Annotated in this window: 107 protein-coding genes, 1 tRNA gene and 1 pseudogene (2 of these 109 only partly in view); 42 read left to right on the top strand and 67 right to left on the bottom strand. The window is 66.4% G+C overall.

Annotation, left to right across the window (positions count from 1 at the left end):
• Positions 1-458, top strand: partial view of an amidohydrolase family protein gene (locus tag CFB39_RS21390; RefSeq protein WP_089474352.1) — the end only. It extends 784 nt beyond the left edge of the window; only the last 458 of its 1,242 coding nucleotides appear in the window; its start codon lies beyond the left edge, outside the window; it ends in the stop codon at positions 456-458.
• A 208-nt stretch (positions 459-666) separates the two neighbouring features.
• Here CFB39_RS21390 and CFB39_RS21385 read toward each other — a convergent pair whose 3' ends face one another.
• Entirely contained in the window at positions 667-963 is a 297-nt protein-coding gene (locus tag CFB39_RS21385) for a hypothetical protein (protein ID WP_089429160.1), read from the bottom strand.
• Positions 964-1,472: 509 nt separating this feature from the next.
• On the opposite strand from CFB39_RS21385, the gene CFB39_RS39565 reads away from it, so the two are divergent.
• Complete coding sequence (locus CFB39_RS39565) at positions 1,473-2,726, top strand: hypothetical protein (RefSeq protein ID WP_144030298.1); 1,254 nt, start codon at positions 1,473-1,475, stop codon at positions 2,724-2,726.
• A gap of 512 nt (positions 2,727-3,238) precedes the next feature.
• On the opposite strand, the gene CFB39_RS39560 is transcribed toward CFB39_RS39565, so the two are convergent.
• From CFB39_RS39560 to CFB39_RS21360, 6 genes are all read right to left on the bottom strand, one after another.
• The gene (locus tag CFB39_RS39560; protein WP_144030297.1) at positions 3,239-5,110 is read right to left on the bottom strand and encodes an ATP-binding protein; all 1,872 of its coding nucleotides are present in this window, start codon (positions 5,108-5,110) and stop codon (positions 3,239-3,241) included.
• A 674-nt stretch (positions 5,111-5,784) separates the two neighbouring features.
• Positions 5,785-7,647, bottom strand: a complete 1,863-nt coding sequence (locus tag CFB39_RS21380) for a methyl-accepting chemotaxis protein (RefSeq protein ID WP_089474351.1) — start codon at positions 7,645-7,647, stop codon at positions 5,785-5,787.
• A gap of 171 nt (positions 7,648-7,818) precedes the next feature.
• The gene (locus tag CFB39_RS21375) at positions 7,819-8,490 is read right to left on the bottom strand and encodes an OmpA family protein (RefSeq protein WP_089474350.1); all 672 of its coding nucleotides are present in this window, start codon (positions 8,488-8,490) and stop codon (positions 7,819-7,821) included.
• Positions 8,491-8,558: 68 nt separating this feature from the next.
• Entirely contained in the window at positions 8,559-9,323 is a 765-nt protein-coding gene (locus CFB39_RS21370) for a flagellar motor protein (protein WP_089474349.1), read from the bottom strand.
• Between the two features lie 13 nt (positions 9,324-9,336).
• Entirely contained in the window at positions 9,337-10,578 is a 1,242-nt protein-coding gene (locus CFB39_RS21365; RefSeq protein ID WP_089474348.1) for a cyclic nucleotide-binding domain-containing protein, read from the bottom strand.
• Positions 10,579-10,815: 237 nt separating this feature from the next.
• Positions 10,816-11,481 carry a glutathione S-transferase family protein gene (locus CFB39_RS21360; protein WP_089474347.1) on the bottom strand — a complete coding sequence of 222 codons (666 nt, stop codon included), beginning with the start codon at positions 11,479-11,481 and terminating at the stop codon, positions 10,816-10,818.
• Between the two features lie 288 nt (positions 11,482-11,769).
• Between CFB39_RS21360 and CFB39_RS21355 the strand changes: the two genes are divergently transcribed.
• Positions 11,770-13,125, top strand: coding sequence for a polyhydroxyalkanoate depolymerase (locus CFB39_RS21355; RefSeq protein WP_089474346.1), 1,356 nt, complete (start codon positions 11,770-11,772; stop codon positions 13,123-13,125).
• Positions 13,126-13,231: 106 nt separating this feature from the next.
• On the opposite strand, the gene CFB39_RS21350 is transcribed toward CFB39_RS21355, so the two are convergent.
• The 12 genes from CFB39_RS21350 to kdpA form a co-directional block, all read right to left on the bottom strand.
• Positions 13,232-13,699, bottom strand: coding sequence for a DUF3761 domain-containing protein (locus CFB39_RS21350; protein WP_089474345.1), 468 nt, complete (start codon positions 13,697-13,699; stop codon positions 13,232-13,234).
• 61 nt (positions 13,700-13,760) lie between these two features.
• A complete protein-coding gene (locus tag CFB39_RS40310; RefSeq protein WP_167347852.1) occupies positions 13,761-13,898 on the bottom strand; it encodes an HHHH-motif protein in 138 nt (45 codons plus the stop codon).
• Between the two features lie 314 nt (positions 13,899-14,212).
• Positions 14,213-14,647 (bottom strand): cupin domain-containing protein, encoded by a 435-nt coding sequence (locus CFB39_RS21345; RefSeq protein ID WP_089428130.1) that lies wholly within the window; start codon positions 14,645-14,647, stop codon positions 14,213-14,215.
• A 93-nt stretch (positions 14,648-14,740) separates the two neighbouring features.
• On the bottom strand, positions 14,741-15,508 hold the full coding sequence (locus tag CFB39_RS21340) for an ABC transporter ATP-binding protein (RefSeq protein WP_041493635.1): 768 nt from the start codon (positions 15,506-15,508) through the stop codon (positions 14,741-14,743).
• Between the two features lie 33 nt (positions 15,509-15,541).
• Positions 15,542-16,255, bottom strand: a complete 714-nt coding sequence (locus CFB39_RS21335; RefSeq protein WP_089428131.1) for an ABC transporter permease — start codon at positions 16,253-16,255, stop codon at positions 15,542-15,544.
• The gene (locus CFB39_RS21330) at positions 16,252-16,941 is read right to left on the bottom strand and encodes an ABC transporter permease (protein WP_041493367.1); all 690 of its coding nucleotides are present in this window, start codon (positions 16,939-16,941) and stop codon (positions 16,252-16,254) included. The genes CFB39_RS21335 and CFB39_RS21330 overlap by 4 nt, the downstream gene beginning before the upstream one ends.
• A 174-nt stretch (positions 16,942-17,115) precedes the next feature.
• Positions 17,116-17,889 (bottom strand): ABC transporter substrate-binding protein, encoded by a 774-nt coding sequence (locus tag CFB39_RS21325; RefSeq protein ID WP_011355971.1) that lies wholly within the window; start codon positions 17,887-17,889, stop codon positions 17,116-17,118.
• A 273-nt stretch (positions 17,890-18,162) separates the two neighbouring features.
• Complete coding sequence (locus CFB39_RS21320) at positions 18,163-18,915, bottom strand: response regulator (RefSeq protein WP_089474344.1); 753 nt, start codon at positions 18,913-18,915, stop codon at positions 18,163-18,165.
• Complete coding sequence (locus CFB39_RS21315) at positions 18,912-20,618, bottom strand: DUF4118 domain-containing protein (RefSeq protein WP_089474343.1); 1,707 nt, start codon at positions 20,616-20,618, stop codon at positions 18,912-18,914. The genes CFB39_RS21320 and CFB39_RS21315 overlap by 4 nt, the downstream gene beginning before the upstream one ends.
• A gap of 80 nt (positions 20,619-20,698) precedes the next feature.
• The gene (gene kdpB, locus CFB39_RS21310; protein WP_089475623.1) at positions 20,699-22,747 is read right to left on the bottom strand and encodes a potassium-transporting ATPase subunit KdpB; all 2,049 of its coding nucleotides are present in this window, start codon (positions 22,745-22,747) and stop codon (positions 20,699-20,701) included.
• A 56-nt stretch (positions 22,748-22,803) separates the two neighbouring features.
• Complete coding sequence (gene kdpC / locus CFB39_RS21305) at positions 22,804-23,505, bottom strand: potassium-transporting ATPase subunit KdpC (RefSeq protein ID WP_179257715.1); 702 nt, start codon at positions 23,503-23,505, stop codon at positions 22,804-22,806.
• Positions 23,506-23,515: 10 nt separating this feature from the next.
• Positions 23,516-25,219 (bottom strand): potassium-transporting ATPase subunit KdpA, encoded by a 1,704-nt coding sequence (kdpA, locus tag CFB39_RS21300; protein WP_089474342.1) that lies wholly within the window; start codon positions 25,217-25,219, stop codon positions 23,516-23,518.
• On the opposite strand from kdpA, the gene CFB39_RS40305 reads away from it, so the two are divergent.
• Positions 25,218-25,388 (top strand): hypothetical protein, encoded by a 171-nt coding sequence (locus tag CFB39_RS40305; RefSeq protein ID WP_174975849.1) that lies wholly within the window; start codon positions 25,218-25,220, stop codon positions 25,386-25,388. The genes kdpA and CFB39_RS40305 overlap by 2 nt on opposite strands.
• On the opposite strand, the gene kdpF is transcribed toward CFB39_RS40305, so the two are convergent.
• Complete coding sequence (gene kdpF, locus CFB39_RS40595) at positions 25,358-25,684, bottom strand: K(+)-transporting ATPase subunit F (RefSeq protein WP_206147752.1); 327 nt, start codon at positions 25,682-25,684, stop codon at positions 25,358-25,360. The genes CFB39_RS40305 and kdpF overlap by 31 nt on opposite strands.
• Positions 25,685-25,773: 89 nt before the next feature.
• Here kdpF and CFB39_RS21290 point away from each other — a divergent pair, with 89 nt between their 5' ends.
• The 3 genes from CFB39_RS21290 (at position 25,774) to hutC (ending at position 28,280) form a co-directional block, all read left to right on the top strand.
• Positions 25,774-26,088, top strand: a complete 315-nt coding sequence (locus CFB39_RS21290) for a hypothetical protein (RefSeq protein WP_089474341.1) — start codon at positions 25,774-25,776, stop codon at positions 26,086-26,088.
• Positions 26,089-26,274: 186 nt separating this feature from the next.
• The gene (locus CFB39_RS21285; RefSeq protein ID WP_089474340.1) at positions 26,275-27,402 is read left to right on the top strand and encodes a porin; all 1,128 of its coding nucleotides are present in this window, start codon (positions 26,275-26,277) and stop codon (positions 27,400-27,402) included.
• A 182-nt stretch (positions 27,403-27,584) separates the two neighbouring features.
• Positions 27,585-28,280 (top strand): histidine utilization repressor, encoded by a 696-nt coding sequence (hutC, locus tag CFB39_RS21280; protein WP_089428141.1) that lies wholly within the window; start codon positions 27,585-27,587, stop codon positions 28,278-28,280.
• A 20-nt stretch (positions 28,281-28,300) separates the two neighbouring features.
• On the opposite strand, the gene CFB39_RS21275 is transcribed toward hutC, so the two are convergent.
• A complete protein-coding gene (locus CFB39_RS21275; protein WP_089474339.1) occupies positions 28,301-29,542 on the bottom strand; it encodes a glycosyltransferase in 1,242 nt (413 codons plus the stop codon).
• A 94-nt stretch (positions 29,543-29,636) separates the two neighbouring features.
• Between CFB39_RS21275 and CFB39_RS21270 the strand changes: the two genes are divergently transcribed.
• On the top strand, positions 29,637-30,257 hold the full coding sequence (locus CFB39_RS21270; protein WP_089474338.1) for a TetR/AcrR family transcriptional regulator: 621 nt from the start codon (positions 29,637-29,639) through the stop codon (positions 30,255-30,257).
• 120 nt (positions 30,258-30,377) lie between these two features.
• Here the strand turns inward: CFB39_RS21270 and CFB39_RS21265 are convergent, their stop codons facing one another.
• Entirely contained in the window at positions 30,378-30,980 is a 603-nt protein-coding gene (locus CFB39_RS21265; protein ID WP_089474337.1) for a TetR family transcriptional regulator, read from the bottom strand.
• Between the two features lie 388 nt (positions 30,981-31,368).
• Here CFB39_RS21265 and CFB39_RS21260 point away from each other — a divergent pair, with 388 nt between their 5' ends.
• The 3 genes from CFB39_RS21260 to CFB39_RS21250 all read left to right on the top strand — a co-directional run bounded on the left by CFB39_RS21260 (position 31,369) and on the right by CFB39_RS21250 (position 34,192).
• A complete protein-coding gene (locus tag CFB39_RS21260; RefSeq protein WP_089474336.1) occupies positions 31,369-32,031 on the top strand; it encodes a DUF3313 domain-containing protein in 663 nt (220 codons plus the stop codon).
• 38 nt (positions 32,032-32,069) lie between these two features.
• Positions 32,070-33,659 carry an intermembrane transport protein PqiB gene (locus CFB39_RS21255; RefSeq protein ID WP_256991441.1) on the top strand — a complete coding sequence of 530 codons (1,590 nt, stop codon included), beginning with the start codon at positions 32,070-32,072 and terminating at the stop codon, positions 33,657-33,659.
• Positions 33,660-33,838: 179 nt separating this feature from the next.
• A complete protein-coding gene (locus CFB39_RS21250; protein WP_089474334.1) occupies positions 33,839-34,192 on the top strand; it encodes a hypothetical protein in 354 nt (117 codons plus the stop codon).
• 37 nt (positions 34,193-34,229) lie between these two features.
• Here CFB39_RS21250 and CFB39_RS21245 read toward each other — a convergent pair whose 3' ends face one another.
• From CFB39_RS21245 to CFB39_RS40300, 5 genes are all read right to left on the bottom strand, one after another.
• Positions 34,230-35,057 carry an alpha/beta fold hydrolase gene (locus CFB39_RS21245; RefSeq protein WP_089474333.1) on the bottom strand — a complete coding sequence of 276 codons (828 nt, stop codon included), beginning with the start codon at positions 35,055-35,057 and terminating at the stop codon, positions 34,230-34,232.
• 109 nt (positions 35,058-35,166) lie between these two features.
• On the bottom strand, positions 35,167-36,084 hold the full coding sequence (locus tag CFB39_RS21240) for a LysR family transcriptional regulator (protein WP_011355987.1): 918 nt from the start codon (positions 36,082-36,084) through the stop codon (positions 35,167-35,169).
• A 250-nt stretch (positions 36,085-36,334) separates the two neighbouring features.
• On the bottom strand, positions 36,335-36,580 hold the full coding sequence (locus CFB39_RS21235) for a DUF3717 domain-containing protein (protein ID WP_043178075.1): 246 nt from the start codon (positions 36,578-36,580) through the stop codon (positions 36,335-36,337).
• Positions 36,581-36,844: 264 nt separating this feature from the next.
• On the bottom strand, positions 36,845-38,380 hold the full coding sequence (locus CFB39_RS21230; protein ID WP_089474332.1) for an amino acid permease: 1,536 nt from the start codon (positions 38,378-38,380) through the stop codon (positions 36,845-36,847).
• A gap of 410 nt (positions 38,381-38,790) precedes the next feature.
• Complete coding sequence (locus CFB39_RS40300; protein ID WP_179255076.1) at positions 38,791-39,033, bottom strand: hypothetical protein; 243 nt, start codon at positions 39,031-39,033, stop codon at positions 38,791-38,793.
• Here CFB39_RS40300 and CFB39_RS21225 point away from each other — a divergent pair.
• The 5 genes from CFB39_RS21225 (at position 38,972) to CFB39_RS21205 (ending at position 45,257) form a co-directional block, all read left to right on the top strand.
• On the top strand, positions 38,972-40,504 hold the full coding sequence (locus CFB39_RS21225; RefSeq protein ID WP_089474331.1) for a diguanylate cyclase: 1,533 nt from the start codon (positions 38,972-38,974) through the stop codon (positions 40,502-40,504). The genes CFB39_RS40300 and CFB39_RS21225 overlap by 62 nt on opposite strands.
• Positions 40,505-40,667: 163 nt before the next feature.
• Positions 40,668-41,738 (top strand): FUSC family protein, encoded by a 1,071-nt coding sequence (locus CFB39_RS21220; RefSeq protein WP_089474330.1) that lies wholly within the window; start codon positions 40,668-40,670, stop codon positions 41,736-41,738.
• Positions 41,739-42,067: 329 nt separating this feature from the next.
• Positions 42,068-43,402, top strand: a complete 1,335-nt coding sequence (gene argG, locus CFB39_RS21215; RefSeq protein WP_069250949.1) for an argininosuccinate synthase — start codon at positions 42,068-42,070, stop codon at positions 43,400-43,402.
• Positions 43,403-43,623: 221 nt separating this feature from the next.
• Complete coding sequence (locus CFB39_RS21210; protein WP_089428148.1) at positions 43,624-44,121, top strand: shikimate kinase; 498 nt, start codon at positions 43,624-43,626, stop codon at positions 44,119-44,121.
• Between the two features lie 341 nt (positions 44,122-44,462).
• Positions 44,463-45,257, top strand: coding sequence for a polysaccharide lyase family 7 protein (locus CFB39_RS21205; RefSeq protein ID WP_089474329.1), 795 nt, complete (start codon positions 44,463-44,465; stop codon positions 45,255-45,257).
• Between the two features lie 77 nt (positions 45,258-45,334).
• On the opposite strand, the gene CFB39_RS21200 is transcribed toward CFB39_RS21205, so the two are convergent.
• Both CFB39_RS21200 and CFB39_RS21195 read right to left on the bottom strand, forming a co-directional pair.
• The gene (locus tag CFB39_RS21200) at positions 45,335-46,645 is read right to left on the bottom strand and encodes an MFS transporter (RefSeq protein ID WP_089474328.1); all 1,311 of its coding nucleotides are present in this window, start codon (positions 46,643-46,645) and stop codon (positions 45,335-45,337) included.
• A 247-nt stretch (positions 46,646-46,892) separates the two neighbouring features.
• Entirely contained in the window at positions 46,893-47,975 is a 1,083-nt protein-coding gene (locus tag CFB39_RS21195; protein ID WP_089474327.1) for a tartrate dehydrogenase, read from the bottom strand.
• Between the two features lie 108 nt (positions 47,976-48,083).
• Here CFB39_RS21195 and CFB39_RS21190 point away from each other — a divergent pair, with 108 nt between their 5' ends.
• Positions 48,084-48,992, top strand: a complete 909-nt coding sequence (locus tag CFB39_RS21190; RefSeq protein ID WP_089474326.1) for a LysR substrate-binding domain-containing protein — start codon at positions 48,084-48,086, stop codon at positions 48,990-48,992.
• A gap of 267 nt (positions 48,993-49,259) precedes the next feature.
• On the opposite strand, the gene CFB39_RS21185 is transcribed toward CFB39_RS21190, so the two are convergent.
• From CFB39_RS21185 to CFB39_RS21175, 3 genes are all read right to left on the bottom strand, one after another.
• Positions 49,260-50,255, bottom strand: a complete 996-nt coding sequence (locus tag CFB39_RS21185) for a LysR family transcriptional regulator (RefSeq protein ID WP_256991440.1) — start codon at positions 50,253-50,255, stop codon at positions 49,260-49,262.
• Between the two features lie 97 nt (positions 50,256-50,352).
• Positions 50,353-50,772: an ATP--cob(I)alamin adenosyltransferase gene (locus tag CFB39_RS21180; RefSeq protein ID WP_089474325.1), complete on the bottom strand. Its 420-nt coding sequence runs from the start codon at positions 50,770-50,772 to the stop codon at positions 50,353-50,355.
• Between the two features lie 125 nt (positions 50,773-50,897).
• Positions 50,898-51,698, bottom strand: a complete 801-nt coding sequence (locus CFB39_RS21175; RefSeq protein ID WP_089474324.1) for a helix-turn-helix domain-containing protein — start codon at positions 51,696-51,698, stop codon at positions 50,898-50,900.
• 172 nt (positions 51,699-51,870) lie between these two features.
• Between CFB39_RS21175 and CFB39_RS21170 the strand changes: the two genes are divergently transcribed.
• Both CFB39_RS21170 and CFB39_RS21165 read left to right on the top strand, forming a co-directional pair.
• The gene (locus tag CFB39_RS21170; RefSeq protein ID WP_089474323.1) at positions 51,871-52,497 is read left to right on the top strand and encodes a LysE family translocator; all 627 of its coding nucleotides are present in this window, start codon (positions 51,871-51,873) and stop codon (positions 52,495-52,497) included.
• Between the two features lie 13 nt (positions 52,498-52,510).
• On the top strand, positions 52,511-53,275 hold the full coding sequence (locus tag CFB39_RS21165; protein WP_089474322.1) for a bifunctional 2-polyprenyl-6-hydroxyphenol methylase/3-demethylubiquinol 3-O-methyltransferase UbiG: 765 nt from the start codon (positions 52,511-52,513) through the stop codon (positions 53,273-53,275).
• A gap of 20 nt (positions 53,276-53,295) precedes the next feature.
• Here the strand turns inward: CFB39_RS21165 and CFB39_RS21160 are convergent, their stop codons facing one another.
• The 4 genes from CFB39_RS21160 to CFB39_RS21145 all read right to left on the bottom strand — a co-directional run bounded on the left by CFB39_RS21160 (position 53,296) and on the right by CFB39_RS21145 (position 56,556).
• Positions 53,296-53,985, bottom strand: coding sequence for a DUF2848 domain-containing protein (locus CFB39_RS21160; protein WP_089474321.1), 690 nt, complete (start codon positions 53,983-53,985; stop codon positions 53,296-53,298).
• A gap of 72 nt (positions 53,986-54,057) precedes the next feature.
• Positions 54,058-54,444 (bottom strand): cupin, encoded by a 387-nt coding sequence (locus CFB39_RS21155; RefSeq protein WP_089474320.1) that lies wholly within the window; start codon positions 54,442-54,444, stop codon positions 54,058-54,060.
• A 48-nt stretch (positions 54,445-54,492) separates the two neighbouring features.
• Complete coding sequence (locus CFB39_RS21150) at positions 54,493-55,971, bottom strand: 4-hydroxyphenylacetate 3-hydroxylase family protein (protein ID WP_089474319.1); 1,479 nt, start codon at positions 55,969-55,971, stop codon at positions 54,493-54,495.
• 36 nt (positions 55,972-56,007) lie between these two features.
• A complete protein-coding gene (locus CFB39_RS21145) occupies positions 56,008-56,556 on the bottom strand; it encodes a flavin reductase family protein (protein ID WP_089428158.1) in 549 nt (182 codons plus the stop codon).
• Between the two features lie 255 nt (positions 56,557-56,811).
• Here CFB39_RS21145 and CFB39_RS21140 point away from each other — a divergent pair, with 255 nt between their 5' ends.
• Positions 56,812-58,023: an IscS subfamily cysteine desulfurase gene (locus tag CFB39_RS21140; protein WP_089474318.1), complete on the top strand. Its 1,212-nt coding sequence runs from the start codon at positions 56,812-56,814 to the stop codon at positions 58,021-58,023.
• A gap of 46 nt (positions 58,024-58,069) precedes the next feature.
• On the opposite strand, the gene CFB39_RS21135 is transcribed toward CFB39_RS21140, so the two are convergent.
• Positions 58,070-58,612, bottom strand: a complete 543-nt coding sequence (locus CFB39_RS21135) for a MarR family winged helix-turn-helix transcriptional regulator (protein WP_089474317.1) — start codon at positions 58,610-58,612, stop codon at positions 58,070-58,072.
• A gap of 128 nt (positions 58,613-58,740) precedes the next feature.
• Here CFB39_RS21135 and CFB39_RS21130 point away from each other — a divergent pair, with 128 nt between their 5' ends.
• Positions 58,741-59,328 carry a nuclear transport factor 2 family protein gene (locus CFB39_RS21130; RefSeq protein WP_089474316.1) on the top strand — a complete coding sequence of 196 codons (588 nt, stop codon included), beginning with the start codon at positions 58,741-58,743 and terminating at the stop codon, positions 59,326-59,328.
• Positions 59,329-59,402: 74 nt separating this feature from the next.
• On the opposite strand, the gene rtcR is transcribed toward CFB39_RS21130, so the two are convergent.
• Positions 59,403-61,019 carry an RNA repair transcriptional activator RtcR gene (gene rtcR, locus CFB39_RS21125; RefSeq protein ID WP_089474315.1) on the bottom strand — a complete coding sequence of 539 codons (1,617 nt, stop codon included), beginning with the start codon at positions 61,017-61,019 and terminating at the stop codon, positions 59,403-59,405.
• A gap of 335 nt (positions 61,020-61,354) precedes the next feature.
• On the opposite strand from rtcR, the gene CFB39_RS21120 reads away from it, so the two are divergent.
• The 5 genes from CFB39_RS21120 to CFB39_RS21100 all read left to right on the top strand — a co-directional run bounded on the left by CFB39_RS21120 (position 61,355) and on the right by CFB39_RS21100 (position 66,388).
• Positions 61,355-61,425: transfer RNA gene (locus CFB39_RS21120), tRNA-Cys, on the top strand.
• Positions 61,426-61,683: 258 nt separating this feature from the next.
• On the top strand, positions 61,684-62,823 hold the full coding sequence (locus CFB39_RS21115; RefSeq protein WP_089475621.1) for a slipin family protein: 1,140 nt from the start codon (positions 61,684-61,686) through the stop codon (positions 62,821-62,823).
• Positions 62,824-62,885: 62 nt separating this feature from the next.
• The gene (locus CFB39_RS21110) at positions 62,886-64,109 is read left to right on the top strand and encodes an RtcB family protein (RefSeq protein WP_089475620.1); all 1,224 of its coding nucleotides are present in this window, start codon (positions 62,886-62,888) and stop codon (positions 64,107-64,109) included.
• 55 nt (positions 64,110-64,164) lie between these two features.
• On the top strand, positions 64,165-64,977 hold the full coding sequence (locus CFB39_RS21105) for a nucleotidyltransferase domain-containing protein (RefSeq protein WP_089474314.1): 813 nt from the start codon (positions 64,165-64,167) through the stop codon (positions 64,975-64,977).
• 259 nt (positions 64,978-65,236) lie between these two features.
• Entirely contained in the window at positions 65,237-66,388 is a 1,152-nt protein-coding gene (locus CFB39_RS21100) for a DUF1176 domain-containing protein (RefSeq protein WP_179257714.1), read from the top strand.
• Between the two features lie 9 nt (positions 66,389-66,397).
• Here the strand turns inward: CFB39_RS21100 and CFB39_RS21095 are convergent, their stop codons facing one another.
• On the bottom strand, positions 66,398-67,066 hold the full coding sequence (locus CFB39_RS21095; protein ID WP_089474312.1) for an O-methyltransferase: 669 nt from the start codon (positions 67,064-67,066) through the stop codon (positions 66,398-66,400).
• 132 nt (positions 67,067-67,198) lie between these two features.
• Here CFB39_RS21095 and CFB39_RS21090 point away from each other — a divergent pair, with 132 nt between their 5' ends.
• On the top strand, positions 67,199-68,494 hold the full coding sequence (locus CFB39_RS21090; RefSeq protein ID WP_011356015.1) for an O-acetylhomoserine aminocarboxypropyltransferase/cysteine synthase family protein: 1,296 nt from the start codon (positions 67,199-67,201) through the stop codon (positions 68,492-68,494).
• Between the two features lie 186 nt (positions 68,495-68,680).
• Positions 68,681-69,406: a ZIP family metal transporter gene (locus CFB39_RS21085; RefSeq protein ID WP_089428165.1), complete on the top strand. Its 726-nt coding sequence runs from the start codon at positions 68,681-68,683 to the stop codon at positions 69,404-69,406.
• A 21-nt stretch (positions 69,407-69,427) separates the two neighbouring features.
• Here the strand turns inward: CFB39_RS21085 and CFB39_RS21080 are convergent, their stop codons facing one another.
• Positions 69,428-69,931, bottom strand: a complete 504-nt coding sequence (locus CFB39_RS21080) for a hypothetical protein (RefSeq protein WP_089474311.1) — start codon at positions 69,929-69,931, stop codon at positions 69,428-69,430.
• A 66-nt stretch (positions 69,932-69,997) separates the two neighbouring features.
• Positions 69,998-70,273: a DUF4148 domain-containing protein gene (locus tag CFB39_RS21075; protein ID WP_089474310.1), complete on the bottom strand. Its 276-nt coding sequence runs from the start codon at positions 70,271-70,273 to the stop codon at positions 69,998-70,000.
• 316 nt (positions 70,274-70,589) lie between these two features.
• Between CFB39_RS21075 and CFB39_RS21070 the strand changes: the two genes are divergently transcribed.
• The gene (locus CFB39_RS21070) at positions 70,590-71,750 is read left to right on the top strand and encodes a porin (RefSeq protein ID WP_089474309.1); all 1,161 of its coding nucleotides are present in this window, start codon (positions 70,590-70,592) and stop codon (positions 71,748-71,750) included.
• 199 nt (positions 71,751-71,949) lie between these two features.
• Here CFB39_RS21070 and CFB39_RS21065 read toward each other — a convergent pair whose 3' ends face one another.
• A complete protein-coding gene (locus tag CFB39_RS21065; protein ID WP_179257713.1) occupies positions 71,950-72,171 on the bottom strand; it encodes a hypothetical protein in 222 nt (73 codons plus the stop codon).
• A 325-nt stretch (positions 72,172-72,496) separates the two neighbouring features.
• On the opposite strand from CFB39_RS21065, the gene CFB39_RS21060 reads away from it, so the two are divergent.
• Entirely contained in the window at positions 72,497-72,784 is a 288-nt protein-coding gene (locus CFB39_RS21060; protein WP_089474308.1) for a DUF4148 domain-containing protein, read from the top strand.
• Between the two features lie 79 nt (positions 72,785-72,863).
• Here the strand turns inward: CFB39_RS21060 and CFB39_RS21055 are convergent, their stop codons facing one another.
• From CFB39_RS21055 to CFB39_RS21005, 11 genes are all read right to left on the bottom strand, one after another.
• Positions 72,864-74,294, bottom strand: a complete 1,431-nt coding sequence (locus CFB39_RS21055) for a heavy metal sensor histidine kinase (RefSeq protein WP_089474307.1) — start codon at positions 74,292-74,294, stop codon at positions 72,864-72,866.
• On the bottom strand, positions 74,291-74,974 hold the full coding sequence (gene irlR / locus CFB39_RS21050; protein ID WP_039349341.1) for a heavy metal response regulator transcription factor IrlR: 684 nt from the start codon (positions 74,972-74,974) through the stop codon (positions 74,291-74,293). The genes CFB39_RS21055 and irlR overlap by 4 nt, the downstream gene beginning before the upstream one ends.
• A complete protein-coding gene (locus CFB39_RS21045; RefSeq protein WP_089474306.1) occupies positions 74,974-78,186 on the bottom strand; it encodes an efflux RND transporter permease subunit in 3,213 nt (1,070 codons plus the stop codon). Before CFB39_RS21045 ends, irlR begins: the two co-directional genes overlap by 1 nt.
• 125 nt (positions 78,187-78,311) lie before the next feature.
• A complete protein-coding gene (locus tag CFB39_RS21040) occupies positions 78,312-79,784 on the bottom strand; it encodes an efflux RND transporter periplasmic adaptor subunit (protein ID WP_089474305.1) in 1,473 nt (490 codons plus the stop codon).
• A 34-nt stretch (positions 79,785-79,818) separates the two neighbouring features.
• Positions 79,819-81,141, bottom strand: coding sequence for a TolC family protein (locus CFB39_RS21035; protein WP_089474304.1), 1,323 nt, complete (start codon positions 81,139-81,141; stop codon positions 79,819-79,821).
• 243 nt (positions 81,142-81,384) lie between these two features.
• Positions 81,385-82,575, bottom strand: a complete 1,191-nt coding sequence (locus tag CFB39_RS21030; protein ID WP_089474303.1) for a phosphotransferase enzyme family protein — start codon at positions 82,573-82,575, stop codon at positions 81,385-81,387.
• 41 nt (positions 82,576-82,616) lie between these two features.
• Positions 82,617-83,249 carry a nicotinamide riboside transporter PnuC gene (pnuC, locus tag CFB39_RS21025; RefSeq protein ID WP_011356028.1) on the bottom strand — a complete coding sequence of 211 codons (633 nt, stop codon included), beginning with the start codon at positions 83,247-83,249 and terminating at the stop codon, positions 82,617-82,619.
• A 59-nt stretch (positions 83,250-83,308) separates the two neighbouring features.
• On the bottom strand, positions 83,309-85,537 hold the full coding sequence (locus CFB39_RS21020) for a TonB-dependent siderophore receptor (protein ID WP_089474302.1): 2,229 nt from the start codon (positions 85,535-85,537) through the stop codon (positions 83,309-83,311).
• Between the two features lie 575 nt (positions 85,538-86,112).
• Complete coding sequence (locus tag CFB39_RS21015) at positions 86,113-86,316, bottom strand: DUF2970 domain-containing protein (RefSeq protein ID WP_043178166.1); 204 nt, start codon at positions 86,314-86,316, stop codon at positions 86,113-86,115.
• A 122-nt stretch (positions 86,317-86,438) separates the two neighbouring features.
• Positions 86,439-88,544: a pyridoxamine 5'-phosphate oxidase family protein gene (locus tag CFB39_RS21010; protein ID WP_089474301.1), complete on the bottom strand. Its 2,106-nt coding sequence runs from the start codon at positions 88,542-88,544 to the stop codon at positions 86,439-86,441.
• Positions 88,545-88,580: 36 nt separating this feature from the next.
• Positions 88,581-89,225, bottom strand: a complete 645-nt coding sequence (locus tag CFB39_RS21005) for a glutathione S-transferase family protein (protein ID WP_089474300.1) — start codon at positions 89,223-89,225, stop codon at positions 88,581-88,583.
• 126 nt (positions 89,226-89,351) lie between these two features.
• On the opposite strand from CFB39_RS21005, the gene CFB39_RS21000 reads away from it, so the two are divergent.
• The gene (locus CFB39_RS21000) at positions 89,352-90,293 is read left to right on the top strand and encodes a LysR family transcriptional regulator (RefSeq protein ID WP_089474299.1); all 942 of its coding nucleotides are present in this window, start codon (positions 89,352-89,354) and stop codon (positions 90,291-90,293) included.
• Positions 90,294-90,336: 43 nt separating this feature from the next.
• On the opposite strand, the gene CFB39_RS20995 is transcribed toward CFB39_RS21000, so the two are convergent.
• The 3 genes from CFB39_RS20995 to CFB39_RS20985 form a co-directional block, all read right to left on the bottom strand.
• On the bottom strand, positions 90,337-90,666 hold the full coding sequence (locus CFB39_RS20995; protein ID WP_089474298.1) for a type II toxin-antitoxin system RelE/ParE family toxin: 330 nt from the start codon (positions 90,664-90,666) through the stop codon (positions 90,337-90,339).
• The gene (locus tag CFB39_RS20990; protein ID WP_089474297.1) at positions 90,663-90,935 is read right to left on the bottom strand and encodes a type II toxin-antitoxin system Phd/YefM family antitoxin; all 273 of its coding nucleotides are present in this window, start codon (positions 90,933-90,935) and stop codon (positions 90,663-90,665) included. The genes CFB39_RS20995 and CFB39_RS20990 overlap by 4 nt, the downstream gene beginning before the upstream one ends.
• A gap of 91 nt (positions 90,936-91,026) precedes the next feature.
• Positions 91,027-91,677 (bottom strand): TetR/AcrR family transcriptional regulator, encoded by a 651-nt coding sequence (locus tag CFB39_RS20985; protein ID WP_256991439.1) that lies wholly within the window; start codon positions 91,675-91,677, stop codon positions 91,027-91,029.
• A gap of 103 nt (positions 91,678-91,780) precedes the next feature.
• Between CFB39_RS20985 and CFB39_RS20980 the strand changes: the two genes are divergently transcribed.
• Genes CFB39_RS20980 through CFB39_RS20970 form a run of 3 tightly spaced genes read left to right on the top strand, consistent with a single transcriptional unit; the run spans position 91,781 to position 95,245 of the window.
• Entirely contained in the window at positions 91,781-92,683 is a 903-nt protein-coding gene (locus CFB39_RS20980; RefSeq protein WP_089474295.1) for an SDR family oxidoreductase, read from the top strand.
• Positions 92,680-94,254 carry an NAD(P)/FAD-dependent oxidoreductase gene (locus CFB39_RS20975; RefSeq protein ID WP_089474294.1) on the top strand — a complete coding sequence of 525 codons (1,575 nt, stop codon included), beginning with the start codon at positions 92,680-92,682 and terminating at the stop codon, positions 94,252-94,254. Before CFB39_RS20980 ends, CFB39_RS20975 begins: the two co-directional genes overlap by 4 nt.
• Positions 94,255-94,261: 7 nt before the next feature.
• Positions 94,262-95,245: an alpha/beta fold hydrolase gene (locus tag CFB39_RS20970; RefSeq protein ID WP_089474293.1), complete on the top strand. Its 984-nt coding sequence runs from the start codon at positions 94,262-94,264 to the stop codon at positions 95,243-95,245.
• 57 nt (positions 95,246-95,302) lie between these two features.
• On the opposite strand, the gene CFB39_RS20965 is transcribed toward CFB39_RS20970, so the two are convergent.
• Entirely contained in the window at positions 95,303-95,701 is a 399-nt protein-coding gene (locus CFB39_RS20965; RefSeq protein ID WP_089474292.1) for a carboxymuconolactone decarboxylase family protein, read from the bottom strand.
• Positions 95,702-96,060: 359 nt separating this feature from the next.
• Here CFB39_RS20965 and CFB39_RS41275 point away from each other — a divergent pair, with 359 nt between their 5' ends.
• From CFB39_RS41275 to CFB39_RS20950, 3 genes are all read left to right on the top strand, one after another.
• Positions 96,061-98,370: a collagen-like triple helix repeat-containing protein gene (locus CFB39_RS41275; RefSeq protein WP_089474291.1), complete on the top strand. Its 2,310-nt coding sequence runs from the start codon at positions 96,061-96,063 to the stop codon at positions 98,368-98,370.
• Between the two features lie 120 nt (positions 98,371-98,490).
• Positions 98,491-99,774, top strand: coding sequence for an isoprenylcysteine carboxylmethyltransferase family protein (locus CFB39_RS20955; protein ID WP_089474290.1), 1,284 nt, complete (start codon positions 98,491-98,493; stop codon positions 99,772-99,774).
• Between the two features lie 488 nt (positions 99,775-100,262).
• The gene (locus CFB39_RS20950) at positions 100,263-100,844 is read left to right on the top strand and encodes a histone acetyltransferase (protein WP_089474289.1); all 582 of its coding nucleotides are present in this window, start codon (positions 100,263-100,265) and stop codon (positions 100,842-100,844) included.
• Between the two features lie 26 nt (positions 100,845-100,870).
• On the opposite strand, the gene CFB39_RS40890 is transcribed toward CFB39_RS20950, so the two are convergent.
• The 5 genes and pseudogenes from CFB39_RS40890 to CFB39_RS20930 form a co-directional block, all read right to left on the bottom strand.
• Positions 100,871-100,999 carry a hypothetical protein gene (locus CFB39_RS40890; protein WP_256991438.1) on the bottom strand — a complete coding sequence of 43 codons (129 nt, stop codon included), beginning with the start codon at positions 100,997-100,999 and terminating at the stop codon, positions 100,871-100,873.
• A gap of 11 nt (positions 101,000-101,010) precedes the next feature.
• Positions 101,011-101,202: a hypothetical protein gene (locus tag CFB39_RS20945; RefSeq protein ID WP_144030295.1), complete on the bottom strand. Its 192-nt coding sequence runs from the start codon at positions 101,200-101,202 to the stop codon at positions 101,011-101,013.
• Between the two features lie 48 nt (positions 101,203-101,250).
• Positions 101,251-101,559 carry a hypothetical protein gene (locus CFB39_RS20940; RefSeq protein ID WP_144030294.1) on the bottom strand — a complete coding sequence of 103 codons (309 nt, stop codon included), beginning with the start codon at positions 101,557-101,559 and terminating at the stop codon, positions 101,251-101,253.
• Positions 101,560-101,570: 11 nt separating this feature from the next.
• Positions 101,571-101,972 (bottom strand): hypothetical protein, encoded by a 402-nt coding sequence (locus tag CFB39_RS39545; protein WP_144030293.1) that lies wholly within the window; start codon positions 101,970-101,972, stop codon positions 101,571-101,573.
• A 55-nt stretch (positions 101,973-102,027) separates the two neighbouring features.
• Positions 102,028-102,587, bottom strand: a pseudogene (locus tag CFB39_RS20930) (transposase); the annotation flags it as partial.
• Positions 102,588-102,682: 95 nt separating this feature from the next.
• On the opposite strand from CFB39_RS20930, the gene CFB39_RS20925 reads away from it, so the two are divergent.
• The gene (locus CFB39_RS20925; RefSeq protein WP_089475619.1) at positions 102,683-103,255 is read left to right on the top strand and encodes an NADPH-dependent FMN reductase; all 573 of its coding nucleotides are present in this window, start codon (positions 102,683-102,685) and stop codon (positions 103,253-103,255) included.
• A 32-nt stretch (positions 103,256-103,287) separates the two neighbouring features.
• On the opposite strand, the gene CFB39_RS20920 is transcribed toward CFB39_RS20925, so the two are convergent.
• Genes CFB39_RS20920 through CFB39_RS20905 form a run of 4 tightly spaced genes read right to left on the bottom strand, consistent with a single transcriptional unit; the run spans position 103,288 to position 108,399 of the window.
• Entirely contained in the window at positions 103,288-103,914 is a 627-nt protein-coding gene (locus CFB39_RS20920) for a DUF2894 domain-containing protein (protein ID WP_089474285.1), read from the bottom strand.
• Positions 103,911-104,555: an OmpA family protein gene (locus CFB39_RS20915; protein ID WP_089474284.1), complete on the bottom strand. Its 645-nt coding sequence runs from the start codon at positions 104,553-104,555 to the stop codon at positions 103,911-103,913. Before CFB39_RS20915 ends, CFB39_RS20920 begins: the two co-directional genes overlap by 4 nt.
• Before the next feature lie 3 nt (positions 104,556-104,558).
• Positions 104,559-107,606 carry a DUF802 domain-containing protein gene (locus CFB39_RS20910; RefSeq protein ID WP_089474283.1) on the bottom strand — a complete coding sequence of 1,016 codons (3,048 nt, stop codon included), beginning with the start codon at positions 107,604-107,606 and terminating at the stop codon, positions 104,559-104,561.
• Positions 107,607-107,616: 10 nt separating this feature from the next.
• Positions 107,617-108,399: a DUF3348 domain-containing protein gene (locus CFB39_RS20905; protein ID WP_089474282.1), complete on the bottom strand. Its 783-nt coding sequence runs from the start codon at positions 108,397-108,399 to the stop codon at positions 107,617-107,619.
• Between the two features lie 446 nt (positions 108,400-108,845).
• Between CFB39_RS20905 and CFB39_RS20900 the strand changes: the two genes are divergently transcribed.
• Positions 108,846-110,057: a hypothetical protein gene (locus CFB39_RS20900; RefSeq protein ID WP_089474281.1), complete on the top strand. Its 1,212-nt coding sequence runs from the start codon at positions 108,846-108,848 to the stop codon at positions 110,055-110,057.
• Positions 110,058-110,160: 103 nt separating this feature from the next.
• On the opposite strand, the gene CFB39_RS20895 is transcribed toward CFB39_RS20900, so the two are convergent.
• Positions 110,161-110,799: a LysE family translocator gene (locus CFB39_RS20895; RefSeq protein WP_089457694.1), complete on the bottom strand. Its 639-nt coding sequence runs from the start codon at positions 110,797-110,799 to the stop codon at positions 110,161-110,163.
• Positions 110,800-110,950: 151 nt separating this feature from the next.
• Here CFB39_RS20895 and CFB39_RS20890 point away from each other — a divergent pair, with 151 nt between their 5' ends.
• From CFB39_RS20890 to CFB39_RS20880, 3 genes are all read left to right on the top strand, one after another.
• Complete coding sequence (locus tag CFB39_RS20890) at positions 110,951-111,415, top strand: GNAT family N-acetyltransferase (RefSeq protein ID WP_089474280.1); 465 nt, start codon at positions 110,951-110,953, stop codon at positions 111,413-111,415.
• A 49-nt stretch (positions 111,416-111,464) separates the two neighbouring features.
• Positions 111,465-112,043 (top strand): hypothetical protein, encoded by a 579-nt coding sequence (locus tag CFB39_RS20885; protein WP_089474279.1) that lies wholly within the window; start codon positions 111,465-111,467, stop codon positions 112,041-112,043.
• A 208-nt stretch (positions 112,044-112,251) separates the two neighbouring features.
• Positions 112,252-112,558: the beginning of an FAD-containing oxidoreductase gene (locus tag CFB39_RS20880; RefSeq protein ID WP_089474278.1), read on the top strand. Its footprint extends 1,073 nt past the window's final position; 307 of the gene's 1,380 nt are visible here — the first part of the coding sequence; the start codon lies at positions 112,252-112,254; the stop codon falls past the right edge of the window.

Here is a 112,558-nt window from a genome sequence, read left to right as displayed (position 1 = left end):
ATGAGCATGGCGCGTTTGTGGTGCCCACGCTTGTCACTTATGACGCGCTGGCCAAACACGGCGCGGAGTTCGGGATGCCGCCAGATTCGGTGGCAAAGGTGGCTTCCGTTCAGCAGAAAGGACGCGAATCGCTCGAAATCTATGCGAACGCCGGCGTGAAGATGGGGTTCGGGTCGGATCTGCTCGGGGAAATGCACGCATTTCAAAGCGGAGAGTTTCGGATCCGGGCGGAGGTGTTGGGGAATCTGGAAGCGCTTAGGTCAGCAACTACCGTCGCGGCGGAGATCGTCAATATGCAGGGGCAGCTTGGGGTGGTCGCCGTGGGGGCGATCGCCGACCTCGTCGTGCTGGATGGGAATCCGCTTGAGGATATCGGAGTCGTGGCCGATGAAGGCGCGCGGGTCGAGTATGTGTTGCAGCGGGGGGCGCTTGTGAAGCGGCAAGCCGGTGGGCGTTGATTTGATGATTTGACGCCATTCGGCTGTTTCGGCAGGCGCAATGTGGCCTCACGGGCCTTGCAGTCGTGACAGTTGTTGAAGGTGGCTGGAGGTGTGAGTCGCGGCGTTTGCGGCAATGGCCGGGGCGGTGTCGCCCCGGCAGTCAGTCGCATTCGGGAAACGCCTGCATTCCACTCGCTAGGGCCGCATCAAGCGGCCCTTGCAGGCGTTATAGCGTCGACGGTCCGCGGTCAAGATCGTGGTACGGCTGCTCTCGCAACGCCAACTGGCTGTAATCCGGCGTGATCGTGATCTGCCGGGTCGCGTAGTTGGCGTCCACGTATACGCGGTCGCCAGGCTTGAATCCGAAGATCTTGAAATCAATGTCGATCGCCTTCATCCACGGCAGATACGGCCAGCCTCGCTTGGGAAGGTCCGGGTAGTTGCGCAGGACCAGCTCAAACGTCTTCTGCATGTTGACGGGTTTGTTCTTTCTACGACGTGGCTTAGTATTGGCGTCAGCCATTTCCGACTCCTGTGGAGAGTTGGTGGTGGTCAGCGGGTCGTATGGGTTGCCGCCCATGCGGCCCGCGCTTTTTTGATGCCTTGGGTTTCCCCTTTTTTCTCCCCTCTTCGCTGGGTCTTGTTGGGCAAGACGGCTTACGGTCGACCATCGGGGCGGAGGGGGTTGCGGTCAAACTTCAGATGGTGAGAAGCGAGGCTTCAGGACCAGTGTAGTCGGGCTGGCATCTCAGAAATGAGGTAATTGGGGGAACTAGCCGTTTGGTAGAGGGACGAGAGGGTAACGCGAGACACTAAGCTGTACTAGTCCAAACTGACTGACACAGACCATCAGATGAGTTCTGATTTCCGGGACGCCGCTTCCACCAGCGGCTTCAACTCGGCGCCGCAACTTAGCATGAGAATCCGTGAGTTTGCAGATTGACAAACTGCTATCCTGAGCGGCACTGACTGCATCCGGCCAGCACCAGATGGCCGACCACCAAGCATTTAAATACCCAAACGAGCCATCCAATGCCCCCAAAGAGCCCATCCGAGTTGATCAGCGATTTTCTCGGCGATTTAAATAATTCACAGAATCTAAATTTACGCAAAGCTCTATCGGGAGATTACTCTGAAGTCGGCAAATTTTCTCCTATTGGCCAATATTTCATAGACGGCGATGAATTATTATTCATCACAATTTTACCAAGCGTGGCTCAACTCTTGGATGCCGGCGAATTCGGAAAGGATCTCGTTGAATTTAAAAAAAATAAAATTTCCACAGAAATTGAAAGGCATTACACCAATTTTAATAACCAAACAATTGATCAAGATAGAGAAATAGCCCTAATCGAATACAAAGAAAAGATTCTTGAAAACCTATCACTTAAAATGCTAGAGGAGGATGCGAATTCCGTATTCCACAGCGCAATTCTTCCAGAAATCAAAACCCCCTCTGAAAATCAAAGCGAAAGGAATTATTTTTACGCCCATCTCCTTGGGATTGCATACGAAAATCTTTCACAGCAATCAGACATCAATAAAAAATACAATCGAACAGAACACAAAGAAAATTTAATATATAAATATTATAAAAATATCGATATCGATATCGCAAAACATGATCAACAATTTAGAAAATATGACCTCTATTCTGTGGACGATGACTCTGAAATATTTGTGGCACTACCATCGAGAATAATCGACAAAAAGAATAACCTCCAATTCATTGTTGAAATGCAAGAAGCGCTCCTTCAAATGTTGATCGACTCCAAAGAGAGGGGCCATGTTCAGGATTTGGCATTATTGGCTAGATCTCAAAATCCCATTGAGTCAGATCAGCGCATATCCATTCTCTTGGGAACACATCAAATCCCGGCCGCCCCTAAAATTCAGGATATTTTCCAATATAATTTTCCACATGTCGTGCAGGATGTAATTGACTCTCGGTTAGTTTCAGAAGATAAGTTATTCTTGTCCGAGGTGATTTACAAATTTCACGAGATTGGCTGCGGCGATTCGGTTTGGGTTTTTTCGAATGAAAATAGCGTTGAATTTGAAGAAATTCTCGAAAACCCTGAAATTCTTGACGACTGCGTTGTCACTCAAATGATTCACTTGGAATACGTAATTGATGACGGAAGAGTAAAAATATCTCACATCGATCACGAATATTTATTCTATAGCTATGAAGAGTTTGATCGAAGACTCGAGGACTACAACCAGAGAGCCGGCGCAAAAAAAGAATTAAGACCTTCAAAGTTGATCGTTCCAAACTCCCATTAGTACTTGAAGACGGAACTTTCTCCCTCTACACTGTTTTGGATGCTTACTTTACAAGATCCTATTTCCTACAAGAATTCTTGGTGCAGGGGTGTGGGTTTAAGGATGTTGTCGAAATGGTTAGGCAAGTCAAGGAAAGTAAGCTCCCATTTTATTCTTGATTTGATCCAGGATAACTTTAAGATAACTCGGCTGCTTCAACGAGGTTTTACCGCGAAAGATATTGAAGCGACCGTAATGGAGGGCATCCGCTTCCGGTCTGGACTAATGCCGCAAACCGGTTATGAGCGTTTCGATTGAGTGCCGATTCTAAAGATCACTCGAGCTAAGGGTCTCCCGCCGACCATCACGGCCGCTCTCAGCACTGGACATTAGAATCAGCATCACCTTAACGATCACCCTCAGAAGCTAACCAGCCCAGATTTTTCGACGAACGGCACGTGTTCTGTGCCGTTGCCAATACTCAATCTAGCAAAATCACCAATTCAAGCGCGTAGCTTCCGCCGCCTCCGGATTCAGGGAGATTTGAAATCCGTGTCGAAGGTTTGGCGTATAAGCTCCTTAAGCTCAATCACTCGAACTACTGTCGGGTACTCGCCCCCTTCATCGTTTTCAATATCGTGGATTTCCCACACAAATGGAATATCCGTCTCCCTAATCTTGCCAAAACAAGTGAACGAATCCCGAACAGGATTATTCACGTCAACATTCACCTCCCATGCAACTATGTAATCAACAACAGCAAGCGCATGATTGAACGGACCGAAATTATTAAATTCGTACTTATACTCCACCGCCTGAATATTTTCAGCCTTCAATGGATTACTTGAATCAGGATCAATATAAGCCAAACTATCGATACCTTGCGTCGAGAAGGTTATAATTTGCCTCCAATATTCCCGATAATCAGAATCCACTGGAACAAAATAACCTAGCATCGCATAGAGCACCCCAACCAAATACTCCTCACCCGGGAGTGGAGACAAGAACAAATGGCGCTTCCCAGAAAGGTCCTCGATTCTAAATCGCTCTCGGCGCTTTAGATTATTTCTCGACTCATTTAAAATTTCTATTTGTTCATTCAGAAGGTTCTCAGAACTTTCCCGTCTAAGCCGAGAGACCAATTCGAAAAATATCTTATCCTTCGTCCTTTGCGCATCCAGAAATTCCTTTACTTTCTTAATAAATTCCGGATCAGACAGCGTATCGTAAGCCTTCTTGCTTAATGCATTTCTATTTGTGACTAGATCAAAGTCGCCGTCGATGATGATAGCGTAATGACTAGGACTATCCCCCTCGGAGAGAATCGAGTAATCCTCCAGCGACAACAGAAGATCCAGATATTTGCATATCTTTATCCCCTTTACCGATACAAATACCCCACGATGATCACTCAATTTAATACCGGACTTGCTCTGCCCCTTTCTTGCGAGATTTGAGTATTCCTCATGTGCTCGACGATTTCCATCGACCGAAAACACAATCGAGTATTTGTTACCACCAACCGAAAATGATTTAGCTGATCGACTAAAAAATCGACCATCTCGAAGTCTCGAAACCTGGGACGGCGTCTTAACATTAACATCCGCATCCATCGTATCAAGATAGGGATAACCAAATGGGATCGAGAAGAGCTTTTTATTGGAGAAAACACTAAAATTTGCTGCCGCTGGTTGCGCAATCTGCGCGATTTGATTAGCAGTAAAGCCTTGATCAGCAGTTATCTTCCGAATATCGCCATGGCGCGTATAGAATCTAATGTAATTATACAAGTAAGATTCCGGAGCCTTCGCATTCATGGTGAAATATTTTCCGAAGTTCTCAGTATCAAGGCCTCCAATTATTATAAGAGTTCCGGTTCCAGTTTCTGGCGACGCCGTAAATTTCTCAAGTGCTTCCAGCGCCTTAGATGTAGCCGATGATACGGTCCCTATGAAGCCCCGAATCTCCTCCGATATATCAGATGTTTTAGTTGGGTCGATATCGTAATCTACATCAAGATTGTTTCTAGGATTTTCTACAATCTTGTAATTCCATTGATTGGATTTTTTAGATATTTTAGATGCCACAAAGATTCTTGCACACGCGAAGCATAATTTCGAACCCTGACACTTGTAACCAATCGCGTCGCCCTTTTTTTTCGTGGATTTCCCAATCGAAAAAAATGCTTCCCAGGGAGTTATTCCATTTATCTTCTTGTCAGTACTAAGCCCCTCACCATCATCGAAAAATATAAATCCATTCGTATCCTGCAAGGCGGCATAGAGCAAATTCTTCGCGTTCGCATCATAAGAATTGGAGATAAGCTCCCGTATAACTTCACACGGGTCATTTCTATTTACCGACAATTCCCCGAGAACATGCTTAAACTCAATCGATGGCTTCACTTTTTATCCATTTATAGAAATGTATTTTTATCAACTGCCCACAGGACTACGCGCAATCTCTACCCACTCGAAACAAGCCGCATTGCCGCCCTCGCCTCCTATTTGAAATTTGACTGACAACACACTTTACTGCCAGCGCAACTAGCATCGCAAGGCCCACAACGCCAGATCCAAAAAAGATCTTGGCTCGGAGTCGCAGTCAAACTTGCTAGCGATTCTCACGGAGAGCGATAGCAGCGTTCCCATCATTCGACCTCGTGAACAGCCCATCCGGCCTGAGTGGCATCCCGTTATCGGGAACACTGCTCTGCATGCCCCCGTCTGCCCGGAAACCCTCTCACCGTAACCCGCCCGACGACCTTAACCAACCTTGCCTTCACCTCTGCCGTATATTTCTTATGCAGATCCGCCCGATCTTCCATCGCGGCCGGCCAACCTCCGTCGCAACCTACTCCCGATAAACCAAATAAGGAACCTGTCGGCGACTCAACAACCTGCGCTCCCACCTCGGCAATGACGGCGACAATCAATACCACCCCGGCCCCTTCAATCTGGAAATGCGTTTCATTTCTATAAACGCCACCAAATCCCGCGCCGACAAACAAAAACGGCCACCGTGACCCCACGGCAGCCGCCCCTCAGAAACGCCCCAATCCCCAACCGCAAATCGACCGTTATTCATCCACCTTAAAAGCCGACACCAGCCGGGTCAATTCCGCCGCCTGCTGCTTCAAACTCTCCGCCGCAGCCGCGCTTTCCTCGACCAAAGCCGCATTCTGCTGCGTCATCTGATCGAGCGACTGCACCGCATCCCCGATCTGATCGATCCCGGCACTCTGCTCCAGGCTAGCCTCGGCAATCTCGCTCATCATCGCGCTAACGCCTTGAACCTGGGAAACAACATCACTCATCACCTTCCCCGCCTCACTCACGAGCCGCGACCCGGCACCCACCGTCCCCGCGCTATGCTCGATCAGCGATTTGATCTCCTTCGCCGCCTGCGCACTACGCTGCGCCAGATTCCGCACCTCCGAAGCGACAACGGCAAACCCGCGCCCCTGCTCCCCCGCCCGCGCCGCCTCCACCGCGGCATTCAGCGCCAGAATATTCGTCTGAAACGAAATACTGTCGATCATCACGATGATCTCGGAAATCCGTTGCGAAGCGTCACTGATCTGCTCCATCGTCGTCACGACCTCGCCCACCACCTGCCCGCCACGCGCCGCCGTATCCGCCGCGCCGTTGATCATCTTCGCGGCCGTCGTCGCCGTCTCGGTGTTGTTGCGCACCACGGCCGTGATTTCTTCCATCGACGAAGCCGTCCGCTCCAGGTTGCTCGACTGCCCTTCGGTGCGTTCGCTCAGATCCGCATTCCCCGAAGCAATCTGCGCCGACCCAGTCGCGATAGAAGCCGAAGCCGCCCGAATCCGATGAACGAGCGTCGACAGCGACGACACGAACCGGTTGAACGCATCCGACAGTTGCCCGATCTCGTCCTCGCTCTCAACCGTCATCCGACGCGTCAAATCGCCCTGACCGCTCGCGATCTCCGACAACAGCGTCGCCGCACGACGAATCGGCGCAGCAATCGCACGCCCCACCAGCCAAATCACGAGCAACGCAACCCCAAGCCCCACCACCGCCGCGACCAGCGCTGCGCTGCGGATCGCACGCGTCACCGGCCCGAGCAGTTCGGCCTGCGGCACCTGAACGACCACATACGCATTCAGCTCCGGAATGAACGACGTCGCGATGAAGCGTGCGCCCCCTTCACCCTCATAGCTCAGATACGCATACGGCTTGCCCGCAAGCAGCGTCGACGACGCATCGCCCGGCAGGCCCGGCTCATCCTTCAGAAAATGCTTGCCGTCGATCAGCGACGTATCGCGATGCATCATGATCGCGCCGTCGGGACGCACGAGATACGCAAACCCGGTGTCACCGATCCGGTAAGCCGAGATCCCCTTCGCGAGCGCATCGACGGACAGGCTCATGCTCGCCGCGCCGATCGGCACGCCGTCGAGTTCCACGCGGCTGTTGATGAACATCATGTAGCCGCCGACGGTCACCTCGCGATCCATGTTCACGTCGTACGCCTTGCCCGACGACAGGAAGCTGGTCAGCCACTGATCTTTGTCAGTGACCTTCCGCTGCAGGCCGGCTTCGTTGTAGTAGTTGCCGCTCTTCACCGACACCCACTGCACGGACGCGGCCTTCTGCTCGTCCTTCACGTTCTTCGCGAGCTGAATCCAGTTACGCGTGCCGGCATCGGGTTCGCCATCGGCTTCCCATTGCAGCAGGAACGCATCACGCGCGAGAATGCGCGACGCGGCGATCGGGCCGGCCATCTGGCGCTGCACGTCGGCGCGGATGCCGTTCAAGGCGGTCGGCAATTCTTCGCGGACGACGCGATCGCGCACCGCGTTGCCGATCAGACGGACGCTGAGCCCGCTCGAAATCGCGACGAACACGAGCAGGCAACTCGTCATGCTGAGAATCAGCTTGTTCTGAATGGAAAGCTTGCGCCAGAAATGCATGGGGAACCCTCGATAACCGCTCGGTCTGAGCCAGATTGGGTTATCGGCATGCACGCGCAGAACCGCATCGCTGATTTCAGATAGCGATCATTCGAGATTCGTTATGTTGTTGACGGGTGGGCATATGCGGCCGCCTATATGTGCGGGAACAACGCAAATACAACGCGCCGATCAGTACGCAACGAAGATCGTGACGCGCCGGTTCCTTGCCCTTGAAGCAGCATCGTCGCCCGCAACAAGCGGCTGCGTATCGGCCCGCCCGATCGCCGCCAGCCGATGCGGCGCGACACCGCGCTCGGTCAGGTAGCGCACCACACTCCCCGCCCGCGCCGACGAAAGCTCCCAGTTCGATTCGTATTTCGCGTTCGCGATCGGCACGCTGTCGGTGTGGCCTTCGACGAGGATGTCGCCGGTTGCATGCGCGCTCAGTGCCTGCGCGATCTGATTCAGCACCGGCGACGAATCCGGCAGCAAACGCGCATCGCCGACATTGAACAAAATCTTCGCGTCGATACCGATCTCGACGCCGTGCGGCGCCTTCACCAGCGAAATGCGCCCATTCGACTTCAACGAATCAAGCAACGCGAGCCACGGCGGCGCAGGATCGGACTTGGCGGCATCGACAACCGCAGCCGCTGCACCACCCGCCTGCCGCGCCAACGTCTGATACCGCGCATCGAGCGCGTTGTATTTCGCGAGCTGCAGCACATACAGCGCGAGAAACAGCACCATCAGCGTCGTGATGAGATCCGCGTACGAAATCAGCCAGCGTCCGGACTGCGCGCCTTCTAGTTCGTCATCGTCGCGATCGGCGGCGGATGCGCCGTCAGTTCGAGCCGTCATGCTGTCGGAAATCCGGGTTCGTCATACGGTACAGGTGCAGATACACGCAGGCACAGAGCGAACGACCATCACGCCAGCGTTTCCGCCGCCCGCCCGCGCACATCGCCGGTCAACCGCGTTTCGATCGTATGCGGCGACTCCTTGCGCGAGATCGCGAGCAAGCCATCGAGATACAGCTTGCGGAACCGCATCTCGCTGTCGATCTGCGCGCGCAGCTTGCCGTACAGCGGCAGGAACACGAGATTCGCGAACGCGAGCCCATACAGCGTCGCGACGAATGCCATCGCGATGCCCGGCCCGAGCTGCGCCGGCTCCAGAATATGGCTCGTCACCTGCACGAGCCCGAGCACCGAGCCGAGAATGCCGAAGGTCGGCGCATAGCCGCCGGCCTGCTGCCACACGCGCACGGCGGCGAGTCGGCTGCGTTCATACGCATCGAGTTCGCGCTGCAACGCGTCTTCGAGCACGGCGGTCGATACACCGTTCGCCAGCAGTTCGAGCCCGCGGCGCGCGAACGGATGGATACCGCTCACGTCCATCGATTCGAACGCGAGCAGCCCGTCGAGCTTCGCGCGGTCGCCCCATTCGAGCAGGTCTGACAGGTTCTTGCGATCGACCTCGCGTGCCCGCACGAACGCGAGCCGCAATTGCTTTACCGCGTCGAAGAAACGCGCCCAGGTGTTCTGGATCATCACCGCGCCGAGCGTGCCGCCGAGTACGATCACGAGCGCCTCGAACTGGAACAGCATCGAGAAATGCCCGCCTTCCAGCGCGAAACCGAACACGATCGCCGCACCGCCCAACAGCACACCGGCCAGGGTCAACAGGTCCATGCGCGTCTCCTCGTCATGCGTCCGATGCCGACGCGACAGGCACAGTGCCCACCGCCGGCGACTTCGCCGCGCGCACGGCATCCAGCACGCGCTGCTCAATGTCCTCGATCTCGACCGGATCGAGCTTGAGCTCACGGCGCATCACCCACGACACCTCGTTGCGCCGCGCCTCGGTCATCACGGAGAACAGCTTGTCGGCCACCGCGCGATCGTCGAGATTCGCGATCAGCTTCGCGAGATCGTACGTATCGAACGCGCTGATGACGTCGAACAGCGTGCGCTGGTCGATCGACACGAGATCCTCCAGCGCACGCACCTCTCCACGTCGCGCGTTGCGTCGCGAGAAGTACGTCACGCCCTTCTGTTCGACGTAACTGAGCACCTTCGATTTGCGGAACGCGAACAACTCGTCGGCAATCTCGCCGTTCGACAGTTTGTTGAGCAGCATCGTCTTCTCGACACCGATCAGCGCTTCGAGATCGGCCAGCTCGATGAGTTCGAGTTCGCTGTTGATCGACAGGTCGAGATCGTGATCGGCCACCTGCTGCGCGCGATCGATCACGCGCGCCGCGTCGAACGTGACGACCTGGCGTGCATCCGACGACGCCGCATAGTCGACCGCCCCGCCCGCATGGTCCGCCTGCGCCGCTTCGATCGTGACGAGATTGAGCTTCTCCATGCGTCGCAGCATCGCGAGCACGTGCGGCCGCGAGTGGCCGGCAATCGCGCGGCATTTGCGGATCACGTCGGCGAGCGGCACCGAGGTTTCGGCCGCGTGGGCCTGCATCGGCCGGCGCGCCCAGGCGTCGCCGCCATCGCGCGCTTCGGCGCCCGCCATCAGCGACAGCACATGCGCATACGACAGCACGCCCGGCATGAAGTCGGCATGGGTGTAGGTGGCGAGCTGGTCGTCCTTGCGCTTCACGCGGCGGATCATCGTTCGCACGATGTGACGCAGCAGCGCCGACACACGCTCGATTTCCTCATCGAGCATGCCGGCCGGCACGACCGTGAGCTGACAGAATGAAAGTGCCTTCGCGGTATGGGCACGCGGCTCGGTCGCGAGCAGCGCCGATTCACCGAAGAACTCGCCGCGGCCGCGTGTCGCGACGACGACGCGCTTGTCGTCGCATCGCGTCGACAGTTCGACCTTGCCGTCGGTGATCAGAAAGATGACGGGCTCGCCCGCAAAACCCTCGGAGTAAATGATTTCCCCGGGCGCCGCTGTACGCGTCCACGATTGCTGACGATTCACGTCGATTCCCCTGCTGCGCTGATTTTTTCGGACTGCGCGTCGCACGTCGAAAGCATGTGATCGCGAGTCATCCCCGTGACTCGTTTACGTCAGCGTGCTCAACATCCTTTAGGGGATTCGTCCTCGTTTCGAACCGAAATCAAGGTAAAACGTTTGCGAGTCGCGCAGCCACAGCGGAAAGTTCATTTCAATGCCTGCGCGTGTAGTGCAATTGAAAGCGCGGGGCGAACCCGCGCGTCAGAACTCCATGTCGAGTTCGTCGATGTCTTCGTGCTCCGCCTTCGCCGCATCGATCCATTCCGTCACGAACGGATGCGCGAGCACCTGCATGCAGTACTCGGCGATATCGGGTTCCAGTTTCACGTCGTAGGTCAGGAAGCGCGTGACGACCGGCGCATACATCGCGTCGGCGATGCCGATCTCCGCACCGAACAGCCAGGGGCCGCCGTACGCGGCCAGGCACTCGCGCCAGATCGTCACGATCCGCTCGATGTCGTGCTGCGCGCGCGACCAGATGCGGAAGCCGGGGAAATGCGCGCGCAGGTTCATCGGCAACGCGGAGCGCAACGCGCTGAAACCGGAATGCATCTCGCCGCAGATCGACCGGCAATGCGCGCGGGCTCGCCGGTCTTCCGGCAGCAGCCGCGCCTGCGGCCGGATTTCGTTCAGGTATTCGGCGATCGCGAGCGTGTCCCACACCGTATTGCCGTCGTGGGTGAGGCACGGCACGAGAATCGACGGCGACAGCAACAGCAACTCCGCGCGCGACGCGGCGTCGATCGGCACGCTGACCGTCTCGAACACGAGGCCGCTCAGCTTCGCGAGCAGCCAGCCGCGCATCGACCACGACGAGTAATTGCGGCTGCTGATGGTCAGCGTCGTCTGTCCTCCGGTGACTTCCATGTCGCTCCCCTGTTCAAAACCGTTCGTGCCCCTGCACCGAAACAGACGCCATGTGGCGCCACCCGCACCATGCCGGTGCCGCGCATTCGCCGAACTGGCGCAGCGCAGCACGCTGTCGCGTCACGTGCCGCACGACAGGTCGGCCGGGCAACGCATCACGTGCGGCTGCCGTGTGTCACGTGCCGCCTGCGTCGCCGCGCCCCGGAACCGCGTGCAACGCGCGTGCCAGCCGCAGGCTGGCACATCGCTTGCCTCGTTCCATGCAACGCGGCACAACGAGCGACAGCCATGAATCTGCTTGCCTATCCGTTCTATCAATGGTCTGCAGAATGCACGCGCCCGGCGCGCGCATGGGCCGCCGCTACCCGCGCGACGATGTCGCTGTGGCCGCCCGCCACCGCGACGCCGACCGGCCGCATGCTCGACGCGCTGTGCGAACTGCTCGAATGCTGCGCGTTCTCGCATCGGCGTCCGCCGTTCGGCATCGCGTCGATCGTCGTCGACGGCGAAACGGTGCCGATCGTCGAGGAAGCCGCCGCGGGCACCCCGTTCGGCACGCTGCTGCATTTCCGCAAGGCGCGGCCGGTGGCGCGCCAGCCGCGCGTGCTGATCGTCGCACCGATGTCCGGGCATTTCGCGACGCTGCTGCGCGGCACGGTGCAGACGATGCTCGCCGACCACGACGTGTACATCACCGATTGGCACAACCCGCGCGACATCCCGCTGACGGCCGGACGGTTCGGCTTCGACGAATACGTCGCGCACGTGATCGACTTCATCCACCAGATCGGCCCGGATGCGCACGTGCTCGCGATCTGCCAGCCGACCGTCGCCGCGCTTGCAGCAGTTTCGTTGATGGCGGCCGGCGGCGATCCAGCGCAGCCCGCGAGCCTGACGCTGATGGCAGGCCCGATCGATTGCCGCGTGAATCCGACGAAGGTCAACGCGCTCGCGACGAGCCAGCCGATCGAATGGTTCGCGCGCAACCTGATCAGTGTCGTGCCGGCGGGCTTCGTCGGGGCGCAGCGCTGCGTGTATCCGGGCTTCGTGCAGGTGGGCGCGTTCATGTCGATGAATCCCGATCGTCATGCGGCGTCGTTCGCCGACCTGTATTACGAGCGCGCGAAAGGCGATCCGGCGAAGGCCGACACGCTGCGGCACTTCTACGACGAATACTTCGCGACCGCCGATCTCACCGCGGAGTTCTATCTGGAAACGGTCGAGAAGGTGTTCCAGCAATACGCGCTCGCGCGCGGCGAGCTGACGGTCGGCGACCGGCTCGTCGAACCGGCAGCGATTCATCGCACCGCGCTGTTGACGATCGAAGGCGAGAAGGACGACATCTGCGCGGTCGGCCAGACGGTGGCCGCGCAGGAGCTGTGCTCGGGGTTGCCGCCGTACCTGAAGACACACCATGTGCAGACGGGCGCAGGCCATTACGGCGTGTTCAACGGCAGCCGCTGGGAAACGCAGATCTATCCGATCGTGCGCGCGACGATCCACGACAACGAGCCATACGATCGCACTGCCGATGCAGACGGTCGCGCGGACGGCACGCACTACGTCACGCTGCGCGCGCTGCTCGACGCCCGCGCAACCGCGCACGATGCAGCGACCGACACGCAATCGCAGCTCGCCCACTGAAACCGGACGGCGCTGAAAATGAAACGCCCCGCCGTTGATGGCGGGGCGTGCGTTGCTGCAGTGTTCAGATGATGCGCGAGGGAGCGGCCTCGCGCGTCAGCCCGCGTTACGAACAGGCCTTGCCGTGCGATGCGTGGTAGCCCTTCGCCTTCGCGTCGGCTTCCGACATGTAGCTGCCGTGCTTCGTCTTGCCGTAGTACTTGTCGGTCGAGCAGTGGTAGACCTTCGTACTGTCATTGGCCCATACCTTGCCCGCGCCGCCGCCCGGCGCTGCCGCCGCGGTCGTCGCTGCCGCGCTCTTCGCCGGCGCGGTGCCCGATGCCGGGGCTGCGGAGGCTGCCATGGCCGGCGCTGCGGCCGGTGCGCTCGCGGCTGCCGCCGACGATGCGCCGTACCAGGTCTTCACACCCTTATGGCCGGCGCATGCGCCCTTCTTCGATGCGCCCGAGTAGAACGAGCCGTCCTTGCACAGACCGGTCGTGCCGGCCGGCGCGCTGGCCGGAACCTGCGCGAACGCACCGATCGACAACCCCATGCCGGCGACCAGCGCGGCGATCAACATCGTCTTTTTCATAGTCCTCTCCTGATTTGCCTGAATGAAGCATACGTTCCGGGTAGTCCCGGGAAAGTCGCGGTTACCGCACCCAGCGGCACACGCGATGGTGGTGATGATCGAAATGACACACACGGTGCGAATGCGCTTCGGCCAGTGCCGGAGCAAGGACGGCACATGCCACTGCGGTGGCCGTCAGGATCTTCGCGATGCGCTTCATGAAACTCTCCCGGGTAACTCAACCGGTGATCCGGCTGGTACTTCCTTAACGCCGGTCGTCGACTCGCCGTGCACCGCATCCACGCGCAATTGACGATCTTTGACATCGCGGCGCCGTCAACGCAGCGAAGCTGACGAATGTCTTTCTTTTCTTTCCGGATCTTCAGCTTCGCGACCATTCGGAATTCGAAAGAATGTGAAGCCGGGAAAGCGGTTCGCACGGAAACCTCCGTGGAACGCGCAAGAAAAAACCGCCACGAAGGCGGTTTGTCACAAACAGGCGTAAGGACGATGCACGCGAAAGCACGGCGGCAACTACGCCCCCGCCTCGCCCCACGGTGTCGGCGGCGGCACCGCGCACGGCCCTTCGACATCGATCGACTTGAAATCGGCGGGCCCGACGATCTCCAGGTACTCCATGTCCGGCGAGTAGTCGAACAGATAGTGGACGATCCCCGGCGCCTGATGCACGCAGTCGCCAGCTGCCACCAGCGTTTCCTGGTCGCCGTACATGAAGCGCGCCCAGCCCTTCAGCATGATCACGATATGGAACTCGGCCTCGTGACGGTGCCAGCCGGTGCCCGCCTCCGGTGCATGATTCGCCCTGACGAGTTGCGCGACGACCTTGCCGTTCGTCGCGGCCGCGATACCGAGATCGCGATACAGGAAGAAGTCGCGCAGGCCTTCGCCGCGATACGCGGTGTCCTGCGGCTTCACATGGGAAAAGGCGGTGGTGGTCGGTGTGCTCATCGCGGTGCTCCTTCATCGAAAGGATCCCGCGTGACAAGCATTTAGCGTTCCAGTATGCGACGTCGCGGACGATGCGCGACGCCGCCTGGCCGCTTACTTCAACCGCCCCGACAGAAACTGCCCGAGCCGTTCGCTCTTCGGATTCACGAGAATCTCCTGCGGATTCCCTTCCTCCTCGATCTTCCCCTGATGCAGGAAGATCACGTGATTCGACACGTTGCGTGCGAAACCCATCTCGTGCGTGACGACGACCATCGTGCGGCCTTCCTCGGCGAGCTTCTGCATCACCTTCAGCACTTCGCCCACCAGCTCCGGATCGAGCGCCGACGTCGGCTCGTCGAACAGCATCACTTCCGGCTCCATCGCGAGCGCGCGTGCAATCGCCACGCGCTGCTGCTGGCCGCCCGACAGGTGCGACGGATACATGCCCTCGACGCGCGGTGCGAGACCGACCTTCTCCAGGTACTTGCGCGCCCGCGCGATCGCTTCGTCCTTGCTGACGCCGAGCACGGCCATCGGCGCTTCGATGATGTTCTCGAGCACCGTCATGTGGGCCCACAGGTTGAAGTGCTGGAACACCATCGACAGCTTCGTGCGCATCCGCTGCAGCTGCTTCTGGTCGGCCACCCGCAGCGAGCCGTTGCGGTCGCGCGTGGTCTGGATCGGCTCGCTGCCGATCGTGATCTGCCCGGAGCACGGCTGCTCGAGGAAGTTGATGCAGCGCAGGAACGTGCTCTTGCCGGAGCCGCTCGAGCCGATGATGCTGATCACGTCGCCGGCCTTCGCCTTCATCGACACGCCCTTCAACACCTCGTTGTCGCCGAACTTCTTGTGCAGGTTGTCAACGGTAAGCTTGTACATGCTGGGTCCTTCGTTGCGAATCTTGCGAATGCGTTAATGGCCGCGCGGCGAGAGGTACGCGAGCCAGCGCGTCTCGAGCTTGCGGAACGCCCAGATGAGCGTGAACACGACGGCGGCGTACAGCACGGCCGCGATGCCGTAGGCCTGGAACGACATGTAGGTTGCCGAATTGACGTCGCGCGTGATCTTCAGGATGTCGGGCACGGTCGCGGTGAACGCGAGCGTCGTCGCGTGCAGCATCAGGATCACTTCGTTGCTGTAGCTCGGCAGCGAGCGGCGCAGCGCGGACGGCAGGATGATCCGCGTATAGAGCTTGAAGCGCGACATCCCGTAGGCCATGCCTGCCTCGATCTCGCCGGCCGACGTCGCCTTGATCGCGCCCGCGAAGATCTCGGTGGCATACGCGCATTCGTTCAGCACGAACGCGAGCAGCGTGCAGTTCATCGCGTTGCGGAAGAACGTGTCGAGCAGCACGTGGTTGTGCACGACCTGCAGGCTGTAGATGCCCGTGTAGCACATCAGCAGCTGCACGTAGAGCGGCGTGCCGCGGAACACGTACGTATAGAGCCACACCGGGCCGGAGATCCAGCGGTTCGACGATGCGCGCGCGATCGCGAGCGGCACGGCGAGCGCGAAGCCCAGCGCGATCGACACGACCAGCAGCCACAGCGTGATCGCGAGGCCGCTGAAGCGGTAGCCGTCGGTGTAGAGATAGCTTTGCCAGTACTGGCTGACGAGTTCGATCACAGTGCGAGCCTCCGGACGCCGACGGAATAACGCTTCTCGAGGTGATGCAGCACGACGTTGGATACCGTCGTGATCGCGAGGTAGATCGCGCCTGCAGCCAGCGTGAAGAAGAAGAAATCGAGCGTGCTCTTGCCGGCGTCCTGCGACGCCTTGACGACGTCGGCGAGGCCGATGATCGACACGAGCGCGGTGGCCTTCACGAGCACCTGCCAGTTGTTGCCGATGCCGGGCAGCGCGAAGCGCATCATCTGCGGGAACAGGATGCGGCGGAACACGCGCCAGCCGCTCATCCCGTATGCGAAGCCCGCTTCGAGCTGGCCGCGCGGCACCGCGAGGAACGCGCCGCGGAACGTCTCGGTGAAGTACGCGCCATAGATGAAGCCGAGCGTGATGACGCCGGCCACGAACGGGTCGATGTCGATCTGGTCCCAGCCGAGCATGTCGGTGACGTTGTTCAGCAGGATCTGGATCCCGTAAAACAGCAGCAGCATCAGCACGAGGTCCGGCACCGCGCGGATCAGCGTCGTGTAGAAGGTGCCGATCGACTTGAGCATGCGGTTCGTCGACAGTTTGGCGCTCGCGCCGATGAGGCCCAGCACGAGCGACGCCGCGAGCGACAGCACCGCGAGCTTCACGGTTTCCACCGTGCCGGCCCACAACAGCGGGCCAAATCCTTGGAAGATCATATGAGGGATCCAGAACGATGTGGCTGGATTGTCAATAGCCATTACCCGGGCATCAAACGATATCTACGCACTACCTGATGCAGCCTGCTCATCAAGTCGAACGCATCACGCGAAGCGGGCTGCACCCACGACAGACGCGGCACGCACCGCAACCGATGCGCGCCGCATGGAAGATCAGCCGCCGTAGACGTCGAACGCGAAGTACTTCTTCTCGAGCTTCTTGTACGTGCCGTCCTTGATGATGTCGGCGATCGCGTGGTCGATCTTCGCCTTCAGGTCGGCGTCGTCCTTGCGCAGCCCGATGCCGGCGCCATTGCCGAGCGTCTTCGGATCGTCGATGTCCTTGCCGGCGAACTCGAAGTTCGCGCCGCGCGGCGTCTTCAGGAAGCCGATGTCGGCCTGCACCGCGTCCTGCAGCGCCGCGTCGAGACGGCCCGACATCAGGTCCTGGTACACGCCGTCCTGGTTCTGGTACGGCACGACCTGCACGCCCTTCGGCGCCCAGTAGGCCTTCGCGTAGGTTTCCTGGATGGTGCCCTGTTCGACGCCGACCGACTTGCCCTTCAGCGATTCGGCCGTCGGCTGCAGGTTAGCGCCCTTCTTCGTGACGAGACGCGTCGGCGTGTTGAACAGCTTGTCGGAGAACGCGATCTGCTCGGCACGCGCCGGCGTCATCGACATCGACGACAGCACGCCATCGAACTTCTTCGCCTTCAGCGCGGGAATCATCCCGTCGAAGTCGTTCTCGATCCACACGCATTTCGCCTTCAGGCGGGCGCAGATCTCGTTGCCGAGATCGACGTCGAAGCCGACGACCTTGCCGCTTGCGTCCTTCGATTCGAACGGCGGATAGCTGGCGTCGACGCCGAACCGGATCGTCGACCAATCCTTGGCGTGGGCACCGACCGCGATGCAGGCAAGGGCAATACTGAGCGCGAGTTTCTTCATGGCGTTCCTGTCAGAGGCGAACTGGGCCGGGTTCCGTCGGGCAGCGCCGCCGTGAACCCTTCCAACCCGGAAGCCGCCCGTTCCGGCGACACCCCAAGTTGTACATACAACTTTGCCTTTTCGGAGGGTGCGCCAGCAATCCGTGTTTATCTCTAATTGTCGGACCAATAGGATCGTGGGTCGCAAATTTCCTTATATTTCAATTAATTGCGAATTACATCGAGCTAAACAACCGCTTTCTCCGCGCGCCGGCGCACGGCCGGGAGCGGGATTTCAGTTGTCTAGACCTGCCGATGCCGCACCACGCGGCCCGTCCGCCACGCCGACCGTTTCCAGACCGACCAGCCGGTAGCCGAACTGCAACTCCGTCAGCAGGTGCCGCGGGCGCGCCGGCACCGGTTCGAGCTTCTGCCGCAGGTTCGTCATGTACACGCGCACGTAATGCGCGCGGTCGGCATCATGGACGCCCCACACCTCCGCCAGCAATTGCCGCGCGGCGATCACGCCGCCCCGCGCGCGAATCAGCGCGGCGAGCAGCCGGAATTCGAGGCGCGTCAGGTGAACGGGCGCGCCGCCGCGCGCGACTTCGTGCTTGCCGAGATCGACGGTCACGTCGCCGAACCGCACGATCGACGACGATTGCCCGTCGGCCGATACGAACGCCGCGCGCCGCAACTGCGCGCGTGCCCGCGCGAGCAGTTCGGGCACGCCGAACGGCTTCGGCAGGTAATCGTCCGCGCCGGCATCGAGCGCCGCGACCTTCTCCACTTCCTGCTGCCGCGCCGAGAGCACGATCACCGGCACCGTCGACCACTCGCGCAATTCGCGGATGAAGGTCTTGCCGTCGTCGTCCGGCAGCCCGAGATCGACGATCACGAGATCGGGCTTGCTGCTCGACGCATACATCCGCGCCTCGCGGGCCGTCGACGCCTCGCAGGTGTCGAGCCCTTCCTGTTCCAGCGCCATCCGCACGAAACGGCGAATGTCCGATTCGTCCTCGACGATAAGTACGCGCGATCTGATCATGTCCGGCTCTCGTGTTCGATATCGGGCGGCGCACCCAGTGGCAGGCGAACCTCGAACCGCGCGCCGTGCGGATCGAGCGGCACCGCGCGGATCGAGCCGCCGTGCGCGTTGACGATGCTGCGGCACAGCGCGAGCCCGAGCCCCACGCCGCTGATCGACGATTCCTTGCGTTCGCGCTCGAACGGCTCGAACAGCGGCTCGGTGTTGCGCGCGGTGAAACCGGGCCCGTCGTCTTCGACGAACACGTACAGCGTTTCGCCGAACACGCGCGCCCGCACCGCCACGGCCGCGTCCGTGCCCGCGTACTTCGCCGCGTTGTCGAGCAGGTTCATCAGCACGCGCTCGATCAGCAGCGCGTCGACGTCGATCAGCGGCAGGTCGGCCGGCAAGTCCGTGCTCACGTCGCGACCGGCCAGCACGCCGGCCGAATGCGCGAGCGCGCTGCCGACGATCTCGTCGAGCATGTGCCATTCGCGATTCAGCCGCACGCCCTCGCTCTGCATGCGCGCGAGGTCGAGCAGGTTCACGACGAGCCCGTGCAGCGCCTCGGCCTGGTTGCGGATGCCGTGCGCGAGCGCGGCCGGCTGCCCGTCGGCCAGCCGCTCCGGCCGCTCCAGTGTCTCGGCGAGCCCGCGGATCGCGGTCAGCGGCGTCTTCAGGTCGTGCGACACCGCGGCGAGCAGCGCGTTGCGCAGCCGCTCGCCTTCGATGCGGACCAGCGTGTGCTGCGCGACACCGACGTAGTGCACGCGTTCGAGCGCCATCGCAATCGACGAGCACAATGCGTCGATCAGGCGGCGATCGTCGGGGTCGGTGGGCACCGGCTGCGCGTCGCCGAACAGCACGAGCACGCCGCGCACGCGCATCGGCGCCTTCAGCGGCAGGTACTGCGCGGCCGCGCGCTCGAACGGCGGCAGCCCGCCCCCCGCGCCACGCGCATTCTCGTAGACCCAGCGGGCAATCGGTGCATCGACGAACCGGGCGTGCTGCGCCGGCATCAGGTGATCATCCGCATCCGGCAGCACGAGTGCGACGCGCACGCCCAGCAGCGGCGCGATCGTGCCGGTGCAGATCGATGCGATCTGCTCGGTCTCGATCGCCGCCGACAGATCATGCGCGACCCGGGCCAGCGCCGCCGAGCGCTTCTCGTTCGCGCGCGCGGCCCGCGCCTCCGCGCGCAGGCGCGCCGCGAGCTGGCCGATCGCGAGCGCGACGGCCAGCATCAGCGCGAACGTGAACACGTACTGCGTATCGGACACCGCGAACGACAGCCTCGGCTCGACGAAGAAGAAGTCGAAGCAGCCGACGCACACGAACGCGGCCCACGCACCGGCGAGCCGGCCGAGCCGCAGCGCGATCAGCACGACGGTCATCAGGAACAGCATCACGACGTTCGACAGGTCGAACACGCGCAGCAGCGCGCTGGCCGCGAGCGTCGCCAGCGCGCACACGAGCGTGGCGAGCAGCAGCGGCACCGCGTACTGCGACATCCACACCTGCGTGCGCGGTCGCGCTTCGCGCACGGCCAGCGTCGGCTGCGTGTCGGGCCCGGCGCCCGCGATGCGGTCGGCCAGCATCGCGCATGCGCGCAGCACGCCGCGCCAGCGGTCGCGGCGCACGCCGTCTCCACCGCGGCGGGCGGCGGTGTCCCGCGGCCCCGTTGCCCGTCGATTCGCTTCGCTCACGTTCACATTCACATCCATGATCGCTTCCGGCAATTGAAACGCCGAACGGCCCCGCGCACGCCGCGAAGGCGTGAGCGGGGCCGCGACGGCGCGTTCGGTCAGATAAACGGCGTCAACAACATGTCGATCAGCTTGATGCCGATGAACGGCGCGATGATGCCGCCCACGCCATAGATCAGCAGGTTGCGCCCCAGCAACTTCTCGGCCGGCTCCGCGCGATACTTCACGCCTTTCAGCGCGAGCGGGATCAACGCAACGATGATCAGCGCATTGAAGATCACGGCCGACAGGATCGCCGACGTCGGGCTGTGCAGCCCCATCACGTTCAGCGCGCCGAGCGCCGGATACGTCGCGACGAACGCGGCCGGGATGATCGCGAAATACTTCGCGAGATCGTTGGCGACGCTGAACGTGGTCAGCGCGCCGCGCGTCATGATCATCTGCTTTCCGACCTCGACCACCTGCATCAGCTTCGTCGGGTTGCTGTCGAGGTCGACCATGTTGGCCGCCTCCTTCGCCGCCTGCGTGCCGCTGTGCATCGCGACGGCCACGTCGGCCTGCGCGAGCGCGGGCGCGTCGTTGGTGCCGTCGCCCGTCATCGCGACGAGATGGCCCTTCGCCTGGTGCTCGCGGATCAGCCGCAGCTTGTCCTCGGGCGTCGCTTCGGCGAGGTAGTCGTCGACGCCGGCTTCCGCCGCGATCGCGGCCGCGGTGAGCCGGTTGTCGCCGGTGATCATCACGGTCTTCACGCCGACCTTGCGCAGCTCGGCGAAGCGCGCGGCGATCCCGTGCTTGACGATGTCCTTCAGCTCGATCGCACCGAGCACGCGGGCACCGTCGGCCACGACGAGCGGCGTGCCGCCGCGTCGCGCGATGTCGTTGACCGCCGTCTCGACCGCTTGAGGAAACACACCGCCGAGCGCATCGACGTGCGCGCGGATCGCCGACGCCGCGCCCTTGCGGACCTGACGCTCGCCGATGTCGAGGCCGCTCATCCGCGTGCGTGCGCTGAACGGTACGGTGATGCTGCCGGCGGTCGCGGCCACGTCCAGCGAGAAGCGCTGCTTCGCGAGCGCGACGATCGAGCGCCCTTCCGGCGTTTCGTCGGCCAGCGACGACAGTTGCGCGGCCTCGGCCAGCGCACGCTCGTCCACGCCCGGCGCCGGCCGGAACTGCACGGCCTCGCGGTTGCCCAGCGTGATCGTGCCGGTCTTGTCGAGCAGCAGCACGTCGACGTCACCGGCCGCCTCGATCGCGCGGCCCGACGTTGCGAGCACGTTCGCCCGCATCATCCGGCTCATCCCCGCGATGCCGATCGCCGACAGCAGCGCGCCGATCGTCGTCGGGATCAGGCACACGAGCAACGCGATCAGCACGGTCAGGCTCACCGCCGTGCCCGACGCGTTCAGCAGCACACTGAACTGCGAGAACGGCAGCAACGTCACGCATACGAGCAGGAAGATGATCGTCAGCGCGACAAGGAGGATCGTCAGCGCGATCTCGTTCGGCGTCTTGCCGCGCTTCGCGCCTTCGACCATCGCGATCATCCGGTCGAGAAATGCCTCGCCCGGTTGCGCGGTGATCTTCACGATGATCCAGTCGGACAGCACGCGCGTGCCGCCCGTCACCGACGAAAAATCGCCGCCCGACTCGCGGATCACCGGCGCGGATTCGCCGGTGATCGCCGATTCGTCGACCGACGCGACGCCGTCGATCACTTCGCCGTCGGCCGGAATCGTGTCGCCGGCCTCGACGAGCACGATGCTGCCGGCCGCGAGCTCGTCGCTCGGCACACGATGGCTGGTGCTGCCGAATTGCTTCGGCTCGTCGAGCACCTTCGCGTACACGCGCTTGCGCGCCGCGCGCAGCGCATCGGCCTGTGCCTTGCCGCGCCCTTCGGCCAATGCCTCGGCCGCATTCGCGAACAGCACGGTGAACCACAGCCAGCACGCGACCGCGAAGATGAAGCCGGCCGGCGCGTCGCCCGTGCCGGTCAACGCCTGCAGCCACAGCACGGTCGTGACGATGCTGCCGAGATACACGACGAACATCACGGGGTTCTTCAACTGCACGCGCGGCGCGAGCTTGCGGAACGCCTCGCGCAGCACGGCCGTCCAGCGCATCGGCGGCACGCCGCCGACCGGCATCGCCGCTGGATTGATCGGGGTTTCGATATGGGACATGAGTGACTCCGTGGTTCCTTCTATTGCTTCGCGCCGGCCGCGTGGCCGAATGCGCGGTCCAGCGCGAGGTTCAGGTCGAGCACGCGCACGCGCGGTTCGCCGAGCACGCCGAGCTGGCGCGGCAACGCGATCCGGTCGACCAGCGCCGTGACCTGTGCGGCATCGACGCCGCGCGCCTGCGCGACCCGCGCCACCTGCAGCCGCGCGTTCGCGACCGAGATCTCGGGATCGAGCCCGGACGCCGACGCGGTCACCGCATCCGCCGGCACCGGCGTGCCGGCGGCGAGCGCGTTCTCCTGCCGGTAGGTGCGCACCCGCAGCGCGATATCCGCGAGCAGCTTCTTGCTGGTGGCGCCCTGGTTGCTGGCGCCGCTGCCGGCCGCGTTGTACGGCTGGTCGATCGTCTTCGACGGATCGGCCGGATCGGTGCCGACCGTCGCGCTCGGCCGCCCGTGGAAGTAGCCGGCACGCGTGAACTGCTGCCCGATCACCGCCGAGCCGACCGTCGTGCCGTGCTGTTGCACGAGACTGCCGCGCGCCTGCGACGGGAACAGCACATTCGCGACGCCGGTGGTGAGCAGCGGATACGCGATGCCCGTGACGAGCATGAACAGCACCGACGACGCGATCACGGGCCGCACGAGGCCGCGCGTCGCCGCGCCGAACGAAGAACCGCGTGCCGGCGCGGCGGCGGCCGCTGCCTGGCGATTGCCTTGCATCATGATGTTTTCCTCAGAACAGTTGGCCGCCCGACATCATCAGGTGCTCGACGATCGGGCCGAGCGCGAGCGCCGGCAGGAACGTGAGGCCACCGACGACCAGGATCACGAAGACCAGCAGGCCGGCGAACAGGCCCGTCGACGTCGATAGCGTGCCAGCGCTTTCCGGCACGCGCTTCTTCGCGGCGAGACTGCCCGCGACCGCAAGCATCGGCAGCAGCGTCAGGTAGCGGCCGATCAGCATCGCGAAGCCGATCGTCGTGTTGAAGAACGGCGTGTTCGCGTTCAGGCCCGCGAACGCGGAGCCGTTGTTGGCCGTGCCCGACGTGTATGCGTACAGCACTTCGCTGAAGCCGTGCGGGCCGAGGTTCGCGAGGCTGTCCAGCGTCGAATGCAGCACCGCCGCCACCGCGGTGAAGCCGAGGATGCTGAACGGATGCGCGAGCACCGCGAGCATCACGAGCTTCATCTCGCGCGCCTCGATCTTCTTGCCGAGGAATTCCGGCGTGCGCCCGATCATCATCCCGACCAGGAACACCGTGAGGATCGCGAACGTGAACAGGTTGATCAGCCCGACGCCGTCGCCGCCGAACACGTTGTTCAGCATCATCTGCGCGATCGGCACGAGCCCGCCGAGCGGCGTCAGCGAGTCATGCATCGCATCGACCGACCCGGTGGTCGCGGCCGTCGTGACGGTGGCGAACAGGCTCGTCTGCGCGATGCCGAAGCGCATCTCCTTGCCTTCCATGTTGCCGCCCGGCTGCGTGGCGCTCATCTGCGGGTCGACGCCGAGCCCGGTCACGAGCGGATTGCCGTACTGCTCGGCCGAATAGATCACGGCCAGGAAGCCGACGAACATCACGACGAACGCGGCGAGGATCACCCAGCCCTGGCGGCGCCGGCCGATCATCGTGCCGAGCGCATAGGTCAGCGCGGACGGAATCAGCAGCATCGACAGCATGTGCAGCGTGTTGGTGAGCGGCGTCGGGTTCTCGAACGGATGCGCGGCGTTCATGCTGAAGAAGCCGCCGCCGTTCGTGCCGATATGCTTGATCGATTCGAGGCTGGCCACGGGCCCCATCACGATCTGCTGGCGCGCGCCTTCCAGCGTGGTCGCCCACGCGTCGGACGCGAGCGTCTGCGGCATGCCCTGCCACACGTACACGAGCGCCATCACGAAGCTGAGCGGCAGCAGCACGCGATAGGTCACGCGCGTGAAATCGACCCAGTAGTTGCCGAGGTCCGCCGCACTCTTGCGGCTCAACCCGCGGATGAAGCCGCCCGCGGCCGCGACGCCGGTGGCCGCGCTGACCACCATCAGGAACGTGATGACGGCCATCTGCGAGAAGTTCGACAGGCTGCTTTCGCCCGCATACGCCTGCCAGTTCGTGTTCGTGATGAACGACGCGGCGGTGTTGAACGCAAGGTCGGGGCTTTGCGACGCGCGCTGCAGCGCGTCGAACGGCAGCGTGTCCTGGATGCGCAGCAGCAGGTAGCCGAGCAGCATCATCCCGGCATTACTGAGCAGCAGCACCATCCCGTAGCGCTGCCACGACATCGCTTCGTCGGGATTCACGCCGAGCAGCGCATAGGTCCGGCGTTCGACCCACGCGTGGCGCGGGCTCGTAAAGGCATGCGCGAGCCATTTCCCGACGACGGGCACCAGCGCCAGCATGATCGCGAGAACGATCGCGAATTGAATGAGATTGTTGAACATGTCGACGCTCGCTCAGATCCGGTCAAGGCCGGTGATGAAACCGGCCGTCAAGGCAAAGAACGCGAGCGTGAACAAGATGAAAAGCAGATCGCTCATGACATTCACCGATATTTTCGAATTCCTGTTGAATCGCGCCGATCAATACCGCTCGGGTTGGATCAACGCATGAAACAGATAGATGAAGAGCGCGAGCGACAACGCGCCGGTGATCCACAACATGGCTTTCCCCTTTTTCCTATGCGCGGCGACGCCGCGCGATCGTCGGCGCATCGGGCCTTGCCGTGTCGGCGCAAGCCCGCGTGACGCCCCCATGCTCAACTGGCGAATGGGATGCGACAGTGTAGAAATCCGCGTATCAAAGCGGTGTTCAATTTCTTTACGCGGAGTAAAAAAGCTGTAAAGACGAAAGCCGGCGGCGATGGCGTTTTTATGCGTTCTTTTCAGGGCCAATACGAGTCTATACACCGTATCTTCACCGCGATTCCTAGAATGGGCGACATGTCCAAGACGAGATCTCCGCGGTGCGGAGCACGATGCGACCCGGGGATGCCAGCATGAAACCGACCAGAACCGAAACCGCCGCCTCACGCGATCTGCCGCCTGTTCGTTCGCGGCGCCGGTGCGCTGCCGACGAGCTCGTGCTGCTGTCGATCCGCGTCGAATCGGACAACCTCGCCGTCGTGCGGCGCCTGCTGCACCAGGCGGTCGGCACCGCGCTCAACTTCTATACGGCCGCGATCGACAACCGCACCGGGCGCGCGTGCATCGAGCTCGAAGTCGCGCGGTCGCAGGCGTCACCCGCCATCCTGTCGATCCTCCGCCTGCTGCCGGCCGCCGAGTTCGGCACGATCCGCCTGCTGCTGCACTAGCCGGTCTCCATTGCGGCCGCGCGTGACACGCATCACGCGCCCGCTCCCCCTTTCATCGATTCGAACGCGCGTTGCCGATGCGAACGCGTGCGGTTCGTCTTCATCACGAGCCGCGCACGCTCGCCGCCGGCATGCGCGCCGGATCGTCGTTCCCGTCGCTACGGGCCTTTCCAGGAAGCACTCACGATGAAAAAAACAGTCGCCGGTACCCTCTCCCTCGCATTCCTCAGCGTCGCCGCGCAGGCGCAAAGCAGCGTCACGCTCTACGGGATGCTCGATGCGGGTATCGTCTATACGAACAACCAGTCGGGTAAAAGCGCGTGGCAGCAAGGCAGCGGCCTGCTGTCGAACACGGTCTTCGGCCTGAGCGGCAACGAGGATCTCGGCGGCGGCCTGCATGCGCTGTTTCGCCTCGAAAACGGCTTCAACCTGAACAACGGCACGCAGTCCTACAAGAACACGATGTTCGGCCGCCGCGCGTACGTCGGCCTGCAAAGCGACCCGTACGGCGCGCTGACGCTCGGCCGCCAGTACGATGCCGTGGTCGACTATCTCGGCCCGCTCGCGATGGCGAACAACGGCGACGGCAACAACCTCGCGTCGCATCCGTTCGACAACGACAACCTCGACGATTCGTTCTACATCGACAACGCGGTGAAATACACGAGTCCGACGCTCGCCGGCTGGCAGTTCGGCGGCCTGTACGGGTTCAGCAACGCGGCCGGCGGCTTCGCGAACAACCGCGCGTACAGCGCGGGCGTGTCGTATGCGAACGGGCCGGTCAGCCTCGGCGCCGCGTACCTGCAGCTCAACCGCGGCGGGCTGACGGCCGGCGGCGCGCTGTCGACCAACGACGGGCCGAACTTCCCGGCCGTGCGCCAGCGCGTGATGGGCGCGGGCGGCAGCTACGCGTTCGACCGGCTGACGTTCGGCGCGCTGTGGACGCATTCGATGTTCGACGAAACGGCCGCGTCGTCGCTGCCCGGCGCGCTGAACGCGCTGCGCTTCGACAACTTCGAGGTCAACGCGCGCTATGCGCTGACGCCGGCCGTTTCGTTCGCGGGCGCCTATACGTTCACCAACGGCCGCTACGACGACGCAACCGGCAGCCATCGGCCGAAATGGCACCAGGTGACGCTGATGGCCGACTACGCGCTGAGCAAGCGCACCGACGTGTACGCGGAAACCGTCTACCAGCACCAGTTCGGCGTGCCGGCGGGCGCGACGCTCGGGTTCGCGAACGTCACGGGGCTCGCGCCTTCGTCCACCAACACGCAGGTGGTCGGGACGGTCGGCATCCGGCATCGGTTCTGACCTCTCGCCAGCCGCCGAAAGCCGGCCGCTCTGTGCAATCCCGCATGGACGCGCGCCGGCCGAACAGGGATCATTCGGGGAATCCGGGCCCGCGCGCCTGCGAAACCGGTACACTCGGCGCCGGGCGCGCGCCGGATCGGCATTCGGCGGCGGGCCGCTGCCGACTCTGGAATCGTGATCCCATGACCACACCGATCTATCAGGAAATCAAGGACTTCATCCTCGCGCGCATTCATGCCGGCGAATGGGCGGAAGGCGACCAGGTGCCGTCGGAGAACGAGCTCGCGCGCGAATTCAACGTCGCGCGGATGACCGTCAACCGTGCGCTGCGCGAGCTGACCGCCGAGCAGGTGCTCACGCGCACGCGCGGCTCCGGCACGTACGTCGCGTCGCCGAAGTACGAATCGACGCTCGTCGCGATCCGCAGCATCTCGGACGAAGTCGCCGCGCGCGGCCACGGCTATCGTGCGCAGGTGCTGCAGGTGGGCGCGGCCGTCGCCGATGCGAAGCTCGCCGACGAGTTGCAGATCGACACGGGCAGCCCGATCTTCCATTCGCGCGTGCTGCACTTCGAGAACGACACGCCGGTGCAGCTCGAGGAACGCTGGGTCAATCCGGCCTGCGCGCCCGAGTACGCGTTGCAGGACTTCACGACCACGACGCCGAACCAGTACCTGACGCGCGTCGCGCCGCTGCAGCGCGTCGAGTACCGGATCGAGGCCGCGATGCCCGACGCCGAAACGCGCCGTCACCTGACGATGGACGACCGCGAGCCGTGCCTGCTGCTGCATCGGCGCACGTGGTCGCAGGGGATGGTCGCGTCGGTCGCCAATCTGTGGCACCCGGGCAGCCGTTATCGGTTCACTGGGCATTTCTGAGCTGAGGTGGATGCCCGGGCTTACCGCGCGCCCGGCGGCCCCCATCTCTCGATCGCACTGACGGCCCGTTTCAAGCCTTCCTCTTGTGCGATGCGCGCGCCGAGTTCGATCGCGCGCGCTTTCGTTTCGTCCCGTTCGGCGAATGCGATGGCCTGCGCCAGTGCGGCAGCGTCCATGCGCCGCCCCGCCACCGGCGCATCCGCGACGCCGAGTCGCTGCAGCCGGTTCGCCCAGAAGAATTGATCGCCCGCGAACGGCACGACGACCGACGGAATGCCGGCCCGCGCGGCCGAATGCGTGGTGCCCGATCCGCCGTGATGGATTGCCATCGATACCTGCGGGAACAGCCAGTCATGCGGCGTATCGCCGATCACGTGAACGTTCGTCGGCAGCATCGACGCGTCGATACCGCTCCAGCCCGGATAGAACAATGCACGGCGACCGGCGAGCGCGTGCGTCAGCGCTCCGACCATCGCGGCGCGATCGAAGCCGGCCATACTGCCAAAGCCGATGTACATGGGGCGATCGCCCGCTTCGAGAAATGCAGAGAGTTCGGACGATGGCGCCCAGGCATGCGCATCGATCCGCCACTGGCCGCATGCCTGCACATTCGACGGCCAGTCGCCCGGGCCGGACAGCAGCGCCGGCGACACGCCGTACAGCATCGGATGATCGGTCCACACACGCTTGCGCGGCGGCAACCCGCACACGCTCGCGCGTGCCGCATTCGTCGCCTTCCTGAACGCCTGCCACAGCAGCGCGTTCACGAACCGGTGGCTCGCGCGATTCAGCCAGCGCGGCACCTTCCCCGGCGGCAGGAACGGCGACGCGAATTCCGCAGTGGGCGTGATCGGGATCATGCCGGTGCCGATCGCCGGCACGCCGCGATACTCGGCGACCGACAAGCCGACGAACGATGCGAGCCCGGACACGAGGATCGCGTCGCAGCCTGCCGACGCATCCGCGATTTCGTGCATCCACGCAGCCGTGTTCGCATTGGCGATCGCCGCGAGCGCCTTCGACGTGTCATTGAAGCCGCCGCGCCCGCGCACCGCATCGGCCAATGCGCCATCCGGCGCAATCGCGCGGCGGATATCGCCGGACAACGACGCCGACGGCACGCCAAGCGCCACTGCCGACCCCAGCGTTGCCGCATCGGCCAGCAGCCGGACATCGTGGCCGGCATCGATCAGCGCACGACCGAGCGCCGCGAGCGGGCGCGTGTCGCCTTCGGTGCCGTAGGTGGCGATGACGAGCTTCATGCGTGACTCCTCGTGCGCGGCGGTAATGGGTGGATTCATAAAAATGCACGTCGTATACTAATGCAACTCGTGCACTTTCAGTCAATCCCCCGCCATGCCGACTCCGACCGACGACCCGGGCCGCCGCGCCCGCAAGCGCATCCAGATGCTCGCGCATCTCGCCGCCACCGGTGCACGCCTGTTCGACGCGCACGGCTATGAAGCGGTCACGATGGAACAGATCGCCGCGCAGGCCGATGTCGCGAAGCGCACGCTGTACAACCACTTTGCAACGAAGGAAGCCGTGCTCGCGCACTGGCTGGAGGGTGAACTCGCACGCGATCTCGCGCATCTGCAGCGCGACGTCGCGCGGCGCAAGACTTTCGCGTCACGCATCGGCTGCGTGCTCGATGCGTCGGCTGCGTGGTGCGAGCAGCATCCCGCGTATCTGCTCGCCTATTTGCGCCATCGCTTCCTGAGCATCGGAACGGTTGAAGCGGCAAGCGGTGGAGAGAATGGCAGCGATATCGCGCTCGTGTGGCAGCAACTGATCGCGGCCGGGCAGCAATCCGGCGAACTGAACGGCACGCTGCGGGCAGACCAGCTCGCGACGTGGTTCCATCACCTGTATCTCGCGGCGATGCTGCGCTGGCTGAGCCTGCCGGGGCTGTCGCTGAAACGGGAGTTCCAGGCGGTCGCGAAGCTGTTCGTCGAAGGTGCTCAAGCGAAAGGGTGAGCGGCGCCGGTAAGCGTTGACCGGTCAGGCGCTCACCGGATCACAAGCGCCCGAGCACGACCGAGAGCAGCGAGCGCCCGAAGCGGGCGACCGCCACCCCGCAGGCAACGAACGCGCGCTTCATTTCTTTCGCGACGATTTCGCGGCCGGTGCGGCAGCGTCGCCGCCCGACGGCCATTGCGTCTCGTCGAGCAACCGGTCGAACAGCCGTGCGCGCTCGTCGGCCGACAGCGGGCACAGCCCGAACATCGCCGAGAGCGCGAGCCCCCACGCCGCCTTCCAGCGCAGCAATGCAAGATCCGGATCGCCGGATTCGGCCGCGATGCGCTTCACGTTCTCTGCGTCGATATCCCGCACCTGCTGCAGCGGCGCGGGATCCTCGACCAGCGCCGCCATGATCGCGAGCGCCGCCGACGGCTGCTGGTCGATCACTTCGCGCATCGTCGCGATCTGCGCGGATAGCGTCGGCTGCCCCGCACCCGGATCGCGCGCGGCCAGATAGTCGCGCTGGAATCGTTGGTAGTAGTCCTGCTGATGTTCCATCAGCGCGTTCAGCACATCGCCTTTCGTGCGGAACTGGTGCATCAGCCCGCCCTTGCTGATGCCGCTTTCGCGTGAAATCGCGTCGAACGTGAGCTTGCCCGGGCCGTCGCGCTCGAGAATCGCGAGCGCCGCCTGGATTGCGGCAGTGCGCGTTCGCTCGGAACGCGTCGGGTTGTCCATGAACTGTCCCCGCTATGGAGTCGTACCATGCGACCGCGCCGGACCGGCGGGATCACATGAAGGAAGTGCGCGGAGTCTATCACAAACAAACCGCCTGGTCGGTTTACTTCCAGAAATGGCGGTGCTACGATCGGCTCCCGCATCGGCCCCTGCCGGATGCCGGACCGCACCGCGCGTCGCGCGGCGCGGCGCAAGCGCCACCTGCAGCCTGGCTGTCCGGCCGATCGACCCTGCCCGACGGCTTGTCGCTCCCGATATTCATGGGGTTGCTGCACCTCAAAAACAAACCGTCTGGTTGGTTTTTTTGCAAACCCGAAGCGGCAATGCCGCCCTGTTTCACCACCCTTCGCCCGGCTCCACCGGCGCGAATCCCGACCCGGAGCGTCAGATGAACCCCTTGTTCAAGTCCAGCCACCTGCTCAACGCCGCGCTCTGCGTCGTGCTCGCCGGATGCGCCGGCGTCCAGCCCGCCCGCTACAGCAGCATCGAATCGTCGCCGTACCTGCGCAGCGATCCGCAGGACAAGTCCGGGCGTGTGCCCTACCGCTACGCATTGCCGGCGGACTGGCACACGTACCGGAAGCTGATCCTCGACCCGGTGGCCATCTACCGCGGCACCGACCATCAGTTCGGCGACCTGTCCGACCAGGACAAGACGACGCTCGCCGCGTACATGGGCGACACGTTCGCGAAGAAGCTGAGCAAGCGCTTCGAGCTGACGAACACGCCGGGCCCCGGCACGCTGCGCGTGAAGCTGACGCTGACGGGCGCCGTGACGACGACCACGTTTGCCGGCGCATTCGCACACTTCGATCTCGCGGGCAACGTGTACAACGGCGTGCAGGCGATCCGCGGCCGCGAAGGCGCGTTCACGGGCTCGGTCATGTACGCGGTGGAGATCCGCGATGCCGCGACGAACCGGCTGATCAATGCGTACGTGACGAAGCAGTATCCGAATGCGATGAACATCGGCGCGAGTTTCGGTGCGCTCAGCGCGGCCAGGACGGGCATCGACAAGGGCGCCGATGCACTCGTCGCGCAATTCGACTGAAACCCGCCCGCACACGTTGGCCCGTGTGGCGCAGATGCGTGCCGGCCCGCTCGCGGGCGGCGCGCTTCTGGATCGCGCCGCTCGCAGCCGCCGCGCTCTGCATCGCATGGGGCATCACGTCGCTCGGCAACCGCGGGCCGACCATCACGATCGCCTTCGCGAGCGCCGACGGGCTGACAGCCGGCCGATCGACACTGCGGTTGCGCAACGTCGAAATCGGCCGCGTCACACGCGTTCGCGCGTTGCGCGGGCAGCCGGGCGTGACGATCGATGTGCGACTGAACGCCGACGCGCACGCACTGGCGGTGGCGGACACACGCTTCTGGATCGTGCGGCCGCGCATCGGGCCCGGTGGCCTCTCCGGCCTCGATACGGTGCTGTCCGGTACGTATATCGCGGCCGCGCTCGGCCATTCGCGCGAACCGCGCACGACGTTTGCCGGGCTCGACACGCCACCGATCACGGAAGAAGGCGGCCGCCACTACACGCTGCGCGCGGCATCGCTCGGCTCGGTCGCGATCGGCTCGCCCATCTATCACCGGCGCGCACGCGTGGGCCAGGTGACCGGCTATGCGCTCGATGCCGACGGGCACGGTATCACGATCGACGTGTTCGTCGCCGCGCCGTTCGATCGGGCTGTCGACGTCGACGCGCGCTGGTGGCAGGCCGGCGGCCTCGGCCTGCAACTCGGCGCGGGCGGCATGAAGCTCGACACGCCGTCGATCGCCGCGCTGCTCGGCGGTGCCCTTGCGTTCGCCTCGCCGCCCGGGCGCGCATCGAGCATCCCAGCACCGGACGGCGCACGCTTTCGCGTGGCCGATGATGAAATCGACGCGATGCGCACGCCGAACGCGCAGCCCGCGCCCGTCGTGATGCGTTTCGATCGTTCGCTGCGCGGCCTCGAGGTCGGCGCGCCGGTGGAGTTTCGCGGCATCGAACTCGGCAACGTGACGGCTGTCGGCACCGAATACGATGCAGCGCGCGGCGACGTCACGATGCGCGTGACGATGGCGCTCTACCCCGACCGCCTCGGGCAGCGCTACCGCGACGTGCTCGGCAACGGCGAGTCCGAAGCCGGCAAGGCACTGCTGCGCACGCTCGTCGCGCGCGGCTTGCGCGGCCAGCTGCGCGTCGGCAACCCGATCGCAAACCGCTCGTATGTCGCGCTCGACATGTTCCCGAATGCCCTGCCCGTCTCCGTCGACACGAATCACGAGCCGATCGCGTTGCCGACCGTGCCCGGCACGCTCGACGTGCTGCGCGTACGGATGACCGATATCGCCGGCACGCTTTCCCGGATGCCGCTCGATCGCATGGGTACGGATCTGAACGCAGCGCTCGCGAATACCAACGCACTGTTCGGGCAACTCGATACCGAACTCGCACCGCGTGCACGCATCGCGCTGGGCACCGCACGGCAATCCTTCACGGCCGCGCAGGCGATGCTCGCGCAACCAGGTGCGGATACATCGAACATGCGCCGCACGCTGACGCAATTCGCGCGAACATCAAGCGCGCTACGCGCGTTGGCCGACGATCTGGAGCAGCATCCGGAGTGGTTGTTGCCGCATGCATCGGGCACCACGCAACCTCCCGGCGCAGCGTATCCGGCGAATACGGCACGATAGACGCGTCGCGCGACGCCGATGCATTTTTACGACGGCCGCACGCATCGCATGCCAAATTTCCCGTGCAGCAGTATGCTGATGTCGTACGGCCGCGCGCGACGCTTCGGGTAATCCCTTCGTTTGCACGTTGTCGCGCCGCCGTCGCGACCGCAATCATGCGTTGCAAGGAGGGATTCGTGATGACAACCACGCATCAGCATTTCCACCTCGAACTACGGCACGCCACCGCGCCGACCTATTTCATCAGCTACCTGTTTCCCGCGTTGCTGTTCGTGTACGAACTGCTGCGCGTCGGCCAATGGATCCGCGATCACGGGATGCAATTCGCCGCGTTCAAGCAGATGGGTTACGAGTATTTGCTGATGCTGCTGTTCGTCGGACTGCAGATCGTCGTCGAGGCGATCTTCCTGCTCGGCGCTGCAATGCGTCGCGACAATCGCGACTTCGAGCACCGGCTGCCGAACGTGGTCCTCGGGATCGGCCTCTCGATCGCCGTGCTCGCGATCGACCTCGCGATCCAGCTCGCGTTCTGACGGCCGGCGGGCACCTGCCCGCCGGTGGCAGCAGCGCTCAGGCGAGCGCGTCGCGCAGGAACGTCGTCACGGCGGCCAGCACGTCGCTGGTTCGCTCGCGGTGCGGCATGTGCCCGCACTGGCCGAGCAACAGATACGACGACGGCCCCGCGACGCGCGCGGCGATCCGCTTCGGATGCACGTCGGACCCATATTCGTCGTCTTCGCCGTGAATCGCGAGCGTCGCGCATTGCACGTGCGGCAAGTCGTCGTCGAGATTCCAGTCGCGAAAAGCCGGCGACAGCCACGTGTCGACCCACGCGCGCAGCACCCATTCGGCCTTGTCGCCGTGATAGCGCGCGAGCCGGTCGAGCTGACCCGGTTCGTCGAACTGCTGCCCCGCGTCGCGGATGCCGGCCAGCGTGCGATCCTCGACGAACGCCTGCGCGGCGATCGTCACGAGCGCGCGGCAACGATCCGGATACGCGGCCGCACACCCGACCGCCATCCCGCCGCCGACGCTGTGCCCGAGCGCGACGAACGCGTCGACGCCCAGTTGTTCGAGCAGCGCCGCGAACGCGTGATCGGCCTCGTCGCGCACGAACGTCGTGCCGAGTGTCCCCGGATGGCGATCGGACCGACCGAAGCCGAGGCGATCGTAGGCGATCACGTCGCGCTGCGTGGCGCGCGCGAGCTGCGCGGGGAAGTCGCGCCACAGTTCGACGCAGCCCAGCGAATCGTGCAGCAGGACGATCGGCGCGGCCGGCTCAGGCGCGGCCGCCTTCGACGCCCCCGTCTGTTGCGCCAGACCACCGCGCCAGCGTTTCGCGAAGAGGCGCCCTTGCGGCGTCTCGACGGTTGTCTCCTCGATCGGGATATCGGTCATGTGTGTGTCGTCTGCATGAAAGCGGCCGCCCCTCGGCGGCCGTATCGAATCCTGCGATGTTGGCCCGCGCCCGCACGCAGCGTCAAGCAAGCCCCCACCGCCCGCGCGTTCATTCGGGCTGCGGCGGCAGATACTCCATCTGCGCCTCGTCGTACAGCCGGTAGATCAGCGCCTGCATCGCGCGAAGATCCTCCGATTCGTCGAGCATCCGCATGCTCATGATGATCGGCGACACGAGGTTCGGATCGTCGAGCGGCTTGTAGCTGATGTCGTCGCGCTTCAGCCCGTACACGCTGTGCGGCACGACCGACACGCCCTCGCCCATCGCGACGAGGCCGAGCGCGATCTGCAGTTCGCGCGTCTCGTAGATCTTGCGCGGCTGCAACGCGCGATCGTGAAACGCCGCGAGCACCTGGTCCGCGTAGCTCGGGCGCGGCGCCTTCGGAAAGATGATCAGCGTGTCGTTCACGAGGTCATGCAGCGACAGCACCGGCTTCGCGCTGTCGAGCGGATGGCCGACCGGCAGCGCGACGATCATCCGCTCCTCGCGCAGCACGACGCGCCGCACGCTCGGATCCTCGTGGCGGATGCGCCCGAACCCGACGTCGATGCGCCCTTCCTTCAGCGCCTTGATCTGGTCCATCGTCGACATCTCGTGCAGGCTCAGTTCGACCGCCGGATACTCGCTGCGAAAGCGCCGGATGATCTTCGGCAGCATCCCGTACAGCGTCGAACCGACGAAGCCGACCGACATGCTGCGCTCGATCTTGCCGACCCGCTTCGTCATCGATTCGAGTTCGGTCGTCTGCGCGAGCAGCTGCACCGCGTGGGAATAGAAGAAGCGGCCCGCATCGGTCAGCTTCAGCGGCCGCGCGTTGCGCTCGAACAGCGGCACGCCGAGCGCTTCCTCGAGCTGCTGGATCTGCCGGCTCAGCGGCGGCTGCGCGATATGCAGCCGTTCGGCCGCCCGCGTGAAATTCCGCTCTTCGGCGACCGCGACGAAGTAGCGGAGGTGTCTCAACTCCATGTTCGAATCCTCCCGGGCAGGCGACGGATGTTCATTCGGCACCGCGCACGGCGCGGGCGCCGGCCGTCCACACCGGCCCTGTCGGCCACCTGCCTCCCGATCCCGTCACGATACCTCAGCCGGCACCGCTCCCGGCGCGAACCGCATGGCGCGCGCAGCGGCGGCGAGCGCCGCGCAAAGCAAAACGGGAAGCCGCAACGCTTCCCGTTCGTTCACCGATACCGCGCCGCGGCACCGTGTGGGCCGAGCATCACACCTCGGTCGCGTAGAGCGCGTCGCGCTGCGCGTCGCTCAGCGAGTCGAGCGGCACGTCCGGCAATTGGTAGCAGATCATCGTGCCGTACAGCTCGGCGAGGCAATTGCTGCCGGCGTCGAGTGCGTAGCCGTCCTCGCCGTCCGGCGCCGGCGGGTACACTTCGCGCCACGCGTTGATCGCGGCTTCGAGTCGCACGATGGAAACGGGTCCGGCCTTCCGCTCGGCGGGTGATGCGCTCATGGATTCCTCTGGGTTGCGCGCTCCGCGGGCCGTAGCGGCCCGGATGGAACGATGAAAACGCCGGGCGTTTCGCCGGCCGCCGCGTGTCGCGCGCGCCGGATGCCGATCCGCGCGGCGCGCCTCGCGCCGGCCGGGCCGTGGCCCGGTAGGGTCGGGCAATATAACCGGCTTTGACCCCGTGCAGGCAAAAGCCGGGCAAAAAAAACGGGAAGCGCGAGGCTTCCCGTTTCGTCGTACGTCACGCGGCCACGTGCCGCGCCCGCGTCAGCCCGCGGTTTCGCGGTTCGCCACCGGCTGCCGCTGCGCGCCGCGGCTCGCGGCAATCCACGGCGCGATTTCCATGTCTTCGTAGCGCACGAAGCGGCTCTTCTTCAGGAACCGGAAGCCGAGCCACACGACCAGGAACAGCGGAATGCCGACATAGGTCGCGGCCACACCGGCCCAGTCGATCCGGTTCGCGAGGAACGCCTGATAGTCCTGGCCGAGCGCGATCACGAGGCACAGCACGAACGCGAACAGCGGGCCGAACGGGAACCACTTCGACTGGTACGGCAGCTGGTCGAGCGCGTAGCCCTGCTTCACGTAGCCCTTGCGGAACCGGTAGTGGCTGACCGCGATGCCGAGCCACGCGATGAAGCCGGTCATCCCCGACGTGTTCAGCAGCCACAGGTACACGGTCTTGTCGCCGTACAGCGACGTGAAGAAGCACAAGGCGCCAACCGCCGTCGTCGCGTACAGCGCATTGCGCGGCACGCCGCCCGCCGACAGCTTCGCGAAGATCTTCGGCGCGCGGCCTTCGGTCGCGAGGTTGTAGAGCATCCGCGTGGACGCGTACATGCCCGAGTTGCCGGCCGACAGCACGGCCGTCAGGATCACCGCGTTCATCACGCCGGCCGCGAACGCAAGGCCCGCGTGGCGGAACACGAGCGTGAACGGGCTCACGCCGATGTCGGTCACGTCCGTCTTCAGCAGGTTCGGGTCGGTATAGGGAATCAGCACGCCGATCACGAAGATCGCGAACACGTAGAACAGCAGGATCCGCCAGAACACCTGGCGCACCGCGCGCGGGATCGTCGTGCGCGGGTTTTCCGATTCGCCGGCCGCGACGCCGATCAGCTCGGTGCCCTGGAACGAGAAGCCGGCGATCATCGCGACGCCCATCAGCGCCGGCAGGCCGCCCGCGAACGGTGCGTCGCCGACCGTCAGGTTGCCCCAGCCGTTGCTCGGCGCGCCCTTCAGAATGCCGAAGATCATCAGCAGGCCGACGCCGATGAACGCGACCACGGTGACGACCTTGATCAGCGCGAACCAGTATTCGGCTTCGCCGAAGCCGCGCACGGTCAGCGCGTTGAGCAGGAACATCACGCCGAGGAACGCCGCGCTCCACCACACGCCCGGCACGTCCGGAAACCAGTAATGCATCACGAGCTGCGCGGCGACCAGCTCCACCGCGATCGTCACGGCCCAGTTGTACCAGTAGTTCCAGCCGAGCGCGAAGCCGAAGCCTTCGTCCACGTATTTCGCGCCGTAGGTCGCGAACGAGCCCGACACGGGCATGAACGCGGCCATTTCGCCGAGGCTCGTCATCAGGAAATAGACCATCAGGCCGATCGCCATGTACGCGACCATCGCGCCGCCGGGGCCGGCCTGCGAGATCGACGCGCCGGACGCGACGAACAGGCCCGTGCCGATCGAGCCGCCGATGGCGATCATCGTCAGGTGGCGCGCCTTCAGCGCGCGATGAAGCTTGGGTGGGTTCGCTGACGAACCGGATGGGTCGGATTTCGGAAGTGCGGACATAAACGAGACGAACGTTGAGCGGGCCGGCATCCGTAGCCGGCGCATGCGAAATCGGAGCGCGGTGCGCGTCCCTGCGATGCATTCGATGCGGCCCCGATACGCGTTGCGCGGTGGGCGCCTGCGGCGAAGCGCGGATTCTACCTGATTCGTCACGGGGACAGCTCAGGTGCCGCCGCCCGCCGCCGCCGTGGAGATTTCGCAGAATCAAGGGGTTGGCCGCGTCGAACCGGGCCGCCGTCGCAGGTCGGCTCAAAAACCCCGCGCGCTGGATGGTTATCCGGTGCTCCGATCCCATCGATGTTTCGCAACCGCCCCGTCGCCATCCGCCCGATACCGCACCGGCACGCATAATCGCCGGGTAATCACGGGATTATTCAGACAATACAACCGATATCGACGATTGATTCAAATCAAATCACCCGCGTGTAAAGCGGTAACGATGCGTAATCGTTGGGAATCGCCGTATCCGCATGCATGTTTTGCATGTGCACACGAATCTCCGGAATTCGCGAGATAATGCGGCCCGATTCAAAATAAACAGCGTACGGAATCGCCAACGACGCGAAAATCCGCCGCCCGCCCCCATCGAGGATGAAGTCATTCACGCTGCCCGCCGCGCTGCGCCGCCATACCGCGTCGATCGTGGCACGCATTCTGTCGCCGCGCGGCGTACTCGTGGCGGGGATCGTGCTGCTGATGTTCAGCTGGGGGCTTTCCACGTCGCTTTTAATCGAGGCGCGGCGCGATGCATACGACCATGCGGTCGAAAATGCACGCAACCTGATGCTGCTGATCGAACGCGATATCGCGCGCAATATCGAGCTCTACGATTTGTCGCTGCAGAACGTCGTCGACGGCATTACCGATCCTGAACTGGCGACGCTGCCCCCGCGCCAGCGCCACCGGCTGCTGTTCGACCGCGCGGCGACCGGCGAGTATCTCGGGTCGATCTTCGTGATGGACGCGCACGGCAATATCGTGATCGACTCGAGCGCATCGCCCGCCCGGCAAGGCAATTTCGGCGACCGCGACTATTTCGCCGTGCATCGCGACCAACTCGCCCAGGGCCTCTACATCAGCCGGCCGTATGCGTCCCGGCTGCGCGGCGGCGCCTTGACGATCGCCCTCAGCCGCCGGATCAACCGGGCCGACGGCGCGTTCGCCGGCATCGTCGTCGGCACGCTCAGCATCGACTACTTCCGCGCGCTGCTCGACGGCCTGGCGGTCGGCAAGCACGGCAGCGCGGCGATCGTCGAGGACAACGGCACGCTCGTGTCGCGCCTGCCATTCGACCCGCACGTGGTCGGCCTCGACCTGCACAGCTCGCCGCTGTTCATCGAATCGCAGCGCGCCCGCGACGGCGCGCTGACCGGGGTCGGCGCGATCGACGGCATCCGGCGCATCTATGTTTACAAGCATCTCGCCGCCCTGCCGCTGATCGTCGACGTCGCACCCGCCGAGATCGACATCTACGCGTCGTGGCACCACCGCGCGATCTGGACCGTCGTGCTGATGTGCCTGTTCACCGGGTTCATCGCGTGGGGGTCGCTGGCGCTGTCGCGCGAACTGAAGCGCCGCCAGGTCGCCGAATCGAAGCTGTACCGGCTCGCGCACACCGATGCGCTGACGGGCCTCGACAACCGCGGCACGTTCGACACGGTGCTCGCGAAGGAAGCGCAGCGTGCGTCGCGCAGCGGCCGCCCGCTGTCGGTGCTGTTCGTCGACGTCGATCACTTCAAGGCATTCAACGACTATTACGGCCATCCCGCCGGCGACGACGTGCTGCGGCGCGTCGCGCAAACCGCGTCGCGCTGCCTGCGCCGCGACAGCGATCACGTCGCGCGCTACGGCGGCGAGGAATTCGTCGTCACGCTGCCCGACACCGATGCGCCAGGCGCGTTGACCGTCGCCGAGGGCATCCGGCGCGCGATCGCGGCGCTCGACATCGAGCACGCGAAAAGCCCGTACGGGCGCGTCACGGCGAGCATCGGCGCGGCGACCGCCACCGACGGCCGCGTGAACGCCGCGACGCTGCTGCAGCGGGCCGACGAGGCGCTGTACCGCGCGAAGTCCGGCGGCCGCAACCGCGTGCTGGAGGCGCAGCCGAGCGCCGCCGGCGCATGACATCGCCGTGACGTGGCGTGAAGTCGCACGTCGGCCGGCCGGGCCGGATGACCGCACCGTGGACAGTCCTCCCGCGTTCGGTTAGCGTGACACCTGCTGCGCATGCGGCGCGGCGCCGGCCCGCGCAGGCCGCCGTGCGCGTTCCGGCCACTCCCGTTCCGCCATGACCATCCCGTTCCCCGCCCGGCTGCCGCCGTTCCTGCGCCACGCGCTCCGCCCGCTGCTCGACCCGTACCGCCGCTACCGGCACGCGAAGCTGATCCATGCGGCGCGCGTCTCGCTCGCGATTCTCGTGTCGATCGCGCTGTCCACCGGCCTGAACGTGCCGCACGGCGAGTGGTCGACGATCACCGTGCTGATCGTCGTCGGCGGGCTGCAGCACCACGGCAACATCCGCAAGAAGGCGGCCGAGCGCGCGCTCGGCACGTCGATCGGCGCGCTCGCGGGGCTCGGGCTGATCCTCCTCTACTCGTTCCTGCACGCGCCGTTCGCGATCTACCTGCTGATGGCCATTGGATGCGGTATCTGCGCGTATCACGCGATCGGCAAGGCCGGCTACATCGCGCTGTTGTCGGCGATCACGATGGTGATCGTCGCCGGGCACGGCGACAACGAGATCGTCGACGGCCTGTGGCGCGCGGTGAACGTGCTGGTCGGCATCGCGATCGCGCTGGCGTTCTCGTTCGCGCTGCCGCTCTACGCGACCTATTCGTGGCGCTACAAGCTTGCCGATGCGCTGCGCGCGTGCGCGGCCGTGCATGCGCGGCTCGCGGGCGATCGCCAGGTCAGCGACGACGCGCACCTGAAGGAAATGGCCGCGCTGAGCGCGCTGCTCGTCCAGCTGCGCTCGCTGATGCCGTCGGTGTCGAAGGAATGCGAGACGTCGATGATGCAGCTCGAGGCGATCCAGCGCAGCCTGCGCCTGTGCATCGGTTATCTGGAGATCCTGTCGAGCGCGCTGCCGGCCCGCGACGATCTGGCCGCCCGCGAATACATGCGACTCGAAATGAAGGCGGTGAACCGGCGCATCCGCGACACGCTGGTCGGCGCGAGCCGCGCGCTCAAGTTCGGCACGCCGAGCCGGCTCGCCCCGCGCCGCCGGCCGACGGACGTGCCGCACGACGCGCCGCCGCCGCAGTTGTCCGGCTACGTGTCGATCACGGTCAAGCTGGCCGCGGAAGTCGATCAGCTGCGCGAGAAGCTGCTCGACACCGCGCAGTCGTGGAACATCTGACGTCGGCGGGGATCCGGGCTTCGCGCGTCCGTCTTTCATATACCTTTCAGATCGGCGCATCGGCATCCTGACGGCGGGCCGCCCCACCCGTCAGCCGATCCGGCCCCGGAAACACGGCCCGCGCCGGGCGCGTCGATGCCTGTTTCTGCCGCGATTTCGCACCGGCGAGCGCGGTATTCTCCACCCGGCTCACCGCCCGCCAGGCCCGCCGCGACAGGCCCGACGACGGTTCCGCGCGAAAATCAGCCCTTGCCCCAACCTCCCGGACAGCCGATACTCGCATATTCCGCGAAATACGATCCCACCGGCTTCAATCCACGGTAATTCCTATGAGCACGATTCTCGAAAGCCTCCCGACCGGCCAGAAGGTCGGTATCGCCTTCTCCGGCGGCCTGGACACCAGCGCTGCATTGCACTGGATGAAACTCAAGGGCGCCGTCCCGTACGCATACACGGCGAACCTCGGCCAGCCCGACGAAGACGATTACGACGCGATCCCGAAACGCGCGATCGAATACGGCGCAGCCGGCGCCCGCCTGATCGACTGCCGCGCGCAGCTCGTCGCCGAAGGCATCGCGGCGCTGCAAAGCGGCGCGTTCCACATCACGACGGCCGGCGTCACGTACTTCAACACCACGCCGATCGGCCGCGCCGTGACGGGCACGATGCTCGTCGCCGCGATGAAGGAAGACGGCGTCAACATCTGGGGCGACGGCAGCACGTACAAGGGCAACGACATCGAGCGCTTCTACCGCTACGGCCTGCTCGTGAACCCGGATCTGAAGATCTACAAGCCGTGGCTCGACCAGACGTTCATCGACGAGCTCGGCGGCCGTGCCGAAATGTCCGAATTCATGAACCAGGCCGGTTTCGCGTACAAGATGTCGGCCGAGAAGGCCTACTCGACCGATTCGAACCTGCTCGGCGCGACGCACGAAGCGAAGGATCTCGAAAGCCTCGAAAGCGGCATCAAGATCGTGAACCCGATCATGGGCGTCGCGTTCTGGCGCGACGACGTGAAGATCGCCGCCGAAGAAGTGACGGTGCGCTTCGAAGCCGGCCAGCCGGTCGCGCTGAACGGCGTCGAGTTCACCGACCCGGTCGAGCTGCTGCTGGAAGCGAACCGCATCGGCGGCCGCCACGGCCTCGGCATGAGCGACCAGATCGAGAACCGCATCATCGAGGCGAAGAGCCGCGGCATCTACGAAGCCCCGGGCCTCGCGCTGCTGTACATCGCGTACGAGCGTCTCGTCACCGGCATCCACAACGAAGACACGATCGAGCAGTACCGCGAGAACGGCCGCCGCCTCGGCCGCCTGCTGTACCAGGGCCGCTGGTTCGACCCGCAGGCGATCATGCTGCGCGAAACCGCACAACGCTGGGTCGCGCGCGCGATCACCGGCGAAGTGAAGATCGAACTGCGCCGCGGCAACGACTACTCGATCCTGAGCACGAAGTCGCCGAACCTCACGTACCAGCCGGAACGCCTGTCGATGGAGAAGGTCGCATCGACGTTCTCGCCGCGCGACCGGATCGGCCAGCTGACGATGCGCAACCTCGACATCACCGATACGCGCGACAAGCTGCGCGTGTACTCGCAAGTCGGGCTGCTGACGCCGGGTGAAGCGTCGGCGCTGCCGCAGATCAAGGGCGACGAGAAGTAAGTCGCTTCGCTCGACGCCGTGCCGCATCGCTGGATGCGGTACGGTTGGGCAGGCTGGGGGGCGCATCCTCTTCGCGCACTCGGCCTGCCACTCCTTCCGCCTCTCCCCCGCCTGCCTGCTTTCCCCTCCGCAATCGCATCGCCCCGCGTGACGTACCAACGGCACGGCATCGCCACACCCGTCATGGCAAGCTGCGAGTGTTCCGATTTCTGCGCTGACTCATGACCGCCCTGACCGTCATCCACCTGAACGGCCCCATCAACAGCGGCAAGACGACGATCGGTCTCGCGCTCGCACGCTTGCTGCCCGACGCACGCTTCATCGACGGCGACGATCACGATGCGCCCGAAGACGCACCGTTCGACGTGCAGTGGGCGATCGCGCTCGAACGTCTCGTCACGCAGATCACGCACGCACGTGAGCGTCATCTGGTCATCGCCTATCCGATCGGCGAAACGGAATTCGAGCGGCTGCGCGCCGCCTGCGACGCGCGCGATGCGCGGCTGTTCATCGTGACGCTCGCACCGCCCGAAGCGGTCGCATCGTCGAATCGCGGCTCGCGTGCGCTGACGGACTGGGAGCGCAACCGGATCGCCGAGATGTATCGCGAAGGCTATGCGTCGCGGCCGTTCAGCCAGATGGTGCTCGATACGTCCGATGCGACGCCTGATGCTTGTGCGGCGCGTATCGCACAACAAGTCGCGGCGACTGAGCCGTAACCGGCAAACCTGACCGCGCCCTTCACGCCGGCACGCGGATACCTCGCAACAGCCGGCGAAAGGCAGCTTCTTCGGCCTAAATAGGAAAACGTTTACTCTCCCGCCGCTTCTTGCTAGCATCGTCCTCGATCGGCATGAGCACGTTCACGGAAAGCCGATTGCAATCCTTGGAAATCCCGCAATTACCGGCATCACTGTTTCAGCCTTCGAGCCTCATCTGCTTTCTGTATTTTGGAGTGAATCCTGCGGGCAACCGATCTCGTTTCGACGATCAGGCGCCAGAATAGGAAAACGTTATCCACAACGTGGCGCCCAGCCACGGACCATCAGAGAGAGACACCATGAAGAACAGGATCATCCCGTGCGTCGTCGCCGTTCTGTCCGTTGCGTGCCTGTCCGCGTGCGGCGGCGACGATCCGGCCAGTCCGGCCGCCGCCGCCCGCCAGCAGGCCACCGTGATGGCGCTCAGCCCGTCGAACCCGCCCGGCTCGAACTTCAACCTCGCGCCGTTCACGCTGCAGTTGCCGACCGGCTCGTCCGGCAAGGTCGACACCGTGAGCGGCTCGTCGCTCGCGGGCGGCTACGTGAACCCGACGTATTTCTACACGGACGGCAGCGACGGATCGATGGTGATGATGGACCCGACGCAGGGCTGGACGACGTCCGGCTCACTGCATCCGCGCACCGAATTGCGCGAGAACGCGATCTGGCCGACCTCCGGCACCAACCGGCTGAACGCGACGGTGGCCGTCACGCAGGTGCCCGGCCACACGACGATCGGCCAGATCTTCCAGGGCACCGGCCCGAGCAAGCCGCTGTGCGAGCTGCAGTTCACGTCGGGCGGCGTCGTGCAATTGCTGCTCGAAAGCACCAACCAGGGCGGCAAGTCGACGACCACGCCGATCACCACGGTCGGCGTCGGCCAGAAGTTCAGCTACGCGCTGAGCCTGAGCGGCACGACGATCACCGTCACCGCGAACGGCACGACCAAGACCTTCACGATGGATTCAAGCTTCGACGGCGAGAGCTTCTACTTCAAGGCCGGCGACTACGACCAGACGGCCGTGTCCGGCACGCCGCTGACGACGCCCGGCACCGTCGTGAAGTTCTATGCGCTGACGCTCACGCATAGCTGATCGCGCGGCACGACGCATGAAGCCGGACGAGCGCACGTCATGCGCGACCGTCCGGCGTTTCGATGCATACGTCGCGCTTACGAGTGATGCCGCACCCCCGACACGGCGGCTTGCCTCGCCCCCTTGCGGCTCAACATCAGCGTGACGACCGCCGACACCGCGAGCGTACCCGCCACCACGTAGAGCCCCGCCGCATACCCGCCCGTCACGTGCTTCAACCAGCCGATCGCGAACGGCCCGACGAACCCGCCGAGATTGCCGATCGAGTTGATCATCGCGATGCCCGCCGCCGCGCCGGCGCCGGACAGGAACGCGCTCGGCATCGCCCATAGCGGCGCCTTCGCGGCGCTGATCCCGATGTTGACGACGACCAGCGCGAGCACGGTCAGCAGCGCGGTGCTCGCCTGCCCCGCGAACACGAAGCCGATGCAGGCGAGCACGCACGGAATCACGACGTGCCACGTGCGCTCGCCGGTACGATCCGAATGCCGCGCCCACGCGATCATCGCGACGACGGCGGCGATGCTCGGAATCCCGGTGAGCAGGCCCGTCTGCAGCGCGGTGAAGCCGAACTGCTTGACCATCAGCGGCGCCCACAGGCCGAGCGTGTACAGCCCCGCCGACGTGCCGAAGTAGATCAGCGCGAGCGCCAGCACGCGTGGGTCGCGCAGCGCCTGCCACGCGCCGGCCGTATGCCCGGCATGCGTGTGGCGCGCATCGGCTTCGGCTTTCAGCTTCGCGACCAGCCAGTCGCGCTCGTCCGCGCGCAGCCACGCCGCCTTCGACGGCGCATCGGTCAGGCACCTGAGCACGACGAAGCCGAGCACGACCGCCGGCAGCGCTTCGACGATGTACAGCATCTGCCAGTCGGCGAGCCCGAACATCGGCGGCATCTGCATGATCGCGCCCGACAGCGGCGAACCGATCGCGGTCGAGATCGGCGCGGCCGCCATGAACCACGCGGCGGCCACCGCGCGCTGCTTCGCGGGAAACCACAGGCTCAGGTACAGGATGATGCCGGGGAAGAACCCGGCTTCGGCCATGCCGAGCAGGAAGCGCAGCACGTAGAAGCTCGTCGGCCCGGCCGCGAATGCGGACACGGCCGACACGATCCCCCACGTGATCATCACGCGCGCGATCCAGAGGCGCGCGCCGACGCGATGAAGAATCAGGTTGGACGGCACCTCGAACAGGAAGTAGCCGATGAAGAACAGGCCGCCGCCGAATCCGAACGCGGTCGGCGACAGGCCAATCGCCTTGTTCATCGTCATCGCGGCGAAGCCGACGTTGACGCGATCGAGAAAGCTGACGAAGTAAAGCAGCATCACGAACGGAATGATGCGCCACATCAGTTTCCGCGCGACGCGGGTTTCCAGATCCGCTTGCATGTGTCTCCTCCTTCGAGGTCGAGCCGTCGAGTCGTCGAGTCGTGCTCGGTGTTTGAATGCTCGCCTGCGCCGCGACGAAGCGCGTGTGCCGGCGCGCCCCGCTCGCGTCGGGCGCGCGAGTCTCGGGGCAGGAAAATCCGGGGACGATGAACAGGTGACGAACGGTTACTGGGTGCGCATGCGCGCCGCCAGCCGCTGGTCGCTGGCCGCTCTGTCGCGGCCCGCCTGCCCATCGCCGCGCTTGTCGTCAGGCGGCGACCGCCGCGTTCGCGACGCGCTCGCACACGGCCGCCGTCACCTGCGCGGTCGTCGCGTTGCCGCCGAGGTCGCGCGTATGCAGCGACGGGTCGGCCGTCACGGCCTCGATCGCCTGCATCACCCGCGCGGCGGCGGCCGTTTCGCCGAGGTGCTCGAGCAGCATCACGACCGACCAGAACGTGCCGACCGGATTCGCGAGCCCCTTGCCCATGATGTCGAACGCGGAGCCATGGATCGGCTCGAACATCGACGGATAGCGGCGCTCGGGATCGATGTTGCCGGTCGGCGCGATGCCGAGGCTGCCGGCGAGCGCGGCCGCGAGATCGCTGAGGATGTCCGCATGCAGGTTGGTCGCGACGATCGTGTCGAGCGACGCCGGCCGGTTGACCATGCGCGCGGTCGCCGCATCGACGAGTTCCTTGTCCCACGTCACGTCGGGGAATTCCTGCGCGATCTGCTTCGCGATCTCGTCCCACATCACCATCGCGTGGCGCTGCGCGTTGCTCTTCGTGATCACGGTCAGCAGCTTGCGCGGGCGCGACTGCGCGAGCCGGAACGCGAAGCGCATGATGCGTTCGACGCCGGCACGCGTGAGGATCGACACGTCGGTCGCGGCCTCGATCGGATGGCCCTGGTGCACGCGGCCGCCGACGCCCGCATATTCGCCTTCCGAGTTCTCGCGGACGATCACCCAGTTCAGGTCGTCGGGCCCGCAGCGCTTCAGCGGCGCGTCGATGCCGGGCAGGATGCGCGTCGGGCGCACGTTCGCGTACTGGTCGAAGCCCTGGCAGATCTTCAGGCGCAGCCCCCACAGCGTCACGTGATCGGGCACGTCGGGGTCGCCCGCCGAGCCGAACAGGATCGCGTCCTTGCCGCGCAGCGCATCGAGGCCGTCGGCCGGCATCATCGCGCCGTGCCGGCGATAGTAGTCGGCGCCCCAGTCGAAATCCTCGAACTCGAACGCAAAGCGGTCGCTGCCGCGGGCCAGCGCTTCCAGCACCTGCTTGCCGGCAGGCACCACTTCCTTGCCGATCCCGTCGCCGGGAATCGTTGCGATACGGTAGGTCTTCATGCGCACATCCTCGATTGATCGTCAGCGTGAAGGCACTTTACCTAACCAGGAGTGCGGGAACCGGTGCTAGACTCAAAGCATCTTTAACTTGAATTCACGAATCCCGACATGGCGGATACCGTTCAGCCGGCCGATCTCGGCTTCTTCTCGACGCTGGCCGCGTCGGGCAGCCTGAGCGCGGCCGCGCGCGAACTCGGGCTGACCGCGGCGGCCGTCAGCAAGCGGCTCACGCAGATGGAGCGGCGCGCGGGCGTGACGCTCGTGAACCGCACGACGCGGCGGATGATGCTGACGCCCGAAGGCGACGTGTATCTCGACTACGCGCGCCGGATCCTCGACCAGATGGACGAACTCGGCGAACTGCTCGGCAGCGCGAAGCAGCGCCCGAAGGGGCTGCTGCGCGTGAACGCGACGCTCGGCTTCGGGCGCAACCAGGTCGGCCCCGCGATCTCGCGCTTCGTCGCGCGTTATCCGGAGGTGTCGGTGCAACTGCAGTTGTCGGTCATGCCGCCGCCGCTCACCGACGACGCGTTCGACGTATGCATCCGCTTCGGCGAGCCGCCCGATACGCGGGTCGTCGCGCGACGGCTCGCGCCGAACCGCCGGCTGCTGTGCGCGGCGCCCGCGTATCTCGCGCGGCACGGCACACCGGCGACGCCGCACGACCTGACGCGCCACAACTGCATCGGCATCCGGCAGGGGGACGAAGGTTACGGAATCTGGCGCCTGACGAGCGGGCGCGGCGCGGCACGCCACACGGAGGCCGTGCGGATCAACGGCAACCTGACGACGAACGACGGCGAGATCGCCGTGAAATGGGCGCTCGACGGGCACGGGATCCTGATGCGCGCGGAATGGGATCTGCGCGATTATCTCGCCGACGGCCGCCTGGTCGTCGTGCTGCCCGACCATGAGACGCCGAGCGCCGACATCTATGCGGTGTATGCGCAGCGTCACCAGATGTCCACGCGGATCCGGGCGTTCGTCGATTTTCTGGCGGACGCGCTGGGGCGGTGATCGGGACGCACGAAACGACGTCCGTCGATTCAGCAGAGACCAACGTGCGGCTCGGTCAAAAGCGCCAATGTTTCCGCTATTTCGCCAAAAAATCGCCAGGATATCGGCACCTTCACATGAGCCGGCAGCGCCCGGCCGCCGCCGTCCGCTTCGCCACGGCAACCCGGCGGGATCATCGATCCGCTTGCGCGATCTCGTCGGTCAAGCGCACGCACGCACCCACGACGATTGCGAACCGTTGACCGCGCCTGACTCGACACTTGCTGATCAAGCTGCGGCCATCTGGGCGTCCACCTGGTCAACCCTGTCCGCGGCGCCCACCGTCGGCCGCCACACCCGTGCGGTGATCAGGCCCGCATGGCCGCTCACCGCCGCCTCGAAACGCTCGGCGATCCAGTCGACGAACGCGCGCACGCCGGGCGACACATGCGGCCGCTTCACGTAGACGGCCGACACCGCGATCGCGTCGGGCCGCCAGCGCGGCAGCACTTCCCGCAACCGCCCCGCGTCGATCAGCGGCTGCGCGGCGACGCGCGGCGGCTGGATCAGCCCGAGGCCATGCATGCCGCACGCCAGATACGCAGGCTCGTCGTCCACGCTGACGATCCCGTCCATCCGCACCTTGCGCACCGCCCCATCGACGACGAAATCGAGTTCGGCCGTGCGCTGGCCCTGAACGGACGACATGCTGACCGCGCGATGCACGGCCAGGTCTTCGAGCGTACGCGGCACGCCATGGCGATCGAGATACGCGGGGCTCGCGCAGGTCACGCGCTCGAGCGTGCCGAGCCGGCGCGCGACAAGCGACGAATCGGGCAGTTCGCCGAGCCGGACACTGCAGTCGATCGCATCGCCGACGCGATCGGCCGCGCGCCCGGATACCCCCAGCGTCAGCACCAGATCGGGATGCCGCGCATGAAACGCGCCGAGCGCCGGCAGCACGATCGCGTCCGCGACCGCCGCCGGCAGCTCGACGCGCAGCGGCCCGCTCGGACGCAGCGCGGCGCCGCGAATGCTGGCTTCGAGTTCGTCGACATCGGCCGTGATACGCACGCAGCGCCGGTAATACGCGTCGCCTTCGGGCGTCGCCCGCAGCGCGCGCGTCGTACGCACCAGCAAAGGCATGCCGAGCGCCGTTTCGAGCTCCTGCACGGTCCGCGTCGCGGTGGCGCGCGAAATGCCGAGCGCCTGCGCCGCACGCGTAAAGCTGTTCATTTCGACGATGCGCGTGAAGATGCGCATCGCGCGGATCGGATTGTCCACCGGACACCCCTGCATGTTTGCCGCATGCCGCGGCGCGCGCTTGCGCGCCGTGCATGCGTATCGAGGAACGCCGCGCCGTCGGCGCGGCAGCGTGGCCTCAGCCGTTCGCCGCTGCGGCGCCGCGCGCCGGTTCGTCGAGCAACTGCTGCGCCAGCGCGAGCGCGTCGTCGCGGGTGGCTGCCGCGTTCAGCGGATAGCCCCATACCTTCTCGAACGCACCCGAGAATGCGTTGAGCGCCACGCGCCGCGCTGCGTCGGGCTCGATCGCGATCATCGCAGGGATCCACTCACGCGACTGCGCGCGGTTGGCCTTGCTCCACTTCGCGAGCTGCTTGCGCAACTCGTGATCGTCCCCGCCGCGATCGTCGCCGGACGGCGCGTCGTCGGTCAGAAGAACGAACGGTTCGCGACGCGCCAGCAACGCGTCGAGCTCGGCGATCAGGCGGGCGGGGTCGGTGTGCGTCGAACCGGTGTAACGCAACCAGACAAACGGGAATTCAGTCGTGACGATTTGCATGTCGGCCTCCAGATGAGAACGATTCTCATTTTATGGATCGAGGCCTGCGGCGTCATTTATCGCCCCGGCCAACCGCTTGCTCAATCCGGCCAATCGCGCACACGTGGCGGCACGGCCTTCGTCGTTCAGCGTTGCCGGTCGGTCAGGAATTGCGTCGGCGACTTGCCGGTCGCCTTGCGGAACATCGTCACGAAGCTGCTCGCGCTCTCGTAGCCGAGATCGATCGCGATCTGGTGCACGCGGCGGCCCGCCGTCAGCATTCGCAGCGACAGCGCGACGTGCAGCCGCCGGCGCCAGTCGCCGACGCTCATCCCGAGCTCCTTCGCCGCGAGCCGCGTCAGGCTGCGCTCGCTGATGCCCACGCGCCGCGCGAGTTCGGCCAGCGGCGACTTGTCGGCCGGATCGTCGAGCAGATGGTCGATCAGCTTGCGCAGCCGCCGGTCGGCCGGCATCGGCAGGTACAGATCCTCGACCGGCGCCGCGACGAGTTCGTCGAGCAGCGTCGCCATCAGCCGCCCCTGCGGCCCGTCGACGTCGTACAGGTTCGGGAAGCTCGCCGCCTTCAGCAGCAGCTCGCGCAGCAGCGGCGACACCGACAGCGTGCAGCAGCGCGCAGGGAGGTCGAGCGCGGCGTCGGGTTCGACCAGCACCGCGTAGAACGTCGCGCCGGCCGAGCCGCGCGCCGAATGCGGGACATCGCCCGGAATCCACACCGTGCACTGCGGCGGCGCGCTCCACACGCCGCCGTCGATCTCGCAGTAGATCACGCCGCTCAGCGTGTAGAGCAGTTGTGCCTGCGGATGACTGTGCCGCTCGTGCAGCCATTCGGGCTCGACGACCGAGCCGCCGAACACGACGAGCGGACGCGGCACGTGGAAGACTGCGTCATCCGCTGCGGGATCGGTGGTCGGTGGAAGCTGGCTCATGAAACGGTAGATGAGGAGGGAAGCCGGACGCGCTGCCCGCGCGCCTTTTCGTGCTTATACCAGAAAGGGGTTGATCCGGCCGTGCCGGTGCCCGGGCGGCGTCTGCGGTCGCGCGCCGAAACGAATACAATGCCCCGATCCCCCGCCGCTGCGCCCACCTGCCGGAGCCGCCATGTTCGACCTGACCACGCTGACCACCTTCACGGCCGTCGTCCTGGGCCTGTTCCTGATTCCCGGCCCCGCCGTGCTGCTCGTGCTGAGCCGCACCGTGCAGGGTGGCCGCAAGACCGGCATCCTGACCGGCCTCGGCGTCGCCAGCGGCGACTTCGTGCACACGCTGTTCGCGGCCGTCGGCCTGTCGGCGCTGCTGATGACGTCGGCGCTCGCGTTCAACGTCGTGAAGGTGGTCGGCGCCGCGTACCTGATCTATCTCGGCGTGCGCGCGCTGATCGAGAAGCCGTCCGATCCGTCGCTGCCGAGCGTGTCGCCGGTCACGCCGCTCAAGGCGTACCTGCAGGCAATTCCCGCCGAAGTGCTGAATCCGAAGACCGCGCTGTTCTTCCTCGCGTTCATGCCGCAGTTCGTGCATCCGGAACGCGGCTCGACGTTCGTGCAGTTCGCGGTGCTCGGGCTGATCTTCGTCGTGCTCAGCTCGCTCTACACGACGCTGATCGCGTGCTCGATCCGCCCGCTCGGCCGCATCGTGAAGCGGCTCACGTGGCTCACGCGCTGGCAGGGGAAGATCATCGGCTCGATCTTCATCGCGCTCGGGCTGCGCGTGGCGGCGCAGCAGCGCTGACACGCGCGGCCGCATGACGTCTGCCGCCGCGCCCGCCGGCGAAGCCCTTTACACCGACCCGCGCCTCGTCGCGCTCTACGACCTGTTCAACGCGGGCGACCAGGACTTCGCGTTCTACGCGTCCGTGATCGGTGCCGCACGGCAACGCATCCTCGATCTCGGCTGCGGCACCGGCACGTTCGCGCGCCGGCTGGCGGCGGCTGGACACGACGCCGTCGCGATCGACCCCGCGCCGGCGATGATCGAATACGCCCGACGCCAGCCCGGCGCCGACACCGTGCACTGGCTCGCATGCGGGCTCGACAGCCTGCCGCCTGGCGCACCACCGTTCGATGCGGTCGTGATGACCGGGCATGCGTTCCAGTGCCTGCTGACCGACACCGAAATCGACGCGATGCTGCGCGGCGTGCGGCGCGTGCTCGCCGACGGCGGCCGCTTCCTGTTCGACACCCGCAATCCGCGCATCCAGCCGTGGCGTAAATGGACGCAGGAGCATTCGGCATGCAGCGTCGAGTCACGCGAAGCGGGCATCGTCGATCTTCATCATGCGGTGCGCTCGGTGGACGGTGCGATCGTGACGTTCGACACGCACTACCGCTTCCGTCGTGACGACACGGTGCTGACGAACACGAGCCGGCTGCGTTTCATCGCGCAACCCGATCTGCAGGCGCGCGTGATCGCAGCCGGATTCGCGTCGGCCGACTGGTACGGCGACTGGCAGCACGCGCCGTTCGACGAGGCGACCAGCGCGGAGATCATCGCGATCTGCCGCGCCTGAGTGCGTGCGCTGCTACCGCGTCAACCCGCCACGGGCAGCGTGTCCACCGCATACGCATGCCGCAGCGTGCGGCCCAGCACCGGATCTTCCAGCTCGACCTCGAACCGCTCGGCCGGCCGGATGCCGCCGATCGCCGCAAGCGTGCCGCACAGCATCGCGGTGCCGTCGACGAAGCGGCCGTCGTGGCGTGCGAACTGCGCGAGCAGGTCGTCCGGCGCGCGCATCGCGGTCACCTTGCCCTCCTGATACAGCACGCGCTCGCCGTCGATCGTCGCGTACGCGCGCAGCACGAGCTGATCCCAGTGCCCGGCCACGTCGTCGAACTTCCACAGCGTGTTCGCGCACGGCTTGCCGCACATCTGCTTCGACACGGTGATCCCGTAGGTCTCGACTTCACGATCGGTGTGGTCGGACGCGATGCCCACGAAGGTCTCGCCGCCGTCGCGCACCAGCACGAATTCCGCTTCGCCGCTGCTCTGCTCGCCCGATACCTGGATCGCGGGCGACGGATCGAGGCGATCGGCCGCGACGCGGTAGAACACGGGCGTCGTCGCCGGGCGCTTGACGCCGAGTTCCTCCAGTTCGCGGATGTGCTTCTCCATGGCGACCGTGTCGCGGCCGGTCCAGCCCGCGATCACGAGCGTGTCGATCGCGATCGCGCGCTCGGTGCGGCCGTCGCGACCGTCGATCGCGAACGTGATGGTTTTCATCGAATGCTCCTCGTGGCGGGCAGCGCACGCGCTGCGCGCTGCCGCCCGCCGTGTGTCGTGGATCGGCCGGGCTTACGCCGGGTCGTAGTAGTGGATCTCCAGCAGCACGCAGCCGCCGTCCGACTTGAACGGGCCGTGCCATGCGCCGGGCGGACGCACTGCGTACGTGTAGCCCTTGAACGGCGTACCGCCGTTGCCGTGCTCGTCGTTGCCGACGGTCAGGTCGCCCTCGACGAGAAACACCTCCTCCCAGTAGTCGTGCACGAACGGCTTCTTCGTATGCAGCCCGGCCGGCAGGCGCAACAGGCGCGTGCGGCTGCCGCGCTTGCGCTCGGTGTCGAGCGCGCCGGACAGGATCAGTTCCTGCGCGCCGGACGCCGGGTCATAGCCTTCCGGCAGGCGCCAGTCGCGTTGCATGTCCAGCGTATGGAATTCGTCGTGAAGCTTGTTGATGGCCATCTGTCTCTCCTGTGGCGATAGCGGGTGAGTCGGGCGCACGGCGACGCATCAGGCGGCGCGCGGCGTCGACAGTTCCTGGTTCAACGAATAACTGCCGAGCATCGAATCGACGAGATGCGACGCGCGCTGCCAGTCGTACGTGCGATACGCGTGCCCCTTCGTGACGAACGACGCGCCGGCATAGAACAGCTCGTACTGGTTGTGGCGCGACGCGAATTCGGAGCCGACCGCATCCCACGCGAGCTTGAAGAACTTCACGCGTTCTTCGGACGAACACACGGGCGACTTCTGTGTTTTCTCGATGATGCGGAGCAGGTCGGGATTCTCGAAGTCGCGCACGCTGGACGGCAGCATGATCATTCCGCCGCCGGCGAGCTCGCGCAGCGTGTTGAGCACCTTCGAATAGAGCTGCTGCGTGACGACCTGCGAGCCGTACAGCATGTTGCGGTCGGGCACGTAGAAACCGTTGACGACGGTGCCCTTCGCTTCCATCCCGTAGACCCACGCCTCGACCATCGACGCTTCGGCCGCGAGCTGGCCCAGCGTTTCGCGCACCTGCGGGAACGTATTCGTGCCGTTGACCTCGGAGATCTTCAACCCGAGCCCGACGAGGAAGCGCAGCTTCGTCATCAGCCGCACCTGGCATTGGTAGTTCTGGTACACGTGCGCGGGCGTCGCGTGGAACTGCTTCGCGCACATCGCGGTGTTGCCGGCGACGAAGATCCGCTCCCACGGCACCTTCACGTCGTCGAAATACAGCACCGCGTCGTTCTCGTCGAAGCGGCTCGACAGCGGGTTGTCGAACACCGACGTCGCGTTCTCCTCGTACGACTTGCGCGACAGGATCTTCATGCCCTTCGCGTTCATCGGCACCGCGAACGACAGCGCGTACATCTCGTCGCCTTCGCGCAGCGGCTGGATGCAGCTGCAGAACACCTCGTTCGCCATGATCCCGCTCGTCGCGAGCATCTTCGCGCCGCGCACCGTGATGCCTTCGGCATCCTGATCGACGATGCCGACCGCGAGGTACTTGTCCTCCTGCTCGTGTGCGGACTTCGACTGGTTCCCCTGCGGATTCACGATCACGTAGGTCAGGAACAGGTCGTTGTCGCGCGCATGGCGGTAGTAGTCGCGCAGCGCGCCCGCTCGCGCCGGATCGTATTGCTCGAACACGTCGGCGCCCATGAACATCCCGGAAAGACAGGATGCGACGTGATCCGGCGAACGCCCCATGAAGCCGTAGTGCAGCTCCGACCACGCTTCCAGCGCGGCACGGCGCTCGACGAGTTCGTCATAGGACGTCGGCAGTTGCCAGATCCGGCTGACGCGGTTGCCCGAGTCGGGCGAGACGAACGTCATCTTCTCGACGTTCTCGTCGCGCGCCTGGTAGTCGTACAGGCTCGCGTAGCTGCGGATCGAATTGCGGAATGCCGCGTGCGCGGTCACGTCGCCGACCGGCTGGCCGTTCAGGTAGACCTGCCGCCCGTCGCGCAGCGACGCGATGTGCTGAGTCCCGTTCTTGATCATGGTGTCCTCCAGGGTGGAATGAAACGTGGATTGCAGTCAGGCAGACGGCGCGTGCATGCCGTCGAGCGTGCGGTAGCGGCCGCCGAAGAAGATCAGCGGGCGCCCTTCCGAACGCGCGCAGTGCCGCGTCACGCGGCCGACGAAGATCACGTGATCGCCGCCGTCGTACTGCGCATAGGGTTCGCATTCGAATGTCGCGAGCGCGTCGGGCAGCAGCACTGCGCCATCGTCATCGGCTGCGTCCGCACGCCAGCCCCACTTGTCGCCGTTCGCCTTCGCGAAGCAGTTCGACAGGTGCTGCTGCGTCTCGTCGAGCACGTTGACCGCATAGCCTTCCGCGCCGGCCAGGTCGCCGAGGCTCAGGCTGCGACGGTCGACCGAGAACAGGATCAGCGGCGGATCCAGCGACACCGAATTGAACGACGCGACCGTGATGCCGATCGGCATCCCCTCCTTGCGCGGGGCGGTAATCACCGCGACGCCCGTCGCGAACATCGACAGTGCCGTGCGAAAGCGCCGCTGCTCGTCGGCGCCCGCGCCGGTTCCGGCATGGTTCTCGCTCATCTCGTCCTCCTTGGGTTGCATCGCCGGATTCCGCAGTGGAATCCGGCCCAACAAAGCACCGTTATTTAGCTTTGTTATTTAGCTTTTATTAAATGTAAACACAAAGGCGGGTTCAAGTTGTCGTAAACCCTGAATTTGAAAGCTTTGTTTGAAAGACAACCCTACTGGCGGGATGGATGTTGCGCGACGTCCGGGAATGTCCACGTACACTGCGGCTACCCTGTTCCCCGGTGCTTTCGGGCACCGCGGGAGACACCGTCTTCCGGAGCCGCATCGATGCAATCCCGTCCGATCTACATGGACTACAGCGCGACGACGCCCGTCGATCCGCGCGTGGTCGACAAAATGGTGCCGTTCCTGCACGAGCAGTTCGGCAACCCGGCGTCACGCAGCCACGGCTACGGCTGGGCGGCCGAGCAGGCCGTCGAGGAAGCGCGCGCGCACGTCGCCGCATTGCTCGGCGCCGACCCGCGCGAAATCGTGTGGACGTCCGGCGCGACCGAGGGCAACAACCTCGCGATCAAGGGTGCCGCGCACTTCTACCAGGGCAAGGGCAAGCACCTCGTCACGGTGAAGACCGAGCACAAGGCCGTACTCGATACGTGTCGCGAACTCGAACGCCAGGGCTTCGACGTCACGTATCTCGACGTGCGGGAAGACGGCCTGCTCGATCTCGATACCGTGCAGCAAGCGCTGCGCGCCGACACGATCCTGGTGTCGGTGATGCTCGCGAACAATGAAACGGGCGTGATCCAGCCGGTGGCCGAGATCGGTGCGCTGTGCCGCGCACGCGGCATCGTGTTCCATTGCGACGCGGTGCAGGCGGCCGGCAAGATTCCGGTCGACGTGAATGCATTGAACGTCGACCTGCTGACGGTGACCGCACACAAGGTCTACGGCCCGAAGGGAATCGGCGCGCTGTACGTGCGCCGCAAGCCACGCGTGCGGATCGAAGCGCAGATGCATGGCGGCGGCCATGAGCGCGGGATGCGTTCGGGCACGCTGCCGACGCACCAGATCGTCGGGATGGGCGAGGCGTTCCGGCTCGCGAAGGAAGAGATGGCGGAAGAAAGCCGCCGTGTCGGCGCCTTGCGCGACCGGTTGCTGGCCGGCCTGTCGACACTCGACGAGGTTTACGTGAACGGCGATCTCACCCGCCGGATTCCGCACAATCTGAACGTCAGCTTCAATTTCGTCGAAGGCGAGTCGCTGATCATGGGAATCAAGGGCGTCGCGGTGTCGTCAGGCTCCGCGTGCACGTCGGCATCGCTGGAGCCGTCGTACGTGCTGCGCGCGCTGGGCCGCAGCGACGAGCTCGCGCACAGCTCGATCCGCTTCACGCTCGGCCGCTTCACGACCGAAGCCGAAGTCGACAGCGTGATCGCGCAGGTGCGCGACACGGTCGGCAAGCTGCGTGAGCTGAGCCCGCTGTGGGACATGCATCTCGAAGGGGTCGACCTGAATACGATCGAGTGGGCCGCGCACTGAGCACGGCCGATGCGTCAGGCCGGCCGACGAGCGCGGCCGGTACGCGTCAGCCTTTTTCCAGGCGCGCGATCAGGTGGGCGAGATCGAGCGTCGCGCGGTCGCCATTGGTGACGAGGCGGTCGATCACCGAGCAGAGCGCCTTGAATTCGGTCTTCGTCACGCCCTCGAACAGCACGTTGTTGATGCGCTGCTGCGTATCGGCGAACGCCTTCAGCAGCTTCGAGCCGGCCGGCGTGACCGTGAGCCGCATCTTGCGCTTGTCGTCGGGGTCCGAGCGTTTGTCGATCAGGCCGAGCTTCTTCAGCTTGCCGGTCTCGATCGTGACGAATGCGCCGCTCAGGTGCAGGTGATCGGCGAGGCGATTGACGGTCACGACATCGTCGTGCGACAGATGCGAAACCGAGACGAGCAGCGAATACTGGATGCCGGTGAGGCCGATCAGCGAGCCGAAGCCGTCGCGCACCGACAGCAGGCGGGCCGCGAACGGCAGCAGCCCGTTGATCAGGTGACGAAATTCCGTGTCCGTGCCGTCGATCAGGCAGGCCGGGTTGGTAATGGTCAGAACGGACTCCTCTTGCTGCTTGGCCATGACTTCGACGCTCCGTACGGTCATGCGAATTTAGCTTTGAAACGAAATTATACGGCAAAGGCACATCCGCCCCTGGCCAGGCCCGGCCGGCGCATGTGTCCCGATTTCCCGATACAGGAGGCACGTCCATGCCCTTTCCGCTTCATCCCGCAACGGTTCGCGCGCTGCTCGAGTGCTATCTGCGCGCGAAAGACCTGAACCGGCCCGCGCTGATCGCCGACTGCTTCGCGGCCGATGCCGAACTGAGCTTTTCGCTCGCGAACGACGATATCGATTTTCCGCCGCGCGTGACGGGCGCGGCTGCGATTGCGCGCACGCTGGTCGAGGAATTCGGCGAGCGGTTCGAACGCTGCCGGACCTATTACGTTTGCACGGCACCCGAAGTCGACTCAGCGGGTGCCAGCGGGATGTCGTGGCTCGTCGTGATGCGGCAGAAAGACAATGGCGCGTTGCGGATCGGGCATGGCACGTACCGCTGGCAGTTCGCGGGCAACGGCGAAAGCGAAGACGCCGCGCGGATTGCCGCGCTGCATATTCATATCGCACGAATGGATACGATCGACGATCCGCAGTCGGTGAAACTCGATGCACTGCACGCGGCGTTCGGCTATCCGTGGCTACCGGCGCACGCATTCGCGCGCGGGCTCGCGGATGTGGCGGCTGCGCAGCCGGAGTGGGCATTCCTGGCGCCGTTTCACGAGGCAGCGGCGGCGTAACCCTTCCCGCTCAATGGCCGCGTGCCGCGTGCCGCGCGCTCCAGCTGCACGCGGCGCTCGCGCCACCGTAAGCGTCACGCTCCGTCGAGCGCCTGCCGCACCCCGTCCCAATCCAGCCCGAATCGCGCCAGATACTTGCGCAGCCGGTCCGCATCGTTCGGCTGCTTCTTGCTCTGCCGCGACACCGCGAACAGCGTGCGTCCCGCCTCCGACAAGCTTGCCGACATGCGGCACACGTCCAGCACGCGTTCGAGCTGCGCACGGTCGAACAGGTCGAGTTCTTCCGCACGCGCACCGAACACCGCATCGACACATGCATCGGGCGCACCCGCACCGCCCGGCGACGACCACGTGCGCGTCAGCCGTTCGACTTCCTGCTCGGCGAGCGCTTCGGTAATCCGCCCCGCATCGGCCAGCGTCGCCATCCGCGTGACCGATGCGGACAGCTCGCGGAAGTTGCCGGCCCACGCCGCGCGTGGCGACGCGGCGAACGCGAGATAGCGCCGCTTCGCCTCGACGTTGAACCGCACCTGCTCGCCCTGCTCGCGGCCGAAACGGTCGAGTTCGAATTCGAGGTTCGGCTCGATGTCCTCGCGCCGCTCGGCCAGCCCCGGCAGTTCGTACGTCCACAGGTTGATCCGCGCGTAGAGATCCTCGCGGAACGTGCCGGCCGCCACCATCTGCCGCAGGTCGCGGTGCGTGCCCGCGATCAGCTCGAAATCGCTGGTCGCCTCGACGTCCGCGCCGACCGGCAGGAAACGCTTCTCCTCGATCGCCTTCAGCAGCATCGCCTGTTCGTCGAGCCCGAGTTCGCCGATCTCGTCGAGAAACAGCAGCCCGCCGTCCGCCGCGCGCAGCAGCCCGGCCCGCGCCGACTGCGCGCCCGTGAACGCGCCCTTCACGTGACCGAACAGCGTCGACATGGCCGCGTCGCCGCGCAGCGTCGCGCAGTTGATCTCGATGAACGGCCCCGCGAGCCGATGGCGGCCGCGCTTCAGCTCGTACACGCGCTTCGCGAGAAACGACTTGCCGGCACCCGTCGGCCCGACCAGCAGCATCGGTGCGCGCGAACGCACGGCCACGCGCTCCAGTTGCTCGATCAGCGCGTTGAAGCGCGCGTTGCGCGTCGCGATGCCGGCCTTCAGGAACGACACCGTTTCGTCGCGTTCGCGCGTGAAACGCTGCGCGATGCGGTTGTAGCGCGACAGGTCGAGATCGATCACCGACATCGTGCCGGGCCCGCTCGGCCCTTCGTCGGTCTTCTGCGGCGGCGCCGTCTGCGCGAGACGCGCAGGCAGGTAGCGCGCCTCCGCCAGCAGGAACCAGCAGATCTGCGCGACGTGCGTGCCCGTCGTGATGTGGATCAGGTAGTCCTCGCGGTCGAGATCGAACGGGTAGGCGCGCGCGAAATCGTGCAGCGTGGCGTAGACCTCCTCGAAATCCCACGGATCGCGAATCTCCATCGGGATCAGCCGCACGTCGGTGTGCGGCGACACACGCTCGAGATCCTGCTTCACGCGGTTCGCGAGCCGCGCGTAGTTTGGCGAGTGCAACAGTTCGAGCCGGTCGATCGGCGTGTCGCGCTGCTCGCACAGCGAAATCGTCGGCCGCCAGTTGCGCCATCGGCGCTGCGAGCCGCCGCCCTGGTCGAGCACGGTACCGAGAAAACCGATCGCAACAGTCTTTCGCATGTTTATCTCATGGGATAAGAAGCGATCCTATTGTATCGACATTTCCGGATCGAGCCACCATCGGATATTCAAGCCCCATCTGCCGCTTAAAATAATTTCCCCTTTTACTTCAATGATTTGAGATTTTTTTCGAGGATCGAAACACCCGCTGGCACGCTCCTCGCTAAATAGAAAGCGCCGGATGTCCCGCTGGCCCACGAGTCAGGGTTCACAAAGCCCTGCTGGTGCGCCGCCGCCGAACCTGGTTCGTCGCGGCAGCGCATGTCGCCATGGGCAGACGAAGGCAAACGGGCGCGCAAGGCGCTTCGCCCGGGTTCGAGTCCCGGGGCGCCCTCCGTTCGGAAGCTCATAGGTAGAGCAGCCGGCGCAAGCCGGTGTGTAGCGGGTTCGAATCCCGCTCGAACACTGTCCGCAAGGACAGTCTCTTGATAGAAGCAGTACCCGCCGGTGCGGGCCGCAAGGCCCGCCGCGCGTCGGACCGGTTGCGGTTCCGCGCGATCGGCCGGACGGCCGCACGGCCCGCGCGAACGCGCACGACGACGCAATGCAGGATGCGTCGCCGTGCACGTCGACGCCGGGCCAGCGCGCCGCCCGCCCGGTTGCGTCGCCCCGCGATCCGCACGATGCGTGTCACCCGGCGGTCAATGAAGAAAAGGACAAGAATATGTGGATGCGACATGTCGTGAAAAAGAACGAACGCGCGCTGCTGATGAATGAGGGCGATTTCGTGAAGGTGCTGGAACCGGGCGTGTTCAAGGCCTTCGATCCGTTCAAGCGCCTGTCGGTGCAGACCGCGCGTCTCGACGCGCCGCTCGCCGACGCGGCACTGGCCGATTACCTGCGTCACGACGCGCCGGACGTGCTCGCGCAGCACTTCGTCGCGATGGATCTCGCCGATGATGAAGCGGGCCTGCGCTACGAAGACGACGTGCTCGTCGAGATCCTGGCGCCGGGCACGCGCCGGCTGTACTGGCGCGGCCTGACCGCGCACCGTCTCGAACGCGTCGATCTCGCGCAGGACAGCCTGCTGCCGGCCGCGCTCGTGAAGCGCATCGCGCAACCGGCGCTGCGTGCACGCGGTGTGGCGGGCCTGACGGGCGTGCTGCTGGCGCAGGTGCCGGCGTACCACGTCGGCGTGCTGAAGATCGACGGCAAGATCGAGCGGTTGCTGGACGCGGGCGTAGCGGCGTTCTGGCGCTTCAACCGCGACGTCGCGGTCGAGCTCGTCGACCTGCGTTTGCAGGCGATCGAAGTCGGCGGACAGGAAATCCTGACGCGCGACAAGGTCGCGCTGCGGCTGAACCTGTCGGCGACGTGGTGCTATGCGGACGTGCTGCACGCGTTCGGCCAACTGCAGAAGCCGGTCGAGCACCTGTACCGCGAGCTGCAATTCGCACTGCGATCGGCCGTCGGCACGCGCTCGCTCGACGAACTGCTGGAGGACAAGCAGTCGATCGACGACGTCGTGATCACGCAGGTGCGCGCCCGCCTCGGCCATTCGGGCGTGGACGTGCGCAGCGTCGGCGTGAAGGATATCGTGCTGCCGGGCGACATGAAGACGATCCTCGCGCAGGTGGTCGAGGCGGAGAAATCCGCGCAGGCGAACGTGATTCGCCGCCGCGAGGAAACGGCGGCCACGCGTTCGCTATTGAACACTGCGAAGGTGATGGAAGAAAACCCGACCGCGCTGCGGCTCAAGGAGCTGGAAACGCTCGAGCGCGTCGCGGAACGGATCGACCGCATCTCGGTGTTCGGCGGTCTCGACCAGGTGCTGAACGGACTCGTCAGCATCAAGGGCGCGTAATGCATGATCAGGCACGGCGCACGCGCGCCGTGCCTCATGAACAAAGTAGCAAGGTGATGAACATGAGTGAAATGGATTACCAGGTAATGGAACTGGCGAACGGCAAGCCGGTGAAGATGTGGACGCAAGGCGTGGCCGTTGAAGAAGAGGCGCGCGCCCAACTGCGCAACACCGCGCAGATGCCGTTCATCTTCAGCCACGTCGCGGTGATGCCGGACGTCCACCTCGGCAAGGGCTCGACGATCGGCAGCGTGATTCCGACCAAGGGCGCGATCATTCCGGCCGCGGTCGGCGTCGACATCGGCTGCGGGATGATGGCCGCGCGCACGACGCTGACGGCATCCGACCTGCCGGATTCGCTCGCGGGGCTGCGCAGCGCGATCGAACGCGCGGTGCCTCACGGCCGCGCGCCGGGCCGCCGCGATCCGGGCGCGTGGGGCGACCGCACGCCGGCCGCCGTGACCGAATCGTGGAAGTCGCTGCAACCGGGCTTCCAGCGGATCGTCGACAAGTATCCGAAGCTGGAAAAGACGAACCACTACGCGCATCTCGGCACGCTCGGCACCGGCAATCACTTCATCGAAGTGTGCGTCGACGAAGCGGACCACGTGTGGTTCATGCTGCACAGCGGCTCGCGTGGCGTCGGCAATGCGATCGGCAGCCTGTTCATCGAACTCGCGCAGGCCGACATGCGGCAGCACATCGCGAACCTGCCGGATCGCAACCTCGCGTATTTCACCGAGGGCAGCCGCCACTTCGACGACTACGTCGAAGCGGTCGGCTGGGCGCAGGACTACGCGCGCCGCAACCGGCAGGCGATGATGGACGCCGTGATCGGTGCGGCTCGCGGCGTGATCGCCAAGCCGTTCTCGGTCGACGAACACGCGGTGAACTGCCACCACAACTACGTGCAGCGCGAACGCCACTTCGGCGAAGACGTCCTCGTGACGCGCAAGGGTGCGGTGTCCGCGCAGAAAGGGCAGCTCGGGATCATTCCGGGCTCGATGGGCGCGAAGAGCTTCATCGTGCGCGGCCTCGGCAACCCGGACAGCTTCTGCTCGTGCAGCCACGGCGCGGGCCGGACGATGAGCCGTACCGAAGCGAAGCGCCGCTTCACGGTTGACGACCAGGTGAAGGCAACCCAGGGCGTCGAATGCCGGAAGGACTCGGGTGTCGTCGACGAAATCCCGATGGCCTACAAGGACATCGACGCGGTGATGGCGGCCCAGCGCAGCCTCGTCGAAGTGGTACATACGCTGCGCCAGGTGGTGTGCGTGAAAGGATAGCGCGGTGCGCGGCCGATGGCCGGCGGCCGCGCACAACGAAAGGGAAACGACAACAATGAAAACGGAAAAAATGACGACCGTGCGCAGCGCGCATCCGGTCGATCCGGCCGTGCGGGCGCGCGTGATGGCGGAGCTCGCGGAAGTCGAGCGCCGCCACGACGTGAGCGTGCTGTTCGCGTGCGAATCGGGCAGCCGCGGTTGGGGGTTCGCATCGCCGGATAGCGACTACGACGTGCGCTTCGTGTATGTGCACCGGCGCGACTGGTATCTGAGCGTCGAACCGCAACGCGACGTGATCGAGCGGCCGCTCGACGACGAGCTCGACGTCAGCGGCTGGGAGTTGCGCAAGGCGCTGCAACTGCTGCGCCGCTCGAACCCGACGCTGCTCGAATGGCTCGACTCGCCCGTCGTGTATCGCGAAGACGCGCGCTGGGCGCCGCGGCTCAGGTCGCTCGCGTCGGCGTTCTTCTCGCCGGTGCGCGGGCGTCACCACTACCTCGCGATGGCGAAGAAGAACTTTCGCGGCTATCTGCAAGGCGACACGGTGCGTTACAAGAAGTACCTGTACGTGCTGCGGCCGCTGCTCGCGGTACGCTGGATCGACATGGGGCTCGGGATGCCGCCGATGCGCTTCGCGGATCTCGTCGACGGCACCGTGCACGAGCCGGCGGTGCGCGCGGAACTCGACGCATTGCTCGCGCTGAAGATGAGCGCGAACGAAAGCGAGTACGGGCCGCGCCGGCCAGCGATCCACACGCTCGTCGAGACGATGCTCGCCGATGCCGAACACGATCGCGAATACAAGCGGCCGTGGGGTGACGTGGCGATGCTCGATGCGTTCCTGCGCGACGTGGTCGACGATCGATGAAAAACGAACGGCGCGATGCGTTTGGGTGTCGCGCCGTTTTCCGCATCCACACTCGTCCGATCAATGCAGGCCCGCAATGAACGTGCCTGCACACTACGCGTCGCCGTCACGATTGCAGCCCATTGCGGCGGTATACTCGATGCCGTTCGCCAAAGCGCGCCGCCGCATGCGCCGCAGCCTTCGACCTGCCCCGCTTGCTGACGATGCGCTTGCAGCCCGACGTCTTCCGCCCGCCCATCCACAGTCGATACGAACCGTCATGTCGCACCGCCTTTCGCTCGCCATCGCCGCCCTCCTCGCCGTTTCCCCGATCGTTGCCCAGGCTCGCCCGCTCGCGCGGCCGCCGGTCGAGCGCGATTTCAAGAACTGGTCGGTCGTCTGCGACAACGGCAACCGCTGCATTGCCGAAAGCCATGCCGACGATATCGACGACGCCCGCGCCCGCCTCATCCTGCGCGTGACGCGCGATGCCGGCCCCGATGCTCAAGCCTCGCTCGACCTCTACGCGTCGGCGCCGCTGGACCTGCGCACTGCACGCGTGGATGGCCGCCCGTTCGATGCAATGGCGGCTCAATGGCATGCGTTCGGCGGCAAGCCGGACGATGACGAAGCGCACCCGTTCCGGATCCGTACCAACGATCCTGCAACGGTGGCCGCCTGGCTCGCCGCGTCGCGCAATGCGCAACTGCTGAGCTTCGGCGATCCGGCATCGGCGCAAACCGCCCGCACGCCGTTGACGGGATTGAATGCCGCGCTGCTGCTGATCGACGACACGCAGGGCCGCGTCGGCACCGTCACGGCCCTGCTGCGCCCGGGCACCCGGCCCGCGTCGTCGGTGCCGGCCGCGCCGGCACTCCCGCCCGCCGTCACGCCGGCACCGGCCGTCGCGGACCTGTCGGCCACCGAGCAACGCCCGCTCGTCGACGCGGTGCTCGCGAAGTTCGGTGGCGACGTGAAGCAATGTGCCGCCGATGTCGAAGACGAAATGTCGGCGAGCGATCGCAGGAAGGCATCGCGCGCCGTGGCGATTTCCGCCGACGAAGCGCTGGTCGCGATACCGTGCCAGACGAGCAGCATGTATAACCACACCGACCTGTGGTATCGCGTGCGACGGACGGCGCCCTACTCTCCGACGGCGATGAATTTCGGCGAGAACGCGAACGCGGGACTCGATTCGGCCTCCTTCGCGAACGAACTGACCGACGCCGGTTACGATCCCGCCAGCGCGACGCTGTCGAGCAAGGTGAGGCTGCGCAGTGCCGGCGACTGCGGATCGACCGCATCGTGGATCTTCGACGGCCGGCGCTTCATGCTCGGCGATATCGCCACGCACGGCACGTGCAACGGCCTGTTCGACGATCAGTGGCCACGCCTGTATCGACGGGCCGATGCGGCAGCCAGCCCGCGCTGACGCACCACGTCACGCGCCGACGATCGAGATCGAGAACCCGTCCCAGCCCTTCTGCCCGACCGTTTGCACGGCGGTCGTCGTGAGATTCGGTGCGGCCACGAGACGCGCGAACCCGTCGCGCACGCCGACCACGTCGGGTTCGTGATTGTCCGGATCGGCCACGCGCCCGCCGCGCACGACGTTGTCGACGACGATCACCGTGCCGGGCCGCGACAGCTTCAGTGCCGCGTCGAGATAGGCCGGGTTGTTGTCCTTGTCGGCATCGATGAAGATGAAATCGAACGGCGCTTCGCCCGCGTCGATGAGCCGCGCGAGGCTGTCCTTCGCGCTACCGACCACCACCGTCACGACTTCCGCGAACCCGGCACGCGCGATGTTCTGCGTCGCGACCTTCGCATGCTCCGGATTCAGTTCGAGCGTCACGAGCGAGCCGCCCGGCGGCAACGCGCGCGCGAGCCAGATCGTGCTGTAACCGCCGAGCGTGCCGACCTCGAGAATCCGCCGTGCGCCGCGGATCGTCGCGAGCAGTTGCAGCAGCTTGCCCTGGTTCGGCGCGACGTTGATCGCGGGCAGACCCGCTGCGTCGCTCGCCGCGAGCGCGGCGTCGAGCACGTCGTCGGACGGCACGAGCGTCGCGGAGAAATACGCATCCACCTGGTTCCAATGATCCTGATTCATCGAGCGCCCCTTGTTTGCGGAACAGGCATTTTATGCGCCGCCCTGCCATAAGCAACAAACCATTCGTTCTAAAGGCAGTGGCGCACGTGCTCCTATAATCGCTCGACCACCACAACAACAGACGGAGCACCCATGACCGATCAGGCCGCATCGAACTGGCGCCTCGAAACCATCGCCGTACACGGCGGTTATCGTCCCGACCCGACCACGCGCGCGGTCGCCGTGCCGATCTACCAGACCGTTGCGTACGCATTCGACGACACGCAGCACGGCGCCGACCTGTTCGACCTGAAGGTCCAGGGCAACATCTACACGCGGATCATGAACCCGACGACGGACGTGCTCGAGCAGCGGATCGCCGCGCTCGAGGGCGGCATCGGCGCGCTGGCGCTGGCCTCGGGACAATCGGCCGTCACGTACGCAATCCAGACGATCGCCGAAGCCGGCGACAACATCGTGTCCGCGAGTTCGCTGTACGGCGGCACCTACAACCTGTTCGCGCATACGCTGCCGCAATACGGGATCACGACGCGCTTCGCCGATCCGCGCGACCCCGCGTCGTTCGAGCCGCTGATCGACGCGCGCACGAAGGCGATCTTCGCGGAATCGGTCGGCAACCCGCTCGGCAACGTCACCGACATCGCCGCGCTCGCGGAAGTCGCGCATCGCCACGGCATCCCGCTGATCGTCGACAACACGGTGCCGTCGCCGTATCTGCTGCGCCCGTTCGAGCACGGCGCGGATATCGTCGTGCATTCGCTGACGAAGTATCTCGGCGGGCACGGCACGAGCCTCGGCGGCGCGATCGTCGATTCGGGCAAGTTCCCGTGGGCCGAGCACGCGGACCGCTTCAAGCGGCTGAACGAGCCCGACGTCAGCTATCACGGTGTCGTCTACACGGAAGCGTTCGGGCCGGCTGCCTATATCGGCCGCGCACGCGTGGTGCCGCTGCGCAACATGGGCGCGGCCATTTCACCGTTCAATGCGTTCCAGATCCTGCAAGGCATCGAAACGCTGGCGCTGCGCGTCGAGCGCATCAGCGACAACGCGCTGAAGATCGCGCAGCACCTCGCGCGCCACGAAAACGTCGAATGGGTGAACTATGCGGGCTTGCCCGATCACCCGGACCATCCGCTCGTCGCGCGCTACCTGTCGGGCCGCGCGCCGGGCATCCTGACATTCGGCGTGAAGGGCGGCCGCGACGGCGGCGCGAAGTTCCAGGACGCGCTGAAGCTGTTCACGCGGCTCGTCAACATCGGCGACACGAAATCGCTCGCGACGCACCCGGCATCGACGACGCACCGGCAACTGTCGCCCGCCGAACTCGCGAAGGCCGGCGTGAAGGAGGAAACCGTGCGGCTGTCGATCGGCATCGAGCATATCGACGACCTGCTCGCCGATCTCGACCAGGCGCTCGCGCAGCTTTGACGGAAACGGGCGCGCCGGCTTGCCGGTGCGCCCTGCCTCGAATGTGTTGACCTTGAAGCGGCTTCAAGGTGTTCAATCCCCGGATGGTGCCGGGGTAACGCCCGGCGTGTACGAACCACCCGTACCAAGCAGCCGGATAGCCAGACGCTGAGCCCGCTGCGGTACGCCAACCGTCCGAGAGGCTTCATGACACCGACCGCGAAGCTCGCGCTGCTCACGTTACCGCCCTTGCTGGCGGCCTGCTTCGGCGCCCTCGCGGCCGCCTGGCGCGCACCCGGCCCGAAAACGTCGAGCGTCATCCAGCATTTCACCGGCGGCATCGTGTTCGCGGCCGCCGCGCTCGAACTGCTGCCGCAGGACCGCGCACATGCGCTGTTTCCGGTCGTCGTCGGCTTCGTGCTCGGCATCGCGCTGATGCTCGCGATCCGTGCGCTGTCGGGCGCGATCGAGACGCGCTTCGAGGAAGCGCGGCTGCCCGTGAGCCTGATCATCGTCACCGCGATCGACCTCGTCATCGACGGCCTCGTGCTCGGCATCGCGTTCTCCGCCAGCGACGAAAGCGGCATCATCCTGACCGTCGCGCTGACACTCGAAGTACTGTTCCTCGCGCTGTCGGTCAGCGCGGCGCTCGCGGCCGCCGGCATCGGCCGCCTGCTGTCGATCGTCGTTCCGGTCGGGCTCGCGGCGCTGCTGAGCATCGCGGCCGTGGCCGGTAACGCGGCATTCGCAGGACTCCCATCCAATATCTACGCAGCGCTGCTCGGGCTCGGCACCGTCGCGCTGCTGTACCTCGTCACCGAGGAACTGCTGGTCGAAGCGCACGAGGTTCCTGAAACGCCGTTCGCGACCGCCGCGTTCTTCATCGGCTTCATCGTGTTCTTTCTGATCGAAGGATCGGTGAAGGCCGGATAAGCAGGCGCGGCCGCGCGCCGGCTACCACGTCGTCGCGCCCGTCGGATACGGTTCGACGATGCGCGTACCGTTGACGGCCGTCACGCCTTCGCTGCGCAGCGCGGCCCACAGGTCGATCGCATGCTCGCGCGATTTGCGGCTGCCGTCGTCGGTCAGCACGTTCAGTGCGATCACTTCGTCGCGTGTCGTCAGTTGCAGCTGCTCCTTCAGCTTGCGTGACTGATGCGACGCGGTGCGGACGTCGCCGAGCACGATCCGCTTCTCGGCGAGCGTCGAATCGCCGCCCGCATTCGCCGGCACGAACGTCAGCCGGCCGTTGTCGACCTCGCATTGCCCGCGCGTGAACGTCGCGCTCCACTCGCCGGCCGGCACGGCCGCGAACTCGCAGCGCATCCGCTCGTTCGCGCGCCGGCCGACGTCATGCGCCGACGCGTGCGACAACGCCCGCTCCGGCCAGCCGGCCGCAATCGCGGCCGTCGACATCAGGCACGCCGCGAGCACGATTCCTTTCGCGAAATGGCGCATGGCACTCTCCTCTTCGTGTGAGGTTGCGGCCAACGGGCATCGTGCCGGCCGGCCGCGAATGAACGATCAACGCACCGCGAAACGGTTGTCGTGCGCATCGACCAGCGGTGCCATCTCCCCGCGATGCACCGTCGCGCGATGGATCTCCTGGTTGCGCGCGACGGCGGCCGGGCTCGCCGGGTAGTCGTGATTCGGGCTCGGGATCACGCCGTCGTGGCGCGCACGCACCAGTTCCTGGCGGACCTCCTGCCGGGTCTTCTGCTGCGCGGCCGCTGCCTGAGACAAGGCCGCCATCGACAGTACGGCAGCGGCGACGACGATCATCGGTCGCGGAATGTTCATGTTGTTCGCTCCTTGCTGGAAATCCGTGACGGGAGCGTTCACTTTGAGCCGGCAGCGGTGCGGAATCGTGATCGCAGCATGACGGTTTCGTCACCACCGCGACCTTCCCTACATCGCACTACGAATGAAAATACATGACGCGTTTCCGCACGCATGACGCGGCGATGACATTTTTCTCATTTGTCCCTCACCTTCACGATCCGAATGCTTTCCAGAATCGGCAGCGCCATCGCGACAATCCGCGCCCGCCTGCACCCCGCGCGGCACGGAATCGACCGATGCACGAAACGATCATCTTGAATTCCAGGGGAAAACCATGAAAACTCCAGTTCGGCTCGCCATGATGTCGGGTGCGCTGCTCGCGACCACGCACGCGGCACACGCATCGGAAGTCACGTTATACGGCCTGTTCGATACGTCGCTGACGTACGTATGGAACGCCAGCGCGGACGGCAAGAATCTCGTCGGCCTCGGCAACGGCAATCTGCTCGGCAACCGCTTCGGCGTGAAGGGTGCGGAAGACCTGGGCGGCGGGCTGAAGGCGATCTTCACGCTGGAAAACGGCTTCAATCCGAACACCGGCACGCTCGGGCAAGGCAACCGGATGTTCGGCCGGCAGGCATTCGTCGGCCTCGACAGCGCGCGCTGGGGCACGCTGACCCTCGGCCGCCAGTACGACGCGCTCGCGGATGTCGCGTGGCCGGTCACCGGCGACTTCTACTTCGGCAGCGTCTACGCGACACCCGGCGACGTCGACAACTACGACACGTCGTCGCGCACCGACAACGCGGTGAAATACACGTCGCCCGTGATCAACGGACTCCAGTTCGTCGGCATGGTTGCGCTCGCCGGCGTGGCCGGCAAAAGCGGCGCCGGGCAAACCTGGTCGGCCGGCCTGTCGTACAGCAACGGCCCGGTCGACGCGGCGGGCGGCTATTACTACGCGGCCAATCGCTCGTCGCTCGCCAACGGCATCCGCACCGGCTGGAATGGCACGTCCGACGGCACGTTCGACGGGTCGCTGGTCAACGGCGGCTATATCTCCGCGAAATCGATCGGCATCGCGCGCGGCGCGTTGCGCTACAACTTCGCGCCGTTCGCGGTCGGTATCGACTACAGCAATGCGCTGTACAAGGCCGATGCGATGTCCGCGTTTCGCAGCACGCAGAAGTACGACACCGCGCGCGGCTTCTTCAACTATCAGGCGACACCCAGCCTGCTCGTCGGCGTCGGCTACAGCTACACGCGTGCCCGTGGCGATACGGGCGCGACCTACCATCAGGTGTCCGCCGGCGCCGACTACGTGCTGTCGAAGCGCACCGACCTCTACGCGGTCGGGGCATGGCAACGCGCAAGCGGCGAACAGCGCACGCTCGACGGCGGCACGCAAACGGCGCAGGCGTCGATCGGGTCGTATGGCTATGGCGGAACGCGCACGCAGGGCATCGTCAATCTCGGGTTGCGCCACCGGTTCTGACCACGGCGGCATGACGCGCGCCACGTGACGAAAATTTCATGTTCCGATCAGGTTCGCGAAGCGTCGCCTCGCTACGATCGGAAACGTGACGGGCAGCGCCCGTTCCAGACCACGCAAGCGAGTCGCTGCCGCACGGCACGTCACGCGTTAGGCCCGGACACGTCGAGTGCCGGGCCTTTTTTTGATCGCGCGCCGACGATCAAGGCGTTGAATTGCGTTGCGGGAACAGGCAGTTATGCGTCTTCACATACAGATTCGGATTGCCGCAGCGATGCCCGGCGTAATCGATCTGCTCGCCGGGCATGAGATCGGTCGGCACCGGCTTTTTCGCGGCGGCCGGTGTGGCCTGCGAAGTCGGCGTGGTGCCGGAACGCGTCGATGTGCAGCCCGCGAACAACGGGACGATCAGGACTGCGATCAAGGCTAGGCGAATGGCGGGACGGGGCACTTTTCAAGTCCAGTGTGAAAGTCAGAACAAGGCCGCCCGCGTTCCATACAGCTATCGCGAACGGCATGAATGCCGCCAGCCACACGGGCCATCGGCAACCTTCATGTTCCGCTTCCGGCTCATCGCGCCCATGACGCGAACATGACGAATCCGTCATGCCGGTCGCGTCCGAACGGCGCCTCTCCTCATCACGCAATCTGACGCATTTTTCATCTCGCGATCACGATCACGCACGGCTGCTTTCGCATACTGGGTCCATGGTTCGCCACCCGGCGGCCCTGATCAAGGAGAGCACTCGATGAAAACCGCAAAATTCGCCGCACTGTTCGTCACCGCCACGCTGTCGCTCGGCATGGCCACGCAGGCCGCATCCGCGCAGACGCAGACGCAGGGCAAGACCCGCACGCAGGTCGTCAATGAACTGAAGCAGGCGCAGCACGACGGCGTCGTGCCGGTGAGCAAGACGCAGTACCCGCCGACCGGCGAGCTCGTCGCACGCAACAAGGAGCTGCATGGGATTTCGGTGCATGGCGGCGAGAAGAAGCCGCAGCCCGACAACCACGACAACCTGACCGCGCAGAAATGACGCTCGGTCATCCGACCGCAGGCAGCGCGCCACGCGCGGCCGCCTCATGGCGAACGCGCGGGCATGCCCGCCGGCGGTGTCAGGTAGGGAGGGCCGCCGGCCGTTTCAGCTCGGCCGGCCGGCGCGGAAAACGCAGCCAGAAGGTCGTGCGCCGGCCCGGGTCGCTGTCGACGCCGCATTCGCCGCCGTGGTTGTCCATGATCGAGCGGACGATCGCGAGCCCCAGCCCCGTCCCCTGCGCCGAGTTGTGCCGGGACGGATCGACACGATAGAAGCGCTCGAAGATCTTTCCGACGTGCTGGGCCTCGATGCCGGGCCCCGTATCCGACACGGCGATCGTCGTCGCACCGCCCTGCTCCACGCAATCGATCGTCACGATGCTGCCGCGCGGCGCGTAGGCCAGCGCATTCGACAGCAGGTTGCTCAGCGCGCGCTGGTACAGCGTCAGATCCGCATCGACCCACGCATGGCCGTCGACCTTCACCGTCACGCCGGCATCCTCCGCCAGCGGCTCGTAGTAGCCGGCGACGCGCCCCGCCTCTTCCGACGCATCCAGGCGCCGCACGCTGATCGACGTGCCGGCCTGTTCCGAACGCGCCAGGAACAGCATGTCCTCGATCATCCGCGACAATCGCTGGTATTCGTCGATGCTCGACTCGATCACGTTCCGGTATTCATCCGCGCTGCGCGGCTGCGACAGCACGACCTGCGCGGCCGCCTGCAGGTTCGTGAGCGGCGTGCGCATGTCGTGCGCGAGATTCGACGAGAACTGGCTCAGCCGCGTGAACGACTCGTTCAACCGCTCGAGCATGCCGTTGAACGCGTGCTCGAGCTCCTTCAGCTCGCCGGCCGTATCGAGCGCCGGCAGCGGATGGGCGAGCCGGCTCGTCGACATCTGTTCGGCACGGGCCGCGAACCGCCGCAGCGGGCTTAGCCCGAGCGCCGCGATGCCATATGCGATCGCTGCCGCGAGCACCACGCCGAACACCTCGATCACGACGATCGTATAAGCGTGCGTGCGCAGCAGCAGCACGTCGGCGCTGCGGTCGTACTGCACCACGACGCGCACCACGGGCGCACTTGCGCCTGCACCGGCAAGCGGCACATTCGTCACCAGATACTGCTGCCGTGCGCCGGGCGGCGCGACGCCGACCGGCACGCGCCCTGCATTCAGCGACATCAGCGGCGCAACGAGGCGGAAGCCGGGCGTGCCGACCAGGCGCGCGCCCGTGGCATCGAAGATCGCGAGATCCATGTTCGGATGACCGTGCAACTGGTCGATCCAGATGTCGGTGTTGCGCGCGACGTCGGCCGTCGAGCGCGCTTCGGCCAGATGCGCGCCCAGCGCGGCGGAGATGCCGGCCATCTGCTCGGCCGCCGTCGTGTCGACGCGATTGCTCAGCGCCTCGTACAGCGCGACGCCGCTCGACGCGAGGATCACCGACGTCGACAGGATGATCAGCGCGGTCAGGCGTCCGCGCAGCGTGCGCGGCAACAGGCGCGCGATCATGCCGCGCTGCCGCCGCGCGCCTCGAGCACGTAGCCCATCCCGCGCACCGTATGGATCAGCTTCGGGTCGTATGCGTCGTCGATCTTCGAGCGCAGGCGCCGGATCGCCGAATCGACGACGTTCGTGTCGCTGTTGAAATTCATGTCCCACACCTGCGACGCGATCGTCGCGCGCGGCAGGATCTCGCCCTCGCGGCGCATCAGCAGCCACAGCAGCGCAAACTCCTTCGCGGTCAGCAGGATCGTGTCGCCCTGCCGGGTGGCCTTGCGGCGCGTGAGATCGAGTTCGAGATCGGCCACGCGCAGCGTGTTCGAATCGCGCGGCTGGCCGCGCCGCAGGATCGACTTGATACGCGCGGTCAGCTCGACGAAGTCGAACGGCTTCGCGAGATAGTCGTCGGCGCCGAGCTCGAGGCCCTTCACGCGATCGCCGACATCGTCGCGCGCGGTCAGGAACAGCACCGGCGTCGACTTGCTGCGCCGCAGGTTCTGCAGCAGCGTCCAGCCGTCCTGCCCGGGCAGCATCACGTCGAGCACGAGCAGGTCGTACTCCTCGGTCTCGGCCTGATGCTGGCCCGTGATGCCGTCCTCGACCCAGTCGACGACATAGCCGGCTTCCGTCAACCCCTTGCGCAGGTACGCGCCCGTCTTCGGTTCATCTTCGACAATCAGAATTCGCATCACGCATTACCCTTGAAGAAACCCAGCCGGCGCAACACGCCCGAGCCGAAGCCACCGCGCAACGCCGCGCGCCACGACACCGCATGGCTGACACGGTACAGCACCGGCAGCACCAGCAGCGTCAGCGCCGTGGACGACAGGATACCGCCGATCACGACCGTCGCGAGCGGGCGCTGCACCTCGGCGCCGGTGCCGGTCGCGAACGCCATCGGCAGGAAGCCCAGCGACGCGACGAGCGCGGTCATCAGCACCGGCCGCAGGCGCGTCAACGCGCCTTCGCGCACGGCCGCCTCGAGCGGCATCCCTTCGTCGCGCAGGTTGCGGATGAACGAGATCATCACGAGCCCGTTGAGCACGGCCACACCGGACAGCGCGATGAAGCCGACCGCCGCCGTGATCGACAGCGGAATCCCGCGCAGCCACAGCGACACCACGCCGCCGCTCAGCGCGAATGGAATGCCGGTGAACACGAGCAGCCCGTCCTTCACGTTGTTGAACATCACGAACAGCAGCACGAACACCATGAACAGCGCGAGCGGCACGACCAGCTTCAGGCGCTCGCTCGCGCTTTGCAGCTGCTCGAACTGCCCGCCCCACGACACCCAGTAGCCGGCCGGCACGCGCACGTCCTGCTGCAGTTGCTCGCGCGCGTCGGCAACGAACGACCCGACGTCGCGCCCGCGCACGTTCGCGCTGACGACCACGCGCCGCTTGCCGTCCTCGCGGCTGATCTGGTTCGGGCCCGGCGCGACGTCGATCGTCGCCAGTTCCGCGAGCGGCACGTACGGCGCCGCCGCGAGCGGTGCGCTGGCGCCGGCCGCCGGTGCGGGCAGCGCGATCGGCAGCCGCTTGATCGCCTCGATGTCCGAGCGCAGCTCGTCGGGCAGCCGCACGACGATGTCGAAGCGGCGGTCGCCCTGGAACAGCGTGCCGGCCTTCTGCCCGCCGACGGCCGCGGCCACCGAGTCCTGCAGATCGGCCACGCTTACGCCATAGCGCGCGAGCTTGTCGCGATCGAGGTTGACGGTCAGCACGGGCAGGCCGGTGGTCTGCTCGACCTTCACCTCCGACGCGCCCGGTACCTTCTGCAACGCGGCCGCGATCTGCTCGCCGGTCTGGTTCAGCACGGCCATGTCGTCGCCGAAGATCTTCACGGCGACGTCGCTGCGCACGCCCGAGATCAGTTCGTTGAAACGCAGCTGGATCGGCTGCGAGAACTCGTACGCGTTGCCCGGCAGCTCGGCGAGCGCTTCCTCGATCTCGCGCACGAGCTGGTCGCGCGGCTTCTTCGGGTCAGGCCACTGGTCGGCCGGCTTCAGCATGATGTAGCCGTCCGACAGGTTCGGCGGCATCGGGTCGGCCGCGATCTCGGCCGTGCCGGTCCGCGCGAACACGCGCTCGATCTCGGGGAAGCGCGCCTTCAGCGTCTTCTCGATCGCCTTCTGCATCTCGACCGACTGCGACAGGCTCGTGCCGGGAATCCGCAAGGCGGCCACGGCCAGGTCGCCTTCGTTGAGGCTCGGGATGAACTCGCTGCCGAGCCGCGTGGCCAGCCCGAGCGTGGCGAGCACGATCACGCCCGCGCCGACCATCACGCGCGCCGGACGCGTCATGAATGCGGCGAGCGCCGGCTCGTACGCGCGCCGCGCCCAGCCCATCAGCCGGTTCTCCTTCTCCTCGACACGCTCGCCGATGAACAGCGCGACGGCTGCCGGAATGAACGTGACGGTCAGCACCATCGCGGCCGCGAGCGCCATCACGACGGTAATGGCCATCGGGTGGAACATCTTGCCCTCGACGCCCGTCAGCGCAAAGATCGGCAGGTACACGACCATGATGATCAGTTGCCCGAAGATCAGCGCGCGACGCGCTTCCTGCGACGCGCCGAACACCTCCGCGAAGCGCTCGTCGCGTGTGAGCGGCCGGCCGGCGGCAGCCTGCGCGTGCGCGAGCCGCCTCACGCAGTTCTCGACGATCACCACCGCGCCGTCGACGATGATCCCGAAGTCGAGCGCGCCGAGGCTCATCAGGTTCGCGCTCACCTTCGCGTTCACCATGCCGGTGAAGGTCATCAGCATCGACAGCGGGATCACGAGCGCCGTAATCAGCGCCGCGCGCATGTTGCCGAGGAACAGGAACAGCACGGCGATCACGAGGATCGCGCCTTCCAGCAGGTTCTTCTTCACCGTCGCGACGGCCTTCTCGACCAGCACGGTGCGGTCGTACACGGGAATCGCCTTCACGCCGGACGGCAGCGTGCGGTTCACGTCCTCCATCTTCGCGGCGACGGCCTTCGCGACCGTGCGGCTGTTCTCGCCCATCAGCATGAAGACCGTGCCGAGCACGACCTCCTCGCCATCCGACGTCGCCGCGCCGGTGCGCAGCTCGCGGCCGATGTCGACCAGCCCGACGTCCTTCATCCGCACCGGTACGCCGCCGACGTTGGTCAGCACGATGCTGGCGATATCGTCGACGGTGCGCGCCTGGCCCGGCACGCGCACCAGATACTGCTCGCCGCGCTTCTCGATGTAGCCCGCGCCGACGTTGTCGTTGTTGCGCTCCAGCGCGCGCACGACGTCGGCGAGCGTCAGCCCGTATGACATCAGCTTCGCCGGGTTCGGCGCGACGCGGTATTCCTTCACGTAGCCGCCGATCGAGTTGACCTCGGTCACGCCGCGCACGTTGCGCAGCTGCGGCCGGACGACCCAGTCCTGCAGCTCGCGCAGGTCGGCCGCCGTATAGCGCGTACCGTCAGGCTTGCGCGCGTTGGCGTCGGCTTCGACCGTCCACAGGTAGATCTCGCCGAGGCCCGTCGACGTCGGCCCCATGGCGGGCGTGATACCGGCCGGCAGCTTGTCCTTCGCTTCCTGGATGCGCTCGTTGACGAGCTGCCGCGCGAAATAGATGTCGGTGCCGTCCTTGAAGATCACCGTGACCTGCGACAGCCCGTAGCGCGAGATCGAGCGCGTCTGCTCGAGGCCCGGCAGGCCGGCCATCACAGTCTCGACCGGATAGGTGATGCGCTGCTCGGCCTCCAGCGGCGAATAGCCGGGCGCGGCCGTGTTGATCTGGACCTGTACGTTGGTGATGTCAGGCACCGCGTCGATCGGCAGCTTCTGGTAGCTGAACACGCCCAGCGCGGCCACGGCCGCGATCGCCAGCATCACGAGCCAGCGGTGCGCAATCGCAAAGCGGATCAGGCGCTCAAACATGACGGGATTCCTTGAAACGGGGCACGGTCACCTTCGACGGACGAGCCGCCCGGCCGGTCACCCGGCGGGCCGGAAAGCGGGCCGCATACCGGGCCGCGAGGCGTGCAACGGCACACACGTAGCGCTCATTCATGTTCCGCGCTCCCCTTGCCGAGTTCGGCCTTCAACACGAAGCTGTTCGACGCCGCATATTCCTGGCCCGGCTTGAGCCCCTTCAGCACTTCGGTCGCCCGTTCGTCGCGCCGGCCCGTTTCGACGGCCTGCGCGACGAAACCCTTCGACGAGCGCACGAAGACGGACGGTGCGCCGTCGACGTCCTGCAGCGCGTCGCTCGCGACCGCGAGCGGCACACTCTGCTTGCCCGCGTCGACCGACACGTTCACGAACATCCCGGGCCGCCACACGCCGTCCGGGTTCGGCAGCACGACGCGCGCCGGTGCAGTGCGCGTCTGTTCGCCGAGCAGCGACCCCACGTACGCGATCGGGCCGCTCGAGCGCGATTCGAACGCGGTCGCGATGACCGTCGCATCGCGGCCGACCCGCACGTCGTTCAACCGCTGCGCCGGCACGGCCATCTCGGCCCATACCGTCGAGAGATCAGAGATCACGAACATGCTGGCATCGGCGGCAATCGCTTCACCCGGCGTCGCGTGCTTCTCGACGATCGTGCCCGCGAACGGCGCGCGCAGTTCGTAGCGGTTCAACGCACCCGCGCCGACCGGCGCGTTCAGCGCGGCGAGCTTCTGTCGCGCGTTCTGCACGGCGATCTCGGCTTCACGCAACTGCACCTGCGCCTGCTGGTAGTCCTGCTCGGCCGAGATGCGCTCCTTCCACAGCGTGCGCTCGCGCTCGTAGGTCGCGCGGGCGCCCGACAGCCGGCGTTCGGCCGTCAGCAGCTCGCTGCGCCGGTCGGCGAGATCGGTGCTCGCGATCACGGCCAGCACCTGCCCCTTCGCGACGTTCTGCCCGAGCGACACCGACACCTGCTCGACGATGCCGGCCACGCGCGGCACCACGTGCGCGGTGCGATCCTCGTTGAACTTGATCTCGCCCGGCAACTGGAACGGCGTCGCGATCTGCGCGGGGCCGGCCTTCGCCAGCGCGATCTTCGAGGTCGCGAGCTGCGCGTCGGTCAACGCGATCGCGCCGTCGGCGCGGGCGAACGGGAACGATGCCGACTCATTGCCCGCCTTCACGTCGATCGTCGCATCGAACACGTGCGGCTTGCCGATCGACTGCGCGGACACGAACTTCTGGCCGGCCGCGTCGAAACGCAACGGCTCGTGCGTGCGGTCGTAGCGAACCAGCGTGCCGGACACGGTGACGCCCTTGTCCGCCGGCTTGCCGTCGACGAACGGATAGACGATGAGGCGCGCGTCGCCGGGTTTCTCCGTCATCACGATTTCGACGGACAGCTTGCCGCGCTTGAGCACGACACCGCCGCGCTCGCCGGTGGCTTCGGTGGATGAAGCGGCAACGGCCGCCGATGCGGACGCGCCGTCGCCGCCGCCGTTGCGCGTGACGCCGAGTGCGCCGATGACGATCCCGGCGCTGCCGAGCACGACCGCCGCGATGATCAGGATTCTGTTGCGTGACATGGTGATCCTTCAGGTAAAAGAGGCGTCCGTTGCGCTATTGCGCGACCGGTGCAAGCGATGCGAGCGGCGTACCGACGAGCCGGCCGATGTCGGCGCGGGCCGTATGGGCATCGGCGAGCGCGCGCACGTATTGCGACTGGCCCTGGAACAGCGTGCGCTGCGCGTCGAGCACGTCGAGGAAGCTGAACTTCCCGAGCTCGTAGCCGCGCGACATCGCGTCGAGCGCGAGGCGCGCGGCCGGCAGGATGTCGGCCTTCAGCCGCTGCGCTTCCTGCGCGGCGGCTTCGAAATTCGCGTACGCCTGCGTGAGGTCCAGCCGCAGCCGCGTGCGTTCGCGATCGAGATCGGCATTCGCGCGCGCGGCCTTGTGCGTCGCCTCGAGCAGCGCGCCCTTGTTCGTGTTGAACAGCGGAATCGGGATCGACACACCGACCACCGCCTGGTTGTCCGGCACGCCGCCCGTGGTCACGCGTTTCACGCCGGCACTGATCGTCACGTCCGGAATGCGCCGCGCACGTTCGAGCGACACGGCCGCGTTCGAGCGCAGCATCTCGGCGCGCGCGATCCGTGCCAGCGGGGAATCATCGAGCTGCGCGGTCAGCGCGGACAGCGGCTCGACCGGCGGCACGGCTTCGAGGTCGCCCTGCACGGCAAGCCCGCCATCGCGCGCCTCGCCCATCACCGCGTTCAGCTTCTCGCGCGCGACCTCGACACGGCCGCGCGCCGTCACCACTTCGATCTGCACACCGGCCGCCGCCACGTGCGCCTTGGTCGCCTCGACCGGCGACACCTTGCCGGCCTGTGCCCGGCGGCTCGCGAGATCCGCGGAGCGCGCGGCGATCGCGGCCGATTCCTCCGTCACCTGAAGCTGGCGCTGTGCGGCGAGCAGCCCGTAGAACGCGGCGATCACGTCGGCGCGCACGACGGCGCCCTGCTCGTCGAGCGATGCATTGGCCGCTTCCCTGCCGTACGACGCGACATCGAGCCGCGCGCTGCGCTTGCCGCCGAGTTCGATCGTCTGGTTGATCAGCGCGGTCGACGTGCGTTCGGCGCGGCGGAACCCTTCCTGCAGGAACGACACTTCGGGATTGGGGCGCGCGCCGGCCTGCATCAGTGCGCCGGCCGATGCATCGACGTCCGCGCGCGCGCCGCGCAGCGCCGGGTTGTTCCGGGCCGCGACCGATAGCGCATCGGCAAGCGTCAATGAGTTGGAAGGGAGAGCGTCGGGGGGCGGTACGCTGATCGGCGCGACGCTGCCGGAGGCAGACGGGGCCGGCCCCGGCGACAGCGACGGCTGCGCATGAGCCGTCGCGGCCATCGCGAAGACGATGGCCACGGCGAGGTTGAGCTTGAGCATGTTCGGTTCTGCGGTAACGGTTCGCGACCGATGCTACGGTTCGGCCGCAGTGCGAACATGAGGCGAAGATGATATTTCCGTCATGTTGGGGGCGGCCGCGTGCGCGCGTGCGGCGCCCTGCGAGAGCCATGCCCCGCTTCGGCGATCAGGAGGATTCGATGAACGTGCGGCGCGACGGCCGCACGGAAGATGGCGGTAGCACGGGGAATCGGCACACGTGCGCGGCGATTCCCCGCCGGCGAATCAGGCAGCCCCTTGCTTCACCCGCCGCCGCTGCACGAGCCAGTCAAGCAATTGCCGCCCGTCGCGCTCGCCGAACCAGCGAGCGTGACCGATCAGGTAGCCGTCGTACGCGATATCGACGATGGCCGGCGCATCGATGATGCAACCGAAATAAGCGACTTCCGACAGCGCGAACTCCGTATGCACGATCGGCAGCAGCGCGACCAGCGCCGCATAGGCTTCGTCGCCCAGCGGTTCGAGCGATTCGTACCCGTCGAGCAGCGCATCGATCTGCGCATACTCGACGCGCCGCGCATCGGCCGGCGCCATCCAGTCGACCGTATTGCGCTCGATCGCGAGCGCGAGATCCATCACCGCGCAGGTGCGATCCGACAGCCCGAAATCCAGCACGGTCCGCACCTGCGCACCGGGCCCCGCCTCCGTCCACAACAGGTTCGACGCATGCCAGTCGCCGTGCGTCCACAGCGGCGGCAGCGCAGGCAACAGCGGCACGAGACGTGCGTGATACGGGCCGATCGCATCGGCCACGTCGCCGCGCCAGTCACGCGCACCGAGCGCGCGCACGAGCAGCGGCTGCGCGTCGACCCAGCGTTCGAGCGCGCCCGCCAGATCGGCGGACGACAGCACGCGAAAGCTCGACAGCAGCGTCCGCACGGGCCGCGCCGGCGCATCGTAACCGTCCGACGCGCGATGCAGCTCGGCCAGCGCGCGGCCGGCCGCGTACGCGTGCGAAGCATGCGTAAAGGGCTGCCACGACATCACGCCGCGATACGGGTCGACGCCCGGCGCCCGTACGTGCACCTCGTAGGTCCAGTCGCCGGATGCGAATGCGGTCGCGCCGTCGCGATCGGCAAGAATGTCGACCACCGGCATCCCGCGCTCGCGCAGATGCGCGATGAAGCGATGCTCTTCCTCGAGCCCTGCGACATCACGCAGGCTCACGTGATGACGCTTGACGAACAGCCCGCGCCCGTCCGTCATCTGCACCAGGACGGCCGCCGCGAACTGCCGCGGGCTGTGCCACGTGAGCCGCGCGGGCTCGCCGGCGCCGTCGATCCGGGCGAGCACCGCCGCCACCTCGTCGTGCGTCATCAGCGGCCAGTCGCGTTCGGCCTGCTCGCCGTCGACGCCGAATTGCGGCGGCGCGACGTCACGCGACAGGGATCCGTCCGGCTCGAGGGGGAATGACATGAACGACGTTGCTCCGTGGTTGATTCAGATCGGCACGTGGATCAGCGCGCGCCGCCGCCGGTTGCCAGCGCACCGCCGGCCGCCGCGCGCAGCGCCGCGGCCGTGCGGCTCCAGTCGCGCCAGCCGACGACGGCCAGCCCGATGAACAGCGCATAGAGTCCGGCCGTCAGATACAGTTCCTTGAACACGAACATCCCGACGTACACGACGTTCACGACGATCCACAGCCCCCACGACGCGATGTAGCGCCGCGCAGTCCAGTATTGCGCGACGAGGCTGAACGCGGTCAGCGATGCATCGACGAACGGCAGCGCCGCATCGGTCCAGCGCGCCATCATCCCGCCGAGCAGCGCGCTGCCGACGACGGCCGCGATCAGGTCGGGCAGCATCTGCATCGGCCGCACGCCGGTGACGGGCGCGACATCACCCGCCGGCGCCGCGCTGCCGTCGGCCTCGCTCGCACGCTGCGCGAGCCAGCGTTGCCAGCCGTACACCTGCAGCACCGCGAACGCGCCCTGCAGCAGCATGTCCGAGTACAGCTTCGCGTCGAAGAAGATCCAGCCGTACAGCGCGACCGACACGAGCCCGACCGGCCAGCACAGCATGCGCCGCTTCGCGGTCAGCCAGATCGCGAGCGCGCTGACGATCACGCCGGCGATTTCGAGTGGGGACATCGTCTGTGCTCTCCAGGTTGGCTGCCGGGGCCGCGCATCACGCGGCCGGTTCCGGACGGTCAGAAATCATAGGTCAACGACACGCGCGCGGTGCGCGGTGCACCCGGGAACAGGTACGCATCGCCCTGCTGCTCGCCCGCGTCGCGCCAGTAGAACTTGTTGAACAGATTGTCCACCGACACGCGCAACACCGTGCGATGGCCGCCGATCTTCGTCGTATAGCGTGCGCCGAGATTGAACACGAACCACGACGGCACGCGCGCGGTGCCCTCCTCGTTCGCGTTGCGGGCCGCGCTGTACTCGACGCCGCCCAGCACGTTCAGCCCCGCGACGCCCGGCACCGCGTAATCCGCATACACCGTCGCGCGCAGCGCCGGCACGTTGATGATCTGGTGCCCTTCGTACGCCGGCGACCCGGAATCGTACGCACGTGCACGAATCGCCGCGACGCTGGCCGTCAGCCCCAGGCGCTCGGTCACGCGCCCGGCCGCGCCGAGCTCGATCCCCTGGTGCCGCTGCGTGCCGCGCTGCACGAACGTGTAGCTCGTGCCCGATGCGTCCGGGTCGGCGAACTGGAACGGCTTGCTGATCGAGAACACGGCGGCCGTGAGGCTCAGCCGGTCGAGCCAGTCGTATTTTGCGCCAACCTCGAACTGGTGCGATTCGACCGGCGGCAGGAACGCATACGCGTTGGTCGCCCGCACGGGCGCTTGGTCGCCGAGCGACAGCGCCTTGCTGTACGACGCATACAGCGACAGCACGTTCACCGGCTTGTAGACGAGCGCCACTTGCGGCAGGAACACCGAGCGGTCGGTATGCGTCGCGTCGCCGTCGAGGCTGCTCCAGCTGCGCTGGCGCAGCAGTACTTCCTTGCCGCCCGCGAGCACCTGCCAGTGTTCGCCGATGCTGATGCGGTCGAGCCCGAACACGCCGTATTGCCACGCATCGAGGCGCGGATACGACGGGCCGGGCGAATTCGGCGACGGCGAGAACGTCGTGTCGGGCCCGTAGACGTTCTCGCTGCCCACGTAGTCGTACACGGCGTCGGCCATGCTCACGACACGGCGCTGCACGCTCACGCCGAGCGTCAGCTCGTGCCGCAGCGGGCCGGTCGCGAACTTGCCGGTCGTGACCGCACGCAGGTCGTCGTTGCGACGATATTCGCCGGGGCTGCGGAAGTCGTAGACGTCATAGTCGCCGTTCGCGCCGAAGAAGAACGGCGACGTCGCGCCGGCCGTGCAGCTCGCCGCGTACGAGCAACCGTACGCGAACGCGCTGTTGTCGTCGATCATCGTGCGGCTGCGGCCGGCGGCGATGTAGGCCTTCCAGTCGTCGTTGAACTGGTAGTCGAAGCGCGCATTCAGGTTCAGCGCGTCGGTCGTCACCGGTTTCGCCCACGGTTGCGTGCCGAGCGCCTTCGACGTCGTCTTGACCGACGGCACGACGGTGCCGCCAAGCAGCTGATAGCCGGGGGCGGAACGCTGGATCCACTGCTGGAATTCGGCGTTGAGCTGCAGGCTCGCACGCGGGCTGATGTCCCAGTCTGCGGCGATCGAGCCGAACGTGCGCCGTCCGTTCGTGCCGTCGATGGTCGAGTGCATGTTCTCCTTCGCGGCATTGATCCGGAAGCCGAACTGATTGTCGGGGCCGAAGCGGCGGCCGAGATCGACGGCCGCCGACGTCGAGCCGCGGCTGTCGACGCCGCCCGTCACGCTCGCGACGTTCGCCGAGCGCTTCGTCACGAAGTTGATCACGCCGCCCGGCGCGACGACGCCGCTGTCGATGCCCGCGAGCCCCTTCAGGATCTCGACGCGCTCCTTGTTCTCGAGCGGCACGTTCTGCTCGCCGGACACCGTCAGCCCGTCGATCCGGATCGCGCTCGCGAGATCGACCGGGAAGCCGCGGATCGCAAAGCCTTCGAAATAACCGACCGGCGCATAGTCGTTGACGACCGACGCGTCATTGCGCACGACGTCGCTCAACCGCTTCGCCTGCTGGTCGTCGAGCTGCGCGCGCGTGACGACGCTCACCGACGCCGGTGTGTCGCGCAGCGGGGTATCGTCGAGCCCAGCGACCGATGCGTTGCGTACGCGCAGCGCATTGCCGCGCTCGCCGCTCACCGTGATCGTCGGCAGCGTCGCGCTGCCGGCCGCCTCCGTGTCCGGCGCCGGCGTGTCGCCCTGCGCCGCGGCGGCCTGGGCCGCGAAAAGCGTGATGCCGAGACCGACGCCAAGCCCGACTTTCGCGCGCCGCCGTGCGCGCGACGCTGTTGTTCTATTCACCGTCATTGTTCTGGATGGAAAACTCGCCACTCGACCCTGTCGAAACCGTTTACGAAGCTGCGAAGCGTGCTCGCGCGCGACATTCATCAGACGAACCGGGCGATGCGGCACGCAAGCGGGCCGCTCGGTCAGGAAGACGCAGGATGGGACGTCGGATTCAGGTGATGCGCCGGGAACCGACGCGGCCGTCGACGGGTTCGTCGGGGGCGTGTCGGGCGGCCGGCGGCATCGCGCGGTCTTGTCATGCGGGGGGACGCTTCGAACGCCTCGGTGCGGGCGCGACGCACTTGCGCGCACCGTTCGCTGGAACGGCGGCGTGCCCGTCGCGCGCGACATCGCGGCGCGGCGCGCATTTTACCCCGGGCGGGGCTGACCGACCTGGAATCGGGCGAAACGGGAAACGGGGAAGGCGGGAATGAGGACAGCGCGATTCGCGCGGCACGACGACGGTGCCGATGGGCGCGTGACTTGCGTCGTGCGCGCCCGCGTCAACGGCCGGCGCCGTTGCGCGCCGGTCATACGGCCGGAAACCGGAGCGTGAACGTTCGCCCGCTCGCGATTCATCGGCAACGGCAGGTTGCTCAGAACCCCTGCATCGTCACGGTCGGATCGACGACCAGGTGCACGACGCCGTAGATGACCGCGCCGACGAGCACTGCGAGGATGATCGCCACGAACGGCAGCATCGTGAAGTTGGCGTTCGCGAGATCGGTCGCGTGCGCCTTGCTGTTGCGTACGCCGAAGAAACTCCACAGGACCAGTTTGATCATGCCGAGCAGTTTCATGATTGCGCTCCTTTCATCTATCGGTTGACGCTATCGTCGATCCAACCGGCATTCGAAAAAAGAAGCAGTTGCGCGCGCTTTTCGCGCAGCAGGCCGTCTGCGGCGGCATGTCGCAGCGTGCGTCAGCGGTCGAGCACGAGCGGTTCCGTCCCCTTCGCGGGCCGCGCGACGCACAGCAGCGCGCAACCGGGTTCGACCGTGGCATCGGGCGCCTGCTCGTAGTCGACCGCGCCGGACAGCACGCGCGTCGCGCACGTGCCGCACGACCCGGAACGGCATTCGGACGGCACGTCCACGCGCTGCCCTTCCGCGAATTCGAGCAAGGTGCCGTCGGCGGGCGTCCACGCGGCTTCGCGGCCGGTGCGTCGGAAGACGACCGGCACGCTCGCCGCCGCCGGCGCGGCAGTCGTGCGGGTCGCGCTGCGCGCCACGCTCGACGGCCCGAATGCCTCGAAACGGATGCGTTCGTCCGGCACGTTCAGTGCGCGCAATCCGTCGTACAAGTCGCGCATGAATGCCGACGGCCCGCATAGGTAGAAATCGTAATCGTCGAACGAAAGGATCCGCTTCAGCTGCGCGATGTCGATGCGGCCCGCATGCGCTGCCGAGCCTTCGCGAGGATGACTGTCGAACCAGTGAAGCGACAAGCGCGCGTCGGTGGCGGCGACGCGTGCCAGTTCCTCGGCGAACGGCCGATCAGTTGCTTCACGCGCACCGTGTAAGAACACCACGCGGCGCGGCGATCGAGCGTCGGCCAGCGCACGGCGCAGCACCGCGATCATCGGCGTGATGCCGATACCGGCCGACACGAGCACGGCCGGGCGCGGGCTCGCGAGATCGAACGAGAAGCGGCCGCGCGGCATCTGCGCGTCGAGCGTCATGCCCGCGTGCGCGTGATCGTGCAGCCACGCCGACACTCGCCCTTCGCGCTTCACGGTGATCCGGTAATGCGCGCCGCCCGGTGCATCGGAGAGCGTGTAGCTGCGAATCGCCGGCGAATCGCTGCCCGGCAGCGCGATGCGCAGCGTCAGGTGCTGCCCGGCTTCGTAGGCGGGCAACGGGCCGCCGTCCACCGGTTCGAAATGGAACGAGCGGATCGCGCGCGCTTCGTCGACGATTTTTGCGATGCGCAGCGGCCGCCATGCGGGTGCGGGTGCGGGTGCGGGTGCCGATGCCGATGTTGATTCAGGAACAGAAGTGGACGGCACCGCCGCCCCAGTGGCTGCGCCCACGCCCGAAACCATCCCCGCCGCCATCGCCGCGAACTGCGGCGCACGCTCGACCGCGGACCACCGGAACGGCAGCACCGCGCGCATGCGCCGCACTTCCCGCACATGGAACCGCACGACCCGCTGCGCGCCGTCGAACGACGCGACGAGCGGCCCGTCCCACACGATCTCGGCGCGCGCGGCCACGTACAGCAGGTCGCCGCTATCGAAATCGACGAACAGCAGCCCCGCACGCGGATCGTGCTGCAGGTTCCCGAGCGTATTGAAGAAGCGGTTGCCGCTGAAATCCGGCGTCGTCAGCGTGCGCGCATCGTCGACGCGCACGAAACCCGGCATCCCGCCGCGATGCGACACGTCCGCGCCGCGCGCGGCGCCCGCATCCTCCGACGTGTTCGCGCTCGCGACGAAGAACGTATCGGCCTGCGCAAGCAGCGCGCGATCGGCGTCGTTCAACGCGTCCGACACGTCCGGCTCGACGGATGCATCGACTTCCCGTGCGACGAACGTCGGCTTGCGCCCCTGGATGTACTTCGCGCAGTTGCCGAAGCTCTGCTCGACCGCGATCGTCAGCGCATTGCCGTCGACCGCGCGCACGACGCCGTTGACGCGATTGCGCCGTCGCGTATCGAATTCGATCCCGAGCCCGCCGAGCGGCGCGCCCGGCTGCCACGCGCCGGCCAGCGGATCGCCCGGCAGCGCGCGCGCCGCGATGCGCAGCGTGCGCGCATCGGGCGACGTCACGAACCCCGGCGCGCCGGCCCGCAGCGTCGCCCACGGCTGGCCGTGCGCGTCGACACCGCCGAGCACGAAGAACGGCAGTTGCGCGAAAAACGTCCGGTGCTGGTCCGGCATGAAGCGCCGGATCCCGCGCCGGCCCGCCGAACCCGCGACCTCCGTCACGCCCGCGCGCTGCTGCACGGCGAGCTCGCCCGCATGAAACGGCGCGGTGTCGAGTTCCCAGCCCGGTACGACGGCGGTCGGGACAGTCGGGGCATTCATCGCGTTCTCCCTGAACAGGCTCGGCTTCGGTGGGTGTTACGCGGCGAGCAGGCCCACGCGCGTCGTCGGCATCGCGACGAAGCCCGGCAGCGACTCGATGCGCGCCAGCCATGCACGCACGTGCGGATACGGTTCGAGCGACACGCCGCCCTCCGGCGCGTGCGCGATGTACGAATACGCGGCGACATCGGCGATCGTCGGCTGCGCGCCGGCGGCAAACGGCTTGCCGGCCAGCTCGCCGTCGATCACGCCGAGCACTTTGGCGGCCGTGCGCTTGGCGGCCTCCTGGTCGAGCTGCGCGCCGAACACGGTCACGAGCCGCGCGGCGGCCGGCCCCGATGCGATCGGCCCCGCCGCATACGACAGCCAGCGCTGCACGACCGCCGCGCCGGCCGGATCGTCGGGCAGCCAGTGCGCGTCGCCGTAGCGCTTCGCGAGGTAGACGAGGATCGCGTTCGAGTCGGCGATCACCGTGCCGCCGTCGTCGATCACGGGCACCTGCCCGAGCGGATTGAGCGCGAGAAACGCCGGTTCGCGCTGCGCGCCGGCGGCCAGATCGACGTCGACGGTCTCGGACGGCAGGCCGAGCAGCGACAGGAACAACCGGACGCGATGAGCGTGCCCGGACAGCAGGAACGAATACACACGGATCGGGGAAGCAGGCTTGTTGGCGGCAGACATGGAAACGCTCCGGACTCTCGCGCCGCCGGGGATCGGCGACGCACAACCGCAGCGTAGCGCTCGCCGTTCGTCACCAGAAGACGGATAATCGCTGAAACATCATCCTCTTCCATAGGACAATCGACGATGGCCGACCTGCGCGACGTGAACCTGAACCGGCTGGCGATCTTCGTCGCGGTGGTCGACGCCGGCTCGCTGACAGCCGCGGCCGAGCGGCTCGGCCTGGCGAAGACGGTCGTCAGCACGCACATGCAGCGCCTCGAATCCGAGGTCGGCGCGAACCTGCTGGTGCGCACCACCCGGCGGCTGAGCGTGACCGACGCGGGGCGGGCGTTCTACGACGCGTGCCGCGACATCGTGCGCGCCGCCGAAAGCGCGCTCGACGCGGTGTCGTCCGACGCGGGGCCGCTGCGCGGCACGCTGCGCGTGAGCGTGCCGATCGACTACGGCGCGCTGGTCGTCGCGCCTGCCGTCGTCGCATTGCGCGACCGGCATCCGGGGCTCGACGTCGAACTCGTCGCGAACGACCGCGTGGTCGATCTCGTCGCGGACAACCTCGACGTCGCGATCCGCATCGGCCGCCTCGCCGATTCGAACTATCGGGCGGTGCAGCTCGGCACGTACGAGAAATGGCTGGTCGCGAGCCCCGCGTTCGTCGCGCGCCATGGGCGGCCGCAAGAGCCGGATGCGCTCGCCGCGCTGCCGTTCGTGATGCTGTCGTCGCTGCCGCACGCGCATACGGTCAAACTGGAAGACGCGAACGGCAACACCGCTTCCGTGCGCTGCGTCGCGCCGGTCGTGTCGAACACCGCCACTGCGTGCCGCGCGATCGTACTCGCGGGCGGCGGCTTCGGGCTGCTGACGGATTTCTCGACCGCCGACGACGTCGCGGCGGGCCGGCTCGTGCGGTTGCTGCCTGCGTGGCGCTCGGCGCCGGCCGGGATTCACGCGGTGTATCCGTCGACGCGGCTGCCTTCGCCGAAAGTGCGGGCGTTTGTCGACGCGATGAAGGCGAGGATCGGGGAGACGGTGGGGACGCCGATAACAAAGCGCTCAAGCCGGAAGTAACGAAAAGTGGAACGGTGAAACAAAGAAGAGAGGAGGTCCGTGCTCAATGTGCGAGCATGAGCCGCCTCATAAGCAAGGACTTCAGATCCCTTCGCGTATCGCAAACGATATGCACATGGATCGTGTCGCCGCGCACGTCATAGATGACGCGGTTCATTCCGGCAACGACCTCGCGATACTGACTGAGGTTGATGTTCGCCAGTTCATCGGGAATCCTGCCCTGGCTTGGAAATGCACGGATCGACGCAATGGCGTCCTTGATCTGGCCGTAGCTGGCTCGCCATGTCTCCGCACCGAAATTCGAAACGAGATAGCGCTTCAACACCTTAAGATCTTCTTCTGCCGAACGAAGAACGACAACGCTTAACGTCATTGATCGTCGTCCTTGTCGAGGTCCGCGAAGACATCCTCGACGGGACGAAAATGACCCTGCTCGATCTCCCTATTGCCCAATGCAAGCAGCCTGAGAAGCGCAAGTGTCTCTTCATGCTCCTCGTACGACTTAACATCCATGACGACGAGTTTCGCCTCACCGTTCTGGGTAATCAACATCGGCTCGCGGCTTTCCGAGATGTCCTTGACGATCTCGGCCGCGTGACTCTTGAGATAGCTGATCGGCTTGACTTGAGTAGAAAATTTCATGGAACGCGTCCTTTATCAGGTCACAATGAGACCGATTATAGTCTGAATTTGGTCCACCCCGAAACCAAACCGATTTGCCGTTCCCGCGAATCTACCCCACCTCCCGCAACGTCCCCAACAACACCTTCCTGCAACTCGCGACCATCTGCGCCTCCGGATCGCGATAGTCGGTGAGCAGCCACGCCGCGCCGACGTTCGTCATCGCGCCGACGAGCGCGAGCCCGATCAGCCGCTGCTCGGTGCGCTCCGCCGGTGTTGCCGCTTCGCGCGGCGCGCCGATCGCCATGATGAGCTTGCCGAAGTCGATCAGCATGCGCTGGTAGGTCATGTCGGTGTCCGCGCTCACGCCCATCACCTCGAGCAGCAGCACGCGCGCCGCGCACGGATCGCGCAGGAACGCGAAGAACGCGGCGAGCCCCGCGTCGACGCTCTCGTGCAGATCGCCGCCGCGCTCGGCCACCGCCCGCCCGACCGCTTCGTGCAGCTGCTGCGCATGATGCAGGTAGGTGCAGCGCAGTAAATCGTCGGTGCTGTCGAACGCCGCATAAAAATAGCGATCGTTCAGCTTCGCTTCCTGGCAGATCGACCGCACGGTCGCCTTGCGGAACCCGACCGTGCCGAACACGCGCGTCGCCGCGCGGATCAGTGCTTCGCGCCGCTCCGCGGCCCGCACCTCGGGCGCCACGCCGCCATACGACCGGCCCCTTTTTTCCGTTTTTTCCGTTTCGAGTGCTTTCTCCATTCCGCTATTTGACATCAGGACACCCGAAAACTAAAGTGGTGACGAACAACACCACAATAGATGCGCCGCCGGTACAGCGCAAGCGGAACGGGAGGAACGACGGATGAAGGGGTTTTCCGGCAAGGTCGCCGCGATCACGGGCGCCGGTTCGGGCATGGGCCGCAGCCTCGCGGTCGAGCTCGCGCGGCGCGGCTGCGAGGTCGCACTCGCCGACGTCAACGACGTCGGGCTCGCCGGCACGGCGGCCGCCTGCGCGCAGCACGGCGTGCGCGTGAGCACGCGGCGGCTCGACGTCGCCGACCGCGACGCGGTGTTCGCGTGGGCCGATTTCGTGCGCGCCGAGCACGGCAAGGTCAACCTGGTCTTCAACAACGCGGGCGTGTCGCTGGCCGCCAGCGCCGAGACCGCGCGCATCGCCGATCTCGAATGGATCGTCGGCATCAACTTCTGGGGCGTCGTGCATGGCACGCAGGCGTTCCTGCCGCATCTGCGCGCGTCGGGCTACGGGCACGTCGTCAACACGTCGAGCCTGTTCGGCCTCGTCGCGATGCCCACCCAAAGCGCGTACAACGCGACCAAGTTCGCGGTGCGCGGCTTCACCGAGGCGCTGCGGATGGAGCTCGAACTCGACGGCGCGCCGGTGAGCGCGACCTGCGTGCATCCGGGCGGCGTCGCGACGAACATCGTCGACGCAAGCCGCGTCGATACCAGCATCCATGCACTCACGGGCCAGGACGAAGCGACCCATCGCCGCCAGGCCAACCGCCTGATCAACGCGACGACGGCCGACGACGCCGCGCGGCAGATCCTCGCGGGGGTCGAGCGCAATGCGCGCCGCGTGCTCGTCGGCGCCGACGCACGCCGGCTCGACCGGATCGCCCGCCTGCTCGGCGCCGGCTACCAGTGGCTGATGCTGCGCCACGTGCGCCGCGCCCGCGCCCGCAACCTTGAACGCGCGCACGCCCCGGCCGCGCGCCCGACCACGCCGACCAAGGACCCAGCATGACCTCGACGACGACCGACCGGCGCGACGCGCCGCCCGCGCCCGGCACCCGCCAGGACGGCAATGACCTCGACGTGCTGATCGTCGGCGCCGGCCTGTCCGGCATCGGCGCGGCCTATCACCTGAAGCAGCGCTGCCCGTATGCGAGCGTGGCGATCGTCGAGGCACGCGACGCGATCGGCGGCACCTGGGACCTGTTCCGCTATCCGGGCGTCCGTTCGGATTCCGACATGTTCACGCTCGGCTACAGCTTCCGGCCGTGGCACAGCGACAAGGCGATCTCGGACGGCCAGACGATCCTCGACTACATCCGCGACACCGCGCGCGCATACGGCATCGACAAGACGATCCGCTACGGCCAGAAGGTGATTGCAGCCGACTGGGACTCGAACCGCGCGCGCTGGACGGTGCGCATCGAGCGCACGCGGGACGGTGCGACCGACACGCTCGTCTACACCTGCCGCTTCCTGTTCATGTGCAGCGGCTATTACGACTACGACGCCGGCTACCTGCCCGACTGGGCCGGGATGGACACGTTCGAAGGCAAGCTCGTGCATCCGCAGCACTGGCCGAAGGACCTGTCGTACGCGAACCGGCGCGTGGTCGTGATCGGCAGCGGCGCGACGGCCGTCACGCTCGTACCGTCGATGGCGGCCGATGCGCAGCACGTGACGATGCTGCAGCGCTCGCCGACCTACATCGTGTCGCTACCCGCGCGCGACAAGATCGCGAACGCGCTGCGCCGCGTGCTGCCGTCGCGGCTCGCGCACCGGCTCGTGCGCGTGAAGAACGTGCTGCTGACGATGTACCTGTACAACGTGTCGCGCCGCAAGCCCGACCGGACCAAGCAGTTCATCATCCGCGCGGCCAGCAAGCAGGTCGGCCCCGGCTTCGACGTCGCGAAGCACCTGACGCCGCGCTACATGCCGTGGGACCAGCGCGTGTGCCTGGTGCCGAACGGCGACCTGTTCAAGGCGATCCGCTCGGGCCGCGCGTCGATCGTCACCGACGAGATCGAGCGCTTCACGCCGACCGGCCTCAAGCTGAAGAGCGGCCAGCAACTCGACGCGGACGTGATCGTCACCGCGACCGGGCTGAAGGTGAAGATGCTCGGCGGCGCGCGCGTCACCGTCGACGGCCGCACGGTCAACCTGCCGGACACCGTGTCGTACAAGGGGATGATGTACAGCAACGTGCCGAACCTCGCGTCGTCGTTCGGCTACACGAATGCGTCGTGGACGCTGAAGGCCGAGCTGATCGCGCGCTACGTGTGCCGGCTGCTCAACCACATGCGCGCGAACGGCTACGACACGTGCGTGCCGAGGCTCGGCGCCGGCGATCCCGGCAACGTGCCGGCCGTCAACCTGAGCTCGGGCTACATCCAGCGCGCGGCCGGCATCCTGCCGAAGCAGGGGCACAGCAAGCCGTGGAAATTCCACCAGAACTACGTGCTCGATCTCGCATCGCTGAAGTTCAGCGGACTCGCCGATTCGGCGATGCAGTTCGAACGCCGCGCAAAAGCCGGCCCGGGCGCCACGGCGCCGGTTGCCGAACCCGCACTCGAAACCCGCTGAGGCCGACATGACCCCTACGCTCCATCTGATCCAGAACGTGCTGCTCGGCGTCGTCGCGGTGCTCGCCGCGCTCGCGCTGTTTACCGGTTACGTGGCCCGCCGCGTGACGCGCGCGTTTCCGCCCGAAGGCTGCTTCGTCGACATCGGCGGCGACCGCATCCACTACGTCGAATACGGCAACGGCCCGCCGATCGTGTTCGTCCACGGGCTCGCGGGGCAGTTGCGCAATTTCGCGTACCTGCCGCTCGCGCGGCTCGCGCAGCAGCATCGCGTGATCCTGATCGACCGGCCGGGCGCCGGCCGCTCGCTCCGCGGCGCGGGTTCGCAGGCGAACGTGTTCGCGCAGGCCCGCACGGTCGCCGCGTTCATCGACGCGCTGAAGCTCGACAAGCCGGTGCTGGTCGGCCACTCGCTCGGCGGCGCGATCGCGCTCGCGGTCGGGCTCAATCATGCGGACCGCGTGAGCCGGCTCGCGCTGATCGCGCCGCTGTCGCACGAGCAGAGCGAGCCGCCGGCGCCGTTCAAGCCGCTGATGCTGCCGTCGCCGCTGGTGCGCCGCTTCGTGTCGTGGACCTTCGCGATTCCGCTGACGATCCTGACCGGCCGCAAGGCCGTGCGCCAGGTGTTCGCGCCGGAAGACGTGCCGCGCGACTTCCCGGTCAAGGGCGGCGGGCTGCTCGGGATGCGCCCGCACGTGTTTTACGCGACGGCGACCGACCTGCTGTCGGCGCCGGTCGACCTGCCCGCGATGGAACGCCGCTATGCGGACCTCGCGCTGCCGGTCGACGTGCTGTACGGCCGCGCCGATCCGATCCTGAACTGGCGCGAGCACGGCGAAGCGCTCGCGAAGAAATCGGCGCGCGTGCGGCTGAAGGTCGTCGAGGGCGGGCACATGCTGCCGGTCACGATTCCGGAAGCCACCGCCGACTGGCTGCTCGAAGTCGCCGCCGCGCCGGCCGAGGTGGCCGCGCCGTCGGCACGTATCGCGTAAGCCGGGACCGCGTAACAGCGCCTGATTCCGTGCCGTGCCGCCGGCGCCGGCGCGGCATCAGGTTTCGTCATCGGGCACCGACAGCCCGAGATCCGATATCACCTCCCGCGCGCTGCGGAATGCCTCGACCGCGGCCGGCGCGCCCGCGTACAGCGCGCTGTGCAGCAACACCTCGCGAATCTCGACGAGGCTCGCGCCGTTGTTGAGCGCGCCGCGAATGTGACCCTTCAGTTCCGTGCTGCGGCCAAGCGCCGCCAGCATCGCGCAGGTGCACAGGCTGCGCGTCTTCAGGTCGATTCCGCCCCGCTGCCACGTGCTGCCCCACGCGTGCTCGTTCAGCCAGTTCTGCAGCGGCCGCGAAAAACCGTCGAGGTCGCGCATCGCACGCTCGACGAACGCCTCGCCCATCACGTCGATGCGTCGCGCCTTGCCGTATTCCCTGTCCTGTTCGCTCATGTCGGTGTCCTGTGTGGAGTCGTGGTCGTTGCGGCGTCGCCGGCAGCCGGGGATGTCGCGCCATGTTCATCGGGCCCGCGCGTTTCGTCAAAGATGCGGCCCTCGGTTCGAGGCCGCCCGCGTCACGCGATGTCGAACGCTACGTAACATCGCGCCGCGCGTTACGGCGGCGTGCGGGAACATCGCAACCGCCGCGCCGGCGCACCCTGCGTGCCGGTCGCGCGAAACCGCCGGAACGCCGTTTAAATCGCGCGTATATTCCCGATTCCTGCAATAAAGCGCGACACCGTTTCGGGAATACTGCCGTGGCGCGGAATTTGCAGAGGAGGCTTGGACACACTTCCAATGTCGAGGCCAACATGCACAAACTCTTCAAGAAGACGACGGTAACGATGGCCGTCTCGTCGCTGCTCGCACTCTACGGTTGCGGCTCGGTCGATGGACCGACGACCCCGCCGACGATCAAGCCGAGCACGTCAGGGACCGGCGGCAGCTCGGGGACTTCGGGGACGTCGGGTGGTGGGACGTCGGGTGGTGGGACGTCGGGTACTTCGGGTGGCGGGACTTCGGGTAGTTCAGGTACGTCGGGGACGTCCGGTACGTCGGGCACCTCCGGTACCTCGGGCACTTCTGGTACGTCGGGTACTTCCGGTACGTCAGGCACGTCCGGCACTTCCGGTACGTCGGGTACCTCCGGTACGTCCGGCACCTCCGGCACGTCGGGCACTTCCGGTACTTCGGGCACTTCCGGTACGTCGGGCACCTCCGGTACGTCGGGCACTTCCGGTACGTCGGGCACCTCCGGTACGTCGGGCACTTCCGGTACTTCGGGTACCTCCGGTACGTCCGGCACCTCTGGTACGTCGGGCACCTCCGGCACGTCGGGCACTTCCGGTACGTCAGGCACCTCCGGTACGTCCGGCACTTCCGGTACGTCGGGTACTTCCGGTACTTCGGGCACTTCCGGCACGTCGGGCACCTCCGGCACGTCGGGCACTTCCGGCACGTCGGGCACTTCCGGTACGTCGGGCACTTCCGGCACCTCGGGCACCTCCGGTACGTCGGGCACTTCCGGTACGTCGGGCACCTCCGGTACGTCCGGCACCTCCGGTACGTCGGGCACCTCCGGCACGTCGGGCACTTCCGGTACGTCGGGCACTTCCGGTACGTCGGGCACCTCCGGCACGTCGGGCACCTCCGGTACTTCGGGCACTTCTGGTACGTCGGGCACGTCGGGCACTTCCGGCACTTCCGGCACTTCCGGTACTTCCGGCACCTCCGGCACCGGCGTCACCCCCCTCGGCAATGTCCTCCAGAAATCCGGCAACCTCGTGACGGCACTCGGCACGACGGTCGCAACCGGCGGCGCGCAGATCGGCGGCGTGCAGATCCCCGGCACGAACCCGACGACGGCCACCAGCGTCGGCAACGCGGTCACGAGCCTCGGCAACGGCGTGCAGGCGCTCGGCAACGGCGTCGCGGCCGGCCTCGGCTCGATCGGCGTGTCGGCCAACCCGCTCGGACCGACGCTGACGTCGACCACCGGCCTGCTGACCGGCACCGGCGGCGCGGTCAACAACCTCGGCAACGCGGTGAAGAGCCTCGGCTCCGGCCCGCTGTCGCCGCTGTCGCCGGTCACGACGCTCGTCGGCGATCTCGTCAACACCGTCGGCGGCGCCGTCAACTCGACCGCATCGGGCCTCAACACGGCGCTGAACAGCTCGCCGGTCCAGCAGCTCGAGACGCAGGTCGGCAAGGTGATCAACCCGATCACGAACACGCTGACCGGCGGGGTCACGACGCCGGGCGCCACGCAGACGCTCGGCGGCGTCACGCTGCTCGGCACGCCGCTCAACGGCCTGCTGAGCGCACTCGGCAACGGCCTCGCCGGCGCCGGCACGAAGGTGGGCGGCGCAACCGACAACCCGGTGGGCGGCGCGCTCGGTGGTGTCGTGGCGCAGCTCGGCAACACGGTGACGTCCACCGGCGGCCTCGTCCACGACAACAACGCGGGCAGCTCCAGCAGCGGCACGGGCGGCAGCAACCCGCTCGCCCCGATCACGGGCCTGCTCGGCACGCTGACGGGCGGCCTGGGCGGCGGCAGTTCGAGCGGTTCGGGCGGCACCAGCGGCACCAGCGGCACCAGCGGCACGAGCAGCGGCGGCCCGCTCGGACCGGTCACGGGCCTGCTCGGTTCGCTGACGGGTGCGCTCGGCGGCCTCGGTTCGGGCGGCACGAGCGGTACCGGCGGAACGAGCGGAACGAGCGGAACGGGCGGCACCAGCGGCACCGGTGGCGCGGGTATCGGCGGCCTGCTCGCGCCGGTCACCAACCTCGTCAACTCGCTGACGCCGCTCGGCGCCAGCCTCACCGGCACGGTCACGACGCCGGGCGGCAACGTGACGGGCACGCTCGGCGGCCTGTTGTCGAGCGGCCCGGTCGGCACGGTGACGGGAACGCTGACGACGCCGGCAGGCGGCGCGGGCGCCACCGGCACGGCCAGCCCCGGCGGTGCGGCCGGCACGGTCACGACGCCGGCGGGTGGCGGCTCCGTGGTGGGTGGCCTGACCGGCGGCTCGACCGGGGGTGCCGCGGGCGGCGCCGGCAACCTGCTGTCGCCGGTGACGAACCTCCTGGGCGGTCTGCTGGGCGGCGGCAACAAGAAGTAACGCTTTACCTATCAGAACCACAGGCCAATGGCCGGGCGCGCATCCATACAAAGCCCGGCCGACGGCCGGCGTCACCCGCCAAGCGGGGGCGCCGGCCCTCATCCGTACGAGGATCCGATCATGAATTCCACGCTTGACGGCATCGCCGCGGTCCAGGACCGCCCACCCCGTTCCGCCACGCCGCTGCGCGCCGGCCTGCTCGGCATCGCCGCCGGCCTCTTCGCGCTGTGGATCACGCGCGACCAGCCGACCCTCGACGCAGCCACGCGCGCGGTCATCGCCAGCCTCGCGATCATCGGCACGATCGCGCTGCACGAAATCTTCATCTCGCGCGTCTACCTGCGCCCGAGCGCGGGCCTGTCGCGGCAGGCCGTCCGGCCGCTCGGCATCGCGCGCGTCGCGACGCGGCTCGGCGCGCTGACGTCGATCTATGCAGGCATCGGCGTGATCTACTGGCTGCTGCCCGAATACCACGGCCGGTTCTACCTGCCGTTCTGGTCGCTGCTGCGCTCGCTCGCGCCGTACGTGATCGTCGCCGCGCCGTTCTACTTCGCGTGGATGGACCGCCACCAGCGCGAGACCGACGACGCGTACCTGCTGTGGGGCCGCTTCCTGTTCCGCCGCGAGCAGCCCGCGAGCTGGAAGCCGGTGCGCGAGATGCTGGCCGGCTGGGGCGTGAAGGCGTTCTTCCTGCCGCTGATGACCGTCTACCTGTCGAAGGACGCCGATCACCTGACCGCGTCGCTCGCGAACGCGATGCACGCGCCGATGACGATCGCGACCTTCGTGTTCATGTACGACCTGTCGTTCACGATGGACCTGATGTTCGGCACCGTCGGCTATCTGTGCACGTTCCGCATCCTCGACAGCCACGTGCGCACCGTCGAGCCGACGACGCTCGGCTGGGTGGCCGCGCTGATGTGCTACCAGCCGTTCTGGTCGCTGTTCTCGAACAACTACATCCGCTACGAAGGCTCGATGTTCTGGGACAACTGGCTGATGTCGGCCCCGACGCTGCGCGTGATCTGGGGCGCGGTGATCATCGTGCTGCTGTTGACCTACGCGCTGTGCACGATCTCGTTCGGGCTGCGGTTCTCGAACCTGACGAACCGCGGGATCATCACGTCGGGCCCGTACCGCTTCACGAAGCATCCGGCGTACATCACGAAGAACCTGTCGTACTGGATGGTGTCGGTGCCGTTCGTCGAGCCGCTCGGCTGGCAGGTCGGGCTCATGCACTGCGCGGGGCTCGTCGCGGTCAACCTGATCTATTACACGCGGGCGAAGACGGAAGAGCGCCACCTGATGCGCGACCCCGACTATCGCGCGTATGCCGAATGGATCGAGCAGCACGGGCTGTTCGCGCGGATCAGGCAGGCATTCGGGCAGCGCGCGCCGGCTTGACGCGGTGGCAAAGGGCGGGGCCGGCTGCCGCAGGTAGTAGCACACCCTCATGCGGCCAATTGTCGCGAAACGACGCGATTCTCCGCCTTTCGTCGCTTTTCATCTTCTGTCCGATTGCCCACCCGAATCACGTCGCGTATGGTGCTGCCCGTCCGCGTGCGATACGGCGCCCGACCTGCGCGCGTGTCGCCCGGACCTTCGACCGTCGTCCCGCACGACGGCCGCGCGGGCCGTGCCCGCCGCTCACCGTCTCCGCGATGCCGCCCTCCGGCGCCGCGCATTCATGAGGAGAGAGACGTGATCCACAAAGTCCTGATCCTGTTCGCACTCTGCATCGCGGGCCTCGCCGCGATCGCCGCCGGTTTCCAGCACATCCCCAGCTGATTCGCGGCCCCGGCTCGCTTCGCCGAGCCCGGGGGCCGCAGCCATTCCTTTCCCCTTTGCGATGAACCACTTTCTCGGACCGCCCGGGACGGGCGACCTTTGCCATGCGTATCGACGTACAGCATTCCCAGCACGACATCGACGATGAACTCGACACGCTCTACGCGCGTCTCCACCAGCCCGGCCATCGCCTGCACGGCCTGCCGGCGGTCGCGCTCGGCCGCTCCGGCCTGATCGTCCGCCACCGCGAGGCGGACGGCGAGTACTTCCTGTATGTCGAGGATCCGGCCGCGCGCCAGCTCGCCGGCTATACGGTGTTCAACCGCCTGCCCGAAATCCCGCGCCGCGCCGACCGCTACCTGCGCGCGCCGCATACGCGGCTGCGCGGGTCCGCGCAGCGCAAGGGGCTCGCGACGACGCTGTATCGCTGGGGGCTCGACGCGGGCCTGTGCCTGATCAGCGGCGCGCGCCAGTCAGTGGGCGCCGCGCAGTTGTGGACGGCGCTCGCGCAGGATTACCGGCACGGCTTCGTCGATATCGACGGGCGTGCGCTGCGTTATCTCGGTGAAACCGTCGCCGACGACGTGCACGGCGCGCTGCATACGCGGCGGCTGATGCTCGGTCATGGATGGGAGATCGGGGAATTCGCGCGCGTGGCGGGGATGGCCGGTGCCGCCTGCATGTGAGCGTTCGCGTATCAGGCAGGACCGTGCTAGATCGCGATGCCCGTTCGTTCGCTGAACGCCAGCCGCAATATGTGCTCGTCCATCATCTTTATCCGGGCGAGCCCGGCGAGCACCGACGGAAGCAGCCATTCGATGTTCGGATCGACACGCTTCATCTGCGCGACCACTAGGCCGCGAACACCGCATCCTCGTGCGCACCCGATTCGCCGGCTCCGTGGCGCTGCCGGTAGAGCACGGCGACCCAGTAGCCGATACGCTCCGTCACGATCCAGCCGGCATATGTGCGCGGGAACTCGGCCTTGGGCAGCGCATCGCGCACGACGTCTTCCGAGTCGCGCATCTCGGGCAAGAAACACATCTGCTCGCTCTTCACGAGCAAGGCTGGCGTTGCGTTGTCAAATACCGCTTAGGTCTCGCTGCAGACATCCGTGTCGGGATCGAAGCGATAACCGACGTGGACGGTCACGCGACCGTCCGGCATCACGCACGTCCGGTTCTGCGGACACAGCGCATAGCGCTCGGCGAGGGTCAGGAATGCGCCGGTCGCATGCGAATACTCGCGTTCGCGCTGGCGGTTGAGCGACGGATCGATGACCCAGATGACCAGTGTCGCGGTGTCGGGACGATCGTGAGCGCTCAGGTAGCTTTCAGCAGGAATCGCTGCCGCCACCGTCGGCTGCAGGTCAGCATGGTCGATGCATTTGCGGAGCGGCATCGGCTTCACTGTCAATCGAAGAACATCACCATCCTCGGATCGGCCAGATAGCCACCATCACACAGAGGAAAAGGTGGGCGACGCTCGAAGCTCAAGTACGTCACCTCCACATCCTCGAACGGCACGGCGCAGGTGCCATCATGCAATCGCCGGTCGTCGGTCCGTATGTTGTAGATCTTCCGGTCGCTCGGGCAATAAAAGAGGCCCATCGGCGATTCCCGGTTACGCGCCGACACGCTGTTCTGGCCAACGACATATCGGCCCAGATGAGTACCATTCCGGCACTGAAGGTCGAATTGCTCGCCAGCATAGGCCGACATCGCGAACAATACCAAGGCGAACCCGCAAGCGGCACGTCGGCACGCCCGCACTGATTTCCATTCTGCCCTCTTACGCATCATCCATCTTGCCATTGGTCACCATTCTCCATTTGTTCCAGAGTGCCTCCGATCGCCCCTAGAGGACAGTTCAAAAATTCCGCTCAGGTCGTTTGAAGGTGTTCCAACAGACGAGCAAGCAGTCGAGTTTCAAGAACGCTTCGACAATGTCGCCAAGCCGATTGACACGAATTCGCGGACGACGGAGCTTGTGTAGAAACACGTGAATCCGTTCGACCACCCAGCGGAATTTATCCAGACCACTGCCATGGTCAGCGCGTCGCTTCGCGATTACAAGCTTGATGCCACGATCACGCAATCGCTCACGGTGCGACTCGGAGTCGTAGCCGCGATCTGCGTAGATGACCTTGGGCTTGCGAAGCAGTCGGCCGCGCATGCCTCGGCGGAATAGCATCGACTAGCGGCAGCGGTTGAGTAATGTCGTTCGGTTTGCGCCGGTCAGGATAACGCTAACAGGCATACCGTCAGCGTCTACGAGAACGTAATGCTTGAACCCGGTCACGCGCGATCCGTAGGGTTCGGCCAGTTTTTCGCTCGCCCCACGGCTCGTAATGACGAGAAATCTAAAGCTACACAAGAGAGATCCAGCTGGCCAGATTCGCGCAGCTTGTCGAGCAGTAACCTTTTCAAATTGTGGCAGCTGTTCATGCACAGCGCCGCCCGAACCCCGGTGCGATAATCCGTGCGACATGCGCTACGCGACGCGCCAACCGACACGCACCTCGATGACCCCCGATCCCCGCCCCCACGCCGACCGCCACATCGACATCGTCGCGCTGTGCGGCAGCCTGCGCGCGCAGTCGTACAACGCCGCGCTGCTCGACGCGGCCGCGCGCGTCGCGCCGCACGGCATGCGCATCGTGCGCTTCGATCGTCTCGGCGAATTCCCGCTGTTCAATCCCGATACCGAATATCCGTCGCCCGCCGCGGTGCGCGACCTGATCGACCGCGTGAATGCCGCCGACGGCCTGCTGATCGCCAGCCCGGAATACGCGCACGGCGTCACGGGCGTGATGAAGAATGCGCTGGACTGGATCGTGGGATGCGAGGCCGTCGTGTACAAGCCGGTCGCGGTGTTGAATGCGTCGCCGCGTGCGACGCATGCGGACGCGGCGCTGCGGGAGACGCTGTCGGTGATGTCGGCGAACATCGTCGAGCGCGCGTCGATCACGCTGCCGATCCTCGGGAGCCAGCTCGACGCGGCGGGAATCGCCGCGCATCCGCCGTTCGCGTCGGCGCTCGCCGATGCGTTGCACGCACTGCGCGCGGCCATCCAGGAGGCAGAACCGGGCCGGTAGCAACCCGCGTTCGTCTGTGAACGCGCGCGGCGTTACCGCGCCTTCGCGCGCGTCACCTTCTTCGCCGGCTTGGTCGCCTTCGCGCGCGGCGCTTCCTTCTCGGGCTGCGCGCCGCCGCCGGCGAGATCCTCGAGCCACGCGAGCGCGTCGACATACGACAGGAACTGCTGCAGATAAGCCGGCGACAACTCGCGCATCGTCGCGAGCGACCGGTGCACGAGGCTGTTCGAATTGAGCGGCCCGGCGTTGCGCGGCACCTGGTCGAGCGACTGGCGGTACTGCTGTTCCGTGCGGACCTTCGACCACATCGTTCGGAAGTAGTCGACCAGCTCGGGATCGAGCCCGCGCCGGTCGGCCTGCGCATCGCGCGCGAGCCGCTCGACGAGTGCCGCCAACGCACCGCGCGCGGGCGTACCTGCCGCGCCGCTTGCGGTTGCGGTTGCAGTTGCCGTTTCATCGGCGCGCGCAACGATCTCCGCGAAGCCTTCGAGCAACGTCGCCAGCCGCGCATCGAGCAACGCGCGCGCGTCGCCTTCGAGCGCGGCCGCGCGCCGTTCGAGCGCGTCGATCCGGTGAAAGCGCACCGGATCGAGCCGGTCGGCGCCCTGCTCGCGCCATGCGTCGAGCGTCGCGCGAACGTGCGTCGCTTCGCCGGTCACTTCGTCTTCCCTCCGTTCGATGCCGACTTGCGCGGCACCGGCGCGATCTCCACGCGGCGGTTCTTCGCGCGGCCTTCATCGTCCGCATTCGAGCTGACCGGCTGCTCGGAGCCGAACGCGGCCGCGAACACCGACGACGCCGGCACGCCGGCGTCGATCAGCGCACGCGTGACCGTCAACGCGCGCTTGGCCGACAGTTCCCAGTTGTCCGCGAACAGGCGGTTGCCGGCATGCACCTGCTGGTCGTCGGCGAAGCCGCTGATCATCAGGATCTCGTCGCGCGTCTTCAGGTAGGCGCCCAGCGGCGCGGCCAGCGTCTTCAGCAGGTCGCGGCCCGCGGGCTGCAACTGGTCGGAATTCAATGCGAACAGCACGTTGCCGCTGATGCCGATGCGGCCATTCACGAGCGTCACGCGGCCGGCCGCGAGCGGCCCGGCAAGCGCCTGCTCGAGCGACTTGCGCTGCTGCGCTTCCTGCTGGCGCGCGCGCATGGCCTCCTCGAGCTTCGACGTGAGCTGAAGTTGCATGCCGATCACGCCGACGAGGATCAGCACGAACGCGCCAAGCAGCACCGACATCAGGTCGGCGAACGCGGGCCACACCGGGGCGGAGGACGCGCCGCCGTCGATTTCGTCGTGCATGCGTTACGCTCCGACGCTCGCCCGCCGGCCGGCGAGCTGCTGCAGGTCTTCGACGATCTGCTTCTGCGACATCATGCTCAGGTCGATCACCTCGCGCGCCTGCGCGACGTAGTACTCGAGCTGCTCGTCGCTGCGCGCGAGCGACTTCTCGAGCGCGGCCTCGATGCGCTGCAGATGGGTCAGCAGCTTGTCGTTCGACTCCCCGAATACCTGCACGGCCATCCCGAACGCGTCGCCGAGGCTCGCAACCTCGACGGCGCCCGCCGTGACCTGTGCGGCCACCGAGTCGAGCTTGCGCGTCTCGGCATCGACGGTGTCGTTGAAGCGCGCGCCGACGCGGTCGAGCAGGTCGGCCGACGTGCTGACGAGCGCGTCGATCGCGGTGCGCTGTTGGGTCGACGCGTGGTTGACCGCGCCGAGCAGCGTTTCGAGTGTCGCGAGCAGGCGGCTGCGTTCCTCGAGCATCGCGGTGTCGTGCACCAGGCTGTCGGACAGGCGCTGGTGCAGTTCGGCGACGACGTCGGCCGCGGCCTTCGGCGCCTCCGAGGCAGCCTGCACGAGGCGCGCGATCTCGTTGATCGTGTCGCTCGCATGCACCTGCGCCTGCGCGGTGATGTCGTTCGCGGTGCGGGCCAGCGTGTCGCAGATGTCCTGCTGGCGCGTCGCGGCCTGTGCGCTCGTCTGCGCCCATTCGTCGCGCAGCGCGGCGGCCATCGCGGCGAGCGAGTCGTTCCATGCCGTCAGGCGCTGTTCGTCGCGCGCGGCCAGTTGCGTCTGCAGGCCGGCATGCGAATCGCGGATCGTCGACAGCAGTTCGTTCGAGCGCTGTTCGAACGTCGAGGCCTGTGCGGTCAGGTCGCGCGTCGTTTGTGCCAGTGCGTCGCAGATTTCCTGCTGACGGCCCGCGCTGTGTACACCTGCGCGCTGCCATTCGTCGCCGAGCTTCGCGGCCATCGCGGCCAGCGAGTCGTTCCACGCGGCGAGGCGTTCTTCGTCACGCGCCGCGAGCTGCGTCTGCAGGCCCGTATGCGAATCGCGGATCGTCGACAGCAGCTCGTTCGAGCGTTGTTCGAACGTCGATGCCTGTGCGGTCAGGTCGCGCGTCGTTTGCGCCAGTGCGTCGCAGATTTCCTGCTGACGGCCTGCGCTGTGCACGCCTGCGCGCTGCCATTCGTCACCCAGTTTCGCGGCCATCGCGGCCAGCGAGTCGTTCCACGCGGCGAGGCGTTCCTCGTCGCGTGCAGCCAATTGCGTCTGCAAGCCCGTGTGCGAATCGCGGATCGTCGACAGCAGGTCGTTCGAGCGTTGTTCGAACGTCGAAGCCTGTGCGGTCAGGTCGCGCGTCGTTTGTGCGAGTGCGTCGCAGATTTCCTGCTGACGGCCCGCACTGTGCACGCCTGCGCGCTGCCATTCGTCGCCGAGCTTCGTCGCCATCGCGGCCAGCGAATCGTTCCATGCGGACAGGCGTTCTTCATCGCGCGCGGCCAGTTGCGTCTGCAGGCCCGTGTGCGAATCGCGGATCGTCGACAGCAACTCGCTCGAACGTTGTTCGAACGTCGAAGCCTGTGCGGCGAGATCGCGCGTCGTTTGCGCCAGAGCGTCGCAGATTTCCTGCTGGCGGCCTGCGCTGTGCGCGCCGGCGCGCTGCCATTCGTCGCCGAGCTTCGCGGCCATCGCGGCCAGCGAGTCGTTCCACGCGGCGAGACGTTCCTCGTCGCGTGCAGCCAGTTGCGTCTGCAGCCCCGCGTGCGACTCGCGCATCGCGGCAAGCGTCGCGCCCGAATGGCGTTCGAACGTCGCGGCGGCCTCGCCCAGCGCGCGCGCATGCTGGCCGGCCAGCGTCTCGCCGACCTGCTCCTGGCGCGACAGCGCATCGCGCCATGCTTCCGACAGGCGGCTTTCCGTCGATTCGAGGCGCGTCGCCACGCCGTCGAGCAGCGCCGTCGAACGCTGCGAGAACGTGTCGGTGAACTGGCCGAGCGTCGTCTGCAGTTGCTGCGCGACGGCATCGCCCGCGCGGCGCTGTTCGTCGAGCGCGCGGTTCCAGACGGCCGTCACGTTGCCGGTGGTCTTCTCGAAGCCGTCCGTCAGCCCGTCGAGCTGACGCTGCACGGCGCCCGTCACGGTATCGCGCAGCGCGGCCATCTCCTGCGCGAGCCCGGTCATCGTCGCGGCGACGACCGGCTGCAGCGCGGCACCGGCCACGCGCGCGCTTTCGGCGGCGCTCTCCTTCAGCGCGTCGCCGACATTCGACGCGAGGCCCGCATACGCGCGCTCGGTGCGGTCGAAAAACGCCTGCTGGCTTTCGATCTGGCGATCGTGCAGCGCGACGCTGCGCGCCTCGAGCGTCGTCATCATCGTCTGCAGCCGGTCGACCAGCGCCGGCATCACGTCGGCCTGGCGCTGCAGCAGCCGGAACGATTCGTCGCGCTGGTGCGCGGACGAATGCACGCGCAGCGTCGTCGCGATCTTCGCGTCGAGCTGCTGGGCCGCGTCGATCCGCTCGCGGCGCACCAGTGCGGACAGCAGCCCGAGCATCGCGGAGGTCGCGACGCCGGCGATCGACGTGCCGAATGCGAACCCGAGGCCCTTCACCGGCGCGATCAGCGACGCGCGGATCGCGTCGAGATCGGTCGCGCTTTCGAGCGCGGCGCCCGTGCCCTTCAGCGTGACGACCATCCCGAGCAGCGTGCCGAGCATGCCGAGCAGCACGAGCAGGCCGACGAGGTAAGGCGTGAGCGACGGGCCCGGCAGCGCGACGCGCGCGCCTTCGACCCGCGCGCGCACGGCGCCGCGCAGGCCCGGGTGCAGCGTGTCGAGCCACGTGTCGAGTTTCGCGGGCGGCTCGGTCAGGCCGGCGACCGCGCGCGACAGCGTGGCGGTGGCCTGCCGGTAGCGCAGCAGTTCCCATGCGCCGGCGACGTAGCACGCGGCGATCAGCAGCGTGACGGCCGACGCCAGCGGGTTCGACGCGACATAGCCGACGCCGATCCAGCCCACAGCGAGCAGACCGGCGACGAAGACAACGAGATCAAGGCGAATTCTGGACATAGCGTGTTGATTAGCTGGTGCGAAGGGCCGCGAGCAGCCCGTCTACCGTTTGAAACCGGACTTCGAGTTCGGCAAGCAGGATGCTTTGCATCTCGTCGCGAAACGTATCGAGCCATGCGCCGGGCACGATTGCCGCGACGGCCGTGGCGTCGGCCACCACCGCACCGTCATCGGCTGGATTTGCCGTGGCGGCTGCGGCTGCGGCCGCGGATTCGGCGTCGGCCAGCGCCTGCCGCTCCGCGTCGCGCAGCCGCCCGAAACGGGTGCCGAGCAGCGCGGGGATGGCCGACAGCAGGCTGCGCTCGCGCGCGCCGAGCACGCGCTCCATGATCGCGTCGAGCGTCGCGAGCCGCGCCATGCCGGACGAGCGCGCGGCGACCGCGACCCGCAGGCGGCCGCGCAACTGGCCGATCGCCGTTTCCATGTCCTGCTGCAGGGACAGATAACGCTGGCGGAAATCCGCGAAATCGGCCGTGTCGGCGGCCGGCGGCGGCGGATCGCCGGGCCGGCGCCGCGCGCGCGGCCGGTTGGTGGCCGTGATCGCCTGCGCGAGCTCGTGGCGCACGCGCGCGCAGTCGCGCTCCGCGTCGTAGCCGCGCACGCCGGCGGCGACACCGGGCGGGCTCGCGTTCAGCGCGGACGACAGCGTGATCGCGTCGGTCCAGCCGAGCCACTGGCTCAGCCGGTCGGACAGCGTCTGCCGGGATTCCGCGACGTCGGCGTCGGCCACGCGCGCGAGCAGCCGGACGAGCGCCGGGCCGCTCAGCGCCGGGCGCGGAGGTGCTTGCACCATGCTGCAAACCGTCAAAAAAGGCAGCAGTTTACACGTCGCCGGGCGGTCGGCCGCCAGAATCGGGGAAGCGGCGCCGATCGGCGCGGCGGGCGACACACGCGAACGCCCGCCGCGCAAGGCTCGGCGGGCGACCGGGGCTTCGGCGGCGACGGTTCCGACGCGCCCTTGCCCTTGCCCTTGCCCTTGCCCTTGCCCTTGCCCTTGCCCTTGACCTCGCCCTTGACCTCGCCCGTCACCCGTCACCCGTCGCCCGCGGATCGCCGACCGCCGACCGCCGACCGCCGACCGCCGACCGCCGACCGCAAATATCGTCCGACGATACCGGCCGCGTTGCACTACCATCAAAGCACCCGTCGAGCCATGCGAGCCGGCCGCGGGCGGCGCCGCCGAGACCGGGCGCCACCGACCCACGACGACAACAGACGGGCCCGGCCCGACCGCACACGATGCTTGCCAATCTCGTCTCGCGCCTGCGCGACCGTTTCGGCAAACCGCCGACCCCGCAGGCCTTCGCCGAACGCCTGATCGCCACGCTGCGCGCATCGGGCGACACACGCACCTGGCGCCACGAGGACGAGAAGGGCTGCCTCGTCCAGTCGGATGTGCCGTCGAACATCATCAACCTGCACAACCTGTTCCACGACTACGCGGCCGCGAAGCCGTCCGAGCGGGACACCGTGCTGAAGCGCCAGGCGAACGCGATGATGCAGCACGAGATCCCGACGGATTTCGCCGCCGCGCGCGCGAAGCTGCGCCCCGTGATCCGCAGCGCGACCGAGCGCTGCGTGACGGCGCTGCAAACGGCCGGGCAGTTCGGCATCACGGAGCTGGCGTTCCGGCCGCTGTGCGAGAACATCGAGATCGGCATCGCATACGACGGCGAGCTCAACATCGCGCGCCTGCCGACCGCGACGCTCGACCGATGGGGCGTCTCGTTCGACGAAGCCTGCGACATCGCGATCGACAACCTGCGGGCCGCATCGTCGACGCCGTGGGCCGCGCTGCCGAACGGGGTATTCCTGTCGCAATTCGACGACTCGTACGACGCGGCGCGGCTGCTGCTGACCGACCTGCTCCACCGGCAGCCGATCGCCGGCGCGCCGGTCGTGATGGCGCCCAACCGCGCGGTGCTGCTGCTCACCGGCGACCGCAACCCGGCCGGGCTCGCCGCCATGGTCGACCTCGCCGAACAGGCGCAGGCGCAGCCGCGCCCGCTGCCGCTGCTGATGCTGCGCTGGGACGGCGCCGCCTGGCGGCGCTTCGTGCCGGCAGGGCTCGAAGCGAAGCTGCATGCGCTGCGCATCGGCGAGCTAGCGGGCGACTACCAGGATCAGCGGATGCTGCTCAACGACGTGCATGAGCGCGACGGCACCGACCTCTTCGTGGCGACCTACTCGGTGTACAAACGCCAGGACGGCAGCCTGTTCAGCGTCAGCGTATGGAGCGACGGCGTGCGTTCCCTGCTGCCGGAGACGGATATCGTCGCGCTCCATCGCGGCTCGACGGGGCAATCCGCCTACGTGCCGATGGCCGAGCTGCTGCACACGTGCGGCGACCTGATGACGGCCACCGGGCATCGCCCGGTGCGGTATGAAGTGAAGGCATTTCCGGACGACACGCGGTTCGCGGCGCTGTTGGCGCGGTTCAGCGAAGCCTGATGCTGACGCCGATGCGCGTTCGCACGGTGCGCGCCGGCAGCCCGCCACGGGAATGGCCGGCCGCCGTGCGATGCAGATCGGGAATGGAAGCGGTTAGATGCGCTCAGATGCCCGCTTTCGGCGCATTCAGGATCAGTCGCAGCCCGAGCAGCGTGATCGCGCCGGCGGCGATGCGGTCGACCCACTTCTTCGCGCGCAGGTAGAGCTCGCGCGGCCGGCGTGTGGAGAAGCACAGCGCGACGATCGTGTACCAGCCGAATTCGACGCCGAACACGAGCGGCGGCAGCGCCAGATAGCACCACAGCGGCGGATGCTGCGGGAGCAGCGCCGCGAAGATGCTGCCGTACCAGATCGCCGTCTTCGGGTTGCTGAGCTGGGTCGTGAGGCCCGTCCAGAACGACTTGCGCGCGCTGCCGCCGGCCAGCGCCTGCGGATCGTCCATCGCGATCGGCCGGTCGGCGCCGCGCCAGATCTTCGACGCCATGTAGATCAGGTACGCGCCGCCCGCCACCTTGAGGCCCACGTACAGCCATTCGACGGCCTGCAGCAGCGTATAGAGCCCGGCCAGCGCGACGCCGCCGAACACGATGCCGCCGATGCCCATGCCGAGCGCGGTGGCCAGCCCGTCGCGGCGCGACAGCCCGATCGAATTGCGGGCAACCAGCACGAAGCTCGGGCCCGGAATCATCGCGCCGAGAAACAGCGCGGCCAGGATGGCGAGTACGGCAGCCGATGCAGTCATCGAAGTCTCCTTGGTGAGCGACGCCGAATCGCCAGCGCCTGCGTGTCGTTTCCGATGGTCGAGCCGCTGATTCTGGCACGCTTCGCCCATGGCCGAAAGCGGCTTTGCGCTGCTATGCTGGCCCTCTTTCCCGTCATTCGCGCCGCCCCCCATGATCGAGATTCGCGCCGCCCGCTATCCCGATGACGCCCGTGCCGTCGAGGCGATCTTCCGCGAGTACATCGCGAGCCCGACCGTCAGCCTCGAATTCCAGGACTACGAGCCCGAGATCGCCGCGCTGCCCGGCAAGTACGCGGCGCCGCGCGGGCAGCTGCTGCTCGCGTGGCAAGGCGAGCGCGCGGTGGGCTGTGCGGCGTTTCGCGAGATCGACGCGACGACGTGCGAGATGAAGCGCGTCTATGTACGCCTCGACGCGCGCGGGCTGAACGTCGGCCGCCGGCTCGTCGAACGGCTGCTGCACGACGCGAAGGCGGCCGGCTATGCGCGCATGTGCCTCGACGTGCTGCCCGAATTCGTCGCCGCCAGGAAACTGTATGCGTCGCTCGGCTTCACACCCGCGCCGCCCGTCGCGTTCAACCCGGTGCCGGGCACCGAGTTTCTCGGGCGGGATGTGTAATCGCCACGCCGTCGGCACCGCTTTCCACCTTTCGACCGGACACCCCGTCATGCGCGCTTTCCGCCCGTCCATCCTGCTCCTCCCGCTGCTCGCCGCGCTTTCGCTGAACGCCCGCGCTGGCGACCTGCCGAAATCGGTCGCCGCGCAGTTGCCGCCCGGCTACCAGCCGCTGCTCGCGCATGCCGGGCCGGATCTCGACAACGGGCGGCACAGCTTGCTCGTCGTCGTGCATCGGGCGGTCGATACGCGCGAGCAGCCGTCGCCGCGTCCGCTGCTGATCTTCGAGGAACAACCGGATCATGCATTCCGGCTCGTCGCGAGCAACGACCAGGTCGTGCTGCGCGCGAACGAAGGCGGCCAGTGCGACCCGTTCGATCCTGACGATGCCGCCGACAATGGCTTCGCGATCAAGGGCCACTATTTCACCGTGCAGAACTTCGTCGCGTGCGGGCAGCACTGGAGCGACTACGTGACGTTCCGCTACGACCCGCGCACGCACGGGTGGCTGTTCTCGAACCAGATCGTCACCGAATCGTTTCCGCTCGACGACCAGCCCGACCACGTCACCGTCACGCGCGCCGACGCGCACCGGCCGGTGTCGTTCGGTCAGTGGAAACGCAAGGACTGACGCGCCCGGTGCCACGCGCCGCGACCGGTTGCATCGCACCCCGGCCGGCACGGGCACGGCCGGATACCGTCACGCCCAGCCTCTCCCGCGCTCGCGAGCACACGCCAACAGGACTACCATGAACGCTTGCCGTCGCGCGACCGTGCGCCGGCCTCGCACGCGGCTCGCCCGCACGCGTTCCCTCGCTGCACCCGCACTGGAGGACGACATGACGCAACACTTCGACGCGATCGTCATCGGCACCGGTCAGGCCGGGCCGCCACTCGCCGCGCGGCTGTCCGGCGCCGGGATGAAGGTCGCGATCATCGAGCGCGGCCGCTTCGGCGGCACCTGCGTGAACACCGGCTGCATCCCGACCAAGACGCTGATCGCAAGCGCCTACGCCGCGCAGCTCGCGCGCCGCGCCGGCGAATACGGCGTGTCGGTCGGCGGCCCCGTCACCGTCGACATGAAAGCCGTGAAGGCGCGCAAGGACCAGATCTCCGGCCGCTCGAACCACGGCGTCGAGCAATGGG

This window comes from Burkholderia sp. AU6039, from assembly GCF_002223365.1.
Classification (GTDB): domain Bacteria; phylum Pseudomonadota; class Gammaproteobacteria; order Burkholderiales; family Burkholderiaceae; genus Burkholderia.
This window is presented reverse-complemented; position numbering and strand designations above follow the sequence as displayed.

Bases quoted from the DNA above. Each gene is read 5' to 3' on its own strand.
- CFB39_RS21275 (WP_089474339.1), bottom strand. From the start codon at position 29,542: ATGAAGCTCGTCATCGCCACCTACGGCACCGAAGGCGACACGCGCCCG.
- CFB39_RS21000 (WP_089474299.1), top strand. From the start codon at position 89,352: ATGGCCGACCTGCGCGACGTGAACCTGAACCGGCTGGCGATCTTCGTC.
- CFB39_RS40890 (WP_256991438.1), bottom strand. From the start codon at position 100,999: ATGAAGCGTGTCGATCCGAACATCGAATGGCTGCTTCCGTCGGTGCTC.
- CFB39_RS21055 (WP_089474307.1), bottom strand. From the start codon at position 74,294: ATGATCGCGCGCCTGTTGCCGCGCACGCTGCGCGGACGCCTGACCGCG.
- kdpC (WP_179257715.1), bottom strand. From the start codon at position 23,505: ATGATGCAAGGCAATCGCCAGGCAGCGGCCGCCGCCGCGCCGGCACGC.
- CFB39_RS20990 (WP_089474297.1), bottom strand. From the start codon at position 90,935: ATGAAATTTTCTACTCAAGTCAAGCCGATCAGCTATCTCAAGAGTCAC.
- hutC (WP_089428141.1), top strand. From the start codon at position 27,585: ATGACCACACCGATCTATCAGGAAATCAAGGACTTCATCCTCGCGCGC.
- CFB39_RS21040 (WP_089474305.1), bottom strand. From the start codon at position 79,784: ATGTCACGCAACAGAATCCTGATCATCGCGGCGGTCGTGCTCGGCAGC.
- CFB39_RS21260 (WP_089474336.1), top strand. From the start codon at position 31,369: ATGAACCCCTTGTTCAAGTCCAGCCACCTGCTCAACGCCGCGCTCTGC.
- CFB39_RS21035 (WP_089474304.1), bottom strand. From the start codon at position 81,141: ATGCTCAAGCTCAACCTCGCCGTGGCCATCGTCTTCGCGATGGCCGCG.
- CFB39_RS20910 (WP_089474283.1), bottom strand. From the start codon at position 107,606: ATGTCCAGAATTCGCCTTGATCTCGTTGTCTTCGTCGCCGGTCTGCTC.
- CFB39_RS20905 (WP_089474282.1), bottom strand. From the start codon at position 108,399: ATGGTGCAAGCACCTCCGCGCCCGGCGCTGAGCGGCCCGGCGCTCGTC.
- CFB39_RS21385 (WP_089429160.1), bottom strand. From the start codon at position 963: ATGGCTGACGCCAATACTAAGCCACGTCGTAGAAAGAACAAACCCGTC.
- CFB39_RS21290 (WP_089474341.1), top strand. From the start codon at position 25,774: ATGAAACCGACCAGAACCGAAACCGCCGCCTCACGCGATCTGCCGCCT.
- CFB39_RS21325 (WP_011355971.1), bottom strand. From the start codon at position 17,889: ATGAAGAAACTCGCGCTCAGTATTGCCCTTGCCTGCATCGCGGTCGGT.
- CFB39_RS21350 (WP_089474345.1), bottom strand. From the start codon at position 13,699: ATGAAAAAGACGATGTTGATCGCCGCGCTGGTCGCCGGCATGGGGTTG.
- CFB39_RS40310 (WP_167347852.1), bottom strand. From the start codon at position 13,898: ATGAAGCGCATCGCGAAGATCCTGACGGCCACCGCAGTGGCATGTGCC.
- CFB39_RS21200 (WP_089474328.1), bottom strand. From the start codon at position 46,645: ATGCAAGCGGATCTGGAAACCCGCGTCGCGCGGAAACTGATGTGGCGC.
- CFB39_RS21115 (WP_089475621.1), top strand. From the start codon at position 61,684: ATGTGGATGCGACATGTCGTGAAAAAGAACGAACGCGCGCTGCTGATG.
- CFB39_RS21345 (WP_089428130.1), bottom strand. From the start codon at position 14,647: ATGAGCACACCGACCACCACCGCCTTTTCCCATGTGAAGCCGCAGGAC.
- CFB39_RS21150 (WP_089474319.1), bottom strand. From the start codon at position 55,971: ATGATCAAGAACGGGACTCAGCACATCGCGTCGCTGCGCGACGGGCGG.
- CFB39_RS40305 (WP_174975849.1), top strand. From the start codon at position 25,218: ATGTCGACGCTCGCTCAGATCCGGTCAAGGCCGGTGATGAAACCGGCC.
- CFB39_RS21095 (WP_089474312.1), bottom strand. From the start codon at position 67,066: ATGAATCAGGATCATTGGAACCAGGTGGATGCGTATTTCTCCGCGACG.
- argG (WP_069250949.1), top strand. From the start codon at position 42,068: ATGAGCACGATTCTCGAAAGCCTCCCGACCGGCCAGAAGGTCGGTATC.
- CFB39_RS21285 (WP_089474340.1), top strand. From the start codon at position 26,275: ATGAAAAAAACAGTCGCCGGTACCCTCTCCCTCGCATTCCTCAGCGTC.
- CFB39_RS21030 (WP_089474303.1), bottom strand. From the start codon at position 82,575: ATGTCATTCCCCCTCGAGCCGGACGGATCCCTGTCGCGTGACGTCGCG.
- CFB39_RS21045 (WP_089474306.1), bottom strand. From the start codon at position 78,186: ATGTTTGAGCGCCTGATCCGCTTTGCGATTGCGCACCGCTGGCTCGTG.
- CFB39_RS20900 (WP_089474281.1), top strand. From the start codon at position 108,846: ATGCTTGCCAATCTCGTCTCGCGCCTGCGCGACCGTTTCGGCAAACCG.
- CFB39_RS20955 (WP_089474290.1), top strand. From the start codon at position 98,491: ATGAATTCCACGCTTGACGGCATCGCCGCGGTCCAGGACCGCCCACCC.
- CFB39_RS20965 (WP_089474292.1), bottom strand. From the start codon at position 95,701: ATGAGCGAACAGGACAGGGAATACGGCAAGGCGCGACGCATCGACGTG.
- CFB39_RS21020 (WP_089474302.1), bottom strand. From the start codon at position 85,537: ATGACGGTGAATAGAACAACAGCGTCGCGCGCACGGCGGCGCGCGAAA.
- CFB39_RS21015 (WP_043178166.1), bottom strand. From the start codon at position 86,316: ATGAAACTGCTCGGCATGATCAAACTGGTCCTGTGGAGTTTCTTCGGC.
- CFB39_RS21205 (WP_089474329.1), top strand. From the start codon at position 44,463: ATGAAGAACAGGATCATCCCGTGCGTCGTCGCCGTTCTGTCCGTTGCG.
- CFB39_RS21160 (WP_089474321.1), bottom strand. From the start codon at position 53,985: ATGAAAACCATCACGTTCGCGATCGACGGTCGCGACGGCCGCACCGAG.
- CFB39_RS21165 (WP_089474322.1), top strand. From the start codon at position 52,511: ATGACGTCTGCCGCCGCGCCCGCCGGCGAAGCCCTTTACACCGACCCG.
- CFB39_RS21250 (WP_089474334.1), top strand. From the start codon at position 33,839: ATGACAACCACGCATCAGCATTTCCACCTCGAACTACGGCACGCCACC.
- CFB39_RS21360 (WP_089474347.1), bottom strand. From the start codon at position 11,481: ATGGAAGTCACCGGAGGACAGACGACGCTGACCATCAGCAGCCGCAAT.
- CFB39_RS21220 (WP_089474330.1), top strand. From the start codon at position 40,668: ATGACCATCCCGTTCCCCGCCCGGCTGCCGCCGTTCCTGCGCCACGCG.
- CFB39_RS21270 (WP_089474338.1), top strand. From the start codon at position 29,637: ATGCCGACTCCGACCGACGACCCGGGCCGCCGCGCCCGCAAGCGCATC.
- CFB39_RS21100 (WP_179257714.1), top strand. From the start codon at position 65,237: ATGTCGCACCGCCTTTCGCTCGCCATCGCCGCCCTCCTCGCCGTTTCC.
- CFB39_RS20890 (WP_089474280.1), top strand. From the start codon at position 110,951: ATGATCGAGATTCGCGCCGCCCGCTATCCCGATGACGCCCGTGCCGTC.
- irlR (WP_039349341.1), bottom strand. From the start codon at position 74,974: ATGCGAATTCTGATTGTCGAAGATGAACCGAAGACGGGCGCGTACCTG.
- CFB39_RS39545 (WP_144030293.1), bottom strand. From the start codon at position 101,972: ATGGCAAGATGGATGATGCGTAAGAGGGCAGAATGGAAATCAGTGCGG.
- CFB39_RS21190 (WP_089474326.1), top strand. From the start codon at position 48,084: ATGGCGGATACCGTTCAGCCGGCCGATCTCGGCTTCTTCTCGACGCTG.
- CFB39_RS21110 (WP_089475620.1), top strand. From the start codon at position 62,886: ATGAGTGAAATGGATTACCAGGTAATGGAACTGGCGAACGGCAAGCCG.
- CFB39_RS20980 (WP_089474295.1), top strand. From the start codon at position 91,781: ATGAAGGGGTTTTCCGGCAAGGTCGCCGCGATCACGGGCGCCGGTTCG.
- CFB39_RS21070 (WP_089474309.1), top strand. From the start codon at position 70,590: ATGAAAACTCCAGTTCGGCTCGCCATGATGTCGGGTGCGCTGCTCGCG.
- CFB39_RS21080 (WP_089474311.1), bottom strand. From the start codon at position 69,931: ATGCGCCATTTCGCGAAAGGAATCGTGCTCGCGGCGTGCCTGATGTCG.
- CFB39_RS21195 (WP_089474327.1), bottom strand. From the start codon at position 47,975: ATGAAGACCTACCGTATCGCAACGATTCCCGGCGACGGGATCGGCAAG.
- rtcR (WP_089474315.1), bottom strand. From the start codon at position 61,019: ATGCGAAAGACTGTTGCGATCGGTTTTCTCGGTACCGTGCTCGACCAG.
- CFB39_RS41275 (WP_089474291.1), top strand. From the start codon at position 96,061: ATGCACAAACTCTTCAAGAAGACGACGGTAACGATGGCCGTCTCGTCG.
- CFB39_RS20995 (WP_089474298.1), bottom strand. From the start codon at position 90,666: ATGACGTTAAGCGTTGTCGTTCTTCGTTCGGCAGAAGAAGATCTTAAG.
- CFB39_RS21130 (WP_089474316.1), top strand. From the start codon at position 58,741: ATGCCCTTTCCGCTTCATCCCGCAACGGTTCGCGCGCTGCTCGAGTGC.
- CFB39_RS21330 (WP_041493367.1), bottom strand. From the start codon at position 16,941: ATGATCTTCCAAGGATTTGGCCCGCTGTTGTGGGCCGGCACGGTGGAA.
- CFB39_RS21225 (WP_089474331.1), top strand. From the start codon at position 38,972: ATGAAGTCATTCACGCTGCCCGCCGCGCTGCGCCGCCATACCGCGTCG.
- CFB39_RS21180 (WP_089474325.1), bottom strand. From the start codon at position 50,772: ATGCAAATCGTCACGACTGAATTCCCGTTTGTCTGGTTGCGTTACACC.
- CFB39_RS21380 (WP_089474351.1), bottom strand. From the start codon at position 7,647: ATGCATTTCTGGCGCAAGCTTTCCATTCAGAACAAGCTGATTCTCAGC.
- CFB39_RS20950 (WP_089474289.1), top strand. From the start codon at position 100,263: ATGCGTATCGACGTACAGCATTCCCAGCACGACATCGACGATGAACTC.
- kdpB (WP_089475623.1), bottom strand. From the start codon at position 22,747: ATGCCGGTCGGCGGCGTGCCGCCGATGCGCTGGACGGCCGTGCTGCGC.
- CFB39_RS21235 (WP_043178075.1), bottom strand. From the start codon at position 36,580: ATGAGCGCATCACCCGCCGAGCGGAAGGCCGGACCCGTTTCCATCGTG.
- CFB39_RS21315 (WP_089474343.1), bottom strand. From the start codon at position 20,618: ATGGATGTGAATGTGAACGTGAGCGAAGCGAATCGACGGGCAACGGGG.
- CFB39_RS20915 (WP_089474284.1), bottom strand. From the start codon at position 104,555: ATGCACGACGAAATCGACGGCGGCGCGTCCTCCGCCCCGGTGTGGCCC.
- CFB39_RS21265 (WP_089474337.1), bottom strand. From the start codon at position 30,980: ATGGACAACCCGACGCGTTCCGAGCGAACGCGCACTGCCGCAATCCAG.
- CFB39_RS21085 (WP_089428165.1), top strand. From the start codon at position 68,681: ATGACACCGACCGCGAAGCTCGCGCTGCTCACGTTACCGCCCTTGCTG.
- CFB39_RS21320 (WP_089474344.1), bottom strand. From the start codon at position 18,915: ATGATCAGATCGCGCGTACTTATCGTCGAGGACGAATCGGACATTCGC.
- CFB39_RS20970 (WP_089474293.1), top strand. From the start codon at position 94,262: ATGACCCCTACGCTCCATCTGATCCAGAACGTGCTGCTCGGCGTCGTC.
- CFB39_RS21370 (WP_089474349.1), bottom strand. From the start codon at position 9,323: ATGGACCTGTTGACCCTGGCCGGTGTGCTGTTGGGCGGTGCGGCGATC.
- CFB39_RS20925 (WP_089475619.1), top strand. From the start codon at position 102,683: ATGACCCCCGATCCCCGCCCCCACGCCGACCGCCACATCGACATCGTC.
- CFB39_RS20985 (WP_256991439.1), bottom strand. From the start codon at position 91,677: ATGGAGAAAGCACTCGAAACGGAAAAAACGGAAAAAAGGGGCCGGTCG.
- CFB39_RS21375 (WP_089474350.1), bottom strand. From the start codon at position 8,490: ATGACGGCTCGAACTGACGGCGCATCCGCCGCCGATCGCGACGATGAC.
- CFB39_RS21245 (WP_089474333.1), bottom strand. From the start codon at position 35,057: ATGACCGATATCCCGATCGAGGAGACAACCGTCGAGACGCCGCAAGGG.
- CFB39_RS20885 (WP_089474279.1), top strand. From the start codon at position 111,465: ATGCGCGCTTTCCGCCCGTCCATCCTGCTCCTCCCGCTGCTCGCCGCG.
- CFB39_RS21075 (WP_089474310.1), bottom strand. From the start codon at position 70,273: ATGAACATTCCGCGACCGATGATCGTCGTCGCCGCTGCCGTACTGTCG.
- CFB39_RS21060 (WP_089474308.1), top strand. From the start codon at position 72,497: ATGAAAACCGCAAAATTCGCCGCACTGTTCGTCACCGCCACGCTGTCG.
- CFB39_RS21240 (WP_011355987.1), bottom strand. From the start codon at position 36,084: ATGGAGTTGAGACACCTCCGCTACTTCGTCGCGGTCGCCGAAGAGCGG.
- kdpA (WP_089474342.1), bottom strand. From the start codon at position 25,219: ATGTTCAACAATCTCATTCAATTCGCGATCGTTCTCGCGATCATGCTG.
- CFB39_RS40300 (WP_179255076.1), bottom strand. From the start codon at position 39,033: ATGCGTGCCACGATCGACGCGGTATGGCGGCGCAGCGCGGCGGGCAGC.
- CFB39_RS21135 (WP_089474317.1), bottom strand. From the start codon at position 58,612: ATGGCCAAGCAGCAAGAGGAGTCCGTTCTGACCATTACCAACCCGGCC.
- CFB39_RS21105 (WP_089474314.1), top strand. From the start codon at position 64,165: ATGAAAACGGAAAAAATGACGACCGTGCGCAGCGCGCATCCGGTCGAT.
- CFB39_RS20975 (WP_089474294.1), top strand. From the start codon at position 92,680: ATGACCTCGACGACGACCGACCGGCGCGACGCGCCGCCCGCGCCCGGC.
- CFB39_RS21175 (WP_089474324.1), bottom strand. From the start codon at position 51,698: ATGAGCCAGCTTCCACCGACCACCGATCCCGCAGCGGATGACGCAGTC.
- CFB39_RS21010 (WP_089474301.1), bottom strand. From the start codon at position 88,544: ATGAATGCCCCGACTGTCCCGACCGCCGTCGTACCGGGCTGGGAACTC.
- CFB39_RS21155 (WP_089474320.1), bottom strand. From the start codon at position 54,444: ATGGCCATCAACAAGCTTCACGACGAATTCCATACGCTGGACATGCAA.
- CFB39_RS21230 (WP_089474332.1), bottom strand. From the start codon at position 38,380: ATGTCCGCACTTCCGAAATCCGACCCATCCGGTTCGTCAGCGAACCCA.
- CFB39_RS20895 (WP_089457694.1), bottom strand. From the start codon at position 110,799: ATGACTGCATCGGCTGCCGTACTCGCCATCCTGGCCGCGCTGTTTCTC.
- CFB39_RS20945 (WP_144030295.1), bottom strand. From the start codon at position 101,202: ATGTGTTTCTTGCCCGAGATGCGCGACTCGGAAGACGTCGTGCGCGAT.
- CFB39_RS21005 (WP_089474300.1), bottom strand. From the start codon at position 89,225: ATGTCTGCCGCCAACAAGCCTGCTTCCCCGATCCGTGTGTATTCGTTC.
- CFB39_RS21170 (WP_089474323.1), top strand. From the start codon at position 51,871: ATGTTCGACCTGACCACGCTGACCACCTTCACGGCCGTCGTCCTGGGC.
- CFB39_RS21090 (WP_011356015.1), top strand. From the start codon at position 67,199: ATGACCGATCAGGCCGCATCGAACTGGCGCCTCGAAACCATCGCCGTA.
- CFB39_RS21210 (WP_089428148.1), top strand. From the start codon at position 43,624: ATGACCGCCCTGACCGTCATCCACCTGAACGGCCCCATCAACAGCGGC.
- CFB39_RS39565 (WP_144030298.1), top strand. From the start codon at position 1,473: ATGCCCCCAAAGAGCCCATCCGAGTTGATCAGCGATTTTCTCGGCGAT.
- CFB39_RS21145 (WP_089428158.1), bottom strand. From the start codon at position 56,556: ATGCAACCCAAGGAGGACGAGATGAGCGAGAACCATGCCGGAACCGGC.
- CFB39_RS20940 (WP_144030294.1), bottom strand. From the start codon at position 101,559: ATGCCGCTCCGCAAATGCATCGACCATGCTGACCTGCAGCCGACGGTG.
- pnuC (WP_011356028.1), bottom strand. From the start codon at position 83,249: ATGTCCCCACTCGAAATCGCCGGCGTGATCGTCAGCGCGCTCGCGATC.
- CFB39_RS21355 (WP_089474346.1), top strand. From the start codon at position 11,770: ATGAATCTGCTTGCCTATCCGTTCTATCAATGGTCTGCAGAATGCACG.
- CFB39_RS21340 (WP_041493635.1), bottom strand. From the start codon at position 15,508: ATGTACAAGCTTACCGTTGACAACCTGCACAAGAAGTTCGGCGACAAC.
- CFB39_RS21140 (WP_089474318.1), top strand. From the start codon at position 56,812: ATGCAATCCCGTCCGATCTACATGGACTACAGCGCGACGACGCCCGTC.